We start from the raw sequence: 115343 nt of genomic DNA on the forward strand, positions 1-115343 counted from the left end.
TTTTTGATATAGATAATTTTAAATACAATTTAGTTCAAAATCCACTAGAAAATATAAAACTTCAAGAAGTAAAAAGAAAAGTATTTGAAAAAATATTACAAAATTTCGAAATTCTAAAAAGTAAAGCTTTATACTACAAAAAGAGTGATAGTTTAGTATTAATTACAAAACATAATTCAATTGATAATTCATTATTATATCAATTAGAATCTATTGTAAAAAGGATAAAACAAATCATTAAAGAAAATTTCGACTTTACTTTTACTGTTGGAATGGGCAACATTCGCGAAGATATAATAGATATAGACAAGAGTTATCAAGAAGCTATGGACTGTATTAAGATAGGAAGACTTTTACAAGAAAATGATGGAATTTTCAAATATGATGATATAGAATTTTTCAAAATTTTGAATAATACTATAAATTCTTCAAAAACGCCTAGTTTTATAAATGATGTTCTAAAACTTGTCAATTATGATAAAGAAAAAGATACTTCTTATTTTGAAACTTTAACACACTTAATTGAAAATAATTGGAGTCTAAAACAAACTTCAAAAAAACAATTTTTACATTATAATACTATTAAATATAGATTTGAAAAAATATCTGAAATTATAAATAAAGATTTAGATGATTATAATACAAGATTTTTATTAGAATTAGGTTACAGATATATAAAACTAAATAAAAATAATATAGATTAATACAACTGTTAAAATAACAGTTGTATTTTTTTACTAAAAAAAGTATATTTTTTTGTAAAATATTCCATAGGAATAGAAATTTTTTTAAGTTATTATATAGACATATAAAAAATTAGGAGGAATTCAAATGGAATATTTAAAAATCGCCAATAGTCCAATATTTTGGATTTTATGTTTACCAGTAGGGCTTTTAGTATTAATTCAAGCTTACATATTTTCAAAAAAAGCAATTCAATCTGCTGATTTAGTAGATTTGTCAAAAAGTGATGCAAAAAAAGCATTTAAAATTGGAGCTGTTTCTTCAATAGGACCTGCATTAGGAGTTTTCGTAGTAATGCTTGGTCTTATGTCAGTTATAGGAGGGCCTCTTTCTTGGATGCGTCTTGCTATAATCGGTTCAGCACCTGCAGAACTTGCTGCATCAAGCATGGCTGCAAAAGCTATGGGAGTAGAACTTGGTGGAAATGGATTTGAATTAGTCCACTTCGCAAATGCCGCTTGGGTAATGGCATTAAACGGAAGCGCTTGGTTATTAACTACTGGACTTTTCTCTCATCAATTAGATAAGATTACTAAAAAAGTTTCTGGTGGAGATGCAAAAAAACTTGGAGTTATAAGTATTGCTGCTATGTGTGGATCATTCGCTTACCTTTGTGGAGCAGAAATAATGAAGGGATTAAATCCTGAAACTAGACCTTTCATGGTTTCAGCAATAGGAGCTGCAGTTGTAATGTTTGGTTTAACAAAATTATCAGATAAATATCCAAAATTTAAAGAATACACTTTAGGTGTTGCAATGTTAGCTGGAATGTTATCAGCTGTAATTTATTTAAAATTAGGAGGTATGTAAGATGAATAATTACGATAAATCTTTTACTAAACCTATTATAAGATATGGAAGTTTTACAAATTTAATTGCTATACCTCTATGTTTTATACCAGCAATTTATTTATGGATTGCTAAAGGAGCTTTTCCAGGTTGGAGTAATATTTTAACTGGTTGGATGTATACAGCATCAATGTTTGCTATTTACTCAGTAGTTGAACCAATTTGCTACTTCCCTATTTTAGGCTTACCTGGTACATATATGTCATTCTTATCAGGAAATATAGGAAATATGAGAGTACCTTGTGCCGTAATAGCTCAAGAAAGTTTAGGAGTAGAACCAGGTACTAAAAAAGCTGAACTTATTGCAACTTTAGGTATTGCAGGTTCAATTTTTACAAATATTATCATTATAACAATAGCTGCTATTGGAGGACAAGCATTATTAAGTTTATTCCCACCAGTAGTAATAACAGCGTTTAAATATGTATCATCTGCAATTTTCGGTGCAATGTTTGCAATGTTTGCATCAAAAAATTTAAAATATGGTACATTCGCACTAGTTATAGTAATGGCAATGTTATTATCAAAAGCACTACCAGTTTATTTAATGATTCCTATCGCAGTATTTTCAACTGCAGCTTTTGGAATTTTTGACTATAACAAAAAGAACAACAAATAATTTTAATATAATTAGCAATTTTATAGAGGAGTATTATGGAATTAATTAAAGATATTAAAAATTTAGAAGAAAAAGTTATTAATTGGAGACGTGATTTACACAAAATTCCGGAACTTGGAAATGATCTTCCATTAACTACAGCTTATCTAAAAAAAGTTTTAGATGAAATTGGTGTTGAATATAGAACAGACTTCCCTAATGATTCTTCAATTTTAGTTACAATTAAAGGAGAACTTGAAGGAGATAAATGTATTGCTTTAAGAGCAGATACGGACGGTCTTCCAATGCCAGAATTTGTAGATTTACCTTTTAAATCTACAAATCAAAATATGCACGCTTGTGGTCATGATGCACATGCTGCGATGATGTTAGGAACAATCTACGCATTAAATCAAATGAAAGATAAAATACGTGGAACAGTTAAATTCTTATTACAACCTGGTGAAGAAACAGGATCAGGTGCAATTGATATGATTAAAGGTGGTGCTTTAGAAGGAGTTGACTTCATATTAGCATTACACAATGGAAATACAACAGATGAACTTGATGAAGGTAAAATTGGTGTAAAATATGGTTCAATGATGGCTTGTATGGATAAATTTACTATAAAAGTAAAAGGTAAAGGAAGCCATGGTGCTTATCCTCATATGAGCATAGATCCAATAACTACATCAACTCATATTATTTCAGCAATTCAAGATATAGTTTCAAGAGAAATAAATGCTGTTGATACTGCTGTAATATCAGTTTGTATGATAAATGCAGGAAGTGCTTTTAACATAATTCCAGAAGAAGTTGAAATAGTTGGAACAGTTAGAGCTGTTTCAAAAGAAATTAGAGCGTTTATAGCTACAAGAATTGAAGAAATTGCAACTAATATGGCAATTGCAATGAGAGCAAAAGCAGATTATGAATACCATTATGGTCCACCACCTGTTGTAAATAATAATGATATCGTAGACTTTGCTAAACAAAGTGCAATTAATGCATTAGGCGAAGAAAATGTTCAAGTTTTACAAAAACCAATCTTAGCTGGTGAAGATTTCGCTTATTATCTTGAAGAGAAAAAAGGTGCTTATGTATTTTTAAGAAACCCTCTTTATGTTGATGGTATTGCCTACCCTCACCACAACGGAAAATTTGGACTTAATGAAAAATATTTTATAAATGGAGTAAAATTCTTCGTTCAAGCAGTACATGATTATTTAAAATAAATTTAAAAGCACCTAAATAATATTAGGTGCTTTTTTTATATTCTATTTTATAAAACACTTGTCTTTAAAACAAATGAAAGTATTACAATTCCAGTACTAAATACAATATGTCCAACTATAGCACTTTCTATTCTCTTTGTCTTTAAATAAACATATCCAAAAGTTAAGGAGATAATCACAATTTCTACTACTATAGGAAGTGTATTTTTTAAATTTATAAGTGCAAACAATATTCCTGATAAACAAGCCGGTGTGAATAATCGTACAAATTTGTATCCACCTTCATATAAATCATATAAATAGCCGAATACTACATTTCTATAAACTATTTCAGTTACAAAAGGAATAATAAAAACTAAATTTATTAATGCCATTTTATTATTAGAAACCACATTTTTAATTCTAATAAATTCCCCTGTCATATCATAACTATAACCTAAAAATCCTAAAATTTTAAATAAAATTTGAATTACAACTAATAAAACTATTCCTGAACATGCCCCAATCAAAATAGATTTTAATAAAGATTCCTTTTTACCATCTTTGGATATTGAATTTGTAGGGAATTTTTTACAAAACAAATATACAATAATCGCAAAAATCAAAGTTAAAGCAATATTTATATTTGTTAAGTTTTTAATCACAAATTCTGATTTTATATACTTATTTGCCAATGTAGGAAATCTTGAAATTCCTAAAAAATACACCAATGATATCAAGAATGATACAATAAAATTATTTGTCTTAACACTCATAACTTTCTCCTAAAAATCACATCATTTTAAATATATTACAACTTATAAACTTCTAGTTCAAAAGAAACATATTTATTCCCATGCCCACAATATTTACACAATGATGTGTAAATCCTACGATATAAATATTTTTACAATATTTATATTGATATGATAAAACAATTGACATAAATACATAGTGAATCATTCTATAGTCAAATAATCCCTCATGCAATATACCAAATATTATTCCAGAAATTAAACTTGCAGTAAAAAATCTAACATATTTGTTCGTTCCGTTATAAATATCATATAAAGTGCCAAAAAAGTATCCTCTAAATATAATTTCCTCTGCATATGCTGAAAATAATGTAATAAATACATAATTCAAATAATTATATTGAAAAGCAAAAAAATCTGTCTTACCAAAACTATCACCTGATATTTTAAAATAATATAAAAGTTTAGTTAATGCAATTCCAAATACTATAATTAAAGTTAAAGAAATAATCACTGATAATATATATTTCTTTAAGTTTTTTATTTTAAATTTTTCACTGTTTTTTTCTATTGAATTTACATTTCTCAAAAAAATGCTGAAAAAAATTATAATTACATAAAGGGCTATCTCGTACTTTCTAACTACATTTACAAAATCCATTCCCCATGAATATATTTTTCCCTTATTTAAAAAAGAAACTAAATTTTCCATTTGACCTGACATCAAAACTAAATATAAAACTATAAATCCTATTATAATACTTCTTTTAATCTTTGCCATAAATCTAACTCCAATCATTTAATTTACAAATTAATAAATAAAATTAACCATATTTTACCTAAAAAAACGTAAATGTAGTATAATATTTGCTATGCAAAGTTATGATACCAAAAGAAAACGTATTTGTCAAATGGATTTCACAAAATTCGGAAAAAGAATATAATATTGTAATTATTTTTTCTATTTTATTGTAAATACTATATTTGCTAACAAAAATTTTATAATTACTTATAATTTTTTCTTATAATTAAATCACTATTCTTAAATTTTTAATCTTAGGTAAACATTTTTATAAAAAATATTTTAAACAAAAAAACTCCAAAAGTTTTTACACTTTTGAAGTAATAATTATAAAATAAAAAATATTTACTTAATACTACTCTGTAAATCTAATCCCTAGTATGTAATCTCAATAGAAATTAAACGAATTGAATATAAGTCCTTATTTTGTTTACTCATATTCTAAATTTATGAGATTTCTAGCTATTTTTCACAAATACAAATTTATTCTCTAAAGACATTTTTTCAACAAATACATATCCTTCTTTGTCAAATTTCTTTATATCTTCTATATTTTCAATTTTATTTTTAGTCATAAAATTAAGCATCATTCCTCTTGCTTTTTTTGAAATCGTAGAATGTTTTTTTAATTTTTCATCGACTTTTTCATAAAATTCAAAATCCAAAATTTGCTTCTCTGAAATGTACTTTTTAACTGTTTTTGAAAATTCATCACTTGCAAGATTAACAACGAAATCTGTATCTTTTAAAATGTTCTTAGCAATATCATCTTTCCAAAAATTATATAAATTTCCCATTTTTGTTTTCATAAGAAAATCGAGTCTATATGGATTAATTAAATCAAAAGGTTTAAGCGCACCATAAAGTGCAGAAATAATAATTAAATGCTCTCTTATATACTCTAAATCATACTCATCAAAATCTTCTCTTTTTATATTTTTATAACACATTCCATCATACATATAAAAAGCCTTGCAATAATCTTTTGAAACCAAAACTTCCGGAACATTCTTTAAAATTTCTTTTGTTTTATCAGAAAAATCAAATCCTGAAGAAAACCTCTCACAAGTTTTAGAAATTGTCTTTGCAGGTGATAAAATTATTTTCATATTTCTCTCCTTAAATCTATTTTTCAAGATCTATCAACTTATTACAAATAGATAATGGTAATTTTCTATGAGTTATTATTAGTATTATCTTATCATTACTAATTTTTTCAATATTTTTAACAACTTCTTGTTCTGTTTCAAAATCTAAAGCAGAAGTAAATTCATCTAAAATCAACAAATTAGAATTTTTATACAAAGCTCTCGCAAGAGCAATTCTTTGCTTTTCTCCACCCGAAACATTTTTCCCTTTAATTTCAATTTCAAAATTTCCATCTTTTTTTGTATTAAACTTTTTAACCTGTGATAATTCAGTAGAAATTTCAAAATTATCTTCATCAAAATTATCAAAAGCTATATTTTCTTTTAATGAACCTTTAAATAAAAAGGCATCTTGTTCAAGATATGAAATCAAATTGTAGTAAGAAGTTCTGTTTATATCTTTTAGATCTATCCCATTTATTGTAATTTTACCATTGTAATTTAAAATCCTCTTTAAAAGCAAATCTACTAATGTACTTTTTCCAGAACCTGATGGACCGACAATTCCTATAATATCTCCCTTTTCCATTTCTGTATTAAAATTTTTAAATATATAATTTTTTTCGTCATAAGAAAAAGTAAGATTCTCAACTTTTATAGTATCTATGCTTGAAATAGCCTCTTTCTTATCTTCAACTTCTGCACTATCAACAAATTCTAAAATTCTATCACTCATTCCAAGAGTTACCTGAACACCTGAAAACCAATCTGATAAATTTCTCATAGGCTCATAAAGATAACCTAAATAAAAATAAAATGCAAATAATGAACCTAAAGACATATTTCCTGAATTAACTTCCATTGCTCCAAAAAGTAATATTGCAATTGGTAAAAGTATTACAATAAGACCTGTAAGTCCATATCCTATTGCTGTATATTTCTTTATGTTTTTTAAATAAATTTCATATTTCTTTATATTTTCCCTAAACTTATTTAAAAAGAATTGTTCTTTCCCAAAAATTTTTATTTGAAATATTCCATCAGTATATTCCTTTACACTTTCCGTTACCAATGCAAAATGTTCTCTTTCATCTTTACTGTTCTTTCTTATAGCACTATCAACCTTTTTAAAAAATATTGTATAAATTGGAATTACAAATAAAACAATAATTGCAAGTTTAAAAGACATATAAAACATAAGTCCCAGAACTATTGAGATATTAAGAATATTCAAAAATAACATTGGAAGTCCTATACTAATATCTTCACTTACAGTTTCGCAATCATGTAAAATTCTTGAAGTTAAGTCACTTGGATTTTGTTTATAATACTCCGGAGACTTATCCAAAGCTCCTTTTAACATAATACTTCTAAAATAATTCATGTATTCAACCCTATATGTATGCCACTTATAATTTTGATATGAATCAAAAAATGCCTGTAATATTCCTAAAATTATGAGTAAAATTCCAAAATTTAAAACTTTTGAAAAATCTTCACTATTTTGAACCATATTAACAAGTCTTCCTATCATATATGGAGCAATTGCATACAAAATAACAGAAAATGCACAAAGCAAAGTTATCTTGAACCTTCTAACTCTATATTCTCCTATATAAGACATAAGTTTTAAATAATTTCTTATACTATTCATACTCAATAAACCCTTCATCTTTTAAATAGTTCAAAAATTTTGTCATTTCAATCATATCAATTTTTTTGTTTCTACAATATATTTTTAATGTATTATAGTCTTTAATTTTAAAATTCATAATATTTTTTAAAATATCGTAACAATACTCATTCAATTGTATAGTGCTAAAAGTCTTAGTGCTTATTAATATGTTATTTTCATAACTTCTTGATACTCTAATACTCTCCTTTACTAGTGATATATTTTCAAAACGCTTGATATTAATATTCTCAATAAAATAATCACATTGATGAATTTTATCATTATCACTAATATATAAAGGACAAGGAAAACACTCTTGCATAAAATAATTACAATTCTTACAAGGATATAAATTTTTATATGTACTATTCTCTATAATTTGGAAAGGAATAGAAAAATCTTCTTTATTCCAAATTTTCAAAAAATCCTTTTTTATTGAATTATTGCAATTTTCTAATTCATTAATATGGCAATATCTATCACATGGATATAAATTTCCTTTATTATCCAAAAAGCAAAAACTCGTACCAGCCCCACAACCATGAGTTATTTTTGGAAAATCCAATCCATAAACAGTTTTCATAAAATCTTTTGATAAAGGTCTCACAAATTTTGGTAATATTTTTATTCTGTCTTTAACATTTTCATATTTTTGTGATATAATTTGCATAACTTCTATAATTTCTTCCATAGAAAGCGACAAATTTATATCTTTAGCATTTCCATCCTCAATAAGTTCCAAAATATCAATTCTATTGATTCCTATTTTAATACAAAAATCAATGAAACTTCCTATATAACGATAATTTAATTTACTTAGAACTATATTAGCAACCAAATCAACTTTGGAATCTAACTTTGTTTTGCATTCATTAGTTATATTTATTGCTTTTAATATCCTATCAAAAACCTTTTTCCCTCTTATTTTATCATTTAATTCTGCATTATCTCCTTCAATACTAAAAACTATATTATCTAGATACTTGTTACTTAATAATTTAGAAATTAAATTTTCATTCATCAATAAAGAATTTGTATTAAACCCAAATTTAATACTATATTTTTCTAAAATCTTACATATATCAACAAAATCTTTTCTAGTTGTAGGTTCTCCTCCCAGAATGTGGATATAATCAATTTTATATGTACTTTCTATATTCTTTATTATTTCTTCAAATTCATACGCTGTTAGTTCATTTGCTATATCTCCTAAAAATTTCCCATTTATACAATGTTTACAATTTAAATTACATTTATATGTGCAATCCCATTTTATTGAAATTCCCATCTTATTTCTCCTTCTTAAATTAATCTAGACTACTATTATTGGAGAAGATATAGAATATCTTCTCCAATAATAGTGATGTCTACTTCCCTTTGCAATGATTATTACCATTACAGTTATTTCCAGCAGCACCTTTTTGTCCATGGTTATGTTTTAATGTTGCATATGATAACATATTTTCCACCTCTTAATTATAAATTTTAAAGGCACGTTAAAACATTAACAGTATGTATTATATACCTTTGTAAATTAATATTAGCAAATTATATAACATTTGTCAACTACTATATAATAAATATTATTAAAAAAATCTAATAAAAACTTTTTATGTAGTATTTTTATTGTCTATTTAATATAAATATATCAGAAAGTGATTTTTAAAAAAATATATTATTATAATAATATATACTTATATTATACAAAAAATAGCACCGAAGTGCTATTTTATAAATAATCATATAATATTGTTATTGATATTTTTAAATTATTATCGTAGTTTTTAATCAGTTCTTCTATCTCACATTTAAATATATTTTCATCAAATGTTTTACTTAATTTATTTCCGTATAATGCTACTTGCATACCTACAAAATATTCCTCTCCCTCTTTGTAGATTGCGAAGTCGTGAATTGATTTTATATATTCAAACTGATTTTTCCAATTTTCAGTAATTTCTTTTAATTCAATTTCTCTTTCCGTAAAGTTTCCGCCAACAGGTTCAACATGTATAACAAGTACAATTTCATATTTATCATAAATTTCTTTTTCAATAAGACTCATAAGATTATGTGCTTTTACTAAACTCATTTCACAGTCAACTTCTACGTCAACAGTACCAATAGTTTTTAAATGTCCATATTTATGAAAAGTATAATTATGAATTCCTAATATTTCACTATGATTTTCAATGTCCGTCAATACTGATTTGATAAGCTCTAAATCAGGAGTTTCTCCAATAAGTTGGCTTATTGTTTCTCTTGCTAAAGAAAAACCAGAAAATAGTATAAATGCAGAAACTATTAGACCCACAACTCCGTCAACGGGAAAAGTAGTATAATCGGCAAAAATCATAGCAATTAATACAACCGATGTTGTAAAAACGTCACTTAGACAATCAATTGAGGTAGCCTTTAAAATACTTGAATCTATTACTTTTGAAAGTTTTCTATTGAATAAACTCATCCAAAGTTTAACTACTATTGAAATCACTAAAAATATTATTCCGATTCTTCCCATTAGTATTTTTTCAGGATTTATAATTCTTTCGATAGATGTCTTTGCAAACTGAACTCCTACAATCATAACCATCATTGAGATTATTAAAGTTGTTATATATTCAACTCTACCATGTCCATAAGGATGATCCTTATCCGGTGGAGCAGAAGAAAATTTAAAGCCTAAAACTGTTGCAAAAGAGTAAATAGCATCTGAAAAATTATTTACCGCATCAGCTGTTATTGAAACTGAATTAGCCAAAATACCTATTAAAAATTTTGATAATCCTAAAGTAACATTTAAAAATGTTCCTATCAAACCCGAAAAATATCCAACTTTTTTTCGGTCATATTTATCTGTATTTCCAATTCTTGAAATATTTAATATTTTTTTCTCTAACATACTTACTCCATAAACAGTATAATATTTCCACTTTCAAGTGTATTCTTTATATCAATAATTCTTTGGTTGGAAGATCCTCTGAATTTTAAAGTTAAATCTTTTAATCTATAATCAAATCTCCCGTCAACTAAGACATCACACTCTTTTAAGAGTTCAAATCTATTATCGTCTTCCAGTATTTCTTCAAAAGTATATCCTGAATAAATCCAAATATTTTTATTTACACTCTTTTTAATATCTCTAACAATTTCAAGAAGCTCCTTAGCATTTTGCATTGGCTCACCACCAAGAAGTGTAAGACCTGATACATTTTCATCACGAAGATAGTCGATTACTTGATTAGTTGTATCTTTCGTCCAAATCTCTCCAAAATTAAAATCCATATATTTTCTATTAAAACAATCTTTACAATTATGTGTACAGCCAGTTACGAAAATACTAGTTCTGATACCAACACCATTTGCAACATCATAAGCTCTTATCTGACCATATCTCATTTTAACCCCTCACTATATATGAAGAACTCTTGATTTTATTTCCTTAGTTCTACCTTCATTCCAGAAATTTTCTCCAAGATAACCACAAGTTCTTCTAGTTACATTCATTTTTTGCTTATCTTTATTATGACATTGAGGACATTCCCACTCATTATGTTCATTTACTATAATTTCCCCATCAAATCCACATACATGACAATAATCTGATTTAGTATTAAACTCTGCATATTGAATATTATCGTAAATAAATCTTATCATTTGTTCAACAGCGTCAATATTATTGTTCATATTCGGAATTTCCGCATAAGAAATACAACCCCCTGTTGATAATTTTTGGAACTCTTCTTCAAATCTAAATTTATCAAAAACAGAAATATCTTCTCTAACATCAACATGGTAACTATTTGTATAATATCCCTTATCTGTTATATCTTTAATTTCACCATATTTTTTCTTATCTATAGAACAGAATCTATGAGTTAAACTTTCAGCTGGAGTACCATATAATGAGAATGACATTCCAGTTTCTTCACTCCAACTGTCAGCAGCTTCTTTAATTCTATTCATAACTTTAAGAGCAAATTCTTTTCCCTCTTCAGTTGTATGACTAACACCTTTTACACACATTGTAGCTTCATACAATCCAATATAACCAACAGAAAGAGTTGAATATCCATTTTCAAGATATTTCTTTATGCTTTCTCCCTTTTTAAGTCTTGCAATTGCACCATATTGCCAATGAATAGGAGAATTATCACTCTTAACATTTTGAAGTAGTGAATTTCTAAATAAAAGTGCTTTCTTAACTATTTCAAGTCTTTTATCTAACATTTCAAAGAAGCCTTCTTCATTTCCAGTATTTAAAATTCCAATTTGTGGTAAGTTCAAACTTACAACACCTTGATTAAATCTACCTTCAAATTTATAATTACCATTTTCATCTTTATATGGTACTAAGAATGATCTACATCCCATTGGTCCAAATACATTGCCTTCATAATGTTCTCTTAACTTTTTAGCTGAGATATAATCAGGATACATTCTCTTTGCTGTACATTTTGCAGCAAGCTTTGTTAAATAATAATATTTACTATCTTCTCTTACATTGTTTTCATCTAAAACATAGATTAATTTAGGGAATGCTGGAGTTATATAAACGCCTTTTTCATTTTTAATTCCTTCTAATCTTTGCTTTAATATTTCTTCAACAATTTGGGCAACTTCAGCTTCATACTCAAAACCATCTTCAACATACATAAATAGAGTAACAAATGGACTTTGACCATTTGTAGTCATCAAAGTATTTATTTGATATTGAATTGTTTGAATTCCAGCTTCTAATTCTTTTTTTGTCATAGCTTTAGCAATTCTTTCAACATCTTCTTCATCAGTTAAAATTTCTTTTGCAAGTTTTAAATGTTTTTCATAGCTCTTTCTTAGATATTTTCCTAAATGAGCAACATTCAAACTTTGACCACCAAACTGACCTGAAGCAACTTGAGCAATGATTTGAGTCATTACTGTACAAGCAACTTGGAAAGATTTTGGAGTTTCAACCATCTTGCCATTAATAACTGTTCCATTATCAAGCATATCTCCAATATTAACTAGACAACAGTTAAACATTGGTTGAATTAAATAATCCATATCATGAAGATGTATTGCTCCTTCATCATGCGCTTGAACAATATCAACTGGAATTAACATTCTTCTTGCAATATCCTTTGATACTTCTCCAGCTATTAAATCTCTTTGTGTTGAAGCGAGAATTGCATTTTTATTTGAATTTTCATTTATAACATCTAAGTTAGTCTTATCAAGAAGACCTAGAATGCTTTCATCTGTAGTATTCTTAAGTCTTTTAAAAGTTTGAACAGCTTTATAATTTTCATATGCCCTTGCTGTTGCAGGGTTGCCATATTTAATTAAACTATAATAAACATGATCTTCTATATCATAAATACTCATTTTTTTGCCAATTGTAGTTGCAAAAGTTTCTATTTCTGATGCAATTCTTTCAGCTAATCCCTCTTCGAAAATACCAGTACTACTATGCATTGCTTTTTTTATAGCAATAGCAATTTTATTTGCGTCAAAATCAACTTCTTGACCATTTCTTTTTATAACCTTGATCATAACAACCTCCAAAATATTATTGAAAACACTTAAAAAATGTTCGATAGTAAGATTATAACATCAACAATATATATTGTCAACGATTTTTATATACACTATATATAGTATATTTTATTGTTTTAGCCTTTAAAATCCATTGCAAATAATTTTATAACAATTAGTAGCATAATAAATAAAAAAAATTTTTTAAAAAAATTTTTTAACACAAAAAAAACTGATATGTTTTTCTCATATCAGTTTAAATATTTTCTATTTCTTCTTCATTATCTTTTAAAGTCTTTATTCCAAATATAAAATAAACTACATGGAAAAACCAAACAATTGCTAAAATAATTCTTCCAATTTTAGTATTTTTCATAAAATAAAAACCAGTTCCCATAGTCAATGTAAAAAATACTATAATTTTTAGTTTATGTTTTACTGTAAGACCTTTTCTATTTGTAATCTTTTCTAAATTATTCTTATATAAATTTGTTCCTACGAACCAATCATGTAATTTTTTAGAGCTTCTTCCAAAGCAAAATAATGTAACAACATAAAATGGGAATGTAGGTAATAGTGGTAAAAAAACACCAACTGTACCTATTGCAAAAAAGATTAATCCTATTACAATCCAAGTATATCTAACAATTTTGTTCTTCATATATTACCCCCATATTTTAGATATGATAATGATAACATATTTCAAATTAATCTGCAATACTAAATTTTAAAGCACTTCCCATTTTCTACTTTGTAAATAACATCTGCAAATGATACTGTACTCATTCTATGAGAAATTAAAAATACCATTCCCTTACAATTTTCCTTAATTAAATTTAAAATTATAGATTCATTTAAAGTGTCTAAATTACTTGTTGGCTCATCAAAAATATATACATCCGCTTTTTTCAATAATGCTCTCATAAGTTCAAGCCTTTGCATTTCTCCACTTGAAAAAATTACTCTTTCGGAATTTATCTTAGTATCAAGTCCATTTTCAGTTGATAAAATCTTATCTTTTAATCTACATTTTTCTGCGATGTATAAAATTTCATCATCAGTAATATTTTTATTTCCAAGAGTTAAATTTTCTCTAATTGTTTGAGAAAAAATTTGTGGAAATTGTGGTATATATGCAATTTTTTCTTGTAGTTTTCTGCTATCAATATTCAAAATATCATCATCATTTAAAGATATTTTACCAGATTTCGCAACATACCATTTCATTACTATTTTCATCAATGTGCTCTTTCCAGATCCACTTTCACCAACAAGACCAACAATTTTCTTGTCTTCGAATTTTAAATCTAAATTTTCAAAAATCAATTTATCTCTATTTGGATATGAGAAGTCAACATTTTCAAACTTTATTTCATCAATTTTTTCAACTTCTTTATTACCTTCATTTCCAACCGCTTCCTTTTCGTCTAATAGTCTAAAAGTTTGTCTTGCAGCTTGTAAAGCACGTCCTAAACCTAATGGAAGTCTACTAAGCTCTAAGAAAGGAGCAAAAGATGAACTGAAAACAACTAGGGTAATTACTGCATCTTTAATGCTAATCAATTCTTTTTTAACAAGAACAAAATCAACAAATGAAAAAGCGAAAACTCCGAAACCAATTGTTAAAAAGCTAAATGAAAATTGTAAAAAGTTTAATTTTGCAACATTTCTTTCTTTTCTATTAACAATTTTGCTCTCTTTTTCCAAATTCTTAAATCTTTCTTTTTCAACTCCAAGTTGAAGTAAGTCTTTCATACCTTTTAAACTTTCCAAGAAATATGAAGTATATGATTTTCTATATTGTTGTTGAATTTCAAGATGTGGTTTTAATTTACTTGAAAATACATTAGGAATTATAACTGCAAGTATAAAGTATACAGTTAGTGCAATTAAACTTAATTGTAAACTATAATGTAAATAATACAAAATAAGCACTATTGAAACAATAAGTCCTGTAGTAATTGGAGCTAACGTATGAGCAAAGAAAACTTCTAGAGCTTCAACATCTTCTCCTATAAGTTTTAATAGAGCTCCACTATCTTGTGAATCTAATTTTGAAGGAACAAGTCTTCTAAGTTTCGCAAAAATTTCTCTTCTAAAATCAGCTAAAACTTTAAATGCAACGTAATGTCCAAAATAGTGTTCACCATATCTGAATAGTCCTCTTGAGACTGCAAGAACAACTAAAATTATTAAGGAAAGTATATTTAATTTTCCTCCATTCAAAATGTCAAATCCTAGTGATATTATTTTCGCAGGAATGTATACTGTAATTAGAAATCCAAAAACTGCAAAGAATACTGCTAACAAAATTACAGGAAGTAAATTTTTCATAAAATTAATTAGTCTAGTTACTAGTTTTATACTATCTTTCATTTAAAATTTCCTCCATTTCATTTTGTTTATCTAACAATAATTTATATTCAAAGTTTGAATTGTATAAATCATTAGGTTTTCCAAAGTCCCATTTCTTTTCATGTCCCATAAATAAAACAAAGTCAGCTTCATTAACTTGTTTCATCTTATGAGAAATAAACATAACAATAGATTTTTTAGAAATCATTTTGATTAATTCTAAAATTGCAATTTCATTTTCAGTATCGACACTTGAAGTCATTTCATCAAAAATGTAAATTTTTCTATTTGCAAGTAAACTTCTAACACAGATAATTTGTTGTCTTTGTCCAGGAGAAATTAATCTTCCATTTTCTCCAATAATTGTATTAAAACCATCAGGTAATGTTTGTACAAATTTTAAGATATTCTTTTCTTCAATCCAATTTAAAATTTCTTTTTGAGACATTTTTGTTGCTTTTTTCAAATTATCCATAATGCTTTCATTAAAAATATAAGAATCAGGAGAAACATAAAATCCTAATGAATTTATATCTGCTTTTGAAAAACCTCTTAATGACTTTCCATCAAGTAAAATCTCTCCAGAATAATTTTCAAGATTTTTAAATAATATCTTTGCAAATGTACTTTTTCCAAGTCCACTTTCTCCGGCAATTGCAAATAAACTACCCTTTGAAATAATAAGATCAAGATCTTTTAAAATATATCTATCATCATAAGCAAATGAGACATTTTTAAATTCTATATTGTCAATGCTTTTCAATTCAATATTAGAAACATCTTTTATATTATCAACTTTAATGCTATCTAAGAAAGTAAAAATTCTATCTGCCATTTTTGTATTCATCATAAGTAAATGCATACAATATCCTAACTCTCTAATAGGAGTGAAAAATTCAGTAGCAATTAGTATAAAGAATATAAAATTAAAAATGGACATTCCACCATTTGAAATTGAACTTACAGCTAAAAATCCTGATATTGCAATTCCTAAATACATAACTCCATCCATATAACCAACAGATTGAAGTTGGAATTTTAACAGCTCCATAGTTGAAAGTCTAAATTTTTCAGCACTTTCATTGAAATTTTTCTCATAAATCCCATCAGCACAATAAGAATAAAGAGTATTTAAACCTTTTAAATCATCCATAAATAAATTACTTACATCCATATATGTTGACCAATAATGTTGCATTATTTTTGCAGAACGTTTTTGGATTAAGACTATTGAAACCGGAATAAAAGGTATGCTTACTAAGAAAACCAAACCTCCTAATGGATAGATAAATGCTACAATTAATAAAATTGTTGCACAGTTAAAATATGTTCTTAAAGTAGTTGTTAAATAATTACTATAAAATGTATCTAAACTATCAATTCCTTGAGATGCAATTGTAAGTATATCAGCAGTAGAATAACCTTTAAACGCTTCTTCACTTTTGGAAAAAGCATCAAAAAATTTAACTTTTAAATTATCTCTAGCAAATTGAGATGCTACCCCTTGGTATTTTTTTGCAAAAATCGAAATTGCAAAACCTAAAATATTTAATCCTATTACAATAATTACATATGTAAAAAGGCTAAATTCTGTATTATTATATAAATTTGAAAATCCTTTTGCGATAAATCCAAAAGAAATTATTCTCATCAAAAATTGAATCCAAGACAGAAATGATGCGATATAAACAAATCTCATTCTATCTCCAAGTTCTTTTTTTAATCTATTTTTTAATTCTTTTCGTCTTTCACGACTTATTTTTTGTTTCTGAATTTTTGTACTTAATTCACTATCCATAAAAAACTCCTTATCATAAATTGTACTTATTTTTTTATAATACCCAACAATGATAATAATTAAAAATATAATCAATCTCAATTATAAATAGATAAAAATACCACATAAAAATGTGGTATTTTTTTATTGTGAAACAACAAGGTTCCCGGGAACCCACCCGATGCGAAGCATCGTGGAAGGGTGGGGTTCTTATTTTATCTTTCTAACTTCTTCTATAATTCTATTTATTGCTTCTTCAGATGACATTTCAACATTTTCCATTTCTCTTCTTGTTGAAAATTCAATTACATTTTCGTTAGCTTTTTTCCCAACTGTAATTCTTAGAGGAATTCCAATTAAATCTCTATCATTAAATTTAACTCCTATTCTCTCTTTTCTATCATCAAGCATTACCTCAACACCTTGTGATTCTAATTCATCGTGAATTTTTTCACCAAGAGCCATTTGATCTTCATCATTAATATTTACAACTGAAATAATTACATGATAAGGTGCAACTTGAATAGGCCAAATAATTCCCTTTTCATCATTATTTTGTTCTATAATTGCTGTAATACTCCTTGTAATTCCTATTCCATGGCTTCCCATCCAAAAATATTGACTAACTCCATTTTCATCTAAGAAAGTAGCATTTAATGCTTTTGAGTATTTTGTTCCTAATTGGAAGATATTTCCAACTTCTATTCCTCTTGCAAATTTTAATGGATGACCACTTAATGGACAAACATCTCCTTCTTGTACCATAAGTAAATCTTCAACTATTTCTCCATCAAAATCTCTTCCAAAATTGCAATTTATATAGTGATGATCTTCCTTATTCCCACCTACTACTGTATTTTTCATAAGAGTTACTCTCTTATCTAAAATTTTTCTTACCTTTAAATCAACAGGTCCTGTGTAACCTGCAAATGTTCCAATTTTTTGAATTGTTTCATCATCCATCATTTCAACTTCATGTTCTGGTGCTCCAAGATAAGCACAAAGTTTTGTTAGATTTAATTCTCTATCTCCTGGAATAAAAGCAATTACAGGTTCTCCTGAAACTACTAAATCTATTGCTTTAACACATTTTGAAGTTTCTTGTTTTAAAAATCCTGCTACTTCTTCAATTGTTTTACAATTTGGAGTATGAACTAATTCAATTTCTTTTTCTTCTCCACTTTCATCAACTTTGTAAACAACTTCAGCTTTTTCGTCTGTTGCTGCATATCCACTTTCGTCACAGTAACAAATAACACCTTCACCAACTTCTGATAGTGCTATAAATTCATGTGAACTATTTCCACCCATTGCTCCTGCATCACCAGCAACAATTTTATAGTTAAGACCTAATCTATTAAATACTTTTTCATATGCCTTCCACATTTCTTTATAAGATTCCATCATCATTTCAGGACTTACATCAAAAGTATAAGCATCCTTCATTGAAAACTCTCTTGCTCTATTGATTCCAAAACGAGGTCTTTTTTCATCGCGATATTTTGTTTGAATTTGATAAATATTTAAAGGTAATTGTTTATAACTTTTAATTTCTCCACTAATCAAAGTTGTAAAATATTCTTCTGCAGTTGGTCCAAGACAAAATTCTCTTTCATTTCTATCACAAACTTTAAACATTTCAGGACCAAAAGTTTGCCATCTTCCTGATTCTTCCCATATTTCTTTAGGTTGAAGTGCAGACATTAAAATTTCATATCCACCCATTCTATCCATTTCTTCTCTTACTATATTTTCGACTTTTCTAATCGCTCTATATCCAAGAGGTAGATAAGAGTAAATTCCTGCTGCACTCTTTCTAATCATACCAGCTCTTAAAAGCAATTTATGACTTATTATTTCTGCCTCTTGGGGATCTTCTCTAAGTGTAGGCATATAATATCTTTTCATTTTCATAATATAATTCCTCCGTAATAATAAAATTTAAAATTTGCGATGATATAAAAAAACGGCAATCATCTCCAAGAGACGAAAGCCGTGGTACCACTCTAATTTATACTCGAAAGCTATAAGGCACAACCCTGTAATTTTAATACAAGTTCAAAGATAGGTTCAATTATCTGCATAAAAGTTTTTCACCAAACAACTTCTCTCTACATACACAAAAATAATTTACTATTTCTTATCATCACTAAATATCTAATGAATAAATTATATTAAATTTAGCAAAAAAAGTCAACCTTAATATAGTAAATTTCTAAATTTACACAAAAAAAGGTTGAGTAAAAACTCAACCCAAATTTATTTATTCTTATTTATTGCAGCAAGGTTTAGAAGCTCTTAAGAACCAAATATTCTTTTCTAATTCAGCAACATGATCTTCTAACATTGAAACAATTATGAAATCTCCATCATTATCAGCTTCTTCTCTAATTTTAGTAGCTTCTTCTTTAATGGCAACTAAGTCATTCATAACAATTTCGTTTACTTCGTCAACTACAACTTTTTTAGAATCTAATTCAGCAATTGTAGCATTAGCAACATAATCTTTTAATGATGCAAATGGGAATCCACCTCTCATTTTAATTGCTTCAGCAACTTCATCATACCAATCAAAGAATTTGTCATATAATCCTTCTGTGTAAACATGTGTTTGATAGAAGTTTCTTCCTTCTACGTTCCAGTGTAAGTTATGTAACTTAGTAGTCATAACTGCGATGTTTGATAAATAAACATTTAAACTTTTAAAATCTTTCATTTTTAACCCTCCTAATTTTTATTAATTACATCTATTATATACCCAAAAATTAAAAAAATAAAGTTTTTTAAAAAAATTTTTAAAAAAATTTTTTTGTTCATTTGTGGAGATATTTTATATAAAATAGCATTTAAAAACATTTAATTGGTTATTATTTTAATAAATTGTTATCATTTCAATTGTAAAATGGAATTTGATAAATTTTTCTGTTAGAAAAACACCTACAAACGCCTAAATTGTAACATTTTTGTAATTGCTTTTATTTTTTTTTCTGTTATAATCTCTAATGAACAATTTTATAAGGACAGACAAATGAAAAGCTTTAAATTAAATTTAAATAAAATAAATCTAAGTGAATTAAAACAAATAAAAAAATCTGATTTTTTTAAAAAAAGAGAAGATAAAAATAAAGATAAATTTCATATAAAGAGTTTTGATGGACTTCGTGCAATAGCCGTCATTCTTGTTATGCTATATCATATTATTCCTCATATAGTACCTGGAGGATACTTAGGAGTTGTAATTTTTCTAGTATTAAGCGGTTATTTAGTAACTGATAACTTTTTACGAGAAATGGATAAGCATATGTATCTGGATATTATTAAGTTTTGGAAAAAAAGAGTTGTAAAACTATATACCCCACTTCTACCAATGCTTAGTATAGTAAGTTTATTCGTATTATTATTCTTTAATGATATGTTAAATGACTATGTTGGAAATTTATTTAGCTCAATCTTTGGAATAAATAATATTTACCAAATACTTCATGGACTATCATATTTTGATGCGCATGGAAATCCAAATCCGTTTACACATCTTTGGTCTTTGGGACTTGAGGTACAATTCTATTTAATATGGCCTATTTTAATTTCTCTACTATATAGAACATTTAAGTTAAGAAGAAAGAGCCTTGCAGTTATTACATTGATACTATCATTAGCATCAGCAACTACAATGTTTATGTTATATTCTCAAAATACTGATGTATCAAGAATATACTATGGAATTGACACAAGAGCTTTTAGCTTTTTAATAGGATGCTTCTTTGCTTTTTTATTTCCAAGAAATAAAGTGCAAGAAATTCAACTTTCAAAAACAAAAAGTATATGTGTAAGCATTATCTCCATTATACTATTTTTAGGAATATTATATCTTTCAGTAACAATGGATGCAAAGATGGATATAGTATATAAATTTGGAATGTATTTATACTCAATTTTAATAGGAATTTTACTTATCTTATTACTTTTAAAAGATAATATAATTAATAAATTCTTTTGCTTTACACCATTTATAGAAATCGGAAAAAGAAGTTATAGTTTATACCTATGGCAATATCCAATTACAATATTTATAGGTGATTACTTAAAATGGAGTAAAATTTCAATTATATACCTTGTTTTATTAGAACTTTTATTTTCAATTATTTTTGCAGAAATTAGTTATAGATTATTTGAAGGCAAAGAAAATTATTTAATCTATATAAATAAAAAATGTAGTGAAGATATAAAAAATAGAAATCTATTTTCAGCAATTGGAATTTTAGCAATTTTTATTATTTTTGCAACATCAATTCTATCAATTTCACAAAAAACTGATGATATTGAAGAACTAAAAACAAAGCTTGAAAATATTCAAAAAAATAATGCTCAAAATATTGTAAATAATAATCAAGAAATTCCAAGTAACGAAAAATTGAATAAAAAAATTCCTAAAAATGAACCTAATAAAAAACCTGAAAACAATATTGATTTATCTACAACTGAAATTACTTTTATTGGAGATAGTATAATGCTATCAGCATCAGATGTAATTAAAAGTGAATTTAAAAATGCAATAGTAGATGCAAAAGTTAGTCGTCAGGCTTGGGATTTACCAAAAGTTTTAGATCATTTAAAAGAAACTAACAATATAAAAGATATTGTTGTAATTCATTTAGGAAGTAATTACAAAATAAATAAAGAAAAATTCAAGGCAGATCTTGAATCTTTAGGAAATAGAAAAATATTTTTAATAAACTGTGTTGTACCAGACCCTTGGGAAGAACAAGTTAATACAACTTTAAAAGAACTTTCTGATGAAATGGAAAATGTAGAAGTTATAGATTGGTACTCATTTGCAAAAGATAAAAAAGAACTTTTCTATAAAGATGCTACCCATCCAAATGGACAAGGTTCAAAAGAATATACTAATTTATTAAAAACTGAATTAAGTAAATATTTAAAAAAGGAGCATTAAGCTCCTTTTTATATTATTATTTTATTTTCGCACCGCTAAGTTCAATACTTTTATTTACAAGAACATCCAAAGCATCAATTGTATTTATGCTTTTACAAATATCTAAAAGACTAAGTTCTGTACAAGCAATTATTCCAATAGTATCTTTGTCACAATACTTATTAAGAATTTCAATAAATTCTTTATTTTCTAAGTTATTTGTTTCTTTAATTTTGTAAATATTATCCATAACAGAATTTTTATCTTCATCGGATAATTCTTTAACTTCTATTCCGTATTTTTGTGCATATTTATCATAAACTTTTGAATTAAGAGTTCCAATAGTTCCAAAAACGGCAACTTGTTTTACTCCTCTTCTCTTTATTTCAAGAATTGTTTCTTCAATCATATTTATTATTTTTAAATTAGTATATTTACTAAATTCATCATAAAAATAATGACTTGTATTACAAGGAATAGCAACTACATCTACACCAATTTTATCAAGAATTTCTAAGTCTTTTTTTATTACATTTAAAAACTCTAAGTCCTTTTTCTCAATAATACATCTTGTTCTATCTGGCATAGTTGAGTGATTTAATACAACTAAATCAATATGTTCATTGTCATTATGTGCATCTGTATTTAAAACAACTTTATCGTAAAACTTAACAGTTGCTAAAGGTCCCATACCACCGATAACTCCTAATTTATACACTATTTCCTCCTAAATATCTTTCTAAAAACTTTTCCTAATAAAATTTTATTAAAGAAAAACCAAGGTTTTAAATCATTAATTGCAAAAATTGCAGGAGCCCACTTTCTGGAAAATGAAATCTTTAAAGATTTTAAAATACTAACTTGTTTAGTTCTTGCATAACGCCAAATTGCTACCATATCTTCAAAACCATAAATAAAAGCTAAGTTTGTATCGTAATCAATATATTTACAATCACTTTCTTTTAATTTACCAGTTACATCAAGATACGCAATATATGGCATATTAATTCCAACTTTATAAATTAAGTTGTTGAAATTAGTAGTTCTTGCATTTATTTCTATTAAATAGATTTCTCCTGTTTTTTCATGTTTTTTAAATTCTATTTCTCCAAAACCTCTATATCCGATATTTTCCAGGAATGGTTTTGAAATATCTACTAATTGTTGATTATATTTTTGAATTGTAAAAACTGAAGCTCCAAAATTGATTGGCCATTGTCTTTGCTTTTGAGCTGTCATATAATGAGTAGTTTTACCACTTCTATCAATATAATAGTCATAAGTTAACATGCAATCATCAAAACCCGGAACAATTTCTTGGACAAAAATCTCAATATCATTGTCCTTTGCTTTCTTTATCCCTTCTTCCATTTCTTCTACATTTTTACAAATAAAAACTTTATTTCTAAATACTTTTGTAAATTTTACTGTATCAAAAGGTTTAATTATACATGGAAAACCAACTTCATTATTTACTCTTTCAACTAAATTTTCATCATTTGCACTTATTGTTGTTGGAATTTTCACTCCATTTTCTTTTGCAATATCATGTAAAGTCCATTTATCTAATAATTTTGTATTAAGTCCTTTAGCTTGACTAATTAAATAATATTTTTCTAACTCATCATAATATTCATCTATAAATTCAACATATTTATCATGTGTTGGAAGTAAAACAGGTTTTTCGTCTTGTTTTTTTCCATACTCTATTAAGCCTTGAAAAGCCTCTTCACCAAAGTTATTCAAATTCTCTATTTTTAAAAATTCAGATATATATTTTGACTTTGCTCCATAAGAGTTTTCAAAGTCGTAATCACAAGCTACAACATGAACTCCTTCACGACCTAGACATCTAATTATACTAAGCCCTATATAGTAATTACAACCTAAAACAACTGCTTTGTTCATCTTTTTACCTCTTAATTAAAATATTGTTCATACCATTTTAAGAATGTGTAAATAGTATAAATCTTACGTCCATTATTTCTTTTATTATTATAGTGATCTTCTAAAATTGTGTTAATTTTTTCGACATCAAAAAATTCACTAACAAAATCTTTATTAAAAGTTTCTTTAACAATATTATAATATTTTTCTTCTTTAATCCATAAAACAAAAGGAACAACAAAACCTAATTTTCTTCTCTTTGCCCAATCATCTGGTAATTTATTTAAAGCTGCTTTTCTAAAAGCATATTTTGTTATTTCGTTATGAGCTTTATGTCTTACTGGTATTGTTCTTGCAAGTTCCCACATTTTTTTATCTAAAAGTGGAACTCTAAGCTCAATAGAATTTGCCATAGTCATTTTATCAGCCTTAAGTAAGATATCATCAACTATCCACATTTTCATATCAAGATATAATCTTTTTGAAACATCATCCATATCTTTAACTTCATCATAGTATTTTTTAGTTAAATCTCTTGAAGTTTCAGAATTTCTATATTTTTCTTTTAAAATCAAATTAGCTTGTTCATCAGACATAATTTCAGCAGGACCAATATATCTATCTTCAACTTTTTGACCATATTTCATTACAATTGTCTTACCACTAAAATGTCTTTTATCTTTTAATTTTTTATATAATTTATTTCTTAAACAGAATGGTAATTTTTTGTATATTCTTTGAGGAAGAGCTTCTGCATACTCATTATATCCAGCAAATAATTCGTCAGCACCTTCGCCAGATAAAACTACCTTTACTTGTTCAGATGCTAATTTTGATAAGAAATATAAAGCTACAGAAGAAAGATTCGCATGTGGTTCATCTGAAAAATATTGCACTTTATTTATTCCATCAAAAAATTCATCCGGAGTAATTATCTTAGAAAAGTTTTCAATTCCAAGTCTATCTGAAAGCTCTTTTGCATATACTGTCTCATTGAATCCCTTATTGTCAAAACCTACAGAAAAAGTCTTATTAGGCATTGCTGTTGCAACAACATAACTTGAGTCAACCCCACCTGATAAGAAAGAACCTACTTCAACATCACTAATTTTGTGGTACTTTACTGATTCTTCAACTTCATTTTCTATCTTACTAACAGCTTCATCAAAAGACATTTCTTTATAATCAAGAGTTAAATTATAATAGCTCTTTATTTCTAATTTGCCATTTTCAAAAATATAATAATGACCTGGTCTTAGTTTCTTAACTCCTTTAAAAAATGATTCTTCTAAAGGATTGTATTGGAACACTAAATAATGTTTAAGTGCTTTTTCATTAACTTCTTTTTTAAATTTTGGATATTTTAAAAATGATTTAATTTCTGAGCCAAAAACAAAATCTCCATCAATTAATGAGTAGTAATATGGTTTAATTCCAAAATGGTCTCTTGCTCCAAAAAGTCTTTCTTTTTTACTATCCCAAATAGTAAAAGCAAACATACCTCTTAATTTTTCTAAAATACCTTCTTCACCATATTCTTCATATCCATGCAATATAACTTCTGTATCAGTATTTGTTTTAAATTTATATCCTTTTTCTAGTAGATCATCTTTTATTTCTTGATAATTATATATTTCACCATTAAAAATTATAGCAATATCATTATTCTCATTTAATATTGGTTGAGATCCTTCATGTAAATCAATTATACTAAGTCTTCTAAAACCAAAATTTATTCCATTATCAAAATAATAACCATCACTATCTGGACCACGATGAATAATTTGATTATTCATTTCTTTTATTACATTTTCATCTCTTACATCTTTACTGTAAAATCCAACAAATCCGCACATAACTTCTCCTTAAATATTCTTAAAAGAATTAATCTATAATATACTAAACAATCTAATTTAATTATATCATATACTAAAATTTATTTCTATTTATTTAAAATCTCTTTAACCGTTTCAATTTCACTATATGGTATATATTCATCACCTATAACTTGATAAGGTTCTGCTCCTTTCCCCGCAAGTAAAACAATATCATTTTCTCTTGCAATTTCAAAAGCATATTCTATTGCTTCTTTTCTATCTTCCACGATAGTATAATTTTTCTTATCACAATCAGATACTAATTCACTTACAATCTTTCTAATTGTTTCATGTCTTGGATTATCAGCTGTAAATACAACCTCATCAGAATTTTCTAAAGCAATTCTTCCAAGGTCAGGTCTCATACTAGAATCTCTATTTCCACCACTATGACCTATCAATGTAATTATTCTATTATGTGAAACTTTATTTAAAGTTTCAAGAACATTTATAAGTCCATCTGGAGTATGAGCAAAATCTATTATTATTTTATATTTTCTATCTGAATTAACAATTTCCATTCTTCCACTTACACCAGAAAAACTTTTTAAAGCCTCAATTGAATCCGAAATTGATATTCCTTTTGTAAATGCAGCACATATAGCAGCTAATACATTATAAACATTAAATACTCCAACTAAATTAGTTTCAACTTTATATACTTTTTCTAAAACATGTAAATCAAATCTCATTTTCCAATCATCGAAAGAGATATTATCTGCATAAAAATCAGCTGAACTATCTTTTATTCCATAAGTTATTATTTCAGTTGGAATATGTTCTGAATATATTTTTGCATATTCTTCATCAATGTTTAAAATAGCTGTTTTTAACTTACCATTTTTTAAATTATGACCTAATTGAGTAAATAAAAGCTCCTTTGTATTTGCATAATTTTCCATAGTTTTATGCAACTCTAAATGCTCATGAGATAAATTTGTGAAAATAGCACAATCAAAATCACAGCCTAAAACTCTATTTAATGCCAAAGCATGAGATGAAACTTCCATAACACAACAATCACATTTTTCAGTTACCATTTCATTTAATAATCCTTGTAAATCAACTGAAATCGGTGTTGTATTCTTTGTTGGAATTACTCTGCTTCCAATTTTATGATGAATTGTTCCTATTAAACCAGTCTTCATATTACAAGTTTCAAAAATATGATTTATTAAATAACTAGTAGTAGTTTTACCATTGGTTCCTGTAATTCCAACCATAAATAATTTTTCACTTGGACATTTATACAAAATATTAGCTAGAAGACCCATAACTTTTAATGTATCTTTTACATAAACAACAGGAATATCTCCACATTTATCTGAAATATCCTTTGATGCAATAAATAGTTTTGCCCCATTTGCCCTAGCACTCTCAACAAATGAATGACCATCTACTGTGTTTCCTTCAATGCAAATAAAAGCTGTATTTTCTTTTATATTTCTATTATCTTGTGAAATATAATCAATATTTACATTTTCTATATTTCCACAAATTTTTTTTAACTTTATATATGATAATAATTCACTAGCTAACATATCTAACTCCTATTTTAATTCTATATTTTAAAATACTTCTATATAAACAAAAAAGGTCTCATAAGAGACCTTGGAGGCGACATCCAGATTTGAACTGGAGATGAAGGTGTTGCAGACCTCTGCCTTACCACTTGGCTATGTCGCCAAATTGAAATGGAGCGGAAGACGAGATTCGAACTCGCGACCCTCGCCTTGGCAAGGCGATGCTCTACCACTGAGCCACTCCCGCATATGGTGCCCAGAGGCGGAATCGAACCACCGACACGAGGATTTTCAGTCCTCTGCTCTACCGACTGAGCTATCTGGGCATATAATATTCAATTTTTCAAAATTCTTTTGAATTTCTGTACTTACTTTTGTTTTTCTTTCAGATAGCTCATTCTCTCGTGCTTCGCACTAAACTAAGGCATTGCCTAAAAACAACTTCGTTGTTTTTGCCACTTCCTTATACCGACTCTCACTATCTGGGCATATAATATTCAATTTTTCAAAATTCTTTTGAATTTCTGTAATTACTTTTGTTTCTCTTTCAGATAGCTCATTCTCTCGTGCTTCGCACTAAACTAAGGCATTGCCTAAAAACAACTTCGTTGTTTTTGCCACTTCCTTATACCGACTATCACTATCTGGGCATATAATATTCAATTTTTTCGAATTTTTTATATTATATATACTTACTTTTTTCAATTTTTAGATAGCTCATTCTCTCGTGCTTCGCACTAGACTAAGGCATTGCCTAAAAATAACTTCGTTGTATTTGTCACTTCCTTATACCGACTATCGCTATCTGGGCATATAGTATTAAATTTTATTTATAGCTTATAAAAAAAATATTGGTGCACCTTCAGGGGCTCGAACCCTGGACACCCTGATTAAGAGTCAGGTGCTCTACCAGCTGAGCTAAAGGTGCGTATTCAGTACCTAAATAGTATAAATCATTTAATTTAATTTGTCAAGTACTTTAATAGACTTTTTTGTTATAAAATCATGATATAGTATAGATTTTAGCAATAAAAAATATAATTTTTATAAAAAAATTGAGATGCAATGCATCTCAATTAATTTTAAAATAATTTTTTATTTTATTTGCTATTTTTTCATATTCCTCTGGATTGAATTGATCTACATCCAAATCATGTTTTAAATCTGAAACAATAGCAATTAATTTCTCTTTATCAGAAATTATTTTTGTTGAATAGCCAGTTCTATAAACTTCTATTCTATCAAGATTCTCCCATTTATAGCCCTCAACTAAAACAAAATCATAATCTGTCATTGTTTCTAATACATCATACAATGATTTTTCATAATTTAAATTTTCAATAGTAATAACTCTATTTGGGCTCACCATTTTTACACAACTTGCTCCGGATTTAGAAAAAATAAAACTATCTTTTCCCTCTCTATCAAAATCAAATTCTTTATGGTGATGCTTTACAACTCCAACTTTCAATCCCTCTTTAGAAAATATTTCTAAAAGATGTTTAATCAATGTTGTCTTCCCAACATTAGAACATTCTCCAACTATAGAAATTGCTCTATTTTTCATATAGAAACTCCACTTCTACAATATCACCTTTAGAATATTCAGTTTGACTTGGCATTACTACTATAGAATTTTTAGAAACCATTGTAGAAAGAACTCCTGATGCTTGTCTTTCTTCTATTTCAGTATAAAATTTACCATCTTTATAGTAAGTGTTTGCTCTTAAAATCCTACTAACTTTGCCCTTATTATTAAATCCATTAAATAATTCACTTTGAACTTTAAGCATATGAACATTCTTATTTTGTAGCTTTAAAATCAAAGGTCTTACATAAAGATAAAAATTCATAAAAGATGCGGCAGGATTTCCAGATAATGCGAACACATATTTTCCTTCATATTCTCCAAAGAAAACATGTCCACCTGGTTTTGCCATAACTCTAGAGAAAATAGTTTTTACTCCTACTTTATCTAATGCTGTTAATACAAAATCACTATCTCCAACAGAAATGCCACCAGTTGAAATAACTATATCAGTGTTTCTTAATGCCTTTTTATACATATCAACTAATGTATCTAAGTCATCATCAACTTTGCCATATTGAATAACTTCTGCATCATACATTTTTGCAAGTTGTTCAATTGTGTAGCTATTACTATTTCTAATTTTACCATCTTCCATTTCATCTGTTACATCAAGTAATTCACTTCCTGTTGCAAAAACACTTACAACTGGAGATTTATATACATTAACAAAAGGAATCCCTAAACTAGCTAAAACACCAACTTCTGCAGGTGTAATCAATGTTCCTCTTTTTATGATTACATCGCCTTTTCTAACATCTTCACCAGTTCTTATAATATTTTTATTTTTCCCTATTGGTGCAAAAATTTTAACTTCTTTTTCAGTAAATTCTGTATCTTCATATCTTACTATACAATTAGCCCCAGTAGGAACTTTTGCGCCAGTCATAATTCTAACAGCTTGTCCATTAGATATAGATTTTTCAGAAACATCTCCTGCCATGATTACATCAATTACTTCTAAAACAACAGGATTTTCTTTACATGCATTAACAACATCTTCTTCTCTAAAAGCATAACCATCTAAAGGAGACTTATCAAAGTTTGGTATATTAATTCTTGATATAATATCTTCAGCTATAACTTTTTTTAGAGCATCATTAAAATATACTTTTTCAAATTGTTCATCAACAACAATTTCTTCTGTAAGTTCTCTTGCAACCTTTAAATCAATAGGTGAAAAATTATTAATTATCATAACCATCTCCTAAATTTTCATAATCATATTTTTTTCTAAGTTCTCTTTCTCTAAGTCTTTTTTCTTTTCTTTCTCTCATTTTTCTTTTTTGATCAAAAGAAATGATATCATTGATACTCATTAAAGTATTTAAAATAAATATAATTATAGTCATAATAGCAAGTCCACTATTTCCACCAATTAATTTAGATATAAGAGCTAAAACTATTATTATAGCAATTTTCATATTAACTTTTCTACCTAATAAAACAGGTTCTAAAACTAATCTAACACTAAGTATTGTTAAATATAATACTGCTAAATTAGCAGCAATAACTGTCTCTTTTCTAACTAAATTAATTAGGATTTGATATGATAAATAAAGACCATTTCCTATTACTGGAACAACCTCCAAAACACCCATAATTAAAGCAGCTTTAAATCTACCAGAATAATTCATAAGATAAACAGCAACTATTGATGTAAGCAATGCTAATAAAACAAGTATACCTTGAACTTGTAAATAATCATTAAAAGTCTTTTTACCTTTTTTTAACAAAGCTTTTATATAATTTAGATACATGTTTATTCCTCCTTTACATTTTCTCTAATAATTGATACATATTTTTTTTATAATTATCTACTCCAGGTTGATCAAAAGGATTAACCTCTAACATATATGCAGAAATAGCACAAGACATTTCAAAGAAATAAATTAATTTCCCAATATTGTAAGCATCTAATTTTGGAATTTTAATCCTTACAGTTGGTACATTTCCATCTGTATGTGCCTTTCTAGTCGCAGTAACTGCAACTTTATTTATATCATTTAAAGACTTCTTTGCTAAATAATTTAAATTGTCAAAATCTTCATCAATATAAGGAATAATAATATCATTTTTTAAATTTTCAACTTCGATTATTGTTTCAAAAGTGATTTTATTCCCATCTTGAATCATTTGTCCAAAAGAATGTAAATCTCTTGTAAAAATTGCACTTTCTACATAAAGACCTTTACCATTTTTACCTTCACTTTCTGCAAATAATTGTTTCCACCATTCTTGAAGATATGATAACTTAAATTCATGAGCAACTAAATACTCTATTTCTTTATTCTCATCTTTAAACATTGCATTTCTAATTATTGCATATTTTAGAGAAATATTATCCAAACTTTTCTTTGTATATTCCTCTAAACCATCATTTGCTCCAAGTAAAATTGCATCCGTATCAATTCCAGCGCACATAATAGGAAATAATCCTACTGCTGTTAAAACTGAAAATCTTCCACCAATATCATCAGGAACACAAAAAGTTTCATATCCAGCTTTATCGCTTAAATTTTTTAATAATCCACTTTCTGCATCTGTGGTAACAATAATTCTACTTGTTGCATCTTCTCCATATTTTTCTTCACAAAAACTCTTTAAAACTCTAAATGTAACTGCTGTTTCAAAAGTACTTCCAGATTTTGATATTACATTTATGTAAAAATCTCTATCTTTTATATATTCAACTAATTCGCTTAAATAATCTCCACTTAGATTATTTCCGGCAAATACTATTTCTAAACCTTCTTGTTTAAAATATGGTTTTAATGCTTTTATTACCGCTTTAGATCCTAGAAAACTACCACCGACACCTATAACGACAAGAACTTCTGATTTTTTTACTTTTTCTGAAAGCTGTTTCATTCTATCATATTCTTCTCTGTCATAAACTTCTGGATGAGTTACCCAACCTAAAAATTTATTTCCTAAACCATTTTTATTTAAAATGAAGTCCAATGCTTTAAAAGCATCTTCTTTATATTCACTAAAACATAAATCTTCTGAAAAATCTAACTCAAAATTATTACATTTCACTATAAAACCCTCATACTTAATAATGCAATATCATCTTCTTGAACTCCACATCTAAATTCTGAAACATCCTCAACTAGTTTGTCCAAAAGTTCTTTATCAGAAAGTGAATTTTTATATTTTTCTACTACATTAAAAAATCTTTCTTCTCCATATTCTTCTCTATTTTTATTTTTAGTTTCTGTTATACCATCTGTGTAAAATAAAACACAATCTCCATGACATAATTTTACTTTACCAACAGAATATCTACTATCTTGGAACAACCAAGAAATAGGCAAACCACTTAATTCTAAGCGAACATTCTTTTCCTTGCAAAATAATAATGGAATAGAATTATGTCCTGCATTTGAATATTCAAATTCGCATGTTGCCCTATTATATATACCTAAAAATATTGTAAAATACATTTCTAAATTCAATTTTGAAAACTCTTTAGATAATGCCATTAAAATTTCTCTAGGATGTTCAATTTTTCTTCCATGAATTAACATTCTAACTGAGAATTTTATAAACATTGTTATCATACTAGCAGAAATACCATGTCCCATAACATCCGCCATATATACACAAGTTTTATCATTTGGCAATTCTATAACATCAAAAAAATCTCCTGATAATTGATCTGATGATATATATTTATATTCTATATTTAGCCCATCAATACGATTTAATTTTGACAACAGAGACTTTTGTATGTCTGAAGCAGTCAACATATCATTTTCAATCATTTGTTGATATTTAAGCAAATCTTTTTGAAGTCTATTTTCTTCAGTAATATCTCTAAAAACTTCTATACAACCCCAATATTCTTTATTATCATCAAATATAGGACTACTCTTAACTAAGAAATCTCTTTCGCCAACTGATAACAATTCAGTTTCTACACGCTCCTTGTGTCCAATTGGTGCAACACATTTTAAAGAAGAATACTTTTTATCGTTTTTATGTGTATCATCATCTGAAAAAAAGCAAAATTTTCCTTCTTCATTTTCTAAAAATTTTTTCATACTAGTATTAGTATAGACAATTAGTCCAGTTTTATCAAAAACTCTAACTAAATCTTCCATAAAATCCACTAGTTCAAAATCCAAATTTACAAAGTTATTCTTATACATGCTGTTCTCCCATTATTTTGGTTTTGGTCCATAGAACTGATAGAAATCAACTTTAATTCTCCCATTAAATAACTTTCTCTTTCTATCTGCTTTCCTTCCATATAATCTTTCAAAATTTTCCATACTTGTAATTAAATATACAGACCAAGTATCTAATTCTTTAAACTTTTTACCAAAATCTCTATAAAGTCTTTCAACTTCTTCAACATCTCCCATGCGTTCACCATAAGGAGGATTTGTAACTACAACACCGTATTCGTTATATAAATCAACATCTCTCATATCTTTTATAAAGAATGAAATTTCATCTTCTACACCTAAAATATCAGCATTATCTCTCGCTCTTAAAATAGAGCGTCTATCTATATCAGATCCTAAAATCTTTAATTCTCTATCATAATCAATTAATGCTCTTGCTCTGCTTTTTTCATTTTTTAAAGCATCTTTATCTAATAAATTCCAGTTTTCAAAAGCAAAATTTCTCATAATTCCTGGCGCAATATTTCTACCTATCATATAAGCTTCAATGCAAAGTGTTCCACTTCCACAAAATGGATCATAAAAAACTCTGCTTGGATCCCAAAAAGATAGACTAATCATAGCACTTGCCAAAGTTTCTTTAAGTGGTGCATCTCCCGCTCTTTTTCTGTATCCTCTTTTATGCAAAGCCTCTCCAGATGTGTCAACTGTAACTGTAGCAATATCTTTTAAAACAGATACCTCTATATAGTATAAAGCATCAGAAGTTTCATCAAACCATTCAACTTCATAGATATCCTTAAGTCTATCAACAATTGCTATTTTAGTAATCTTTTGAATATCTGATAAACTAAAAAGTTTTGACTTTACACTATTTGCATTTACTGGAAATTTATCATTTACTGAAATTAATTCTTCCCATTTAATTTTCTTTATGCCTTGATATAAATCTTCAAAACTTAGAACCCTAAATTCATCCAATTTCAATAAAATTCTCTCTGCACATCTAACCCATAAATTAACTTTTGCTATATCATTTACATTTGCTACAAATTCTACTTTACCGTCAGAAACTTTTATATCATCAAAACCTAGTTTGATAATTTCCCTCTTAACAATAGCTTCAAGACCAAAAGCACATGTAGCAATCAAAGTTATTTTTTTCATTATATCACCATTTATATAAAAATCTTATATGACAAACACTTATCCACCATTAAATATAATTATACCAAATTTGCATAAAAAACACAAAACAAATTTAAAACTTATGGTATTTTTCTATTATTTTTGTTATAATAAACAAGAATTTAATAAATAGGATTAAAGGAGGAATTCATGAAAAACATTTCAACAAAATCTATTACAAAAATCGGCATTTTAAGTGCAATTGTAATTATTTTATCACTTTCTCCAATAGGATTTATTCCATTAGGACCTGTTAGAATAACTACAGTTCATATACCAATAATATTAATCGCGTTAATAGAAAAACCAACAGTATCGTTTTTTGTTGGCCTAATCTTTGGATTATTTTCATTTTTTCAACATTTATCAGGAATAAGTCCATTATCATTTATGTTTATAAATCCTTTAGTATCTGTTCTACCAAGAGCATTAATAGGACTTGGAACATATTACACATTTAATTTTGTAAAAAGATATACTAAAAGTATATTTAATGTTATAATTGCAAGTATGGTAGGAACAATGATAAACACATTCGGAGTATTATCCATGGCATATATTTTCTGTGCAAATCAAATATATGAAGCGCTTAAATTAAATCCTGCAAAATTTCTTTTTGGAGTTGCAATTTCAAATGGAATTCCTGAAATAATTGTATGCTCAATATTGGTTCCAATGATCTACAAAAGCTTACAAAAAATATTAAAATTTTAAACAAAAACCTGAGTAATCACTCAGGTTTTTTATAAAAAAAGAACTCTGAAAATCAAAGTCCTAAAAATTTAAATTAGCTTGCTTTTAAACTTACTTGTGATGTCAAAACATCAAAGTATGAATATGAACAAGTTCTTTTTTTATGTTCTTCCGTTTCAATCTCAACAGTAAAAAATGATGTAAAAACTTCATTAATTACTCCCTTAGTTTCAACGTACTCTTCTTTCCCACGTCTAATAGTAATTAATACTTTTTTCCCAATGTTGTTGCTCAAAACTCTCTTAATTTTAACTAATTTTTCTTTTGTATCCATAACAGCACCGCCTTTTATATATTTTAACATAAAAAAGAATTAAAGTCAAATAAAGTAGTTTTTACAAAATTTAAAAAAGCACAGACCTTCTATGTCTGTGCTTTTTTAAATAAGAAAATTATCATTTTATAATTTATATTCTACTTATATAATAAATACATTGTTCCTTTATAAGTAGCTTTATAGGTTTTTGAATTTATACAATTAACATTATCTAAGATTAAAGTGCCACCATACCAGGCTTCCAAATACTCATCATATTCTTTATAATATTTACTATATGGAAAATATGATGAATTTCCATATTCTTTTAATGTCTTATACCTTGTTACTACACTATTTTTATATTCGTTATATATTTCATCAAATTCATTGTTTATCTCAGTTTCTTCTTCACAATCTATATCAATAATCGTAGAAATTTCATCTTTTTCTACAATAGTAAACTTTCCCTTTTGAAATTCAATTTCTAATTTACCATTATCTAATTCTCTAACTCTATATTCTTCTTTTATTCCATATTCTTTACCAGATTTAGTGTTTTTATGAGTTGGCTCAAAGTATTCACTTGCCATTACTATATTACAACCTAACACAATTGACAAAATCAATGTACATGTTATTAATATTTTTTTCATAACTAACCTCCATTTAAATAAATTATACAATTGACTTTAATCCTGCATTTTAACTAGTCTCCGTTTTTATACCTTTGAAGATTTAAATAATTCATAATAACCTCCATTAAAATATGTTATATATAGTTTTTTTTTACATATTTATATTACCATATAAAAGTTTATTTATCAATAGTTGTTACTTATATTTTTATTAATTTTTGGTATAATATCATTTTCAAAAGTACAAGTATCTTTTAAAAAACAAAAAAACACTATATTTTTATAATATAGTGCTCAGACTGATGACAAAGGTGTCGATAAGTAATTATTGGAACTTTTTTAGTGGAGAAAAAGAGTAAGTATTATAATAATTAAACTATAGACAAATAAATTAATAAGAACCCCACCCTTCCACGATGCTTTGCATCGGGTGGGTACCCGGGAACCTTGTTGTTTCACAATAATAACCCCACCCTTCCACGATGCTACGCATCGGGTGGGTACCCGGGAACCTTGTTGTTTCACAATAATAACCCCACCCTTGTCGTGAATTATTTTGTTTTATATGTTTTTATCTATTTTTTTAAATTATTTTCGAAGTTTATTTGCTTTTAACGTCTAGCTCTTAAACAAAGGTACTTCCTTTATACATCATCTCGACCAAAACGGAACGAAGCGTATAAAAGTAGAGTGTAGCGAATCTAGCCCTAACTTTGCTTTAGCAAAAGTAGATGTATCGCAGATACATTGGGTACTTTGGAACCTTGTTGTTTCACAATAAAAACAAAAATAAAAAAAAGCAAAGACAAAAATTATACTTTGTCTTTGCTCTGAGCACTATATTTTTCAAATATAGTGCTTTTTAAAATTTAATTTATTTATTTTTTCTTTTTATAACTAATACAGCTATAATTGCTATTAGACTCAAAAGTCCTACAATTAGAAACAAATTTTTACTACTATCAACATTCATCAATGGAATTAGATTAGTAAAATTTTCCATACAAACCTCCATCTATCTTAAAATTGTTATGAATATTTTTTCAATTGATAATTGAAAATTCACATTATTATATAAGTTTTCTCTTACAACATCAATTGTATCTAAAATTTTTAACAATTTTTCCTTATTAAAAGAAATATTATTCTTAAATATCTTTAAAATTTCTTTATCTGTAATTTCTTTTCCTGTTTCTAAAAATATATAAAATTCTTTAAAGAAATTATATAACAATGGAATGAAATTTTTATCTTCTTTTAAACCAAGTAAATACTCTTTATTTTTCGAATCATAAATAGCAAAAAAATCACCTTTTAATGCTAAAGATAAAATTTCTAATAATTTTCCATAATCCGAATAATCAAAACTTTCAAAAGAATTTGCTTCAGAAACAAATATACATCTACTTTTTATTGTTGATAATAATTTATGTCTTGAATCAACTAAAATACAAATTATAACATAATCAAAAGATTCCTCTAGAGTTTTCAATAGAGCATTTGAAGCCTCAGTCCTTAAAAATTGTCCACCTTTTATGATAACCAATTTATATTTAGACTCCAAAGGTCTTTTTTGAACATATTTAATCATATTTCTAATTGACTCAATTGAAATGTTATTTCTTTCACTTTCAACAATCATTAAATCAGGATGTGTTTGTTCCTCAATTCCTCTTGATATTTTAAAGTCTTGATCTGGATTTAAAACCTTTAAAGTTAACTCTTTAGAAACAGTATCTAAAAAACTTTCATTTCCCTCAATAATATAATTTTGAGAAAATTCAAAAGCATTAATCTTTTCTTTGAAAAGAGTATAATTCATAGATTACATCCTTACTAATTGATTCATATTTAGAACGAATAATACAGTATTGGCAGTAATATCATCAACTGTTTCTTTATTCTTAGAAATATTTAAAATCATTTCCTTAACTCTATCTACTTTTTCATCTTCTATACCAATTAAAATTGTAGTATTTCCTTTTTTGAAGAAACCACCAGTAGAAGATAATTTTGTAGCTCTAATTTTATTTTCAGAAAGTTCATGTAAAACATCTTGAGCAACGTGATCTTGAATAATTGCTAAAATAAGTTTCATATTATCACCTACATTCTTACGAAATCAACAACATCAAGAACAAAAACAGTAGCTCCGCCTACTAAAACTTCCATAGGGAAAGGAATATAAGCGTCTCCTGGCATTGTTACGCTTAGTACAGATGTGGTAATTTCTCTAGATTTACAATTATCTTCAATTGTCTTTAAACATTCTTCTAACTTTTCTTCTTCAACCCCTATTAAAAGTGTTGAGTTTCCTGATCTTAAAAATCCACCAGTAGAAGCTAGATTTGTCATTCTAAATCCTTTTTCAGTTAAATCTTCTTGTAGTGGGTTCAAGTCTTGATCTTGAACTATTGCAATTATCATCTTCATAGCAATTCCTCCAATTTTTTATCTATTATATTTTTTACAGTTTCAAAAACTTCTTCCATACTCTTGGTAGCATCAACTTTCCTTAAAGTATTTTCATCTTTCATTTTATCAAGAAGCTCCATATAAGTATCATAAACTCTACTATGGAACTCATCTCCTGAAAGTTCAAGTCTATCAGCATTTTCGCTCAAAGACTTTCTCTTTAAAGTTGTTAGTGGATCTACATAAAAGAAAATAACTAAATCAGGATTAACTCCATCAATTGCAAAATCATTTATTTTCTTTACATTTTCAACTCCAAGTTCTCTGCCACCACCTTGATAAGCAAGTGAACTTAAAACAAATCTATCGGAAATAACAACATTTCCTTTTTCTAAATTAGGTCTTACAAGTTCATCTATATGTTGAGCCCTACTTGCAGAATAAAGCAATGCTTCCGTTCTCGGTGACATTTTATCATTATCATTAGATAGAATAATTTCTCTAATTTTTTCTGATATTTCTGTTCCACCTGGTTCTCTAGTAAATATTATTTTTTCATTATTCTTATAATATTCTTTAATCAAATTTATTATTGAAGTTTTTCCACATCCATCTGGACCTTCAAAAGTAATAAATAATCCCATTTTATAACTCCTTAAATTGAATAAAATATATATGATAAAATTATTCCTACTATTCCACAGCTACCTACTAGGAAATAACTTAAATAGGTAAATGGAATAATTACAATTTTAAAAACTGCAAGAGTATATAAAATCACATAACCTATTATAGAGTTCAAAATAATCTTTTTTAAAATTTTAAAAGGGAATTTTAATAATTTAAAAAGAACATAAATCACTAAAAATCCAATGATATAAGATACAATACTATTTTCGAAAAAGAATTTACTTAAGCTGGCAAAATCAAATGATTCTAATTTTTCTAAATACATTTTTCCATATTTTTCCAAAGTATCACTCTCCTACTCTTATTAATATTTTATCACAATATAAGGATTTTATCAATTAAAAATAAATATTAAGACATATCATATTTTTTACTTTAATTTTTTATTACATAAATAATTTAAAAACTCTTATTTTTTTAAATATTATTTTATTTCCAATTGTATTTCTATTAATAAGAACCCCACCCTTCCACGATGCTTCACATCGGGTGGGTGCCCGGGAACCTTGTTACTTCGTAATAAAAACCCCTCCCTTCCTCGATGCTTCACATCGGGTGGGTGCCCGGGAACCTTGTTACTTCGTAATAATAACCCCACCCTTCCTCGATGCTTCGCATCGGGTGGGTGCCCCGGAACCTTGTTACTTCGTAATAAAAACCCCACCCTTCCTCGATGCTTCGCATCGGGTGGGTGCCCCGGAACCTTGTTACTTCGTAATAAAAACCCCACCCTTCCTCGATGCTTCGCATCGGGTGGGTGCCCCGGAACCTTGTTACTTCGTAATAAAAACCCCACCCTTCCTCGATGCTTCACATCGGGTGGGTGCCCCGGAACCTTGTTACTTCGTAATAATAACCCCACCCTTCCTCGATGCTTCGCATCGGGTGGGTGCCCCGGAACCTTGTTACTTCGTAATAAAAACCCCTCCCTTCCTCGATGCTTCACATCGGGTGGGTACCCCGGAACCTTGTTTCTTCGTAATAAAAACCCCTCCCTTCCTCGATGCTTCACATCGGGTGGGTACCCCGGAACCTTGTTGTTTCACAATAAAAATCGACCTATAGAAATTTTCTACAGATCGATTTATTTATAAACTTAACAGTTATTTATTAGATTTTTTTCTTTTAAATCCAATTGTAGTAACTGCTCCAGAAATTCCAACTAGAACTGAATATAGAGCTATATCTGTTCCAACACTTGTTCTTGGTAATTTTGGCTTTTCTGGATTTGTTGGATTAACTGGTGTGTTTGTAACAACATATTTTAGAGTAAATGTTATATCCTTGCTTGTAGGATTAATTGCATCTGCTCCTTCTGGTAATTGTTCAGCTTCCCATTTTAATTTAAAGTTAATTACAGCACCAGTTCTTGTGTCTTTTGCTTTTGCCTTAAGTTCTCCAGTCATTGTACCTTTAACTGTATAATTTGTGTTTTCTAAAGCTTTATTATTAAATTTAGCACCATTAACTACAACATTAAGTTTATCTTCCATTCCATTTACAGCATCTTTCAATTCTGCAAATGTATTAACATCTTTATTTACAGTCATTACTACTTCAATAGTTTTTCCATTTACATTTGAACTAACTATCTTATACTTTCCATTATCATTTAAAAGAGATACTTGAGGATTGCCGTCAAAATCCATTTCTTCTGGTAATGTCAATTTAGCTGTAAAAGTTGAACTATAATCTGAAATTGTAATAGTTGTAGGATCTACATTTGTTCTATTGAATCGTTCTTCAATTTCTTTCATTTGTTTCTTAACAGGTGAAACATCTAAAGAACCAGTAAATGCAACTTTCGCATCCTTTTCAACTTCAAATACTTTATCATGCTCTGTTTCATTTCCAACTAAAATATCTCCTAATAGTTTTTGAGTTGCTTCAAATACATTTTCATTATCTTCAACATATTTAACAGTTAGTTTGATATCTCTAGTAGTAGGATCTGTTGAATCTTCTCCTCCAGCAAGTTGAACTCCATTCCAAGTGTAGTCAAAATTAATTACTTTTCCTGAAAGAATATTTGTAGCTTTTGCTTTAAACTTACCAGAAACAGTTCCATTAATTGTATAATTTGTATTAGCTATAGCTTTATCTGTATCGAATTTAATTCCTTTTACATTAACTTTTAGCTCATTATCTACTCCCTCAACAGCTTCTTTTACTTCTTTAAAAGTTTGAATTTCATCTGCTATTGTAAGAGTAACAGTTATTGTCTTTCCTTCTACTTTTTGTTCTGAAATTTTGAATTTTCCATTTGCTCCTGCTAATTCAACAGTATAATCATCAGCAAACTTTAATTCTTCAGGTAATGTCATCTTAGCTGTAAAAGAAGTAGTGGCATTTTCTACTTTGATATTTGTTGCTACACCAGAGGCAGCATAAGTATTTTCTAAATCTTTTACTTGATTTTTAATTGGAGTTACATTTAATAAACCTGTCATAGTCAATGAATCATTTTTGTTAGCTTCAAAAACTTTATCATGTTGTGTATCTCCATTAACTAGTAAATCACCTTCTAGATTTCCAACTGCTGATATATTATCTTCAGTTGGAGCTAAGTATTTAACAGAAATTGCAATCGCATTTGGATTAGAATTGCTCTTTCCAGCATCTGTTTGAGTTCCATTCCAAGATAAATTAAAATTAACAACATTTCCAGTTACGGTATGAGTTGCTTTTGCTTTTAAATTTCCAAGAACACTACCAATTACTTCATAGTCAGTACCACTTTGAGCGCTATCACTAAATTTTGCAGTTTTAAATGTAACTTTAAGTTCATCATCTACTTTATTTATCGCTTCTTTTAATTTAGCGAAATTATTAATACTTTCTGCTCCAACTAGTTTGAACTTAACTTTTGCAGTCTTTCCTTCAACTTTTGCTTCTTCAATTTCAAAAGATCCATTTGAACCAGTAAGAGTAGCTTCTGATTTTGTAAAATCTAAACCTTCTGGCAATGTAAGATTTGCATAGAAATGAGTATCTAAGTTCTCTAATTTAATATCATTAGCATTAGCTCCTTGATGTGAAGCTTCAATAGCAGCCATTTGATCTTTTATAGTCTTAGCCTTAATAACACCTTCAAAATCTATTTCATCTGTTTTTTGTTTAACTATTGTATTATTACCAGTATCCCCAGCAACTAAAATATCAGCATCTATATTAACAGATTGTGTAAAATCAATATTTGTTGGTTTTACAAATACATCAGATTTTGAAAAATCAGTAGCTAAAGGTTTTGTGCTAATATCTGTATTATAAACGACTTTAGTAAAAGCATATAAAAACCCACTAGCATGTGTTTCAAAATCACCTTTTGCAGTAATATTTTTAGTTTCTAAAGCTTTTGCTTCATCAAGACTTGTTGCCTTTACAGTATATGGAATACTTAAGCTAATTTTCTTATCTGAATTAGCTCCACCATCGTTAGTATATCCACTGTATATACCTGCCCAATTTACATCGTTCAGTGGTAATTTAAATGTTACAACTTGTCCGTTTACAGTATAAGTAAATGCGGATTTGTTGAACATACTAGTTGTGTTATCTGTAGTTATATTTGCATTATCAATAGTCACCCCTTCAGGGAATGTAACTTTATATTCTACATATGCAATTTTATTTTTACCGTCTTTACCATGTGGATAGTATCCACTGTCTGCTGCTTGTTTCATCTCATTTTCAATTCCAGCCATTACTTTTCCCATTGGAATTTCAGCAGACCATTTTCCTTCATAAGTTCCATTATTACTAGCAGTTACCCCTGTTACAACTCCACTAGTTTTTGTATATTGTGCTACTTCTAAAGTAGTGGCAGCGTGAACAAATGAAGCACTAGGTATTATTACACCTAATGTTATTACGATTGCTGTAACAAACGAAAGAAGCTTCTTAATTTTGTTCTTCATTTTATAATCTCCTCCTTTTTAATATAAAATAAATATTATTATTCATAGACATTTGTAAATGCTTATTATGTGAATTAAATAAATTATACCACAATGCTATTTTAATTTCAATAATTTAATTAATTAAAATTTAAAAAATGAAAAACACCCAAAAGATAGCATTTTTCTTTACGGGTGTTTATATTTTATTATAAAATCCAAAAAAATTATTTATTTTTTCTATTTCTTCTAAAAGCAAATCCTGCTAAGATAGCTCCCAATGTTGGTACTACAACAGAAGTTGTTTCAACACCTGTCTTTGGTAATCCATGTTTTGGTGCTGGATTTTCTCTCTTAGGTTCAGGTTTCTTAGGCTCTTCTTTTGGAGTTTCTGGTTTGTTAGGCTCTTCAGCTGGCTTTTCTGGTTCATTCTTAACAATGTAAAAAATTACATTATTTCCTTGAGAATAACTAAAAGATGCACCATCAACTAAAGGTTGAACTTGATCATTTGTTGGATCAAAGAATAAATCATCGCCTACCTTAGTAAGAGTAATTTCAGATTTAATAATCTCTTTGCCTCCACCTTGTCCTTTATGTACTTTAGTTACTTTTTCAATAGCAGAATTTTGTAGAGTTAAATTTTCTGATACAAATTTATATCCTTCAGGTACTTTTGGTAATTTAGTACGAGCTGCTTTTGTAGCATCGCTAGGATCATTTGCATAAACTTGTTGAGCTATTACATTTCCTGTAGCTTTGTCAACTAATTGAACTTTACCTAATGGAATATAATTAACATTTTCTTCAATATCAATATTCCCATTATCTGGGTCAAATTCTACTTCTTCAGCTTCTTTTTTATCAGCATAAAAACCTGGAGTTATAGGAGTAGGTATTTTTGGAAGTACTGCTATATCATCTCCATCTCCCTCAGCTGCTCTAGTTCTAACTTCCGGAAGATTTCTTTCATTTTCATTAACATTTTCAGTAGTAACTTCTACATTTTCTTCAGCCATGTATACCTTACTACTATTTAAACTTAAACTTAAAAGTACAGCAGCAAGAACAGAAGTAGTAGCTACTTTAAATCTCTTTTTTGAAGATTTTTTTCTCATTTTCATAATATGCTCCTTTACACTATATTTTATTAATTGCCACGATAAAATTGTATCTTCACAATTAATTTTATCACGATAATTATACTCTTTTAATTGAAAATTGTCAAAAATTACAAAAATTACTAATAGTTTTATAAAATTCTAAATTTAAATGTTTACAGACTTTTTAACATAAAAAACATAATCAGTTTTTCAATCTAATTATATTTTTTTGATTTTTAATTTGACTATTTTTTTTAATATTTCTCCATTTAAGTTCAGTTCCAATAATTACTAATGGTGTTAATAATAATAAATAACGATAAAATCCTCTATATTTAACTGTTGCAGCATATACTACTTCACCAGAAATCGCTTGAAGTTTACCTTCTTTAATAATTGTTCTAATTCTATCAACATTTAAATTGCCATTATCATATAATAATTCATCTAAAACTTTATTATCTATAATTTCAAATACCGTATTATTTACAAGCTGACTATTTCCTAAGTTGTCGAAATAATAATATTTTCCATTTTTTGCCCAAATTGAACCATCTGAAATTTGACCTAAATCTTTTATTTTTTTCCAACCTTCTTTTTTATCAAATTTTGTGATTTCAGATATTTCTTTATATAAATACTTTGCTCTATGTCCATATAAATAGTTGATAAAAGTTTGATGTGAACTTAAAAAATACATATCTTCATCATCACAAAACACATTATCAGTTAAAAATTTTATTTTACCTTTAAATTTATTATCCCCAATTCTTACTTGCTTATTTTTTCTTTGATTAAAGAAATACAAACCATCATTTGAAGCGAAAAACATATTGTAAATATGTGAGCTATTGTTTCCAATAGCTACATATGGAGCTGATTTTTTATCAAATCTTATATTATCTTTAAATACCTCTCCTGTTTGTCTATCAAAAAGAAATTCACTTCCTTGACTACTAAAAACAACTTCTAATTCTTCACTGTTTTTAATCGGTAAAAGCTCATCTTTGTAATAGACATTTTCTTTATCAGAAAAATATTCTCCAAGTTTAGAAATTTGTTTTATGGTATTTATATCTGCATTTTCAAGAGCCTTTCCTTCGTAATATAGAACATCTCCGTCAGTTGCAAAATATATCAAATTATTAATTTTTGTAATTTTCTTTTCGGTATTCAATTTATGATATGGATAAATATATGACTTAGGTTTATAATTTTTATTAAAAATATGAACTATATTTCCAAATGCATCTGAAAGATATGAAATTTCTCTATTTCTCTCAGAAAGTAGAGAACAAAAATAAGTAGTTTTTCCATCAGTATAATATCCATTGCCAATATTAGTTATTTCTTTCGGATTAAGGTCTTTAATTTTAACATTTCCAAAATAAACGTGATTTTTGTCCTTTCCTACAACAGAAGAGTCATAAGTATTCTCTGACTTAATTACACTAAAAGAATTTATATCTGCACCCTCTACAATATAATATCCTCCACTTGGAATAAGTGCATAAATCTTTCCATCATATTTATAAAAAATACTATTTTCAATTCGCTCTCCACTTCTTTCGATATTGATGTAAGTATTATCCTTATCAAGAAGTTGACTAAATGCAAATATAGCAATTACAAAACCAGCTAAAATCAAGCAAATACCCAAAATTTTTGAACGAATACTTTCATTTGTTTTTCTATTCAAAATATCATCCCCCGTAGTTGAACTTATCAAGTATATTATATTCTAAACCATAAATAATAGCAATAAGAAAGAGTTGCTATAATTGATAATCTAATCAACTATAACAACTCTTTTTAATTAATCTATTTCTATCAATCTTTTTAGAGCAATTATTCAATTATTAATAAAATATTACTTAATATTCAATGTTAATATTATTTAGAATTTTTATTTTTAAAAAAAACAAAAAGTCCTAAGGATAATAAAGTTCCAAAAATCTTAGTAATTTTCTTAGATAATAATACCCTTTTATCTAGCTTTTCGTGATCCATTCTATTAAAACTCTTCCTCTGAAATTTTTCCATTATCTATTACCTCCCCTAACAAATTTTCTCCATTTAACTTTATTTGTATATAATCATAATCTTTTGATAGATCTATATATGTATTTTTTTCAAATTGCATATATTCAATTGGGATACAAAAAAACCAATCACTAAAATTCGTATCTTTATGTGCTAATTGTATACTTTTTAAACTTTCAAAACTTATACTTTGTAAAAATTCTATACTTTTATTAAAAGTTTGCTCTATCGCAAAAGTTTCTCTTAAATAAGCAAATACAGCTGCTAATAATTTTGTAGATTCGATATATAAATAATAACATTCTTGAATTTCAAGAATATCATTATCCTTTTTATTATTATAATTTGTGTCTTTAAATAAATTATAATAATATTTTAGTCTAGAATTTGGGATTGGTTCAAAAGCTTCTACTCTTCTTATAAGAGCTTTACCAATTTGCTCTTTTCCTACTAGCAAATCCCTCGAAGCCAATCTCAATCTTTCTCTTTTTTCATTTTCATCTTTTAAAGACATAGCTAATAATATTTGTTCCTTGCCAGCCTCAACAAGTGCAATTCTATCATCTTGTTGTCCAACTTCAATCTTTTTAACTATATTATATACGTCATTAATTGACTTTGAAATTTCAGAAAGTTGCTGTTGTAAAAGTATATTTTGAAAATTCATATTAATATCCTGTACCAAATTTCTATTTACAAAAGTTTTCTGCTTAATAGAAAGATTTTCTACAAATTTATACTGTCCATTATCCATTTTTTTCATTAGACTAGGCCACTCAATCCCTGTCAATTTATTTTTGTTAAAAAACACTTCTCCTGTTTCAAGTGCATCTGCATATTTAGCAGGTATTTGAACAATGTACTCACTAGATTTTTCTATTTTACTAGTTAAATTAGCAATATTTACATACTGAACTATTTTATTAATCATACCTATATAATCAATATTATTCTTATATTTTGATAATTCTAGAACTTTTTTGTTTTTTGGGGTCATATTTAAATAATTATCTACTTCTTTAGTCGTGTTATTCTGATTAAATTTATTTTTCTCGTCATTATTTACAATAAGATAATTCTTCATATTTTTCAATCCTTCAAACAATTTTTTGATATTAGTAAGCTTATTCCTACACTTTTATTTCTCATTTTTAAAAATATATTTAAAATATAGTTTTGTTTCCATCTTTCTTATAATTCTCTTCCCAGTAAATTTTTTCTCTTTCTCCAAAACCTTCTGGCAATTGGTCAAGACATTGCTCTTTATTTTGATATTTAACTATTTGATTTAACTCGGCTAAAGCAAGTCTATGTGCTGCTCTTGAGAATGATGTATCTTCATAATTTACTTCTTCCAAAATTCTTATATCTATTTCATATCCTATGTTAATTAGTTCAGAAATAACTCTAGGAACAAGCTTATTTTTACGATTATATAAATATAAATGTATATGCCCATTACTCGAATCCAATAATCTAGAACACATATCAGTTGTTTTTCCTATATAAAAACAAAATTCTTCCGAACTATTTTTAGCAAATATTCCATAAACACCAACTACTTTTCTGTTAAGTATATCATTTGGCAAATTGATTTTATTATCTTTTGCTTTATTTACTTTTTGTTGTAATGTCATTATTCTCATTTTATGTTCCCCTTTTTGTATTATATTATACTCCAAAATATTATTAATATCAATTCATGAATAAAGTTTATATTAGCATTAATCTGAACTTTATTCAATTATTTTATCATAATTTTTATGGTTTATTAATAAATTAAATTTCTATTTTATAGTTAAGATATATAAATATTTACTATTTGTAGAATAATATTTCTAAATAATTATTTAGTCTAAATTTTAACCATCAATAAATATAAATATAATATCGTTTAAATTTTTTATTTTAACATAAAAAATTTAACATGAAAATAAAATAATTAATTCCAATCCCAACATATTTTACTTTTATCTACATTAAAATATAACAACAAATAGTTTTCAAGCTTTTTTGCAAAGTTGTATAATTTATCATAATATGTTTCGTAATCCATTCCTGAATTGTAACTTTCTACAAGCCCATATAAAGGAAGATATTTATCAAAAACTTGTTGATTAATTGATACATTACCCTTTTTATCATAAAGATTATAATGCATCATACAATTACGAAACTCAGATGAAAGTAAATTTAATTCATCTCCAATTTCTAAATGTCTAATCTTACAAGTTTTATTCTGTGAAAAATGATTATTCATCTGTTTAATTCCCATAAATACATTATGAACAGTAACATACAAAATTCTTAATGACCACGTATTTTTATCTTTAAAAACTGGCAAAATTAAATTATTTACACTTCCTATCATTGAAATCATATGTAATAGTCTAAGATTAGTTTCTTTGTCAAATTCATGATTAAATACAATGTTATTTTTATTGCTATTAATATCTATATATCCATATCTGGGAACTGAATTAAATTTAAAAGATTCATTTATATAATCTTTTTTCCCATATTGCTTTGTCAATATATGTCTCACTTCACAACCCAATGCTACTCCAATATCATAAGGTCTTTTTTTGCAATCTGTTTTTAAATAAAAATTACCAAGTTCAGTATTAAAAATAATATTTCCTTGTTCTGTAAAATAAATACCTAAATTATTATGTATATTCATTTTTTTTAAAAAACTAAACCTTAACTTATTTCTATATTTTTCATCTTCTTCTTTATCTGATTCAATTATCATTTTTAATCCCTTAGAATATTTACCAGTAAAAATCTTTAACCCATTACGTAAATCTTTTATATATTTTTCAAATTCAAAATCTAATGACGAAATATTTAAATATTCTTTAGATGACTTGCAATATAATCCAATAAACGGAATTAATGATAACACTATCGCACTATCTCTAACGTTATTTATTAAACTTGAAATTATCTGTCCTTCTCTTAATATTAAATCTTCTGTGCATTCATCCATTAATAATCTATAGTAATCTGTTGACATAAATTTTATCTCCTCATTTTTGCTTAATTATAATATTTTTTATTATTATAAACCTTTTTGAAATAATTGTATTATCATATGATAATTATATCAAAAAGTTTAATTTAAATACAACAAAAGAGTTGATATAATTGATAATCCAATCAACTATAACAACTCTTTTAGAGTATTATATTTAGTTTATTTTTCTAATGCTTGGTCAATATCAGCTATTAAATCACAAACATCTTCTATACCTACAGAAAGTCTGATTAGGTCTGGAGATACTCCAGCTGCTACTAACTCATCATCATTCATTTGTCTATGTGTAGTTGATGCAGGGTGTAATACACAAGTTCTTGTATCAGCTACGTGAGTAACAATTGCTGCTAATCTTAGTGAGTCCATGAATTTAGCTGCTTCTTCTCTACCGCCTTTGATTCCAAATGATATAACACCACAAGATCCGTTTGGTAAATATTTTTTAGCTAATTCATGTTGGCTATCTTTTTCTAATCCTGAGAATGAAACCCAAGCTATTTTTGGATGTTTTTCTAAATGTTGAGCAATAGCTAAAGCATTTTGAAAATGTCTTTCCATTCTTAAATGTAAAGTTTCTAAACCAACTCCTAAATAGAATGAGTTTTGTGGTGAAGGAATAGAACCTAAATCTCTCATCAAGTTAGTTGTCATTTTTGTAATATATGCGCCCTTACCAAAGCTTTCAGTATAAATTGTTCCATGGTAAGTTTCATCAGGAGTTGTTAGTCCTGGATATTTTTCGCTATATTGAGTCCAATCAAAGTTTCCTGAGTCAACTACTACACCACCAACTGCGTTAGCAGATCCATTCATATATTTTGTAGTTGAGTGAATAACAATATCAGCTCCCCATTCAAAAGGTCTACAGAAGATTGGTGTTGGGAATGTATTGTCAATTATTAGAGGTACTCCATTTTTATGTGCTGCTTTAGCGAATTTTTCTATATCTAATACTTTTAATGATGGATTTGATAAAGTTTCACCAAAGACTAATTTTGTATTTGATTTAAACTTTGTTTGTAATTCTTCATCTGAGATATCTGGATCAACGAAAGTTGATTCAATTCCTAAATTCTTAAGTGTATTAGCTATAAGGTTATAAGTTCCTCCATAGATTGCTGAAGTTGAAATTACATGGTCTCCAGCACTAGCTATATTTATTATTGCATAAAAGTTAGCTGCTTGTCCTGATGAAGTTAATATTGCGGCAACTCCACCTTCTAATTGGCATATCTTATTTGCTACTGCATCATTTGTAGGGTTTGCAAGTCTTGTATAGAAATATCCTACATCTTTTAGGTCGAATAAATCTCCCAATTGTTGTGATGACTCATATTTAAAAGTTGTTGATTGTACTATTGGTACTACTCTTGATTCTCCATTTTTTGGTTCATACCCACCTTGTACACATATTGTGCTTGTATTGTATTTGTTTGTCATAATTTTCTCTCCTTTATATTTTATATTTTTATTTAAAATGACTTTTAATCAAATTGTATTATTGGTTCCTTACCGATTATAGCTCCTAGGATAAATCCAACTGTTGCTGGTAAGAACCAAGCAAATCCTAGATTACTTAATGGAAGTATATTTACAAATGATTTAATTATTCCTATATCTGCAACTGATAAAATTGCTTCTAAAATACTTACTGCTAAAGTAAATATTAATGCATATCTAAAACTTTGTTTATTAGGTATAAACTTACGGAAAATACCTAAAATCATTAGTACTATTAAACTTGGATAAACTCCCTTGTAAATTGGTGTTGCAAAGTAAACTATATTTTCAACTCCAAGTACCGCAATTATTGCTCCAACTACTGCTGATGCTATAGCAGCAATTTTATGTGGAATCTTTCCATTTGAAAAATCGTGGAAGAAGTTTGCTATTGAGGTAATTTGTCCGATTGCTGTTGTTACACAAGCTAGAACTACTGCTGCTGAAAGGAATGACATTCCCTTCTTTCCTAAAACTCTTTCTGCTATTGCTAATAACAATTTACTTCTATCAATATCTTTTGGATAGTAACTACTTACTGAAGCTCCAAGATAGATTAAACCTACATAAATAACTGCCAATAGAATTAATGCAATAACTCCGCAATATGCAGTAAGCTTATTTCTCTCTTTACTTGTACGATAACCTCTATAAACAATATCTCCAATAAATACCGTTCCTATTAAGTAACTTACTATTAAGTCTCCAGTTTGATATCCTTCTAATAAAGAATGTGTGAAAATTCCACCTTGTTGTGGAACTACTGGAACTCCAATTGGAGTTATAATTCCTTTAATGATGATTCCAATTAATAGTATTACTAATAAAGGTGTTAAGTATTTACCAACACTATTTATCATTCGGTCAATATCCAATGAAAAATATAATGCGATTGCAAAATATCCAATGATAAATGCTACAATTGAAACATTTGGAAATAATGCTTTAAAGCCTAATTCATAAGAAACGGCTCCTGTACGAGGTACAGAAATACATGCTGCAAAAATCATTATAAATAATAATAAAAACTTAGCAAAATTTTTATGTATATCTGAAGTCATGGCTTCAAGCGATCCACCATTTTTAGAAATTACATAAAGTCCAACAACTGGCATCAATACCGCTGATATACAAAATCCTAAAGAAGCTATTGACCATTGGCTACCCGACAAAAACCCTATCAGGGGAGGAAATATCAGGTTTCCTGCTCCAAAGTAGGAACCAAACAGGGCAAGTCCTACTATAAAAATATCCTTTGTTCTTTTGCTCATTAATTCTTTTTCTCCTTTGTTTTATCCTATAAATGCTGAAAGAGAATGATAGATTTTAAAAATTAAGAACCAGTTGCGCACCTAGTTGTGAAGTAAAAAAAAAGCTCCCGTCCATTAAAGGACGAGAGCGAAAACTCACGTGTTACCACCTTAATTCATCTTTTTATCACTAAAAAGACCTTATTGAGTACTATCATACTCGCAATGCTATAACGGGCACTCCCGTCACAACCTAAATCTGTAAACAAATCTCGATGTGATGACTCCAAGGCCATGTTCGAAAGTTTCTCTCTCATTTCTCTCACCAAACGAAATGTCTCTGTACTGATTGAATAACTTTCTACTCTTCTCTTCAACGTCTTGCTATACATTATAAATGATTTTTTTCCTTTTGTCAACACTTTTTTAAAAAAATTTTAAATTTTTTTGACACTTATCTAACAAACTTGTATTTTTAGCCATTTATTAGATTTAAAATTTTTACCATTTTTACAAAAAAAGCTTATTTTTGATTATAATTTTATCCAAATTTTAAAAAATAAGAATAATTTTTTTATATATTTTTATTCTAACAACATAGATAGTGTTTTTATTATTAACGCATAATAAAGAAGATCCTTGCGTATGCAAAGATCTTCTCTTAATACTATTTGATTTTATATAGATTGCAATAACCTAAATCTTATTCTTCTTCATCTTCTTTTTTCTTTTTAAGAGCTAGAAGTCCTACAGATAATCCTGATATTGCAGTAAATGCTGTATATCCAATATTTGTATAATAACCTGTTTTAGGTAATTTTCCTCTTGAATCGTTAGCATTACTATTTACTGTTGGAGCAACTGCAGGTTTTGAATTAGGATCCTTAGGATTTGAACCCTTATTGTTTTCTTCAACATCTGTTACTCCATCATTGTCATCATCTGGATCTGTTACATCTGGATCTCCATCTTTATCAGTATCTCTTTGAACAGTGATTTCAACTATCTTAGTTACTTTTGAACCATCTGGGTTTGTAACAACTACAGGAATTTCAAACTTTCTTGTTTCCTCAGTTGAACCCCAATCATTTACATTAGGTGTTCCACTAATTGTCTTTGTTGTTGGATCATAAGTAACTCCATTTGGAAGTTTACTTTCATCTACTGTTACAGTAGCATCATTATTTCCTGGTGTTACTACTACATTTGTAATTGGATTTCCTTCAACTACTGTTTGTGTTGGATTTGATACTGTTGTTGGAGAAATTGGTGTAATTACAGCTGCAGGTCTTGAATTTGCATCCTTAGGATTTGAATCCTTTGCTCTTTCATCAATATCTGTGTATCCATCATTATCATCATCTGGATCTGTTACGTCTGGGTCTCCATCTTTATCAGTATCTCTTTGAACAGTGATTTCAACTATCTTAGTTACTTTTGAACCATCTGGGTTTGTAACAACTACAGGAATTTCAAACTTTCTTGTTTCCTCAGTTGGACCCCAATCATTTACATTAGGTGTTCCACTAATTGTCTTTGTTGTTGGATCATAAGTAACTCCGTTTGGAAGTTTACTATCATCTACTGTTACAGTAGCATCATTATTTCCTGGTGTTACTACTACATTTGTAATTGGATTTCCTTCAACTACTGTTTGTGTTGGATTTGATACTGTTGTTGGAGAAATTGGTGTAATTACAGCTGCAGGTCTTGAATTTGCATCCTTAGGATTTGATCCCTTATTGTTTTCTTCTACATCTGTTACTCCATCATTGTCATCATCTGGATCTGTTACGTCTGGATCTCCATCTCTGTCTGTATCTCTTTGAACCGTTATCTTAAATGTCTTTGTTGTTGTTTTTCCAGTAGCATCCTTAGCTTCAACAGTTACTGTGAACTCTCTTGTTTCCTCAGTTGGACCCCAATCAGTTACGCTTGGTGTTCCACTAATCTTTCCATTGTTATATGTTACACCGTTAGGAAGATCCTTAACTGTTACTGTTGCATTAGGTGTATCTGTTGTTACTTCAATTTCATCAATAGGATTACCTTCTACTACAGTCTGATCTGCAATTGGATTGATTACTATAGAAGGAACTGAATTAGCATCCTTAGGATTTGATCCCTTATTGTTTTCTTCTACATCTGTATATCCGTCATTATCATCATCTAGATCTGTTACATCTGGATTTCCATCTCTGTCTGTATCTCTTTGAACAGTGATTTCAACAATCTTAGTTACTTTTGAACCATCTGGATTTGTAACAACTACAGGAATGTCAAACTTTCTTGTTTCCTCAGTTGGACCCCAGTCATTTACATTAGGTGTTCCACTAATTGTCTTTGTTGTTGGATCATAAGTAACTCCATTTGGAAGCTTGCTTTCATCTACTGTTACAGTAGCATCATTATTTCCTGGTGTTACTACTACATTTGTAATTGGATTTCCTTCAACTACTGTTTGTGTTGGATTTGACACTGTTGTTGGAGCTATTGGTGTAATTACAGCTGCAGGTCTTGAATTTGCATCCTTAGGATTTGAATCCTTTGCTCTTTCATCAATATCTGTGTATCCATCATTATCATCATCTGGATCTGTTACATCTGGATCTCCATCTCTGTCTGTATCTCTCTCTACTCTGATTTCAACAATCTTAGTTACTTTTGAACCATCTGGGTTTGTAACAACTACAGGAATCTCGAAGTTTTTAAATTCTTCTCTAAGTCCCCAATCATTTACAACTGGTGTTCCACTAATTGTCTTTGTTGTTGGATCATAAGTAACTCCGTTTGGAAGCTTGCTTTCATCTACTGTTATAGTAGCATCATTGTTTCCTGGTGTTACTACTACATTTGTAATTGGATTTCCTTCAATTACTGTTTGTGTTTGATTTGACACTGTTGTTGGAGCTATTGGTATAATTACAGCTGCAGGTCTTGAATTTGCATCCTTAGGATTTGATCCCTTTGCGTTTTCTTCTACATCTGTATATCCATCATTGTCATCATCTGGATCTGTTACATCTGGGTCTCCATCTCTGTCTGTATCTCTTTTAACCGTTATCTTAAATGTCTTTGTTGTTGTTTTTCCAGTAGCATCCTTAGCTTCAACAGTTACTGTGAACTCTCTTGTTTCCTCTGTTGGACCCCAATCAGTTACGTTTGGTGTTCCACTAATCTTTCCATTGTTATATGTTACACCGTTAGGAAGATCCTTAACTTTTACTGTTGCATTAGGTGTATCTGTTGTTACTTCAATTTCATCAATAGGATTACCTTCTACTACAGTCTGATCTGCAATTGGATTGATTACTATAGAAGGTATTGAGTTGGCATCCTTAGGATTTGATCCCTTATTGTTTTCTTCTACATCTGTATATCCGTCATTATCATCATCTGGATCTGTTACATCTGGATCTCCATCACCATCAGTATCTCTCAGTACTGTTATTATTACCTTCTTAGTTACCTTAGAACCATCAGAGTTTGTTACTGTTACTGGTATTTCAAACTTTCTTGTTTCTTCATTTGGACCCCAATTTGTAATATTTGGGCTACCAGAGATTATTGCAGTTCCTGGATCAGAATCGTCTATAGTAAGTCCAAATGGCACCTTTGTTCTATCAATTTTTGCATTTGAGTCAATATTATCTGGATATATATTTACTCTCTTTATTGTTTTTTTGTCAACAACAGTCTGCTCCTGATTTTCTATTGACATAGACTCTATTAGACCAATAAAAGTAGCTGGAATTGAGCCAGCATTTTTAGGGTCTGACCCCCTTGCATTTTCATCATCATCTGAATATCCATCACCATCATCATCTGAATCTGTTACGTCTGGATTCCCATCTTTATCTGTATCTCTTTTAACTGTTATCTTAAATGTCTTTGTAGTTGTATTATCTAAAGGATCCTTAGCTTCAACAGTTACTGTGAACTCTCTTGTTTCCTCAGTTGGGCCCCAATCAGTTACATTTGGTGTTCCACTAATCTTTCCATTGTTATAAGTAACTCCATTTGGTAGACCAGAAACTGTTACTGTAGCTGTTGGATCGTCAGTAGTTACAGTAATTTCAGAAATTGCATTACCCTCAACTACTGTTTGATCAGCAATTTCATTGATTTCAGGAGCCTTAACATCTTTCCAAACTGCATAAACTTCTTTAGCAGAAGTAATATTTGTTAGGATATTTGCATCAGCTTCTGTTGCATCTGCAGTTGCAGCCCAACCCATGAATTGATATCCATCTCTTGTAGGTTCTTCTGGCTGTGTTGCAGTACCAGCTACTGCATTAACAACTTTATCTGTATTTGTTCCGTCAGTCCATTTACCACCATTTGTGTCAAATGTAACCTTAATACCACCAACGTTAACTTTTTCGCTTGAAACCATTGGATTATTTCCGTCTGGTGAATAAGCAACTAAAATAACCTTATCGCCATCCTGGAAAGTACCAGCAGGTACATTAACCTTAAACTTCCCTTCTTTTAAGTCAGAGAAAGGAATTGTTGTCTGAGCCTTAACTGGCTGTGCTGTATAATCTGTATCATCCGCAACATATTTATATGCCTTTACTATAACATTACCTGCATTTTGATTTGTAGCTTCTAGCTTCTTTGTAGTATCTGCAGGATTATCATATATAGTCTTAGGTACTGTTCCCTCAATTATCTCAGCCTTATTTGCTTCTATATCTGTTGTTGTCACATTTGGCTTTACAACTAGATAAGACTTTGGATCTAGGATGTTTGTCTTATCTATCAGAAATTCTTGACCATCAGGAACTCCATCACCATCGGTATCAACATTAAACTTATCTGATTCAATTTCATCCTCTAGGAAGTCATATAGACCGTCCTTATCAGTATCTAGTACCTCTAGGAATGCATTAGAATATGTGTTCTGAACAATCTTATTTGGCTTTCCACCATCAGGCTTTCTGATTCCCAGAAAAGTATTTGTAGAATCTACAAAGTCAGCTGTTAACCATGACTCAAAGTTTAGCTGCTTGTTATTCGCTTCGATGTAGTCATTAAGAACCTTTGCAAATTCTTGATTTGAAACATTGCTCTTAAGCTTATATTCAATAGTGTAAGATCTTCTTTGACCAAGTGCTCCATAAAACACCTGTGAATCTAAAGTATTTCTTACCTTAGTAACCTTATTCCAATCTCCACCTTCTATACTTAGCTCTGGAGTATCTTTAGTTGAAATAACACCATTTCCGTTAGGGTCAACTGTAAGTTTGATAGGATTTGATGCTGTTATTTTTCCTGTAGGCGTAGATACACCAAGTCTAACATTATCAGTATCAATATACTTTAGAAGTTCTTTAGGAATAACTTCGTTTATATATAGAACCCATCCGCTATTTGCTTGAAGGAAGTTTTGATCAGGCTTAAATGAAACAGTTGATTTGATAAGCTTATTCTTTGCATCATAGCTTACTGCCTTACCTGTATTCCCACCAGAGAAATTACCATCTTTAGACTTTGTTCCATCACCTGTTAATCCATTTAGACCTGTTCCTAAGTAGTATTCGTTTCCATTTTTTGGATTACTTGGAAGTTCTGGCACATTAGCATTGTTCTTTAGTATAAATCCATTGTCATATCCTGCTTTATCAGCTTTACCGTCTGATCTAACCCAAACAGTTGTAAAGTCAATTCTCTTTGATGCCATTCCTAGACTATCTAGAGTAGCACCATTCTTAAGCTTAATAACAACATCTGTATTTGTAATAACACCAATTAGACCTGACTGAACAGTCTGGTTGTTAATTGGAACCTTCCAAAGTGCTCCGTTAGCTTCTTTCTCAAACTGAACTCCGTTAACAGTTATAGAATCTATATGTGAGTAGAATTCATCATCAAAGAAGTTAAGTATATATCTTCCGTTATATGGTCCCTTATCCGTACCACCCCATGTGCCTGGAAGCTTAGCCCACTTTGTTATAGTAAGGTGTATTCCATTACTGTCTTCCTTTGTGTAATCTGTTCTAGCGTAATCCAAGACACCATCAGTTTCTCCACTAATAGTGTAGTTTGTTTCATTAACGACTGATCTTGGTTGACCACCCTCAGCAACTGCTGTTATAGGTGTCAAAAACATCATAAATCCTAGCATACATGATACTAGTCCTACTGATAGTTTTCTCGTTCCATATATTGGCTTTTTCTCTTCGCCTTTTCGTTTCTTGTGTTCAATTAACTCTCTTAAAATCTTAAAACGATCCATTAAAACCTCCTAATAAAATATATTTAACCCACATATCTCACTTTATACATGTAAGTAATCTGATAAAGCTTTCTTTTTCTTTAATTCAATTATATAATTATACAATATTATTTTAAAATTTTCAAGTGCTAGACATGTTTACTAGAATAATTCTATATGCATAATAAGCCTTTAAATTCAACAAATATATAGTCATAGCAAAGTCCATATTTTTAAGACATTTATAAAATATATTTCAGTTATAAAAAAGTTTTTATTAACATAAAGACTAAAATTTATGTATAACACAGTCAACCATAAAACACGAATACTCCGGATATAACTTTAGTTTTATCTCAGGTATTGAAGCTCCACTCTTTATACTAAAAATCATTTCTTCAAAATTTCTTTTATCCTCTTCCCAACTAGCGATAGTTTCTTGTTTCTCTTTTTCACTCTCATATTCTTCATCAGCAATAGCTTCTTCTATAGCCTCTTCAAAATATTTTCTATTCTTTTCTTCAAGACTAAAGAATATTTCCTTTTGATTTTTTAACCATAGAACATAAAAATATTCTTCCCATTCTGCAGTATAATAGTAATCAACACAATCTCCACAAAGATTTAAAAACATGTCATACTCTTCAAGTGCATAATAAACATCAATAATTTGGTCTTCTGAAATATCATCTGTATTTAGATTATATTTTAAATCTTGTCCAGGATTTACTTTCTCTACATAAGACATTGCTTCATCTTTATTACCAAGATACACTTCACAATAAGCTAAACACAATAGCAGACGCATTCTATTTGGATAAACTTCAAGTAAACTTAAGAATATTACTTTTGCTTTTTCATATTCCTTAAGTTCAAATAAAGATACTGCATAGTTAAAAGAAGTAATATAATTTTCATTCATTTCTCTTGCTGTCTTAAAATAATTATGACTTATTAATAAGTTCTTTTCATCTTTAGAAAATTCAAACTCACTAAAATAATAAAGACCAAGACCTGTATAAGTTTCCACAAATGAAGAATTTAAGTCTTTAGCTAAATTAAGATACTTCAAACCATCCTTAGAAAAATCCTCCCAAAAAGCAAGATTAGTATAAATTCTGGCTTTATCATTATCACTTAAAGAACTTTCAAACTCATTTAAAAATTTCTTTAGAAACTCAACATAATCAAATTCCTCATCTCTAAGTTCCACACAAACAGAAGCAAGAGTACAAACAATATCAACATCTGATGGATATTCACTTTGCTTTTCTAAAAGATAGCTTTTCATTCTTTCAAGATATTCTTTTGAACTTTCAAAATCTGTTAAAAATGGTTTATTATATCCATTTTCATATTCAGTTTTTAATTCATACCAGTGTGATTTTATTTTGTTTAACATTTTTTAATACCTTTATTTATAATTATGTTCGCTTTTTAGTTTTACACTTATTAATTATATATCTATTTTAGTATTTATCATTGAAGTTCAACAATAAGAAAATTCTTAATTGTTATTATTACCTTTAGCAACTTCTAACCAATTTTTAAACTCCCAAAGAAGTGGTGGTACATCTATATTTCTATCTTTTTCTATTTTTTCTCTAATATCTTTTTGATATTTAAGATACTCATCATAATTATCCCATCTGCTCCAACTAATATCCATTGGTTTTTTAATATTTAGTTTATCATCAACTGCTTTAAAAATATAATTGTCAACAGGTATGTGCAACCACTTAATAATATTATCAACTGAATACTCTTTATACTCAAGCACATATAAATACTTAATAGTCATATTAACCCATTTCTGCGCTTGACCATAAGTAAGTTGTATTTTTGATTTTTTATATTCATCAACTATTTTTTTACATAATTGTTCATGCCATTCATCAAATTCTTTTTCGCTTGTAATACTTCCATTAACAAGTTTTTTAATTTCAGTATCTAAAAAACCATTAACTTCTTTTTTTAATTCCACTCTATCATCTTTATCAAAATTACCGAATCTTATCGTACGACACATATCACGATAGGCTCTATTACTTGCTACCTCAACTGGATTAATTAAATCACCAAAGTAAACATATTTTAAGAACTTAATAATATCCTCGTCAACCTTGATTTCTACGATGTTGTCTTTTGTTTTACTCATATTAGCATCTCCTTTTATATAAATATTTTTTAAATGATTAACCTGTACTTAATAGTTTTATACGGTCAACCTTATTTTATACCTTTATCTAATCTCCCACACAATAGTAACAGTATCCTGTACATCAATATCATCAGCTTCAATATCTATATTGTATGGTTCACTTATTGTACTTTCAGCAAGATAATAGTTTTGAATAGGTTCTGAATAAATTTCTATTTCTCCCCAAGAATAATCTATATTTATTATATCTCCAAGTGTTACTCCTGATGACTTAGCTAAAATTTCTGCCCTTAATTTAGAGTCTTCAACTGCTTTAGCAAGTAACTCATTTTTAACCACTGTAATATCTTTAACAGTATGTTTTATAGAAAACTCAACGTTAATATCACAATGTGAAAGTTCATACAGAATTTTCCCAAGTTGTGAATTATCATTAGGAAACTGAATATAGAACTTTTGAGTGTATTGAAATCCAACAAGTCTACTTTTATAGTTGCCATTTTTATCACGATAACTCTCATACTTTGAATCTACATCAAATTTTACTGTCTTTAGTTCTTTATCATAAAGACCAGCTTTTTTAACTGTTTCTTTGATTTTTTTACTACACAATGCAGACTTTTCAATTACTTCATCATATTCTTTACATACTTCATTTACAATAATATCAAGTCTAATCATATCCGGTTTAACAGATATATTTCCTTTACCTTTTACTCTTATCGTTCTTTTCAATTAAAATTAACTCTTTTAGCAATAAATATTACCAAGATATAAATTATTTTTTTAGTATATTTTTAATTATATTTTTTCGGTAATAAAATAATATATTTTTCCATCTATTAAAATTATTTGAACATATCATCGTTCCATACAAGTTTTACCAGTTCTGTAAGTACATCTATTCTTTCCAAAATCTCCTGTTTACCAAACTTAGTATAAGGTTTAAATTTTAATCCTTTATCTGCTATAAATTTCTTGAACTTAGGATTATTTTGATATGCTAAATCTCCAAGTGACTCTGTATAAATATTACCTTCGTTTGAACAATATTTTTTCAGCTTGTATTCATACTTTGCATCATTTAAACTTGCATTAATACTCTTGTGTAAAAGCAACAATGCACCGATATTATTTCTCCAACGTTTGAAATCTTCATTGTCAGAATACTCACTAGTGAACCAATCATAGTGGTCTGAAATTATATGTTCAATTTCATAAGGATTCTTTGTTTTTGTGTTCATGTAATTACAATAATTTGATGCAACACCAGTCTGTTCCTCAATATAGCTAGTTACACGAGCAAGTATATTTTTAATGTACTTCTTTGTGAAACTATTAAGTCTTAAATCTTTAAAATTAGCACTAGGATTAAATTCAAGATTTATATAATGCTTTTCAAGCTTTTGCTTGAGTGTAGGAATATCCGTTCTACGAATATCTTTAGTGATATTGAATACAAAATTCTTAATTGTACTGTAATCTACAGAACGATAATTGGCAACTCTAGATACAATCAATACATCTATAAATCTTGCGACCAAATTCATTTTTTCAATAATAGTCGACCTATCATCTTCATAGCATACAGGCGCTAATAGTAACTGTGACTGAAGGGTGAAGTTTACCTGTGCATTATAATAAATATACTTGTTTTCTTCAACAAAATTCATTTCTGCATTACGGATATACTTATATACTTCAGCAAATTTAGCGAATTTTTTTATAAATAGTTCATAATCTGAAGGCTCTATTAATCCAAGCTTTTCTTTCTCATCCTGTACCCATTTGTGAAAGGAACCCCCTATAAGGTCGAAGTCCTTATTTATAGCACCTGCCTTAGTTTCACGAATTGTATCTGCAAACTGAGCTCTAAGCCAAGCCTTAATGAATATTTCATCACCTTTATCATCATCATTCTTTAGAGAACGAATTTTTTCCTTCCAAATAAAATTCATTTTTTCTCGTTCTGAATCAGATTTAATCTCAGAAAGGACATATCCCTTGAGCATTTCTGTTGAAGTAAGGCTTAATCCACGGTCATTCATTGTTACAAAGACTTTATGAGCATCTTGTTCTGTAGACGCTACAATCTCAATAAAAAAAACTTTTTCTGCTATCCAATCACAGAAATGCAATAGCATATCATCTTCAATTGTTTCAGGAAAGATATCCTGAATTTCTTGATATCTACCATACAAATTGCGTACTGACTCGCTAGCTTCTTTTGCATCAAAATCTATATCATTAAAAATTGCATCCATACAATCTTGACGATCCTCAACATTTATATTGAAAGATTTAGATCCAAACGACTCTGAAAAAATCATTGTTTCAATCATATTATAACTCTGACCTATTAACTTCAAACGATTATTCAAGTAGATTAAAAGTAATGTTAGAGAAGATAATCTCTGTTGTCCATCAATAATTGCATTTTCTCTACCAGCTAATACAATAGAACCCATAAAATAAGCCCCATAGTCAGCTACAGCTTGTCTTGTATCACCGTGTGTATACGAATCCAAAAACTCCTGTGTTAAGTCGTCTATCAGTTCTTCTATATGTTTCCTCTGCCACATATATTCACGCTGATAGTAATGAATAGAATACTTTGTATTTTGTAATAACTGTTTTAAATTCTTAGGTGAACCTTCTATCTTTTTCATATGTACTCCTTTAAAAATCCTCTATTATTTCCTTAACATATCCCTCTAAATCATCTATATCTAGAAATCCTGGGTCTAAGTGGCATAGAAAGTGCCAGTCTGTAGTTTCTTTTTTTCTGTATAAAATTGCTTCGCCATCTTCACTTCCGAAAAAGCTTCTATCTATTTCATAGCCATTTGTTTCTAATAATTCTTTTATCATATTGTATTTAGTTTCTCTTTCTTCAATATAAGCTTTAACTTCTTCGTTGTTAATTACATAGGCATCAATTTTTGCAGACCCTTCTATAACTTTATTTTTTGTTACTGATAAATTAGAAACTTCTTTCCAAATTATTTCAACGTTATCTTCAGAGTCAAACATAAATCTGGATAGTGGTACAATATTTTCATTATAAACAATTTCCATATAATCTGGTATGTTTTTAGGATTAAAATATTCATATTCTATATTATCTTCTTTTTCTCTGGTATATCCAGGTATTTTAGATACAAATTCTTTTCCTTCTTCTAAAGAATCAAATGCTACCAAATCTTTTGAATAATTATTTTGATATAATTCCAATATATACATCGATAGCCCTCCTAAACTTTCCTTAGTTTGTTTTTAATCATACTCTCTAAACAATTATTTTCCACAATAATGTATTCAACTTCTTTTGTTCCTTCATTGTAATGATAGCATCTAAAAATCAATTGATTGCTTGTCTGAAACAGTGTGTCTACCCAAAAGTATTCCCCTTGGCATTTATCTAGTACCATTTCATCAATGAAATCCAATGTCTTTAAATGAAACACAAACCATCTTTCTTCCGTTGTAGAGAATACACCATAAGAATTGTTAATCTTCCATATGTTTGAAACCCCGTCATTTTCAAATATAGGAAATCGTTGGCTAGACTCTATTTGAAAATTATGATTCGATATTTTATAAAATTCAGTCGTGTAAAAATTTACGAACAACGAACTTTCCTCGTCAATCGTAAAAACATACGCTAAATTTCGTGGAAATTTATGCCTCACACTTAGCTCATGTTTCAAAAATTCAAGGCAAAAGTCCTGTGAACCATCCTGTCCCGCTGTCAATAAAATGATAATTCTATTATTATCAGAGAAACTCCTAAAAGTTACCTCAGATATAATTTCATTGACAGTATCGGTGTAACGATTGTATCATAATTACATAGTAAATATAGCACAATCATTTCACAAATTCAAGCATCTAAGAAAAATGATACAAACAGGAGGAAATGTAACATCATGAGAATGGGAAATCTTGAACGAAACACCTATGTCAGAGAACAGATTATTCAAGCAACTATTGTACTATTGAATGAAAAAGAGATGAATCAAATCTCTATCAGTGATATTACAGATAAAGCACAGGTTAATCGTGTGTCTTTCTATCGTAATTTTGAAACCAAAGAGGAAATCATAAAAACTTATATTGGAAAAATGATTATTGATTGGAATATGAATACACCAGAATAATCATCAGTAATACCGCCAAAGCCTTGACAAGACCAGTCCCACAAAAAACTGGAATTAAAGGTATAAAACTTCCAGAAATAGTACCGAAAACTTCATCTTACCTCTTTTTCTTCTCAGTAGATACATCCTCACTTGATGGATTATCAGAACCGATAGCTGGAAATTTTTTCATAATATCTTCATAAACAGAACCAACATGAGAGCCAATGACAACTTGATACTGGACGATGGCTTGAATAACTTGTAAGATATCTAAAGCTAACAAAGCTTTCTTATCAGCCTTACCTTCATCCTTCAATTCACAACGAAGACGAGTTGCACAATGCCTTAGAGATTTCACATTTTCTGGGCCTCCAAAATTTTAAACAATTTCTTTTGCTAACGAACTATATTTTGACATAAAAGACTCCTTTTACTAGTCTTTTTAATGTAAGAATTTTACTTTGCACTAAGTTGTCCAATCTTAAAAGGAGTACTTTTAAAAACCTTTACATAAATGACTTGTTAGTATATAATTATCATTGGCAATAGTAAAAAAAGAAGGAGTTGCCCCCTTCCCAATCATACAGTTTTATTTTATTATTGAAAGCTAAGGAAATTTGCCAACGAGTACTTGACACAAACCTAATTGATTTCTTCAGAGAAAAACTGTAAAATATTTAATTTAATGCCAAGGATGGACTGATGGATATTGAAATGAAAATTTTAAAAGAATGACAGGTGAGCATTAAAAATGTGAGAGTTTGGACAACAGTTTCTCTACCATCATCCAGGCAGAAATAAAATTATATGAAAGAATAGGAGTAAACAATGAACGAAAATTATTCAACACGTGAATACCGTGAAAAATTATATGATGACCTTCATGTTCGATCAACAGATACAGTGATTTTGATGTGCTCGATTTTTATTGCCTCTATTGGTCTAAATATGAATTCAACAGCTGTCGTTATTGGAGCCATGCTGATTTCCCCTCTTATGACCCCGATTATTGGACTGGGATTCGGTTTAGCTATTTTTGATAAGCGTTTAATCAAGCAATCTCTAGAGGTTTTATTAACTCAAGTATTGGTCAGTTTGGTTGTATCGACTCTGTATTTTTGGATTTCTCCCTTATCTTATAAAAGTAGCGAATTGATTGCACGAACTTCTCCAACCATTTGGGATGTTCTCATTGCTATTGCTGGTGGGATAGCAGGTGTAATTGGGTCAAGGAAAAAAGAAGCAAACAATATCGTACCCGGAGTAGCCATTGCAACAGCTCTGATGCCACCTATCTGTACTGCAGGCTATGGTTTAGCTAATGGAAATGTACAATTTTTATTTGGAGCTCTCTATCTTTTCTTGATCAACTGTGTCTTTATTATGCTAACCAACATTGTTGGAACAAGAATTTTGATGAAAAAATCTCCCTTAAGTTCATTTAAAGAGCTAAACATTAAAATGAGAATTGGGTTGATATCCTTGATTGTATTATTGATTCTTCCTGCCAGCTATTCAGTAGTCACTCTGACGATAGATCAAGCGCGAAAAGAAGGAATCAAACAGTTTGTAAAAAAAGAGTTCGCCAATTATACGGTCATTAGTCAAGTCTACAAGTCAAGGAACAATGAATTGGTCTTGATGGTTGCTGGAGATCCGATTTCAGAAGAAGAATTAGAAACGATTCATCAAAAACAAGCCTCTTACGGAATTCAATCTGTTCAATTGAAAGTCAATCAAGTCCATAATTTGACAAATTTAGACAGTGAGACGTCCAAGGATTTTTATAAAAACATTAAAAAGTATATCGATCAAATACTCTCTGAAAAAGATTCACAAAATGATGTTGTAAAAGAAAACAAAGAAGACAATGATTGAGGATATTGAACAGACCTTTGCCTATACCCATAATACACTTAATTTACAAGCATAAAGTATAGATATATTAGCAGACGTGGTCAAATTATAAAAACTTGTCCACGGATAAAATAACCGTGGACAAATGGTGGACAAAGTGTATAAACTAAACCCTTATAATCATTGAAAACGGCTTTATTTCTTGAATATAAGCGCCACCGTCTCAACATGGAACGAGTGAACACCAAGTATGTCAAGTAGTTGCGTTCGTATGTGGGAACATATCCACATACTTTTTAACGATAGCATAATGTTATCGTTAAAAGGTATTAGCTCGACAAACTGGGATTTGGCAATCTAATAAACTGCTCATTAAAATGGTTAGTAACATTTATTCTCTTCAACATCAATAATAATACTAGTATGATCTGTAAAAGCCAATGTTCTATAATCAATTATTATTTCCTTGATTTCCAAATTAGACTTTCCCAATACATAATCAATATGTGTATTGCCCGAAAAGGTTCTAAAAAATCCATCTTTGTCAGCTTGCAATTTTTTACCTTTGTAATTACAATAATAAGCTTTTTTATTACACAAAGCTGTTTCCCATAAATTGCAGTAACCCTTATCAATTAATTTTTGATAAAGTTTATAATTTGAGGATTCCGTATTTTTAGAACTCGTATTAAAATCACCACATATTATATCAGCACTATAAAATTGCTCGAAATATTTCAATTCATTTTTTTCTATTTTAGGAGTATGTACACCTAATATTAAGCATGTATTCTTCTTTAATCTTATATGCGAATAGTTGTACCCTACAAAATCAAAACTATCATCTCTTTTCCAGTCTTCTTTGCAAAATGCTACAGTTAGGCGAATTGTAGATTTAATCTTATCTTTATCATATCCATTAGGAAATACCGTTGAATACGCTGTTTCCTTTAATCTATTGAATCTAGCCTCTTGTATAATTGCTATATCTGGATTTATTTCATGTAAATAATCATAAAAACTATTGTCGATTAGATAGTTAAACATATTAATATTCAATGTTAATAAGCGCAAAATATTCCTCACTCTCTAAGTTTATATTTAATTTTTATTATTGTATTGATTTGAACTTTTTTATTTCTTGTCTTCCTCATTAATTCAACAACAAATTCAAATTTGTCTTCGTATAAAAATAATTCCCATTATATAACTCCACAAGCTCTTAGCAAACTTTGCTACAAATTCATGTTCAAGTGCAGTTGCTAAGATTTCTTTATTACTTCTTTTAGAGTCTTAATAAAAGCTCTTCTATTCATTAATATCACTTTTCTTTATATATTTACCACTCTTAATTCTTTTATCGTTTGGTTTCTCAGCGTCTGCAGAAATAGCCCAATATGATCCAATCTTTGTGGCACCAGGTATACATCCGTTTACATTTTGTAACTCAAGCATACTACAATTTTTTGCTGGATGACTTCTCATAAATCATTAACAAGAAGATTCCTGAAATCAAAATCATATGCTTCAATTCCTAGATTTCTTTGATTTTAAGTTTTTTTCTAACCTTTCACTTCTGTGCTTTTGATATCATAACTACCATCTCAACATGTGATGCTAGCAAACTTCTATATTATAACACGATACAGAATAGTCAGAGTTTGAAATTATATTATGGAACGATTCCACTCACATACAACCACCCATAGTAAGAAGAATCTGAGTGTGTTTGAAACCTGTATTTTTACTACTGCATTCCATAACAATGTAGTAATCATCATCTTCCTCTGCTTTTACAACTATCCCCATTGAATATGGCGTTTTCCAAAGGGGTTCAACTCCATAGAATTTTGCTACAAACTCATTTGTTGGATTTGGTGTTTCCATACTAAAACCATTCTCAAATAGCCAAGCATGCCAATTTTTAAATGCTGGGGGAAACCCAAATATTTTAATTGCTTGCATTGTCGATATTGCAAATTCCATTTCATCTTCCAAATTAATTACATACTTCTCAGTAGGATTTAGTCTATATCCATCTATAGTTTTTTCTGATTTCATACCACTATTAAGTTTAAGCTTTTTCATAGTTATGCTCCTTTATTCATCTTTTGATTCTGGTCTTGCTTTGGCATATGGTCTAGTTTCAGATATAAATTGCTCTACCTCTAAGAACGATTTTCCCAATTCATTCAAACTGAGAACAAACATATATTCTGCAACTTCACCAGCACGGTCAACGTAGCGCATCGAGTCTAATTTGGAGCGGAATTGCTCAAATGTGTCTCCTACAACAATCCAATCATCCATTTCTCTATCATAACAACAATGAAGTTGTTGCCATAATTCATAATCACTTTCTTCAAGAAATTCTTCATCAACAGAAAAATCTGCCCATGGAAATAATCTAGGAAAAACATCGGTATACGGTGTAAACGGAAACCAATAAGGATAGGCATACTCTTTAGTTTCTTGACCATCATTAACAATTAACTTAGTATCACCTTTACCACTAGACTTATTAACCCACTCTGTTGAATGTAGTTTAACTTCACCTCCAGTTTGTATAATTTCCATAAATTTTTTCTGAGATAGTAGAAAGTTATAATTTTGAATATGTTGCGGTAAATTCGTATAGGAAAGAAGGTGGTTATTTGATTGTTTATCCAAAAAAACTTGATTTATAGGAACTTTCACATAATATCCTTTGCCTCCTCCCTCTTTAGTTTTTTCAATTGTTTTAGGAGTTAACTCTTGCCAGATACACATATCATCATCAGGATTAAACAGAACAATTATACACGGAAGAGAATTCATCGTCCAATATTTATACTGTCTCTCATTTATGTTCCTAAAAATAATGCAGTTATCTTTTTTCTCCCTAAACCAACTTGGGCCTGACTTGATTTGTAATGCAAGGTGTTGTCTTGGTTTACCATCTACAACAAATTCCATATGAGCATCTATACCTATATCATTAACTGGCTGCTCTCTAAACATCCAACTATTTTTTTCTGCAATTAATCCACAATTATGTATGCCAATCCTCTCAGTGCTACTAGCCATATCAGTATCTACCTCCTATATAACTAAACATATTAACAAATGACGTAATTCAAGGGGGCCTCAGTACAATTTTCAACAGCTAGTTGCCAGGCATGATTAAAATCTCCACTACTTGAAATCACTTTATAGAAATGTTCCGAAAACTCATATGCTATGCTCGATTCAACTTTCCCTCTATGAAAAATAGAAAAGTTTGAATTTTGTAAACGTGAATACAATTCGAATTCTAAAGTTGAACAACAGTTAAGAAATGAACAATAAAATCTATGGTTAGAAATTCAATTACTAAATTTTATAAAAGTAATGTTTGAATCTACAAAAGAAAGTAATATCTCCCCGTCATGTTTCGTATATGTATGGTCCGCTAAATGGATAATATTCAGTACAGGAAATCTATCCAAAATTGTTCTAAATACATCATTAGAGCATCCATGAATAGGAACAACTATTACATTCGGATCATTCGCAAACAAATCACAAATGCTTTGAATTTCATCATTTGCTTTGATATTATATTCTTGTAAGTCTATCAAACTCATCGCCAAAACTACTTATTGCCCCGCTCCAGGAAAACCTCCTGAAAAAGTTGTAATTTTTCGTTTTCTAAAAAAATTCTCGAAACATTAAAATACTGTATTAATCTATCCTTCTCATATTAAAAACATCAAAGGTTCAGCTTGCGAAAACATCACATCTCTTATATCAGGACTAAAATACTCACTTTTTAGCACATTTAAAAAAGTATCTGTCAAAATATAATCCCAATCTATATAACACTACAAAAGAGTATTCCACTATTTGCAATACTCTTTTGTAGTATCTTGCTAGCTCTGCATAAATGCTACCGAAGCTCCTCACCGCTGCGACGAGACACATTAGAAATTTTGAACCCTGCGAAATTATTGTTACCATAATCTTGCCCTCCATTACATTCAATACATTGAATAAGCAATCACTTACTAAGTCTATAATTATTTCTACAGCCACTTGTGTGACTAACAGAAATAAGGTAGAGGAGTCTGATACATCGGTTAGCAGCAAATGATGAGGAGGGGAGTCGAACCCCTATCCCCGAAAACAGAAGATTCAATATATCAATCTTATTATATCATGAAATTTTCAAATAAACAATCATAATTTTATTCTTAATGTCCTAAAAATTAAAACTCAAGCTATATTAAGAAATTCATCAACAACTTTTACAAATTTCCCAAGACCAATTATTGGCTAAGTTTCATAAATAAGAGGTGACGCATTCATTCCTATCAACTTCTTATCTTTGATAACAAAAACATCCCCACAGTGTTTATGGAAATAGAATCCATCTCAAAAAAGTTATCAAATCTAGTAAAATATATGAGAGGTCACTTTAATACTTCCCCATCATACGACAAAAAGCCTTGATATCAATGCTTTTTGTAATCTCTTTCGTTACAAGATTTTTACACTTTTACCAGCAAACCTACACACTCAGCGGTTCGGACTTACCGTATCATCTCGTCGGTGCCCCTCCTCATTCTACGAGTCCTATCGCATGGGTGGAACATCTGCTTCTACTTCGCTGATAGTTCAGCTCGTACAAGCAGTGATACCGTCTCAACATGTACCGTTTTTGGAAATTGGTTGAAGAAATTTAATGTTTTCAGTTAGTAGCCGTTTTTGATTAGAACTTGTACGTCTCTTTTTTGTGTTTTTGGATTGTAAGAGATGTAGACGATTGTTTTTGCCCCACAGGAGATTATTTTTTCTAATGCTTTTTGGACTATCTTTATACATATCAGCAAATGTATATTCCATTTTGTTTCTATATGCAGTTTTTAATGGACTTTCAAATATTTCAGGTTCTTCTGAATATAAGCCTGGAAAGGACAACGATAGCCCTCTCCAGGAGTTAGCTTTTATTCAACCCACTACAGTTGACAAAGAGCCAAAAAAAGCCTTGGTTCCCAAAGCTTTTTTTATGTTATAATCTCATTAAAATAACCCCCAGTTAGATTTGGAATATTTTTTATTCTGTGTCACATAAAAATAAATAAAATGAGTGGCTATAGCTAGAGCTAAAATGGTTGTTATACTCGCTACTATTATAGGATTAGAAGCAAAGATTAAAGAGAGAATCAAGGCAGCCAGATAGAGTGTCGCTTGGACACAGTAGTAACTTTTCGAATAGCTAAGATAGTGTTTGTTATAGGGCCCATTTGCTAGGACAGCAGCTTGAAAGAGGCCAAATCCGATATAATAGAAACTGGTTGCAAAGAGACGATTAACTTCAGGATTCAGAAGAAAACTCATCGAAACAGTCATCATAATAAGTCCAATGAAAATAGGATAGTGACTGTAAACTAGAAATAGTCCCTTTTGACTAGATTTTTCATCAATAGCATGGTCGAATTGACCAAAATAAAACAAGAACAGAGAAAGCGTAATAATGAAATAAAGAACCGAATAAATCGAGAAATTCTCGATTGTAAAGAAGTCAGTTAGCTCCATAATCATCTCTCCAAACGTAATAATGACAAGAAGGGAGAGGCGCTCGATTAAATGGGGGAAATTTACCTGGTAATGCTCATCTTTACTAAGCAAGATAATTGGCATAATAAATGTTAGCAGAATACTAGCAAATAAGGTATAGACTCCAACGTAAATAGGAAGAAGAGCTGCTAGATAGACTCCTAAACTTCCTAGACCTGTTATCCATAGAAAATCTTTGATACTTTCCCGATTAACATCATCGGTTGATTTTCTAAAAAACTCAACCAAATATTGAAAAAATAAGGTAAGGGTTAATGTACCAATAGCCCAACAGAGATAATTAAAATATTGTTGCCAATCAGGTCCCATCATATTGGCTATAAAGAGTAAAAGTCCCATTTTGATAAACATGATTACTATGTTAAATAAAGAGTTCTTTCCATAGCGATTGGTATAAACGGTTTGAATCATCCAGGAATCGGTGAGAACCAAGACAGCCATGAAAAAATCAAGGAAAGAATTCCAAGTCAAAATACCGTTATGAAGATGGTCAATTAAAGTAGTTACTTTCGAAATTGCAAAAACAAAAACTAGGTCATAAAAAAGTTCTGAAAATTCTACACGTTTATGTTTAATAAGAGTTGTCATCTTAAGTCCTTTCTATTTTAGATAGTATAATTTATTATAACAAAAATGGCAATGAAATACAATGAGATTCTTAAATAACTTAATGTGGCGCGAATTGTCAACACCTTGACTTCTTTTGTCATTTACTTGTCGGTTTCTGTTTTGTAAAATAGTCTCATAAATCAAATGAAATAAAGATGAAATCATTATGTCAAATAAAAAAGTTATTTTAGTTACAGGCGTTTCATCTCCTAGATTTCTTTGATTTTAAGCTTTTTTCTAAACTTTCACTTCTGTGTTTTTGACATCAGAACTACCGTCTCCACATGTGTGGTTGCTAGGATAGGAACACATTGTTTCTATCTCGTTGCCTGATTGAGGATACAATTTATTGTCCGGTTCATCAACTGCTTTTGCATTTTTTCTTTTTACCTTAAATAACTGCCCATTTTGCGAATCTTTTTTTCCTGTCTTATAGATGATTGTAATCAATGCAGGGTCAATTTCTCCATCTTGATTGATTCCTCCTACTATGATTTTATCCACAATACTTTCAAATACAGTCCTATCAAACTCTTCGAGATATTTATTAGCTTCCAATAACTTCTTAAATCCCTCAAGTCTTGTCTTCAAAGCTTTTTCATCAGTCAAAGTTACTTCCAATGCTCTTTTTTCTTCAAGCAGTTTTTCTTTGCTCGTAGCAAGTTCATTATATTTATCCTGATAAACATCTAAGCTGATAGCATCAGTAAGCCTAAGCTCAACTAAATCCTTTTCTTTTTTTAGTACCTTTTCAAGTTGATTGCTAACTTTTTTTAATTCTTTAGCCAAGCTATTATCTTTCAACTCTTCTTCTACCGTTTTCAAGAATTCATTCGTAATCTCCACATTATTATAGCAAACTTGTCGGTAGCTCTCCATAAACGCCTTTTCAATAGCCTCTTCTTCTATACCTTTGCTATGCGGACAATATTTTTTTCCATTTTTTGTGCCGTTAACACATTGCCATATCACTCCATAAGGTTAATGACTCCCCAGGCTCCAAGTCCGGCTCCTACTGCCATAACCAAAATCTGTAATACATTGACTGCCTGAACAAAAAAATCCATATTTATTCCTCCTCGTTTTCTTCCTTCTTTTCAATCTTGTTATATGACTTCACTACAAAGTTTTTGTAAGTCTTTCCCTCTTTTTCACGCTTCTTAAAGTAGCCGAAGATATGAATCAAATCGCCTTTCTCAAAGGCTTTTGCTATTTCTGTCTTTTCTCCATAAGCTGCACAGTTGATATACTCCTTACCCTTACCGTACTTTTTTACAAGCGTAAAATTTGCAACTTCTACCGTTTCTCCGTCTTTTTCAAAGTTTGAGAAAGTAGGTTCCGCCAATAAGTTGGCGTTGATGTTAATCATTTCTTGTTTCATCTTTTTAAATTTCTCCTTTTCATTTCAATAAAAAAAGCGACCAGAAGTATTACTTTTCCAATCGCTGATACTCTTACTATTTAGTTTTTTCTTAGTGGGACTTCTGATCCTTATCATCTTATCTCCTTTATTGTCTTTAACATATTTAAGGGAATTAGCATTTTGTCGTGTATATATTAGTGAAAGGTACTTGAAATACTAGTTCGCTAATTAGTGAGTTTCCCCTATTTATTGATCGCAATATAAATTGAAAATAGGCATGAAAAAAGACGATAGATTTTTTTCTTTTCTATCGTCTTACGCATTTAGTATTCAATTTTTCAGTTCAACAAACTTGAATTTATCAAAACACATTCAAAAAAATGTATTTCATTCGCCTATAGGATCATAATCTGCCGGAACCGGTGCAACGATACTCACAAAAACTATATCCTCTGTTCCTGTGTTCATTGCGCCGTGACATGCACCTTTAGGAGAAACGATAACCTGTCCTTTTTTTAAGGGAATCTCTTTATCCGGTTCGGGATAGAATATTCCTTCTCCCTGTAAAATGATCCAGATATCATCAGAATTGTGGTGACGGTGCTTCTGCAAGGTTTGTCCCGGTTTAATCACCCACACTGACCCTCCTGTAGATTCTGTTTGGTAAAAAGGTGTTCTCTTTGCAGCTTTTTTGTCTTCTTGTTTTACCATGTCCATTTCATAGATTCTTTTTTCTTCCATTGCTATATGCCTCCTTGTATTGATTTTTGATTATTCTTACTCAAAGAGCTTCCGATACTCCCCATACCCTTGTTCTTCCAGTTCATCGTAGGGAATGAATCTAAGAGCTGCCGAGTTGATGCAATAACGCAGCCCGCCGGACTCGCGGGGACCATCGTTGAACACGTGACCCAGATGGGAATCCGCGCCGCTGCTGCGCACTTCCGTCCGGACCATACCATGTGAAGTGTCCACGGCCTCAGTGACAGCATCTTCCGCGATCGGCCTGGTGAACGCCGGCCAGCCACACCCGGAATTATACTATACTTGTCCATGGATGTAAAGAGCGGTTCGCCGCTGACAATGTCGACATAAAGGCCCTTTTCAAAGAAGTCGTCATACTCGCCGGTGAAGGCGTACTCCGTGGCGGCGTGCTGTGTGACCTCAAAGGCCAAATCGCCAATCCGCACCCGAAGTTCATCTGCAGATTCTTCTGCGCTGTTTTGCTGAAGATCAAAGTAACTGCGCGGGATATGGCAGTAGCCGCCGGGATTCTTGTCCAGATACTTCTGGTGATACTCTTCTGCGGGGAAGAAGTTTTCCAACGGAAGCAGTTCAACAGCAAGCCTTGCTCCGGCTTTCTTTTCCTCCGCCCGATAAACCGCTTCGATCTCCGGAAGCTGGTCTTCTTCCGTATAATAGATCCCCGTCCGGTACTGGATGCCTCGGTCATTGCCCTGTTTGTTTACAGAGAGCGGATCGATCACCATGAAATAGTAATTCAGCAAATCAGTCAGGGAAATTACAGCAGGGTCATAGTCGACCCGCACTGTCTCGGCATGCCCGCTGCTGTTACAGACGTCCTGATAGGTCGGAGCTTCGTCAGGTCCGTTTGCATAACCTGCTTCTGTTCGGATTACGCCGACAAACTGATCAAAGAACTTCTGCGTTCCCCAGAAGCAGCCGCCTGCAAGATAGATTGTTTTCATATTCTCCGGTATCTCCATAGTAGTTTCTCCTGTCACGATCTCTCCGGACCAGGTGTTGATTCCGCCGAATTCGTAGATGTTGGTATATCCCATGTCCGCAAACTTTTGCGCTGCTTGCTTGGATCTGTTCCCGCTTCGGCAGTAAATCAGGATGATCTGATCCAGATCCGGGAGTTCTTCCGGCCGCTCCGCTTCAATGCTCTCATTTGGAATTAGAATTGCGCCAGGAATATGGCCTGCATCGTATTCATCTTGCCTGCGGGCATCTACAATCACATGCCCGTCATCCCGGGTCATCATCTGCTTTGCCATATCTTGATCGATCTGATGATAGCTCTCGACCTCTTGCACTGAACCGGCAGTATTTACCAAACAACCAGTCAGAAGAAAAATGGTCATCAAAATCAAAAACAACGGTCTTGGAACACCTGAGCGCCCTTTTTCCACTATTGCTCTCATCTTTTTCATTCTATGTTACCTCGGTAAATTCAAATTTGTCATAGTTTTTACATAGATAAAATTACAATTTTTCCTTCAATTATTATCTCAATAAAATGGAGTATCTTTTTTATATATTGCATATTAAATTCAAAGCAAGGTGTAATGCTCTAGAGTGTGACGAAATTCCCCAATTCCTTTCATCATGTTCAGTAACACTTGCAAGCGAATCCGCAGTAAAAAAGAATTGACCAAATGATGCTCCTCTTTTTTGTGAACACGCAGCAAGTGCAGCACATTCCATTTCGACAGCAGAGCAGCCTTCACTTAATCTATACTGAACCATTTCCCGTGTTTCCCTAAAAAAACCATCTGTTGTCCAAGTTATGCACTCTTCAAATGGTATGTCTAATTTTTCAAAAACATCCTTAATTTCACCAATCATTTTCCGGTCGATTTCAATATATCGTGATGGTGGTAAATAATGGAATGATGTTCCCTCATCTCTCAATGCTTTTGTAGGAATAAGGAATGCATTTTCTTTTATATCCCTCAGAACCCCACAAGAACCTGTTGCAATTATTTTCTTACAACCACAAGCAATCAGCCTGTCCAAAAGCTGTACGGACGCAGGTGCACCAATATTAGGACGGACAAGACATATTCTTTGCCCTTTATACTCAATCACATATATATTTGTAGTTCTACAGCAATTTTCAAATTCTTCGGCAATTATTGCATTACTATTCATTGCGAATTCATCTACGCAGTCTCCTAAGAAAGCAAACACACACTTTTCCGGAAGTTTCAACTCCTCGCAACCATGATTTGGTTTAATTACCTCTATAGAAAAATTGTCATATTCAAGTATAGGAATTTCATTTTTTATTATCATCTTCAGCATTCTCCTCTAAATATTAACTATTCATCTATTCATTATTTATTAGTCCAAACGAGTGGGAAATAAAATTTATCAAACCGGCAAATTTATTTTTTAAATCTACAAACCCGGAGTTACCATAAACTAAAGTTTACAAAACATAACATAGTCCTCTTCATTTTCACGAACAACTTCAAAACCTACTTTTTTATACATACTCACTGCATAGTTTATCTTTTGAACCGATAATGAAACTTGCTTATATTCTCTCTCTTTCAATGTCAAAAGAATTTGTTTCATAAGTTCAGTTCCAATTCCCAAATTCCTATATTCCTTGAGGAGAGAAATGGAAAGAGAGGGTGTTGTGTCATCAATAATCATTGATGATACGAGTCCATACAGCTCCTACTACCTTTCCATCAAAATCCGCCACATAACATAAATCATCTTTCTTGCCAAAATCAGCAACATATATTTGTAAATCGGGATGTTCTATAATATCTTTGGATGGAGCTTGTACTCCTTCAGGAATAAAAATAGCTTCATATAGAAAAGTATCCAATAAATTAATTTCATTCTGCTTTAATTCTCTAATTACATAATCCATTATTGCCTCCAATCTATGTTTTGTAAATTTATTATTTTATAAATCGGTATAAATTCCACACATACTATACCTCCATACTTTTTGAATTGTTTCTGCTACTTCTAATTTTCCATTATACTAATCATCTCGCAAATTCAAATTTATCTAGCTCTATTATATCAAATATACCCTCGACCATATAGTTATAACAGTAAATCTTACAATCTTGTAATTACCGTATTTCTATTAAGCTTAACCTTACCTTTTCTCTTTATATATTCTTCAATATCAAACACATTCTTCTTGTCATAATCTTCTAAGAACTTATAGTTCTTATGCTTTGTGATGTCGAATTTATCCGAGAAAAAAGGTCTGACACCTCTAAGCTGAAAGATACATTTTCCACCATCCATCACTGTTATCTCGTCTTGGCTCATTAGATCTTTTCCGGTCTTTTGATAGTTCATGGCAAAGCTGTTCTGATTGGACTTGGTTTCCGAGATATTGTATAAGTCAATGGTTTCCTTTCCCAAAGTTTCTGAAAGTTCTTTTAATGTAGTCTTTTCCTTCCCTCCCAGGAATAAAGTACTATCGCAGTTTCCAATAATCGTATCCGCATTATCCTTGTAAATAGCTTTCAGCTGAGATTGTGCCTGTAGAATAATACTTGCAGAAATTTCTCTGGAACGAATTGTGGCTATAAGCTTCTCAAACTTTGGGATTAAGCCGATATTTGCAAACTCATCTAGGAGAAACCTGACATGAACAGGTAATCGTCCTCCATAGACATCATCTGCCTTGTCACATAGAAGATTAAAAAGCTGAGAGTACATAATGGAGACCACAAAGTTAAAGGTATCATCTGTATCAGAGATAATGACAAATAGTGCTGTTTTTCTATCTCCAATGCAATCCAGCTCCAATTCATCTTCGCTCATTAAGTCCCTTAGTTCTTGAATATCGAAGGGGGCAAGTCTTGCTCCACAAGAGATAAGAATGGACTTTGCTGTTTTCCCGGCTGCAAGCTTGTATTTCTTGTATTGCTTTACAGCAAAATGTCTTGGTTCTTTCTTTTCCAATGCCTCAAAAAGCCTGTCTATCGGATTTTTATAATTTTCATCGTCTTCTCTGACTTCTGAAGCATCTATCATGTCCAGCAGTGTTGCAAAATTCTTTTCTTCTTTCGGCGCTTCATAGTAGATATAGGCAATCAGAGCCGTATAATAAAGCTTCTCGGCTTTCACCCAGAAATCTTCCCCTGCCTTTTCTCCTTCCCCTTTGGTATTGGCAATAATGGTCTGCACCAATTTCAGAATATCTTTTTCTGAATGGATATAGCTAAAAGGATTGTATTTCATACTTTTTTTGAAGTTAATGGTATTTAATATTCGAATTTCATACCCATTATCTTCCAGCATTTTGCCACACTCAAGAACTATCGTCCCTTTAGGGTCTGTTACGCAATAGGAAGAATGCATTTGCATAAGATTAGGCTTAACATAAAACCTTGTCTTCCCGGATCCTGATCCACCAATCACAAGAACATTTTTATTTCTTGCATACTTTGGATTGCTTGGTCTTCCATTCATGCTTAATCTCTCTGTTTTGGTAAGCAATATATTGTTTTGAAATTTTTCGTCCATGTATGGCTCAATGTCTTTCCTATTTCCCCAGCGAGCTGATCCGTACTCTTTCCCCTGTCTAAACTTTTTTGCATTTTTGCCTTTGGTATAGACAATAAATTTGATTAAAACTGCTGTCCCTATTCCCATGAAAATGTCAATAAGATAAAGACTTGGGAAAAAGCTCATTCTGTTAAGCTCCAATAATCCTTGAAAGATTTTATCTATCACATCACCGCCGGTATAACTTCTGATATGATGAGAAAAAATATTCCCTAAATAGAAAAATGCAAGATAGGGAATATTTTGCTTTGCAAACATTGCCTTATCCTGCACCTTAAATAAGCCTCTGATATCCTTTAGTATCTTCTCAATCATAGGCTTTGCTCCTTCTGCTTATTCTTGATTTTATCTTTGAAAATAATGTTCTTCACCATTTCTTTGAACTTCTCAAGGTTCTTATGGATGGACTCCTTTCTTTCCGTTTTTTTCTCCAAGTCTGCCAGGACCTTTTTAAATGCCTTGTCCATAATTTTTACATCTTTTGCTTGAAAAAATAGGGAATACTGCTTTGTCTTCTTATCTTTCATAACAGAAAACTTAACACCATATTTGTTCAATTCTTTTTTCAGACTTTTAAGCTCTGTTTCTCCAATGGCAATTTCTTCTAGCTGTCCTTTCTGAACCAAGTCCTTAAGCTTCACTTCATTACCCTTTTCGCCGACAAATTTCTCCATTCCCCCAAATTTTTTAGCTTCTTTTAGTAATTTCTTTATCTGCTGAATAATCAGTTTTGCAGTGATTTTAGCTGCCTTTATTTCTAAGTTAAGGGTTTTATCGGATACTTCTTCATTGATCATGTTCTTTCACCTCCGCTCAATAATCGCTCTTTGTTTCGAGAAAGCTTCTCTTTTTGAATTTGTTTCCTGTAGTCCTGCCCCACAACCATAATCGGAATACACATCTCTATAATTCTTGAGTAAATTCTTTGATACTCCACACTTTCAATACAGTTTTGAATAGTGTCATAAGATAGATTCGTGGTAAATATGGTCGGCTTCCTTCTTAAGTACCGGCTGTTCACAATGTTGTACACCTGTTCCTTAGCATAGCTTGTGTCCCTTTCAATTCCCAGGTCATCTAAAATCAGTACGGAAGTATTAACCAAAGATTCAATATAGGCATTCTTATCAAAGTCAAAACCACATTTTTGCATTTCATTCATAATCTGCGAAAAATTCCGAATCTTCACCGTAATTTGATACTGCTCTATTAAAGCGTTGGCAATAGAACAGGCAAGATAAGTCTTTCCGCTTCCAACAGAACCATAAAAAAGAAGTCCTACATTTTCTTTCTTCATTTGCTCATAATCCTTCACGAAGTTCTTGGCAATAAGAAGACTTTGATTTTCTTCTCCTTGATAATTCTCAAAGCTGTACTCCCATTCAGCTCTGGAACTAAAACAACTACTCTTGAGACGTTCTATTTCCAATTGCTTCTGTCTCTCTACTTCTTTTTCCTCTCTCTGTTTGTCGCAATGACAGGCTATACGGCAGATCATCTTTCCACCAAAGAACTCCAAAATCTTCCCGTCTTTTCTTTCATGGCAAGTCTTACAGTAAATATGTCCGTCCTTTTCATATTCTTCATTTTCATCGTAGGAATACTCCACGCCCTCAATCCAGATTTTTTTTATTTCGCTCATTATAAATGCTCTCCTTTATCGTATTCTTCCAAACTGGGAATATTGGAAGCTTTTATTCCCCTCCTATTTCCCTGATCTTTATAAAACCAGGAAAGGATAGTTGCTTTATGGTCTTTATAAGTCTTCCCACTACTCTTAAGATATGCCGACAACCGTTCAATATAGTTGTTTAGCTGGCCATTAAGCAGAAGCTCCAATTCAGCTCTGTCATTCTCTTGTAAAAAGACATTTTGAAAGCTTCCAAGTCCATTTGCCGGAAAACTATATTCTCTCTTTCTATTATTACTATTACTCCTATCTATATAGTTAGAGTTAAGACTTTTTACATCTTGAAGTTCATTTTCTTTACTTCTTAAGTCAATATTTTTTACCTCAGAAGTTAAAGGTTTGAACTTCTGTACTACTGATTTTTCTTGTACCATGCTTAAAAAGTCTTTTACATAGATAATGTTAGGCTTTCCAAGACCAACTCTGACTCTTTCTATCAATCCTATTCCATTCTTTTTATCTAATTCATCTAAAAGCTTAATCGCAGTAGGTTTCGATAAATGCCTTTTCTTCATGATTTCTTCCACGGTAAAGTAAATAAAAACTCTATTCTGCTTATCCAGCCAATTGTTCTTATAAGACATACCTGCCCTTTTTAGGAGCATGGCATAGAGCAAAATAGCTTCTGCGGACAGCCCTTGAAACTCCTCTCCTTCCACTAATATTTCCGGCACTTTCAAAAAATTAAAACCCTCTGCTTCCCTGTTATAGAAATAGTCAAAGTCCATTTTCTCCCTCCCTTCTTCCTAAAATTCACAAAGAAAAAAGACGACAGTTGTTACCATCGTCTTTTGCCACCATTGATGAAATATTTTAGATTGATTTTATCCCTTTGTTGACCACATGAAGAAATGCAATAATACTTGCACCAAGCATCGGAATCCCATAGGGACTAAACAAAAATCCTAAAAACAATGCTTCTATGCCCAATATAGTTTTATTTTGGATAAATGAAGCTATCGCTCCAACCACGCATAATATCATGAGAAAGTATAGTAAGACTGTTCCTATACTAAGTAAAAAAGTCAGAAAAGCTATTAGGATACTTAATAGCAGGCTGATTGGAAACAAAAGTATCTTGATGATCCATCTTAACATTACTTAGTCCTCTCTTTCAAAATCAGTCTTTGTGTCTCCACACACCATATCAATACAAACATTCACATCGGCATAATTTTTTAGGATCTTTTTTCTTCCTCCATCAGCATCTTCTACGAAGACGAAATGCTTGTAAAACTGCCTAAAATGGAGGATTTTCACGATTCCTCTTTTTGTAGCAACGCTATAGTCTCCACATGTACTGTTCTTGGAAATTGGTTAAAGATTTTTAATGTTTTTAGTTCGTAGCCATTTTCAATTAGAACTTGTACGTCTCTTTTTTGTGTTTTTGGATTGCAAGAAATATAAACCATTGTTTTTGCACCACAGGAGATTATTTTTTCCAACGCTTTTTGGTTTATTCCGTCTCTTGGTGGATCTACGATTATTACATCTACCATTTCTTTTCTATTTTCAATTTCTTCTAAGACGTCTCCTGCAATGAAGGTACAATTTGTTAGTCCGTTTTCTTTTGCAGATTTGTTTGCACTTTCGACTGCCTCTTCTACGATTTCAATTCCATAGACTGCTTTTGCTTTTCTTGCTACAATTTGTCCTATTGTTCCCGTTCCTGAATATAGGTCAAAGACTACTTTGTTTTCTATATCTCCACAGAGTTCAATTGCTTTTGAGTACAGATTTATTGCTCCAAATACATTTGGTTGGAAGAATGAAAATGGTGTTACTTTAAATTCCAAGTCAAATAGTTTTTCTGTTATGTATTCTTCTCCAAAAATTATATTTATTTTTTCCGGAACAACTGCATCTGCTAGTGAGTCGTTTTCTGTATGCACGATTGATTTTATGTTTCCTTCTAATTTTAAGTCCAAAAGCATATCTACAAAACTTTTTTTATCAAATTCACTTTGTGTTGTAGTTACGATATTAACCATTATTTCACCAGTTGTTAGTGAATAACGAATGATTAAATGTCTTAATAGCCCTTCATGAGTTCTCTTTTTTACAAATAGAAGATTTTTTTCTCTTACAAAGTCGATAATTCCGTTTCTAATTATTTCAAAATCTCTATGTACTAGGTTACATTCCTTTGTATCTACAACTTCGTAAAATCTATTCTTCTTATGCATTCCAAGCATTACTGGGCTATCTTTATACATATCAGCAAATGTATATTCCATTTTATTTCTATATGCAGTTTTTAATGGACTTTCAAAAATTTCAGGTTCTTCTGAATATACATCTTCAAAAAGTTCTTTTATCTGTCTTTGTTTTAGTTTAAGCTCATAATCGTAAGAAACGCTTTGATAGCTACAACCACCACATTCCAAATAGTTTGGGCAAGTTGGATTTGTTTCAAGTGGACTTTTTTCTAAAATTTCTAAAAGTTTTGCTTCCATATGTTTTTCTCTTTTTCTCCCGACAATTACAGAAACTTTTTGTCCTTCAATTCCACCTTTAAAATTTACTTTTCTATCTTCAAAAGTAAATTCAGACATATTTGGAAAATTAACTTTTTCAATTATTCCCTCTATATATTTTTTCTTTCTTCTTGACATATATTTCCTTTCTATTAGCAGAAAAGAGCATAATAACTTTACTCTTAATTCTACATACAATATTTTATCTATATAAAAATGTTTTATTCTTTAAGAAATTGATTTATATTTAATCCCTTAATACACTAAATATTATATCATATTTTCAAAATAATATCTAAATTTATGTATTAAATTACACATATAGTTTTTATATTAATACAAAAAAAATTATTAATAAAAAAGAGCAAATATTTAATATTTGCTCTATCTTATCTATTTATTTTTTCCACAACATTTTTTATATTTTTTACCACTTCCGCAAGGACATGGATCGTTTCTTCCAATTTCTTTTCCTTTAACATAAGTAGTTTGTTCATCTTGAACATTTGTAGAAACTTCTACTGCAGCTCTTTCTCTTTCGAAGCCATTTATTTAAAGGACTAATATATCATGATTTGACTTCGCCTTAAAGGTTAATTGTAATAAAATATAAAACTTTTAATAAGCCATGGTATTGTAGACATTTTCGTAAAATTTAGATTTTAAACTTCACGGATTCAGGTCATATTTAACGATTAAATTTATTTTCCATAGAATTGGCAAACTTTACCAAAGATAACATAACAGGAACCTCAACTAGAACACCTACTACAGTTGTTAACGTGGCTCCTGATGATAGACCAAATAGAGATATAGCAACTGCAACGGACAGTTCAAAAAAGTTAGACGCACCAATCATACCGCATGGAGCTGCAATTGAATATGGTAGCTTTGCTAATTGCGTGATAGCAGGGTTAGGGCTTCAACATGTTTCGAGTTGCCTTGATAGCTATCAAAACTGCGTTCTCAACCCCTATGGTTAAGGGGAAAATATCCACACTTGTAGTTGGAAACATATCCAACATTGGCTCTCGTTTGTGGAAAGATATCAACGGTTTTGTCTGTTCGTGAGAACATATCAACTCAAATCATTTCATGGTTAATCCCTTATCAATGGCTTCCTGAATAATCTTATGACAACATACCCCCAAAGGATTGTTTTCCTTACAAAGCGAATTTTTCATTGCTCCAGTTATGGCATTTACTTCTTTAACAGTTTTCGCACCATGCTTTACAACTGCTTCAATTACCTGATCTTCTGTGACTTTGCTGCAATAACAAGCATACTTAGGATCTGCATCTTTCTTAAACCAGATAGGAACCCTAACTTGGTCTTTTAAGAATTTTATTTCTTTATCTAAGTTATAATAAATAACGTCGCAGTCCTCATTCATGCATATCTTATATTTATCTCCATCAACGGCATTACGATAATCATCTGTCACCAAGTGTTCAACGGTTATCCTACTAACTGTTACTCCTTCATTATTACAGACAGGGCAACTCTCCTTTGTTCTATTTAAATTTTGTGTGATACATTCACAGCAACATTCATCAATAACTTTCAATTACATAACCTCCATATCTTTAAAACCATTTAATTCATGGTAAATCCCAACCAATTTTCATTTATAGTTTTTAAATTAAAAAATACACCTTGATTATATCGTCAATTATCGGTATCATTCAAGGGGTGAATAGGAAAAATAGTTTATAGATTCTTTACATTCAAAGCTCTAAAAGCATTTAATACTGCGATGATAGTTACACCTACATCTGCAAATATAGCTGCCCACATAGTAGTTATTCCAAAAGCACTCAAAATAAGAACAATTATTTTTATTCCAATTGCAAATACTATGTTTTGATGTGCAATTTTTAGTGTCTTTTTAGAAATCTTCATTGTAGTAGCAATTTTCGATGGCTCATCAGTCATAATTACAACATCAGCAGCTTCAATGGCCGCATCAGAACCTAAACCACCCATTGCTATTCCAATGTCTGCACGAGCTAATACAGGTGCATCATTGATTCCGTCACCAACAAAGGCAAGTTTACCTTTTTTAGATTTTTGCGAAAATAATTCTTCTAGTTTTTCAACTTTGTCTGCTGGCAACAGTTCTGCATAAACCTTATCAAGACCAAGCTCTTTAGCAACTTTTGAACCAATACTTTTATTATCACCTGTCAACATAACTGTTTGTTTAATATTAGCTGCCTTAAGTTCCTTGATTGCTTGTGCTGAATCTTCCTTTACCTCATCGGCAATTACAATGTAACCTATATATTTGTTATTAACAGCAACATGTACAATAGTACCGATCGGCTCTCCCTTGAAATAAGGGATATCCATCATTTTCATAAGTTTGATATTTCCTGCCATAACCTTTTTGCCATCTACTGTTGCAATAACACCATGACCTGATATCTCTTCTACATCTGAAATACGTCCATTGTCTATTTCTTTGCTATATGCACGTTTCAGTGAAAGTGAAATCGGATGATTGGAATAGCTTTCCGCATGTGCAGTTAATTCTAGTAGCTCTTCTTTGGAAACTCCTTCTGGATGAATTTCCTGTACATTAAATACACCTTTCGTTAGTGTTCCAGTTTTATCAAAAACAACAATTTCAGTTTCTGCTAATGCCTCTAAATAATTACTACCCTTGACTAAAACACCTTTTTTTGAGGCTCCACCTATTCCACCGAAGAAACTCAAAGGAATTGAAATAACTAAAGCACACGGACAGGATACTACAAGGAATGCTAGTGCTCTATATATCCAATCACTAAAAGTCGCCCCGTCTATAACAAGAGGTGGTATAATAGCTAGAAGAACTGCAATTATAACCACAACCGGTGTATAATATCTCGCAAACTTCGTAATAAATTGTTCTGAATTGGATTTTTTACTACTTGCATTTTCAACTAAATCAAGAATTTTACTTACAGTAGATTCTCCAAATTCCTTGGTAACCTCTGCTGTAATAACCCCATTAATGTTGATGCACCCACTTAGGATATCACTTCCAACTTCTACTTCGCGAGGAACAGATTCGCCTGTTAGTGCCGATGTATCAATCATTGAACTTCCCTCAATTACCTTGCCATCAAGAGGAATTTTTTCTCCTGCTTTAATTACAATAATATCTCCAATTTGTACTTCATCTGGGTCAACTTTGACAAGTTCATCACCTTTTTTAACATTTGCATAATCTGGTCGAATATCCATAAGGCTTGCAATTGACTTTCTCGACTTGCCAACTGCATAGCTTTGAAACAGTTCTCCAACTTGATAAAACAGCATAACTGCAACACCTTCAGGATACTCACCAATAAAAAATGCACCAATTGTTGCAATACTCATTAAAAAATTTTCATCGAAAACTTGACCTTTAAGAATATCTTTTACAGCTCTTTTTACAACATCTCCACCTACAATAATGTAACTTATTATAAAGAGAGCAATCTGTAACCATTCGTTATTTAAACTAAGCAATATTGCTGTAGCTAACACGGCTGCACCAATAATTATTCGCCATAGTCGTTTTGTCATACTAAATAGCCTCCTTTAAGCCTTTTTCATAGTTGTATCGGGTTCGATTTTTTTAACTATTTTTTCGGCCTCTGCTATTATTGTTGGCATTTTTTCATCCTCACCATCAATAACGAGTTTTTGGGTCATAAAGTTAACAGTAGCTTCTTTCACTCCATCAAGCTCATTAATAGCCTTTTCCATTTTTGCCGCGCAATTTGCACACTCTAAACCTTTAAGTATAAATTTCTTTTTCATTATTAAATCCTCCTAAATATTATTTGTAATTTTATTTTGAATACTACAAGTCTTTTTCAAATTTTCTTGAAGCATTGCTCATTTGAAATGAAGACTTAAATATATGCCCAAATATCTTCAAAAAATATTCTATTCTACCGCATTACTACTTCTCGTTGATATGAATTAGACCTTGGTCAAATATTTCTCTTACATGATCATCAACTAATGAATAATATACTACTTTGCCTTCTTTTCTGCTTTTCACTAAATTAGCTTGTTTTAAGACTCTCAGCTGATGGGAAATTGCTGATTGTGTCATGTTAAGTAATACAGCGATATCACAAACACACATTTTAGCTTCATGTAAAGCCCATAATATCCTGATTCGTGTTGAATCTCCAAATACTTTAAATAATTCTGCTAGATCATAAAGGCTTTCTTCTTGAGGCATTTTATCTCTAACTTGATTTACAATATCCTCATGAATTACATTGCAGTCACATCTTTCAATTGAATTAAATTTTTTAGTCATATTATCACCTCTTTTTAAATCATTTCATCTGATTACTTGGACAAGTATTCATACGTTGTATATTTATTATATTATTATTTTTCTCTTGTGTCAATAGTTATATGAGCATTTATTCAAGTTTTTTTTATATTATTTAAAATATCTCAAAAACATCTACTAAGACATTAGTACAATCCTTTCTCGGTATCCTGTTCCATACATATCCTTTAAACAATTCCTTAAAAAATAAAGACTTCTCCTTCGTACAAGTTTTCGGTTTCTTTAATAGCTTCATCTAACAGCTTATTACATCACTCATGTGGTCAACTCCTTATCAATAACCTTATAAACAACATTTTTGATAATATCACATGTATAAATCATGTAAAAGTCAATGCAAAAAACCGCCAATCAAGAGAACCTAACTCTTAATTGACGGTTTATATTAGTATTAAATCATACTTCCATTTCAATTCCAGATTTAAAATTTACCTTTCTATTAACAGAAAAGAGCGAAATAACTTCACTCTTTCCCTTAACTTATCTATTTATTTCTTACAATATTATTTTTTAGTTTACTATTTAGATTTAATCTCTTAATTCATAAAATATTATATCATATTAGAAAACATTTTTCTATAATACATTTTAGTAAATTCTTAAAAAGTAATAAATGTTTCAATTTCAAATATTGGCTACTTTAAGTGAGTAGTATTATAATTTATATTTTAATCTTTATCCCATCTATTTGCATCTGTCCATCTGAAATTAGAATCTTTACTTTTTCGATGTTCTTTTTCATATTTTATATCTGATCTTCTACACATTTCTCTATTTAAACTTGTCATTTTTTTAGAATGTTTTCTACTGCCATTTTTCAACCATTTTTGTCTTTCTTTTTCATATTCATTTTCTAAATCGCTATCAGATTTAAAAATATATTTTAAGAATCCCATATCTAATCTCCTTATTTTCTATCTCTTAATTTATCAATTACATTTGGTCAATCTTTAAATCCAACACTAACTCTATATGCAACTAAGCATCCTACTCCTAAGAATTTTAATGCTTTCCTTGTAAATTCTTTATTTTTTCAACATCTTTTGTCACTTTTTCTTTTATATTCGGATTTTCTTCGATGCTTTTGTTGGATGTTATATTTACGCCTTAATGTAACTTTTTTTATTTCTTCTTTTTATATGAAGAAGTTAGTTTCATCATTTTTTTAAAATAAGTTTCTCCATCAATTTTTTCGTCACTATAAGATTTCATTAATTTATCAATTTTATCTTTTAATTCTTTTCTTTCTTCCTTTTCTTTTTTTGTTTTTCTAAATAGTCCCATTTTTCTTAGCTCCATTTTACTTTATTACACTAATTATATCACATTTTATATATAATATCCATAAAATTATGATAGATTACATTATACTATATTTTTAAAAAAGACCATCTGAATACACAGATAGTCTAATTAATTTTTATAAAATCTAAAAATCTTATTTATTTTTTCCACAACATTTTTTATATTTTTTACCACTTCCGCAAGGACATGGATCGTTTCTTCCAATTTCTTTTCCTTTAACATAAGTAGTTTGTTCATCTTGAACATTTGTAGAAACTTCTACTGCAGCTCTTTCTCTTTCAATTTCAGCTCCTGCAGGTTGAATATTGAATAATCCTTTTAGAACATCTGCTCTGATTGATTCGTTCATTTCGTTGAACATTTCAAATCCTTCTGCTCCGTATGCTCTAACTGGGTCTTGTTGTCCATAAGATCTAATACCGATACCTTGTCTTAATTGATCCATAGCATCTATATGATCCATCCATTTTCTATCAACAACCATAAGCATGATTACTCTTTCAATTTCTCTCATTTGTTCTGAACCGATTTGTTCTTCTTTTTCAGCATAATATTTTTGAGAAACTTCTTTGATATAATCTTTTAATTGTTCTTTATTTAAACCTTTCATTTCATCAAAGTTCAATAAGCCATGTGGTAAATAAGCATTTTCAATAGCTAACTTCAAGTCGCTTAATTCAATAGATTTTCCATTTGAGTATTGTTCAACTGTTACATCTACAAATTCTTTTAACATTTCTTGAATATTATCTTTCATGTCTTCTCCGTCAAGAACTGCACGTCTTTCTTTGTAAATTACATTTCTTTGTACATTCATAACGTCATCGTATTTTAATACGTTCTTTCTGATACCAAAGTTGTTAGCTTCAACTCTTTCTTGAGATCTTTCTATTCCTCTTGTAACTGCACTAAATTCTAGCACTTCATCTGGATCGTAATTTCTTCTCATAGCAAATCTTTGAATTGCTTCCCCACCGAATAAACGCATTAGGTTATCTGAAAGAGAAACGAAAAATCTTGATTCACCAGGGTCTCCTTGACGTCCAGCACGTCCTCTTAACTGATTGTCGATACGTCTTGATTCATGTCTTTCAGTACCAACTATGAAAAGACCACCAGCTTCAATAACTTTTTTAGCATTTTCATCAGTTTGAACTTTATATTTATCATATAATTCTTTAAATACTTTTCTAGCAGCTAAAACTTCTTCATCATCTGTTTCCCAGAATGAATCTAAGTTGTCTAAGATATATTGAGGCGTACCATTTTTTTTCATTTCATGTTTAGCCATAAAGTCTGGGTTACCACCTAAAAGAATATCAGTACCACGGCCTGCCATGTTTGTTGCAATAGTAACTTTACCAAACACCCCTGCTTGAGCAACTATTTCAGCTTCTCTTGCATGGAATTTAGCATTCAACACATCATGTTCTATTCTCATTTTCTTAAGAATAGCACTTAATAATTCTGAAATTTCAATTGAAATTGTACCAACAAGCACTGGTTGTCCTTTTGCATGTATTCTTTCAATTTCTTGAACAATACCTTTAAATTTAGCTTCTTCTGTTACATAAACTCTATCGTGATGATCTTTTCTGATAACAGGTTTATTTGTTGGAATTTCAATAACATCCATGTGATAAATTTCATTGAATTCATCTTCTTCTGTCTTTGCAGTTCCTGTCATACCAGAAAGTTTTTCATACATTCTGAAGTAATTTTGGTAAGTAATTGTTGCAAGAGTTCTAGATTCAGATTTGATTTCAACACCTTCTTTAGCTTCTATCGCTTGGTGTAATCCTTCACTATATCTTCTACCTTCCATGATACGTCCAGTAAATTCATCAACGATTAAGATTTCTCCATCTTCACTTACAACGTAGTCAACATCTCTTTGCATTGTATTATTTGCTTTTAATGCTTGATTGATATGATGAGCTACTTCCATATTAACTGGATCTGAAAGGTTAACAAGACCGAAGAATTCTTCAGCTTTTTCAGTACCAATTTCAGTTAAGTTTGCAGTTTTATGTTTTTCATTAACTACAAAGTCAACAGTTTCTTCTCTAAGTTCTCTATTATAGAAATCTTCATTTTCTTCATTTGGATCTGCAATTCTTCCTTTTAAACTCTTTACGAATCTATCAGCAAGTGCATATAAATCAGTTGATTGATCTCCTTCACCTGAAATGATAAGTGGAGTTCTAGCTTCGTCAATTAAAATTGAGTCAACCTCATCAACTATTGCATAATTAAGTCCTCTTTGAACTAATTCTTCCTTGTAAACAACCATGTTATCTCTTAGATAGTCAAAACCAAATTCTGAGTTTGTTCCATAAGTGATATCACAACCATAGTTATAACGTCTTTCATCATTTGAAAGACCATGTAAAATACAACCTACTTTTAAGCCTAAGAATTCGTGAACTTTACCCATCCACTCCTTATCTCTCTTTGCAAGGTAATCATTTACTGTTACGATATGAACACCTTTACCAGTAAGCGCATTCAAATAAGAAGGTAATGTCGCTACTAAAGTTTTACCTTCACCTGTTTTCATTTCGGCAATTCTACCTTCATGTAGAACAACCCCACCAATTAACTGTACTCTATAATGTTTCATACCTAAAACTCTATAAGCAGCTTCTCTTACAGTTGCAAAAGCTTCAGGTAAAATATCGTCTAAAGTTTCACCATTTGCTAATCTTGTCTTAAATATTTCTGTATTATTTCTAAGTTCATCATCTGTTAATTTTGAATATTGTTCTTCGTATGACATAATTTTGTCTACGATTGGATTTATTTTTTTAAGTCTTTTTGCTGAAGAATTAAAAAGTTCACTAAAAAATCCCATAATTCACCTCTATTTAAAATATATATTTTCGCACATATATTATTTTACCATAAATAGTCAAAATATACAAATTTTAATAAAAAATTTACGAAAAAAATTTATTATGTTTTAATATAAGATATTGACATTTTTCTAAAAATCTTATAGAATTATCTAGTATTCGTGTGATACCAATAGTAGCCTATTTTTTAGGCAGAGTAGGAAACTTGCATTAAGTGTTACAAGATGGGATGTTGCTTGTAAACGAAGAGACACACTCGTGGTTAGTTTTCGCATCCACTGTTGGCATTGATTTTGAAAGGAGAAAAATGAAGAAAAATAGGTTTACAACCACACAACTAGCTATCGCTGGACTTATGATAGCTTTAACAATTATTTTGTCTTATCAAAATATTTATTTATTCCCACCTAGAAGTGGAAGAATAACTCTAAGATTTATACCTATGATATTCTCAGGTATAATATTAGGACCTACACTTGGAACAATCATTGGAGGAGCATCTGACCCATTGATTTATTTCATGACATTAGGTTCACCTGGAATGTATTTCCCAGGATATATGTTAACAAATATGATAATGGGATTTTTCCCAGGACTTATACTTGGAAAAAATATTGAAAAAGAAAGTAAACTTTCAATCACTTTAAAAGTTGCTTTAATTTCAATCTTTTCCTTTGTAGTTACTATTTTATTAGACAGCTTCTGGCTTTCTCTAACAAGAGGTAAAGGATTCTGGTACTATGTTGTTTCAAGAACAGTACCAAACTTAATTCAAATGGCAATTACATTTGTTGCAATTTTAGTTTTATCAACTAGAATCAAAAAAACTTACAGATAATATAATTAAAGAAAAATCATAAACACGAATCTAAACTGACTACAAAAATAGTCGGTTTTTTTATTGATAAAAATATTGATGTATCTTCGATACATTTACTTTTGCTAAAGCAAAAGTATGAGATCTCCTCAGTCGATTGTACTCAAATCGAAGATTTGAACAATCTTTGCGTCAGACCTACTATTACTTGTAAACAAGCAAAGTTAGGGCTAGATTCACTACACTCAGTTTCGCTTCGTTACAGTCGAGATGACGTGTTTGGAGTATTACTTTGCATAGTCTATGACTTGAACTATTTTGTTCTTTATGCTAAATAAAATGTAAAATCTTGGCCAGTTTCAAGCTTGATTTGAAAATGTAATACTTTGTACTAAAATTATCAATATATCTAAAAATATGTATTGTCTTTACATATTTTATTTGATATAATATACATATTAAGATTAAGGAGGATTCTATGAAAATTAATGTAAATTCTGAAATAGGAAAATTAAAATCAGTTTTACTTCACAGACCTCATAAAGAACTTATAAATTTAACACCTTATCTACTAGATGAGCTTCTTTTTGATGAAATTCCATTTTTGGATAATGCTCAAAAAGAACATGATATGTTTGCTAATATTTTTAGACAAAATGGATGCGAAGTATTCTATCTTGAAGATTTGTGTGCTGAAAGTCTTTATGATGATGGACTAAGAACTGCTTTTATTGAAGAATTTTTAGATAATGCAGATGTGTATGTAGAAAATGAAAAAAGATTATTAAGAGAATATCTATTTTCTATAAAAGATAATAAAGAATTAGTTTTAAAAATGATGGAAGGTGTTAGAAAGAACGAAGTAGATTTAAAAGAACCTTCAACTTTGAGCGAAATTGTTTCAAAGCATGATTTCTTCATTTCAAAACCACTTCCAAATTTATACTTCACTAGAGACCCATTTTCATTCATTAAAGATGGTGTAAGTTTAAATACAATGTGGTCTGTTACAAGAAGAAGAGAAACTCTTTTTGGAAAACAAATATTTGAACACCATAAAGAATTCAAAGGAATCAAAAAATGGTATGATAGAACTGATGTTCCATCAATCGAAGGTGGAGACATTTTAGTTTTATCTGAGGATGTTGTAGCTATCGGTATTTCACAACGTACAACTCCACTTGCAATTGAAACAATTGCAAAAAGACTTCTTGAAGGAGAAAACGGAGTAAAAACTGTACTTGCAATGGTAATTCCAGATAATAGAGCTTTCATGCACCTTGATACTGTTTTAACTTCAGTTGATAGAGATTTATATACTCTTCACCCTGAAATTGAAAAGACATTAGAAATTTATTCTCTAAAATTAGTTGATGGAAAAGTAAAAGTTGAAACTGAATCAACTGATATTGAAGTTGCATTGAAAAAATATCTTCATGTAGATAAAATTGAATTTATCCGTATGGGAAAAGGTGGACTTTTAGATACTCATAGAGAACAATGGTCTGATGGATACAACACTTTAGCTATTGCACCTAGAGAAGCTATTGTTTATGATAGAAACACTATTACAAATCAATTACTTGAAGAAAAAGGGGTAAAACTTCATAAGATTGATTCAGGTGAATTATCTAGAGGTCGTGGGGGCCCAAGATGTATGAGTATGCCTCTATTTAGAGAAAACTTATAATAATCTAAATATAAAAAACAAAAGCACAGATTAACTGTGCTTTTTTTTTGAACAAAAAAATCAACGAATTTCTTCGTTGATTTTTAATATTTATTAAACTCTTTCTACAAATAATTTTCCAAGCTCTCCATTGAAATCAACTTCTTCTGTATACAATGAATCAACAAAAGTCAATTCAACACCTAAAGTTTCTTTCATAATAAACTCTTTGTAGTTTTCAACCGCTTTTTTCAATCTATCTGTACAAGTATATTTAATTTTAATTTCATCAAGCACATCAAAATCAGCTGATTTTCTCATTTGTTGTATCTTAGAGATTATTTCTCTTGCAAAACCTTCATCAAGTAATTCATCAGTTAAAGTAGTATCTAAAATTACAAATAGATTATTTTCCATTGTAACGTCAAATCCTTCTTTAGCGCTTACTTTTACGTCAACATATTCTTTAAGAATTTCAGTATCTTCCCCATTCAAGTTTACAAGAACTGCCCCATTTTCAAGTTTTTCTAAGAATTCTTTAGGATTTGTTTCATTTAAGAAGTTTCCAAATGCTTTAATTTTAGCTCCTAAGATTTTTCCACAAACTTTGAAATCTGGTTTTAACATATAGTTCATAAATCCTGATAAGTCTTTTTCGAATACAACTTTCTTAACATTAAGTTCTTCCATTATTAACTCTTCTAAATCACCAATTTTTTCTTTTAAAGCAAAATCAACAACTATTTCAGAAAGTGGTTGTCTAACCTTAATCTTAACTTTTTCACGACTTGCACGACCAATTGTTACAAGATTTCTTACAATTTCCATCTTTTCTTCTAATGCTTCGTCAATTAAACTAGCATCACATTCAGGAATGAAATCTAAATGAACACTCTTCTTGTCTGTTAAATTACGATACATTTCTTCAGCAACAAAAGGAGTAATTGGAGCTACAATCTTTGAAATTCCAAGTAAGATTTCATAAGTTGTATTATAAACAGCCTTCTTATCATCGTCAACTTCTGTTTTCCAGAATCTTCTTCTATTTCTTCTGATATACCAGTTTGAAAGATCTTCAATTACAAAATCGGAAATTGCACGAACAACTTTTGTAACTTCAAACTTATCCATATTTTCACTATACATCTTTAAAAGATTATTAAAACGTGATAATATCCATCTGTCTATTTCAGGTCTCTTATCATAATCAACAAAGAACTCTCTTGGATCTATATCGTCAGTTCCTGAATAAAGTTGGAAGAAATTATATGTGTTCTTGAAAGATCTAAAGAATTTACTTTCAATTTCTCTAAGTCCTTCAACGTCAAATCTAGTAGGAACCCAAGGTGGAGAAACATAAAGAGCATATAGTCTTACAGCATCAGCACCATATTTATCAAACAATTCTATAGGATCTATCGTATTTCCACGAGATTTACTCATTTTCTTTCCGTCTTTATCTAAAATTAAGTCATTAACTAAAACATTTTTATATGGAGATTTTCCAGTTATTAATGTTGAAATTGCAAGTAATGAATAGAACCATCCACGAGTTTGGTCAATTCCTTCACAAATAAAATCTGCAGGGAATAATTCTCCAAAGTTTTCTTTGTTCTCAAAAGGATAATGATGTTGTGCAAATGGCATTGCCCCAGAGTCAAACCAAACGTCAATAACATCTTTTTCTCTAGTCATTGTGCCACCACATTTTTCACATTTTAAATGAACATTATCTACAAATGGTCTGTGTAATTCTATATTTTCATCAATATCTTCAATACTTCTTTCAACCAATTCTTTTCTTGACCCAACACTTGTACAATGTCCACAATCACATTTCCAAACATTGAAAGGAGTTCCCCAATATCTTGAACGGCTGATTGCCCAGTCATTTAAGTTTTCAAGCCAGTTTCCAAATCTTTTTTCTCCAACAAAATCAGGATAGAAATTTACACCCTTTGCATTTTCAATTAACTTATCTTTATATTTAGTTACTTCAATGTACCAAGATGGTTTTGAATAGTAAATCAAAGGTGTATGACATCTCCAACAATGTGGATAATTGTGCTCAACCTTTTGTTTTTTCAGAGCCTTATTATTTTCAAAAAGATATGTGATAATATCAGCATCACATTCCATAACTGGTCTACCTTTATATCTTGTAGTGCTGAATTTCCCTTCTTCATTAACAGGATTGATTAACGGAAGATTATATCTTCTTCCTGTTTGATAGTCATCTTCCCCAAATGCTGGAGCAGTATGAACTATACCAGTACCGTCTTCAACAGTAACATAATCTGCAAGAGTTACAAAAAATGCTTTTTGTTTTACTTCAATTTCAGGAATAAGTTGTTCATATTCCCAATATTCCATATCTTTTCCTAAATATTTTTCTACAACTTCATAATCTTCTCCTAAAACTTTAGTTGCTAGATTTTCAGCTAAATAGAAAAATTCATCTTTATATTTTACCTTAACATAAGTTACATTAGGATTAACAGTCAAAGCAACATTAGAAGGAAGAGTCCAAGGAGTTGTTGTCCAAGCGATAAAGTAAGCATCTTCATCTTTCTTCTTAAATTTCGCATAAACTGTTGTAGTCTTAATCATTTCATAACCTTGAGCTACTTCGTGAGAAGCAAGACCAGTTCCACAACGTGGACAGTATGGTAAAATCTTAGCTCCTTCATACATTAAACCTTTTTTGAAAATCTCATCTAAAAGATTCCAAACAGATTCAATATAATTGTTGTCAAGAGTTATATAAGGGTTGTTCATATCTGCTAAGAAAGCCATTCTCTCAGACATTTCTCTCCATTTACTTTCATAAACGAAAACAGATTCTCTACATTCCTTACAGAATTTTTCTACTCCATAATCTTCAATATCTTTTTTACTTGTAAGTCCTAATTTCTTTTCAACTTCAATTTCAACAGGTAGTCCATGAGTATCCCAACCTGCTTTTCTCTTAACTTTATAACCTTTCATAGTTTTATATCTACAAGTCATATCCTTTAAAGTACGACTTATAACATGGTGAATACCGGGTTTACCATTTGCTGTTGGAGGACCATCATAAAAAATATAATTATCATGTCCCTCTCTTGAATTTACAGATTCATGCAACAAATCTATCTCATTCCAATATTCAGATATTTTCATTTCTCTATCCTTAACGGACTCTTTTGAAAGTTCTCTAAACTTTGCCATATATACCTCCATTTTTTCTATAAAAAAATCCCTAAGATAAAATCTTAGGGACGAAATTTTTCCGTGTTACCACCCAAATTATTTAAGATAAAAAATCTTAAATCACTCAAAAATCTTTAACGGGATTAACCAAAAAACTCCAAGGTGATACGAGTTTGTTTCATAAAATAGTTTGCACCATACACTATCTCTCTTTATTAATTCACAAGCTCCGTCCTCTTCATAGTTTATTATAAAATACGTGCACTATTATACTATAAAAGCATAAGAATGTCAAATATTTAATTTGCTCATTTTATACACATAAATTCATTTAACAATTTATATTTTTATATCACAAAAATATTAATAAATTTAATATTATTATTTGTAACAAATAATAAAATACGTAAAATTAAAGGGTTAAATGTTTAATAAAAATAAAATTAGGGTATATAAATAAAAATCTCTTATATAATATTTTGGAGGTAGAAATGAATATTTATGATTTTACAGTAAATGACATTGACGGAAATGAAGTTTCCATGCAACAATTTAAAAATAAAGTATTACTAATAGTAAATACAGCAAGTGCTTGTGGTTTTACTCCACAATTAGAAGGATTACAAAAACTATATGATGAATATAAAAATAAGGATTTTGTTGTTTTAGGATTTCCTTGCAATCAATTTAAAAATCAAGATCCTGGAACAAACAAAGAAATTAAAACATTTTGTAGTTTAAATTATGGAGTAACTTTCCCAATGTTTGAAAAAATTGAAGTTAATGGACAAAATACTCATCCATTATACAAGTTTTTAAAGGCAAAAAAATCAGGCCTTTTGGGAAATAAAATTAAATGGAATTTTACAAAATTTCTTGTAGACAAAAATGGAAATGTTGTTTCAAGATTTGCTCCAACTACATCTCCACAAGATATCGAAAAACATATAGTTGAACTTTTAAAATAAGTAAAAAAATGCATTGTCTAATTGACAATGCATTTTTTTTATTTCTATTTATTTTTTAAAATTTTTCAATTTTTCATAAAGCTCTTCTGTTTCTTCATTTGTTCTCATATTAATATAAATTGACTTTTGATTTTTTCTGCTTATCTTTATGACCTTATCTGTTTTGTTGAAAACATAAAGCCTAACATTTCCTTCTCCCTCTAAAGAGAAATTTCCATAAGCTTTTTCTTTAGTAGCTCCACCATTCATCCTAATAGCTCTTTTATTTGGAAATTTATCAAGCAATTCTATATTTTCAATATCACTTTGTTTTATATTATCTTTATAAAGCATTGTTGAAATCTTAATAGTATCTGAAATCTCAACTTTCCAGTCTTTTTCAAAAATTAGTGCTAGCCCGAATATAATTACAAATGCGAGAAGCATATTTGTAATTGCAAATAATATTTTACCTTTTTTATTTCCTCGATTAATAACTGTACTACTACTATTCATTGGATCAGAAACTAAAATCCTTGGATCATTAGGATTTTTATATCCAAAAATATCATAGTATTCATCTTCATCCTCAATGAATTTATCATCTTCAATATTACTGCTTATTTCCATATCAATTTTATTAACAGTAGATATAATATAAAATATAAAAAATGTAATCAGTATTATACTTGCTCCAAGAGGAAGAAAAGAGTATTTATCCAGTTTTTGTAAAAATACTAAACCTAAAAACAAAACAGAATATACATTTACTAAAGTAAAAATTATATTTTGAAGTTTAATAATTTTATTTTTATTTATATATAAATTCTTTTCTTTGTTATCGCTTATAACTGATATTTTAGACCTTCTCCAGAATAGTCCCATAAATATCATTGCTATTAAAGTTGTTGACAAGCAAATAAACAAAATTAACTCAATATCAGAAAAAGTTCCAAAAATAGAAAATCCGCCAACAAAAACAATCAATGGAATTACCCATACAAAAATTGGAAGTTTTTGTTTATCTATTTCCTTTGCAACGGATAAATCCACATACTTTCTAGTAAAACTCGCAAAGTTCTTTTCCTTTTTTAGCTTTCTCATTTGTTTTATATATTTATTTGACAAAAATCCTAGAGAAATTAAATAAGCAAATATAATTCCGATAAAAAATAGAATTTCAATATCGCTATTAACAAATAATGGTAAAAATGAAATTATAAAAAATACTAAATGAAGTAATTTAAAACTCTTTAAACCTTTTTTACTAATTTCTTGCACTTCCTTACTATCTACCTCATTTATAGGAATTGTAGTAAGTAAAATTTTTCCATTATTATAAGAAAATCCCTTCTTTTGTGAAAAATAACTTATAGCAAAAACCATCCATAGAGATCCATTCAAAATCAAATCGTAAATCATACTAAAAACTCCTTTCAATAAGTTCAATTAAAAATTCCTTGCTAAGTTTCCTCATCTTAACTTCATTAATTAAATTTTGTAAATTTTCTTTTATATTTTCAATATCTTTTTCTGTACATCTAACATATACAATCGAGCCTACACGTCTGTCAATCTCTATAATATTTTCACTTTTTAAAATTCCATAAGCCTTATTTACAGTCATAGGATTTATTCCAAAATCTTTTGCAAGTTGTCTAACAGAAGGTAATTCATCTCCATTTTTTAAATTTCCCTCTGCAATTTCTTTAATAATACCATTACAAATCTGAGTGTAAATAGGCACTTCTGACAAAGTATCAATAAAAAACATTTCTCTCATCTCCTTGTATTATATATTATAATACAGATAATACAAAAAGTCAACAAAAAAGTTTAGCTTTTAAGAAATTTTTTTATCTTAATTGCTAAACTTTATTAATTGTTAATTTAAAACTGTTTCTTCTTTATTTTTCTTTGACTTCCAAAGATACAATGCCACACAACAAGCAGTCATTAAAGCACAAGATAAAATAGTTCCTTCAAGTCCAAATGTTGGATTATAAGCGAAACTTCCTTTTACTGAACCCCCTATTTTGAAAATAGAATATGGAACATTTATTCCACTATTTGGTAATCCGAACAATATACTTTGAGTAAAATTCCACATTGCATGTAATCCCATTGCCATCCACAAACTGTCGAAATAATATACAATCATTGATGTTAAAACACCAAAAATTAATATACAGTAAAATGGCAAAATCGACATTCCATTATTGAACAAATGTAAAGCCGCAAAGAATAGTGAATTAAATATAATTGCAAAAGCTGGACTATTAGTAGATTTTAATAAACGCTGATACATAAATCCTCTGCATAATAACTCTTCTGCAGAAGATTGAACAAAAACAGCAAATAGCAATCCAATTGCAGGAAATATTTCAAATTGACTAAATCGTAAAGTAAAATCTCCATTTATCATAGCAATTAAAGCGCAAAATCCATTTAACACCAATCCTATCAATAATCCTAAAAATAAGTATGCTATGTTATTTCCCTTAGACTTATTTGTTATTTTATCAATTATATAATGATTATTTTTAAAAATGAATATTACAAAAAACACTACAATCCATATATAAATAAATAAAATATACATAAGAAATGTATAAGTATATTCATTAGCTTTCAACAATCCAGATGTAAATAAAAATCTTACTAATTTAGGTGTAATCCATCCTCCTACATTTTGAGTTATGTATATAATTGCATAACTTATTATGCAAATCCACAAGACATTATCATACCATTTTTTATCCCGTATATTTTCCATAATTAAATCTCCTTTTTAGAACTTTATATTTATACTATATATAATACAATTAAAGTAAAAAGTCAACAGTTGAAAAATTAATAATTTTAACTACAAAAATACCTTTCACTCCGGTCGAAATGACGTGTCGAGATATTTACTTTGCAATATATTATGATTTGAATTTTTTTATTTTATATCCATTTTTAAACAAAAAAAGCTTAGTAATTAAGTCAAATAGGCTTAATCACTAAACTAAATTTTAATTACTCTTATAAACTATAACTGGAGTATTTATTTCAACATTATCATAAATTTGTTTTACTTTTTCAAGTGGCGTATTTATACATCCATAGCTTCCTGATGTTTTATATATACTTCCACCAAATTTTCCATTTCTCCAATTTGCATCATGAATTCCTACGCCCTTCCAGTTTATAGGCATCCAATAATCAACATGCGCAACATAGTCATATCCTAACGGAGATAATCCTTTTAGATTTCTGTCTTTTTCTCTACTCCAAACTTTCATAACTCCTACTGGAGTTTCAACTTTTTTACTAACATCACCAGTAACAATATCAGTATCTAAAAGGAGCTTTCCTTCTTTATAGAACCACATATGTTGTCTAGTTAAGTCAATCTCTATATAAGTTTTTCCAATATCATCTTCCTTATCATAATACAGTCCCTTATGAATAAAAACAGGTTCAATAGAATCAGATTGGAAAGTTAAAAGTTTTTCAACTAAAAGATCTTTTGTTTTATTAACATCAATTTGCCATCCATAAATTCCTTCTTTACCAGAAACGACAATTTCACCTTTTCCAGTTGTTTGAAATTTTCTATCCATTCCAAAAGTATCATATTTAATGGCAAGTCTTCTTATATAATCTCTAGCTTTTTGTTCATCTGGCTTTAATTCCCCATCAACAAATGTAAATATATTTGCTAAAATTTCGCCATCTAGAACTTCTTTGTTTGAACCAATATTAATCTCATATTTTAATTGAGAAATTTTTTCGTATTTTGAAAGAGCGTCTTGTAAAGATTTATCATCTTTTTTCAATTTCGGTTGTTCTGAAATTGTACTCATATCAATACTTTCTTTTCTTTCAGACAATGCAATTAGAATTGCTTCTTTCAACTTTTCTTTTGTTGTATAAGTTCCTAAAATTTCGCTTTGAATTTCATACTTTCCATCTTTGAATATAATCTTCGCATCTTCCGGATGTTTTAAACCTTTTAGAATTAAAGTATTCTTTAAAAATTCTTCAAATTTTTCATCATCATAACTTATATTAACTTCCAATTTAAAATCTCGACTTGTAAAAAACGCTAAAGGCCAAGTAAATTGATTTTGTAGAATTTTTTTGTCTGCAACATATTCTTCCTTATAATTTATTTTTTCAGGTTTAAAGAAATCACTTTTTCCGTCAACACGATTTAACTTAATTGAAACATCAGTCCAATCTTTATTAAAAACATCATCTATCATTACATAACTAACATCATTACCATTTATCTTCGTATTAGGCAATGCGATGAAAGAAAATATAATAACCCCTAATAAATAAATTGATATGAATAGTGCACCCAAAAAAATACTTATTTTTTTATATATTTTTTTTCTTGAATTATTTTTTTTGCTAACTTTTATCAAAAAATACACCTCCATGCTTGTGAAAATATATAATTATTACCTTATTACATACCATAAATTCAAGTATTATAATCATTTTATTTAATTATACTGCCATATCAACAGAATAAACTATTGATATTATCTTCTAATTTTATCATATTTAATTTTAAAAGTAAAATAATTAAAAAACTTGTATTTCCTAGTATAAAAGTTTATAATATATTTAGTAAGGAGGAAGATAAATGCTTAACATTTTTTTAATTTCTGACTCTACTGGAGAAACAGCGGAACAACTTGCACGTGCCGCATTAGCTCAGTTTAATAACATTGAGTACACTTTCGAAAGATTTTCTCATATAAGAGAATTTTCTGATCTTTCAGAGATACTAAACAAATGTAAAGATACTGAGAATTCGATTTTATTTTATTCCTTAGTTGACGCTCCACTATTGGACTATGTTAAAAAGTTTTCAGAACTTCACAGCATGAACAATGTTGATTTACTTTCTGCATCTATTTTAGCAATTCAAAGAGTGAGCAATATAGTTCCAGGAAACACACCAGGAGCTTTAAGAAAATTAAACGAAGAATATTTTAAAAGAATTGACTCTATCGAATTTGCAGTTCGTTATGATGATGGAAAAGATCCAAGAGGAGTTTTAATTGCAGATCTTGTAATAATTGGAATTTCTCGTACATCTAAAACACCACTATCAATGTATCTTGCAAATAAAAATATTAGAGTTGCGAATATTCCACTAGTGCCGGAAACACCGGTTCCAGATGAACTATTCAAAGTTTCGCCTAAAAAAATAATAGGCTTAACAAACACTCCAGAAAAGTTAGAAAGCATAAGAAAGGAAAGACTAAAATCTTTAGGTCTCCCTGATAATAGTATTTATTCAAATTCAAATAGAATACTTGAAGAACTTGAATATTCTAGCCGAATAATGAAAAAAATAGGCTGTCCTATAATAGATGTATCAGCAAAAGCTATTGAAGAAACAGCTGATATAATTTTAAAACATCTATTAAAAATTAATAAGTAATTGGAGGAAAAAAATGAGCAAATTTGTTTACAATTTTGATGAAGGCAATAAAGACATGCGATCTTTATTGGGAGGTAAAGGTGCCAATCTTGCTGAAATGACTAACATTGGACTAAATGTTCCTTTTGGTTTTACTATTACTACAGAAGCTTGTAATAATTTTTACACAAATGGAGAAAAAATTTCTGAAAGTCTAATTGAGGAAATTAAAACTCACATTATAGACTGTGAAAACAAGCTAAATAAAAGTTTTTCAAGTACAGAAAATCCTCTATTATTTTCTGTAAGAAGTGGTGCTGTCGTATCAATGCCTGGTATGATGGATACTATTCTTAACTTAGGTCTTAACGATAAATCAGTAATCGGTCTTGCAAACTCAACAAATAACGAAAGATTTGCATTTGACAGTTACAGAAGATTTATTCAAATGTTCAGTGACGTTGCTATGGAAATTCCAAAAGTTTATTTTGAAAATGAACTTGACAGAATTAAAGAAGAAAAAAATCTAAAATTAGATACTGAACTAACAGCTGAAGATTTAAAAGTTTTAGTTGAAAAATTCAAACAAATTTTTAAACAAGAAACTGGAAAAGAATTCCCACAAGACCCAATAGAACAATTAATCATAGCTATTAAAGCAGTTTTTAAATCTTGGATGAACCCAAGAGCTATCGTTTATAGAAAATTAAATGGTATTGATGATTCACTAGGAACTGCTGTAAACGTTCAAGCAATGGTATTTGGTAATATGGGTAATACAAGTGGTACTGGTGTAGCTTTCTCTCGTAATCCAAGTACAGGAGAAAACAAATTATTCGGAGAATTTTTAATGAATGCTCAAGGTGAAGACGTTGTTGCAGGTATTAGAACTCCAGAATCAATTGAAAAACTAAGAGAAATTATGCCAGAAGTTTATGATGAATTTTTAAGAATCGCAAAAGTTTTAGAAAATCATTATAAAGATATGCAAGACCTTGAATTTACTATTGAAAAAGGTAAATTATTCTTATTACAAACAAGAAATGGAAAAAGAACTACAGATGCTGCAATCAATGTGGCAGTAGATTTAGTTAATGAAGGATTAATTTCAAAAGAAGAAGCTATTTTAAGAGTTGAACCAAAGAGTTTAGATCAACTTCTTCACCCTATCTTCAACGCTGAAATGATGAAAAAGACTCCTATCCTTTCAAAAGGTTTAGCTGCTTCTCCGGGAGCTGCAAGTGGTAAAGTTTATTTCCACTCAAAAGATATAGTTGATGCAGTAAAAGCAGGAGAAAAAGTAATCTTAGTTCGTCAAGAAACTTCTCCAGAAGACATCGAAGGAATGATTGAAGCTGAAGGTATTTTAACAGCTAGAGGTGGTATGACTTCTCACGCAGCCGTAGTTGCAAGAGGTATGGGTAAATGTTGTATCGCAGGAGCTAGTGAAATAAAAGTTGACGAAGCTGAAAAAGTTATAAAAACTCAAAATGAAGTAATCAAAGAAGGTGAAATAATTTCACTTGACGGAACAACTGGAATTATCTATAAAGGTGAAATCGAAAAATTAAATCCACAATTAACTGGAAACTTTAAAATTTTCATGGATTGGGTAAATGAAATTAAAGATTTAGGAGTTAGAGCAAATGCTGACAACCCTAGAGATGCAAAACAAGCTGTAGAATTCGGAGCTGAAGGAATTGGACTTTGTAGAACTGAACACATGTTCTTTGACAAAGACAGAATCCCTGTTGTAAGACAAATGATTCTTTCAGAAAATATTGAACAAAGAGTTGAAGCTTTAGAAAAAATCAGACCAATGCAAGAAAAAGATTTTTATGATATCTACTCTGTATTAAAAGAAAAATCAGTAACAATTAGATTACTTGATCCACCTCTACATGAATTCTTACCTTATGAAGACGAAGATATTAAAAACTTGGCAAAAGAAATGAAAATCGAAGAAAGTCATCTAAGAGAAGTTATCGTAGATTTGGAAGAAGTAAACCCAATGCTTGGACACAGAGGTTGCCGTCTTGCAGTTACTTATCCTGAAATATATAGAATGCAAGCAAAAGCTATAATAAATGCTGCAATAAAAGCACAAAAAGACTTAAACATCTCAATTACTCCTGAAATAATGATTCCATTAGTTGGAGAAATTGAAGAATTAAAATATGTTAAAAGAGAAATCGTTGAAGAAATCGAAATGACTTTAAAAGAATTAAACGAAAACATTAAGTACAAAATTGGAACAATGATTGAAATTCCTAGAGCTGCCCTACTTGCTGATGAAATCGCAACAGAAGCTGAATTCTTTAGTTATGGTACAAATGACTTAACACAAATGACATTCGGTTTTTCAAGAGATGATGCTGGAAAATTCTTAAACGAATATGAAAATAAAAAAATATTCGACTTTAATCCATTTGCAAAATTGGATCAAAAAGGTGTTGGTAAATTAATTAAAATGTCTTTCAAACTAGGAAGAGAAACTAACCCTCATCTTCATGTAGGAATTTGTGGTGAACACGGTGGCGATCCTGATACAATTGAATTCTTAAATTCTGTAGGAATCGACTATGTATCATGTTCTCCTTTCAGAGTGCCAATCGCAAGACTTGCAGCAGCACAAGCAAAAATTAAACAAAGTAAATAAATTTTAACTAGAAGAAATATAAAACAAAATGGATAGCAAAATGCTATCCATTTTAATTTATAAAATTTTTATTTTTTATTTTTTCTTCTTAACTTTAGGGAAAGGTAATTCATCATACATTGTATCAAATAAGCCTTTTAGGTACATTTTATCTTCTACATCATCAACTAATAGCATTTCTTTTGCTCCTTCGTAAGGCAATTGAAATTGTACGTCAGAAACATAGTCAATAGCTTTCTTTGTAGCTTTTACTAAAAATCTGTCATCATATATTCCACCTATTACTTTTTCTTTATAATAGATAATATATTCTCCCATCATCGCCCTATAATGAATTTAAATATTATCTAATTCAAAAAAATTTTTTATTTGATTATTATAATTAATATTTTTATTAAATCTATTAACTAATATAGCACTCATTCCAACTGATTTTGCACCAAAAATATCTTCTTTAATATTATCTCCAAACATAACAGATTCCTTAGGTAAAGCACCTAAATCATGCATTGCAAAATTAAATATAACTTTTGAAGGTTTTGCAGCTCCAACTTCTTCACTAATATAAATATGATCTATATAATCTAATAGCCCTGTGACTTTTAATTTACTCATTTGACCATCAGTAGGACCATTTGTAATAATAGCTATTTTTTTCTTAGCTTTTTTAATTTTTTTCATAAAAGGAATAACATCATCAAATATTTTAATTTTAATATTCCCTTCTTCCATAAATATTAAATTAAGTTCTTTGGCTTTTTCATCTACATTATTTACTCCAAAAAAATTTAAAATATCAGAATATCTTCTTGTTCGATATTCTATTTTATTAAGTTTTCCTTCAAGAAAAGAGTTCATTAATTTAACTTCATTTGAAATGTATTTCTCCTTAAAAAGATGAATATCAATTCCATAATTCATTAATTGTCTATTGATTCTAATATTAGCTTTTTCCTTTGCTGATTTATAATTACATAACGTATCATCTAAATCAAAAAAATAGTATTGATAATCATTCATTTAACACTCCTTTATCAATTAATAATATAAAATACTTGTTTTATTTTAATATTTACCTATTTTATACTTAATATTTTTTATTTCTTTTATTAATTCATCTAATTGTTCTTCTTCAAAAGTACTAGGTACTATTTTTGTGATTGACTTGGCTCTTTGTAAATTTTTTTCTTATCAATTTCCCACTTACTAACTTCATCTAATATTTTTATCATTTTACACAACTTTTTACTATAATAAACCTATATATATCTTTATTTTTACCTAGATAAACAATATCAATATCTTTTGATATATTATTAATTCTATTAGATATCCACGCACTATAATTAACATTGTCCTTTATTAAAATAATATCATCAACAACATTTAAAATATGCTTTTGTACTTTTATTATATCATACTAAAAAACTTTTTCAAAATAGTAAATTTTAAGGCATTAATTCATAAAAAAAGTCGGATTTCCCGACTTTTTTTATGCTAATTTTGAATATTCTATTGCTATTTTACTTGCAAGTTTTGCGTTATTGAATACTAATCTGATATTAGCTTCAAGGCTCTTTCCTTGTGTAAGTTTTTGAACTTTATCAAGTAAGAAAGGTGTTGTGTCTTTTCCTTTTATTCCATTTTCATCTGCTTCTTTTAAAGCATCTAAAATTGTCTTATCAATTAATTGTCTATCCATTGAATATTCTTCCGGAATAGGATTTGCAATTACAACTCCACCATTAAGTTCTAAATCCCATTTAGCTTTTAAAACTCTTGCAATTTCTTCTTCTGAATTTATTTTACTAACTTTAAAATCGCTTTCTCTTGTGTAGAATGCTGGTAATATATTTGTTTGGTATCCATAAACAGGAACTCCCTTTGTTTCTAAATATTCTAAAGTAAGTCCCATATCTAAAATTGATTTACAACCTGCACAAATAACAGCTACATTTGTATTTCCTAATTCTTCAAGGTCTGCTGAAATATCCATAGTAGTTTCTGCTCCTCTATGAACTCCACCGATTCCACCTGTTGCGAAAACTTTAACTCCTGCCATTTCTGCACAAATCATTGTTGCAGCAACAGTTGTTGCTCCATTTAATTTATTAGCAACAACATAAGCTAAATCTCTTCTTGAAGTTTTTGTTACACTAAGTCCAGCTTTTCCGATTACTTCAATTTCTTCTTTTGTTAAGCCAACTTTAATTTCTCCGTTTATAATAGCTATTGTAGCAGGAATTGCTCCATTTTCTCTAACAACTTTTTCAACTTCAAGAGCTGTTTCAACATTTTTAGGATATGGCATACCATGTGATATAATTGTTGATTCTAAAGCTACAACAGGTTTATTTTCCTTAATAGCATTTTTTACTTCTTCACTAACTGTTAAATACTTTTCTAATTTCATAACTTCCTCCAAAATTTAATAGATTTTTTTCGCTTATGTCTTTGCTTACTGTATCCATAGATTGCGCAGTTATATATCCAGCAACATTTCCAAGTTTTGCACATTCTAAAATTTCATAACCATTAACTTCGCCGTAGATTATTCCACTCATAGCTGCATCTCCACAACCTGAAGAGTTTTCAATTTTTAGTTCTTCTTCTATTTTTACTATGCCATTTTCATTTTTATCGGCATATACAATACCTTCATCACCCATTGAAATAAAAACTTTCTTAACTCCCTCATCTAAAAATATTTTAACAATTTTTTCTAAATCTTTTTGATTATTATAAGGTACTTCTGTTAATTCTTCAGCTTCGTAGATATTTGGTTTGATAAGATAAATATATCTTAGTAGTTTCTTAATTTTTAAAGCTTTTTTTCTTGAAACACAATCTACAATTATCTTTGAATTTGGACAATTCTTACAAATAAATTCAAGAACGTCCTCTCTTAAATTTGTATCCATTACAATATATTTATAACTTTTAATCAAGTCAATAATTTTTGAAATAAATTCAATATTTATTTCTTCTAAAACTTCCATTGATGAAATAGCTGTAAATAAATCATTATTTTCATCTAATATAGAAATATAGTTTGACATTCCTTTATTAGTTAAAAATTTACTATTTGAATAATCTACTCCAATGTTCTTTAAATAATCTTTAACTTCTTTTGAGTAAATGTCATCTCCAAATACAGAAATAAATTTATTATCTATTCCCATTTTAACTAAATTTTCAGCAATATTTTTTGCAACCCCGCCAAAAGAATACTCTAATGTTCCAGGATTAGAATCTTTCATATTTAATTTATCGAAACTTTTTGCAATAAAATCAATATTACAGCCACCTATGATGCAAACATCTTTTGATAAGTTTGAATTTATCACATAGGCTCTGCCTACTAAATATCCCTTTTTAATCAAATTTGATATATGAACTGCAACTGATGATCTCTTAATGTTAAGCAAGTCAGCAAGTTCATTTTGAGATATATATGGATTTTCTTTTATTATATCTAAAAGTTCTTGTTCTCTTTTTGTCATAATACCTCCTTAAACAACAGTTTATATAATTATATCAAATGTTTATATAAAAATCAATACTTTCTAATTAAAAATTTTAAATTAATCGTAAGCTAATTTTCTATTAACGGTATGCTATCTAACAAAGCTACTTCCTTAACCGTCATCTTGAGCGTAGTCGAAAGATCTCAACTATTTCTTGTTTACAAGAAATAGTATTTCTGAAAGAAATAATAAATGTTTTTTTTATGTATCTTCGATACATTTACTTTTTCTAAAGCAAAAGTATGAGGTCTCCGCAGTCGATTGTATCCAAATCAAGATTTGGACAATCTTTGCGTCAGACCTACTATAGATTATTTACAAGTAAATAATCTAAGTTAGGGCTAGATTCATTTCGCTCTGCTCCAGTCGAGATGACGTGTTAGGAGATTTTCTTTGCTAGGTATTATGACATGAACTTTTTTATTATCTATAAAGTTTTAAAAACATAAAAAAAGCCCTTAAAATAAAGGACTTTAGTTTAATTCAAAAAATTAAATTTTAAACAGCTTAGAATTTTTTCTTTTTTCTTCTTGCTGCCTCTGATTTTTTCTTTCTCTTTACACTTGGCTTTTCGTAATGTTCTCTTTTTCTATATTCTGAAAGCACTCCAGCACGTGCACATTGTCTTTTAAATCTTTTCAACGCATTATCCAAAGATTCGTTTTCGCCAACTCTGATCTCTGCCATGATATCCCCCCTCTCTTATATAGACATACTGTCTTGAGAAATAATCATTCATATTATACAACAAAATCAATATAAATTCAAGTAAATTCACAATATTTTTTTGTATAATTAATAATTTTTAAAAATTTTTTATAATATTTTAAATTTTAGCCTGGTGGCCAATTTAAACTACGTCCTGCAAGAACGTGAAAATGTAAATGTTTAACAGTTTGTCCACCGTGATCATTACAATTATTTATAATTCTGTAACCTGATTCATCAAATCCCATTTCTTTTGCAAGTTCAGCAATCTTTACAAAAATCTTTGCAACTACTTCTGAATTTTCTCTATCTAAAAAATTACAAGATTCAATATGTTTTTTAGGAATTACTAAAAAATGAATCGGAGATTGAGGGGATAAATCGTTAAATGCAACTATATCATCATCTTCATAAACTTTATTTGATGGAATTTCTCCATTAACAATTTTGCAAAAAATACAGTCCATTATCTCACCTCCATACAGTAAATATCACAATTAAAATAATTTTTAATCTATTTTAATTCTCGTTTATTATACCATATTTTAGGCATATTTACAATAAAAAAACACGACTACTACTTGTAATCGTGTATCCTTATTTTTTTATAAAATCTCAATTTGACACATTTTCATTGTTTCTAATGCTGAATTATGACTTTGTGGAGTAACTCCCGCACAACATTTACTATCAACGATTAGTTCAACTTCAGGTAAAAATCCTTTAATCATTAATGCATTAACAACTACACAAATATCAGTACAAATTCCAACAAATTCAATACTTTCTATTTGCTCTTTTTCGTTTAGATTTTTTAAATATTCAACTAAGTTGCTAGATCCAAATCCTGCTTTTTCAAAAATTTTACAATTTTCTTTATAAATACCTTCTCGGATTTCCCAACCATTACTACCCTTGATACAATGCTTTACAGGAAGTTTTCTGCCCTCTTGCGTATTTAGGTAGTTATCATCATGAGTATCCATTGTATAAATAATTTCTCCGTCAAAGTTTTTAATTTTTTCCTTTAAACTCGGAATCATATCAATAGCTTCTTTAGTTCCCAATCTACCGTCAACAAAATCATTTTGCGCATCAATAACAACTAATATTTTCATAACCAGCCTCCAAAAGTTTTTGATAAAAAAATCTAAATATTTTATCCAAATAAATTATATACAATAATTACTCTTTTGTCAAATTATAATTTATTTCTTTTTCTTTAAATCAATCTCAAAATCACAATTTTCATCGGAACATTTTAATGCATGTTTAAATCTGTTTTTAACTTCAACTAAGAATTTTCCACATTTTTCACAATTTTTATCAGCTATCGGTTTGTCCCAAATTGCATAGTCACATTCTGGATAATTTTCACAACCATAAAAAACTTTTCTCTTTTTTGAAATTTTTTCGATTATTCTTCCACCACATTTAGGGCATTTTACACCAGTATCTTTAACTTCCTTTTTTATATAATTACAATCAGGAAATCCGCTACAACCAATAAATTTACCAAACTTTGCCTTTTTAACAACTAAATTTTTACCACATTGTGGACATTTTTCATCAAGAACTTCATCTTTTATCTTGTAATCATCTGAATCACCCTCAGACTTTTTCAAAAAAGTTTCAAAAACGGCATAGAAATCTGAAATAACTTTTTTCCAATCCTTTTTATTTTCAGCTATTTCATCAAGTTTTTCTTCCATTTCCATTGTAAATTTTTCATTTATAATTGTTTCAAAGTTGGAAACTAAAAACTTATTTACATTTTTTCCAAGCTCTGTTGGAATTATTTTTTTATTCTCAATTAAAATATAAAATCTGCTTGTCAAACTATTTATAATACTTGCATAGGTACTTGGTCTTCCGATTCCATTCTCTTCAAGTTTTTTAACTAAACTAGCCTCTGTAAAATTAGCAACTGGTTTTGTAAAATGTTGACTTTTTTCTATTTTTTCAGCATTAATTACATCTTTAACTTCTAATTTTGGTAATGGTTCATCTTTAATATCACTTGAAGTATATATTTTTGAAAATCCATCAAATAAAGTATATCTTCCATTTAATTTATAGATACAATTATTTGAATTTAAAACTATTTGTGTGCTTTCATAACTTTCAGCTTTCATTTGTGAAGCGACTGTTCTTTCCCAAATCAATTTATATAATTTATATTGATTTGCAGTTAAATAGCTCTTTATTTTTTCAGGACTTCTAAAAATACTACTTGGTCTAACGCCTTCATGAGCATCTTGTGAATTCTTCTTTTTTAAATTGTATTCATTACCTCTTGTAGCATAATTTTTTCCATAGTTTTCTGTAATATATTCTATTGCTTCAGCAACTATTTCAGATGAAATTCTAGTTGAATCCGTTCTCATATATGAAATCAAACCGACAGAACCTTCTTTACCAACATTTATTCCTTCATAAAGTTGTTGAGCAATACTCATAGTCATTGAGCTTGAAAAACCTAATTTTCTTCCCGCTTCTTGTTGCAATGTACTTGTAGTAAAAGGCGGTTGAGGCTTTCTCTCTTTTTTCACCTTTTTTACATCTTCAACGATAAAATTATCTTTGTCTGTTTTTTCAACAACTTCTAAAGCTTCTTTTTCCGTTTTTATATCTCTTTTTACTACTTTTTTATTTTTATATTCTCCATAATAAAGTGATTTAAACTCTATATTTTGAACATTATGTATTCCTTCAATCTTCCAAAATTCTTCAGGAACAAAATTATCTATTTCTTCTTGACGTTCACAAATAATCTTTAAAGTTGCAGATTGAACACGACCTGCAGAAAGACCACTCTTTATTTTTTTCCATAGAATAGGAGAAAGTTTATAACCCACAAGTCTATCTAAAACTCTTCTAGCTTGTTGGGAATTTACTAAATTCATATCTATTTTTCTTGAATTTTTAATAGACTCTTTTATACTCTTCTTAGTAATTTCATGGAATTCTATTCTATTTTTTTCATTAACGTCTAGTCCTAAAAGATAAGCAATATGCCAAGAAATAGCCTCTCCCTCTCTATCAGGGTCGGTTGCAAGATATACATTTTTTGAATTTTTGTAAAGCTCTTTTAACTCTTTAATCTTCGATGCTTTACCTCTTACATTAATATATTCAGGCTCAAAATTATTGTCTATATCTATTCCCATTTTACTTTTTGGTAAATCTCTTATATGACCAATACTAGCTACAACCTTATAATCACTTCCAAGCATTTTACTAACTGTTTTAGCCTTTGTTGGAGACTCTACTATAACTAAATTTTTATACAAAACAAACTCCTTATACAATCTTACTCATTGATATATGTTCTATTCCAACCTCAACAAAAATATTATCATTATCCTTAGAATAACCTAACATTTCATAAAAAGTCATTGCATGATATTGTGCTGAAAATCTTATTATCTTTTTTTCATTTTCTTTTTTATATTTTTTTACTGTTTCTTCCATATTTATAAATAGAAATCTGCCTACACCCTTACCTCTGCACGATTTTTTAACACAAGCTCTACCAAAATAGACAATTTCTTTATGAATATCCATAATTCTTGCAGTTGCAAGAAGTTCATCTCCTTCAAAAACTCCAACATGAATAGTATCATCTAAACTATCTTTATGATCTATCTCATATTCAAGTGGAACTTTTTGCTCGTCTACAAAAACTTCTTCTCTCAAAGCGAATGCCATTTTCATTTCATCACTTTTCAAAACTCTATATTCCATACAAACAACTCCGTATATTATTTAAACTCTCTATATGTTATATAATTTAATTAATTTTGTCAATATTTTTTCAGTTTTTAAATGCAAAAAATGTGCCAAATCAAAATTTGGCACACAATTTTAATCTTCTTCAATTATATATGCACTTACTATTTCTCCATAATAAGCTGTATGATAATCTCTATTTGCTCCATGAAAATCCCCTGGAACATCTTTAGGATAATTTTTTTCTCTTATTTCCTCCGGAATAGCATTTTCATCCTGTTTTTGTTTGTAAATAACTTTACATTCTAAAGTTAAAGGCAATTCTTTAATAGCAGGAACATTAACCATTTCAGAATCAACTAAAGTTAAATTTAGGTCCTTGATTTTATCTGTATTTCTTCCAGATCTAGTTCCAGAAATTCCAATAATCTTTCTATTTAAAACATTTAAAAAGATATTTATAGTAAATTCTCCACTTTCATCAAGTAACTCTTTTGTAAAACGTCCCTCTCTAATAAAAGCAGTAAAAATAGGTTTATTCCACTCTATTCCTAATGTTCCCCATGAAATTGTCATAGTATTTACTCTCCCTTTTGACTTTGTAGTAAGTAAAACACCTTTTTCAACCGCTTTAATAATTTCTTTTGCATAAT

The 115343-nt window shown here is 29.4% G+C and carries 99 protein-coding genes, 4 tRNA genes, 7 pseudogenes, 1 riboswitch and 1 other annotated feature (2 of these 112 running past the window's edge); of the genes and pseudogenes, 14 read left to right on the top strand and 96 right to left on the bottom strand.

The window, feature by feature from the left end:
• From LW893_RS05790 to LW893_RS05805, 4 genes are all read left to right on the top strand, one after another.
• On the top strand, positions 1 to 704 hold the 3' portion of the coding sequence (locus LW893_RS05790; RefSeq protein ID WP_233056358.1) for a PucR family transcriptional regulator. The gene continues 841 nt to the left of window position 1, outside the view; only the last 704 of its 1545 coding nucleotides appear in the window; the start codon falls outside the window, past its left edge; it ends in the stop codon at positions 702 to 704.
• Positions 705 to 831: 127 nt separating this feature from the next.
• On the top strand, positions 832 to 1554 hold the full coding sequence (locus LW893_RS05795; RefSeq protein ID WP_233056359.1) for a DUF5058 family protein: 723 nt from the start codon (positions 832 to 834) through the stop codon (positions 1552 to 1554).
• Between the two features lies 1 nt (position 1555).
• Complete coding sequence (locus tag LW893_RS05800; RefSeq protein ID WP_233056360.1) at positions 1556 to 2212, top strand: hypothetical protein; 657 nt, start codon at positions 1556 to 1558, stop codon at positions 2210 to 2212.
• Between the two features lie 35 nt (positions 2213 to 2247).
• Positions 2248 to 3426 (top strand): M20 metallopeptidase family protein, encoded by a 1179-nt coding sequence (locus tag LW893_RS05805; RefSeq protein ID WP_233056361.1) that lies wholly within the window; start codon positions 2248 to 2250, stop codon positions 3424 to 3426.
• Between the two features lie 47 nt (positions 3427 to 3473).
• Here the strand turns inward: LW893_RS05805 and LW893_RS05810 are convergent, their stop codons facing one another.
• The 13 genes from LW893_RS05810 to LW893_RS05870 all read right to left on the bottom strand — a co-directional run bounded on the left by LW893_RS05810 (position 3474) and on the right by LW893_RS05870 (position 20090).
• Positions 3474 to 4181 (bottom strand): CPBP family intramembrane glutamic endopeptidase, encoded by a 708-nt coding sequence (locus tag LW893_RS05810; protein WP_233056362.1) that lies wholly within the window; start codon positions 4179 to 4181, stop codon positions 3474 to 3476.
• A gap of 52 nt (positions 4182 to 4233) precedes the next feature.
• Positions 4234 to 4941, bottom strand: coding sequence for a CPBP family intramembrane glutamic endopeptidase (locus LW893_RS05815; protein ID WP_233056363.1), 708 nt, complete (start codon positions 4939 to 4941; stop codon positions 4234 to 4236).
• A gap of 479 nt (positions 4942 to 5420) precedes the next feature.
• Positions 5421 to 6071, bottom strand: a complete 651-nt coding sequence (locus LW893_RS05820; protein WP_233056364.1) for a YaaA family protein — start codon at positions 6069 to 6071, stop codon at positions 5421 to 5423.
• 16 nt (positions 6072 to 6087) lie between these two features.
• Positions 6088 to 7704: an ABC transporter ATP-binding protein gene (locus tag LW893_RS05825; protein ID WP_233056365.1), complete on the bottom strand. Its 1617-nt coding sequence runs from the start codon at positions 7702 to 7704 to the stop codon at positions 6088 to 6090.
• Positions 7697 to 9013, bottom strand: a complete 1317-nt coding sequence (locus LW893_RS05830; RefSeq protein ID WP_233056366.1) for a radical SAM protein — start codon at positions 9011 to 9013, stop codon at positions 7697 to 7699. The genes LW893_RS05825 and LW893_RS05830 overlap by 8 nt, the downstream gene beginning before the upstream one ends.
• Before the next feature lie 441 nt (positions 9014 to 9454).
• Positions 9455 to 10627 (bottom strand): cation diffusion facilitator family transporter, encoded by a 1173-nt coding sequence (locus tag LW893_RS05835; protein WP_233056367.1) that lies wholly within the window; start codon positions 10625 to 10627, stop codon positions 9455 to 9457.
• A 2-nt stretch (positions 10628 to 10629) separates the two neighbouring features.
• Positions 10630 to 11124 (bottom strand): anaerobic ribonucleoside-triphosphate reductase activating protein, encoded by a 495-nt coding sequence (gene nrdG, locus LW893_RS05840; protein ID WP_233056368.1) that lies wholly within the window; start codon positions 11122 to 11124, stop codon positions 10630 to 10632.
• Between the two features lie 12 nt (positions 11125 to 11136).
• The gene (nrdD, locus tag LW893_RS05845; protein ID WP_233056369.1) at positions 11137 to 13260 is read right to left on the bottom strand and encodes an anaerobic ribonucleoside-triphosphate reductase; all 2124 of its coding nucleotides are present in this window, start codon (positions 13258 to 13260) and stop codon (positions 11137 to 11139) included.
• Between the two features lie 238 nt (positions 13261 to 13498).
• Positions 13499 to 13903 carry a YbaN family protein gene (locus tag LW893_RS05850; RefSeq protein WP_233056370.1) on the bottom strand — a complete coding sequence of 135 codons (405 nt, stop codon included), beginning with the start codon at positions 13901 to 13903 and terminating at the stop codon, positions 13499 to 13501.
• Between the two features lie 59 nt (positions 13904 to 13962).
• Complete coding sequence (locus tag LW893_RS05855; protein ID WP_233056371.1) at positions 13963 to 15618, bottom strand: ABC transporter ATP-binding protein; 1656 nt, start codon at positions 15616 to 15618, stop codon at positions 13963 to 13965.
• On the bottom strand, positions 15608 to 17395 hold the full coding sequence (locus LW893_RS05860) for an ABC transporter ATP-binding protein/permease (protein WP_233056372.1): 1788 nt from the start codon (positions 17393 to 17395) through the stop codon (positions 15608 to 15610). The genes LW893_RS05855 and LW893_RS05860 overlap by 11 nt, the downstream gene beginning before the upstream one ends.
• Before the next feature lie 189 nt (positions 17396 to 17584).
• Complete coding sequence (locus tag LW893_RS05865) at positions 17585 to 19288, bottom strand: proline--tRNA ligase (RefSeq protein WP_233056373.1); 1704 nt, start codon at positions 19286 to 19288, stop codon at positions 17585 to 17587.
• A 355-nt stretch (positions 19289 to 19643) separates the two neighbouring features.
• Positions 19644 to 20090: a Dps family protein gene (locus LW893_RS05870; RefSeq protein WP_233056374.1), complete on the bottom strand. Its 447-nt coding sequence runs from the start codon at positions 20088 to 20090 to the stop codon at positions 19644 to 19646.
• Between the two features lie 312 nt (positions 20091 to 20402).
• Here LW893_RS05870 and LW893_RS05875 point away from each other — a divergent pair, with 312 nt between their 5' ends.
• Positions 20403 to 22328 (top strand): acyltransferase family protein, encoded by a 1926-nt coding sequence (locus tag LW893_RS05875; protein ID WP_233056375.1) that lies wholly within the window; start codon positions 20403 to 20405, stop codon positions 22326 to 22328.
• A 16-nt stretch (positions 22329 to 22344) separates the two neighbouring features.
• Here the strand turns inward: LW893_RS05875 and LW893_RS05880 are convergent, their stop codons facing one another.
• The 14 genes from LW893_RS05880 to LW893_RS05945 all read right to left on the bottom strand — a co-directional run bounded on the left by LW893_RS05880 (position 22345) and on the right by LW893_RS05945 (position 34485).
• Positions 22345 to 23025 carry an aspartate/glutamate racemase family protein gene (locus LW893_RS05880; RefSeq protein WP_233056376.1) on the bottom strand — a complete coding sequence of 227 codons (681 nt, stop codon included), beginning with the start codon at positions 23023 to 23025 and terminating at the stop codon, positions 22345 to 22347.
• A complete protein-coding gene (locus tag LW893_RS05885; protein ID WP_233056377.1) occupies positions 23025 to 24215 on the bottom strand; it encodes a D-alanine--D-alanine ligase in 1191 nt (396 codons plus the stop codon). Before LW893_RS05885 ends, LW893_RS05880 begins: the two co-directional genes overlap by 1 nt.
• Positions 24216 to 24226: 11 nt before the next feature.
• On the bottom strand, positions 24227 to 26050 hold the full coding sequence (gene asnB / locus LW893_RS05890; RefSeq protein ID WP_233056378.1) for an asparagine synthase (glutamine-hydrolyzing): 1824 nt from the start codon (positions 26048 to 26050) through the stop codon (positions 24227 to 24229).
• Positions 26051 to 26136: 86 nt separating this feature from the next.
• Positions 26137 to 27612, bottom strand: coding sequence for a UDP-N-acetylmuramoyl-L-alanyl-D-glutamate--2,6-diaminopimelate ligase (locus LW893_RS05895; protein WP_233056379.1), 1476 nt, complete (start codon positions 27610 to 27612; stop codon positions 26137 to 26139).
• A 71-nt stretch (positions 27613 to 27683) separates the two neighbouring features.
• Positions 27684 to 27757: transfer RNA gene (locus LW893_RS05900), tRNA-Cys, on the bottom strand.
• Between the two features lie 9 nt (positions 27758 to 27766).
• A tRNA-Gly gene (locus tag LW893_RS05905) sits at positions 27767 to 27841 on the bottom strand.
• Between the two features lie 3 nt (positions 27842 to 27844).
• A tRNA-Phe gene (locus LW893_RS05910) sits at positions 27845 to 27920 on the bottom strand.
• A gap of 526 nt (positions 27921 to 28446) precedes the next feature.
• Positions 28447 to 28522 (bottom strand) — tRNA-Lys (locus LW893_RS05915).
• 144 nt (positions 28523 to 28666) lie between these two features.
• The gene (mobB, locus tag LW893_RS05920; RefSeq protein WP_233056380.1) at positions 28667 to 29161 is read right to left on the bottom strand and encodes a molybdopterin-guanine dinucleotide biosynthesis protein B; all 495 of its coding nucleotides are present in this window, start codon (positions 29159 to 29161) and stop codon (positions 28667 to 28669) included.
• The gene (gene glp / locus LW893_RS05925; protein ID WP_233056381.1) at positions 29151 to 30380 is read right to left on the bottom strand and encodes a gephyrin-like molybdotransferase Glp; all 1230 of its coding nucleotides are present in this window, start codon (positions 30378 to 30380) and stop codon (positions 29151 to 29153) included. Before glp ends, mobB begins: the two co-directional genes overlap by 11 nt.
• Entirely contained in the window at positions 30370 to 30942 is a 573-nt protein-coding gene (locus LW893_RS05930) for an AI-2E family transporter (protein WP_233056382.1), read from the bottom strand. The genes glp and LW893_RS05930 overlap by 11 nt, the downstream gene beginning before the upstream one ends.
• A 13-nt stretch (positions 30943 to 30955) precedes the next feature.
• Positions 30956 to 32224 carry a glucose-6-phosphate isomerase gene (locus LW893_RS05935; protein WP_233056383.1) on the bottom strand — a complete coding sequence of 423 codons (1269 nt, stop codon included), beginning with the start codon at positions 32222 to 32224 and terminating at the stop codon, positions 30956 to 30958.
• The gene (locus tag LW893_RS05940) at positions 32224 to 33339 is read right to left on the bottom strand and encodes a SpoIIE family protein phosphatase (RefSeq protein WP_233056384.1); all 1116 of its coding nucleotides are present in this window, start codon (positions 33337 to 33339) and stop codon (positions 32224 to 32226) included. Before LW893_RS05940 ends, LW893_RS05935 begins: the two co-directional genes overlap by 1 nt.
• Positions 33340 to 33351: 12 nt before the next feature.
• A complete protein-coding gene (locus tag LW893_RS05945) occupies positions 33352 to 34485 on the bottom strand; it encodes a THUMP domain-containing class I SAM-dependent RNA methyltransferase (RefSeq protein WP_233056385.1) in 1134 nt (377 codons plus the stop codon).
• Positions 34486 to 34656: 171 nt separating this feature from the next.
• On the opposite strand from LW893_RS05945, the gene LW893_RS05950 reads away from it, so the two are divergent.
• The gene (locus LW893_RS05950) at positions 34657 to 35220 is read left to right on the top strand and encodes an ECF transporter S component (protein ID WP_233056386.1); all 564 of its coding nucleotides are present in this window, start codon (positions 34657 to 34659) and stop codon (positions 35218 to 35220) included.
• A gap of 73 nt (positions 35221 to 35293) precedes the next feature.
• Here the strand turns inward: LW893_RS05950 and LW893_RS05955 are convergent, their stop codons facing one another.
• The 23 genes from LW893_RS05955 to LW893_RS06065 form a co-directional block, all read right to left on the bottom strand.
• Positions 35294 to 35533 carry a Veg family protein gene (locus tag LW893_RS05955; protein ID WP_233056387.1) on the bottom strand — a complete coding sequence of 80 codons (240 nt, stop codon included), beginning with the start codon at positions 35531 to 35533 and terminating at the stop codon, positions 35294 to 35296.
• 140 nt (positions 35534 to 35673) lie between these two features.
• On the bottom strand, positions 35674 to 36171 hold the full coding sequence (locus tag LW893_RS05960) for a hypothetical protein (protein ID WP_233056388.1): 498 nt from the start codon (positions 36169 to 36171) through the stop codon (positions 35674 to 35676).
• Between the two features lie 856 nt (positions 36172 to 37027).
• The gene (locus LW893_RS05965; protein WP_233056389.1) at positions 37028 to 37156 is read right to left on the bottom strand and encodes an LPXTG cell wall anchor domain-containing protein; all 129 of its coding nucleotides are present in this window, start codon (positions 37154 to 37156) and stop codon (positions 37028 to 37030) included.
• Between the two features lie 12 nt (positions 37157 to 37168).
• Positions 37169 to 37975: a hypothetical protein gene (locus tag LW893_RS05970; protein ID WP_233056390.1), complete on the bottom strand. Its 807-nt coding sequence runs from the start codon at positions 37973 to 37975 to the stop codon at positions 37169 to 37171.
• Between the two features lie 3 nt (positions 37976 to 37978).
• Positions 37979 to 38251, bottom strand: coding sequence for a cyclic-di-AMP receptor (locus LW893_RS05975; protein WP_233056391.1), 273 nt, complete (start codon positions 38249 to 38251; stop codon positions 37979 to 37981).
• An 8-nt stretch (positions 38252 to 38259) separates the two neighbouring features.
• Positions 38260 to 38586, bottom strand: coding sequence for a cyclic-di-AMP receptor (locus LW893_RS05980; protein ID WP_233056392.1), 327 nt, complete (start codon positions 38584 to 38586; stop codon positions 38260 to 38262).
• Complete coding sequence (gene tmk, locus LW893_RS05985; RefSeq protein ID WP_233056393.1) at positions 38583 to 39212, bottom strand: dTMP kinase; 630 nt, start codon at positions 39210 to 39212, stop codon at positions 38583 to 38585. Before tmk ends, LW893_RS05980 begins: the two co-directional genes overlap by 4 nt.
• A gap of 11 nt (positions 39213 to 39223) precedes the next feature.
• Entirely contained in the window at positions 39224 to 39541 is a 318-nt protein-coding gene (locus tag LW893_RS05990; protein ID WP_233056394.1) for a pro-sigmaK processing inhibitor BofA family protein, read from the bottom strand.
• Positions 39542 to 40361: 820 nt separating this feature from the next.
• Positions 40362 to 43175 carry a hypothetical protein gene (locus tag LW893_RS05995; RefSeq protein ID WP_233056395.1) on the bottom strand — a complete coding sequence of 938 codons (2814 nt, stop codon included), beginning with the start codon at positions 43173 to 43175 and terminating at the stop codon, positions 40362 to 40364.
• A 206-nt stretch (positions 43176 to 43381) separates the two neighbouring features.
• Complete coding sequence (locus LW893_RS06000) at positions 43382 to 44278, bottom strand: LPXTG cell wall anchor domain-containing protein (protein WP_233056396.1); 897 nt, start codon at positions 44276 to 44278, stop codon at positions 43382 to 43384.
• Between the two features lie 181 nt (positions 44279 to 44459).
• Positions 44460 to 45956, bottom strand: coding sequence for a DKNYY domain-containing protein (locus LW893_RS06005; protein WP_233056397.1), 1497 nt, complete (start codon positions 45954 to 45956; stop codon positions 44460 to 44462).
• A gap of 194 nt (positions 45957 to 46150) precedes the next feature.
• Positions 46151 to 46300, bottom strand: coding sequence for a hypothetical protein (locus LW893_RS06010; protein WP_233056398.1), 150 nt, complete (start codon positions 46298 to 46300; stop codon positions 46151 to 46153).
• Positions 46272 to 47384, bottom strand: coding sequence for a hypothetical protein (locus LW893_RS06015; RefSeq protein ID WP_233056399.1), 1113 nt, complete (start codon positions 47382 to 47384; stop codon positions 46272 to 46274). Before LW893_RS06015 ends, LW893_RS06010 begins: the two co-directional genes overlap by 29 nt.
• Before the next feature lie 79 nt (positions 47385 to 47463).
• Positions 47464 to 47946 carry a hypothetical protein gene (locus LW893_RS06020; protein ID WP_233056400.1) on the bottom strand — a complete coding sequence of 161 codons (483 nt, stop codon included), beginning with the start codon at positions 47944 to 47946 and terminating at the stop codon, positions 47464 to 47466.
• A gap of 296 nt (positions 47947 to 48242) precedes the next feature.
• On the bottom strand, positions 48243 to 49319 hold the full coding sequence (locus LW893_RS06025) for a hypothetical protein (protein WP_233056401.1): 1077 nt from the start codon (positions 49317 to 49319) through the stop codon (positions 48243 to 48245).
• A 180-nt stretch (positions 49320 to 49499) separates the two neighbouring features.
• The gene (locus tag LW893_RS06030; protein WP_233056402.1) at positions 49500 to 50780 is read right to left on the bottom strand and encodes an O-acetylhomoserine aminocarboxypropyltransferase/cysteine synthase family protein; all 1281 of its coding nucleotides are present in this window, start codon (positions 50778 to 50780) and stop codon (positions 49500 to 49502) included.
• 44 nt (positions 50781 to 50824) lie between these two features.
• Positions 50825 to 52111, bottom strand: coding sequence for a branched-chain amino acid transport system II carrier protein (gene brnQ / locus LW893_RS06035; protein ID WP_233056403.1), 1287 nt, complete (start codon positions 52109 to 52111; stop codon positions 50825 to 50827).
• A 114-nt stretch (positions 52112 to 52225) separates the two neighbouring features.
• Positions 52226 to 52476: a binding site (T-box leader), on the bottom strand.
• A 317-nt stretch (positions 52477 to 52793) separates the two neighbouring features.
• On the bottom strand, positions 52794 to 58331 hold the full coding sequence (locus tag LW893_RS06040) for a putative Ig domain-containing protein (RefSeq protein WP_233056404.1): 5538 nt from the start codon (positions 58329 to 58331) through the stop codon (positions 52794 to 52796).
• Positions 58332 to 58599: 268 nt separating this feature from the next.
• Positions 58600 to 59712: a tetratricopeptide repeat protein gene (locus LW893_RS06045; protein WP_233056405.1), complete on the bottom strand. Its 1113-nt coding sequence runs from the start codon at positions 59710 to 59712 to the stop codon at positions 58600 to 58602.
• A 105-nt stretch (positions 59713 to 59817) separates the two neighbouring features.
• Positions 59818 to 60468, bottom strand: coding sequence for a hypothetical protein (locus LW893_RS06050; RefSeq protein ID WP_233056406.1), 651 nt, complete (start codon positions 60466 to 60468; stop codon positions 59818 to 59820).
• A gap of 84 nt (positions 60469 to 60552) precedes the next feature.
• Positions 60553 to 61206 carry an SIMPL domain-containing protein gene (locus LW893_RS06055; protein ID WP_233056407.1) on the bottom strand — a complete coding sequence of 218 codons (654 nt, stop codon included), beginning with the start codon at positions 61204 to 61206 and terminating at the stop codon, positions 60553 to 60555.
• Positions 61207 to 61319: 113 nt separating this feature from the next.
• Positions 61320 to 63140 (bottom strand): DUF262 domain-containing protein, encoded by a 1821-nt coding sequence (locus LW893_RS06060; protein WP_269836907.1) that lies wholly within the window; start codon positions 63138 to 63140, stop codon positions 61320 to 61322.
• A gap of 10 nt (positions 63141 to 63150) precedes the next feature.
• Positions 63151 to 63714, bottom strand: a complete 564-nt coding sequence (locus tag LW893_RS06065; protein WP_233056409.1) for a hypothetical protein — start codon at positions 63712 to 63714, stop codon at positions 63151 to 63153.
• 686 nt (positions 63715 to 64400) lie between these two features.
• On the opposite strand from LW893_RS06065, the gene LW893_RS06070 reads away from it, so the two are divergent.
• The gene (locus tag LW893_RS06070; RefSeq protein ID WP_233056410.1) at positions 64401 to 64631 is read left to right on the top strand and encodes a TetR/AcrR family transcriptional regulator; all 231 of its coding nucleotides are present in this window, start codon (positions 64401 to 64403) and stop codon (positions 64629 to 64631) included.
• 97 nt (positions 64632 to 64728) lie between these two features.
• On the opposite strand, the pseudogene LW893_RS06075 reads toward LW893_RS06070, so the two are convergent.
• Positions 64729 to 64977, bottom strand: a pseudogene (locus tag LW893_RS06075) (PTS transporter subunit EIIB); the annotation flags it as partial.
• A gap of 464 nt (positions 64978 to 65441) precedes the next feature.
• On the opposite strand from LW893_RS06075, the gene LW893_RS06080 reads away from it, so the two are divergent.
• Positions 65442 to 66491, top strand: a complete 1050-nt coding sequence (locus tag LW893_RS06080) for a TIGR00341 family protein (protein WP_233056412.1) — start codon at positions 65442 to 65444, stop codon at positions 66489 to 66491.
• A gap of 360 nt (positions 66492 to 66851) precedes the next feature.
• Here LW893_RS06080 and LW893_RS06085 read toward each other — a convergent pair whose 3' ends face one another.
• The 5 genes from LW893_RS06085 to LW893_RS06105 all read right to left on the bottom strand — a co-directional run bounded on the left by LW893_RS06085 (position 66852) and on the right by LW893_RS06105 (position 70075).
• On the bottom strand, positions 66852 to 67544 hold the full coding sequence (locus LW893_RS06085) for an endonuclease/exonuclease/phosphatase family protein (RefSeq protein ID WP_233056413.1): 693 nt from the start codon (positions 67542 to 67544) through the stop codon (positions 66852 to 66854).
• Positions 67545 to 67778: 234 nt separating this feature from the next.
• Entirely contained in the window at positions 67779 to 67955 is a 177-nt protein-coding gene (locus tag LW893_RS06090) for a hypothetical protein (protein ID WP_233056414.1), read from the bottom strand.
• A 204-nt stretch (positions 67956 to 68159) separates the two neighbouring features.
• Entirely contained in the window at positions 68160 to 68558 is a 399-nt protein-coding gene (locus tag LW893_RS06095) for a hypothetical protein (RefSeq protein WP_233056415.1), read from the bottom strand.
• Positions 68559 to 68570: 12 nt separating this feature from the next.
• Complete coding sequence (locus tag LW893_RS06100) at positions 68571 to 69536, bottom strand: DUF4365 domain-containing protein (RefSeq protein WP_233056416.1); 966 nt, start codon at positions 69534 to 69536, stop codon at positions 68571 to 68573.
• Positions 69537 to 69814: 278 nt separating this feature from the next.
• A complete protein-coding gene (locus tag LW893_RS06105; protein ID WP_233056417.1) occupies positions 69815 to 70075 on the bottom strand; it encodes a hypothetical protein in 261 nt (86 codons plus the stop codon).
• A 1211-nt stretch (positions 70076 to 71286) separates the two neighbouring features.
• Between LW893_RS06105 and LW893_RS06110 the strand changes: the two genes are divergently transcribed.
• Positions 71287 to 71505 carry a hypothetical protein gene (locus tag LW893_RS06110; protein WP_233056418.1) on the top strand — a complete coding sequence of 73 codons (219 nt, stop codon included), beginning with the start codon at positions 71287 to 71289 and terminating at the stop codon, positions 71503 to 71505.
• Positions 71506 to 71510: 5 nt separating this feature from the next.
• On the opposite strand, the gene LW893_RS06115 is transcribed toward LW893_RS06110, so the two are convergent.
• From LW893_RS06115 to secA, 25 genes and pseudogenes are all read right to left on the bottom strand, one after another.
• Positions 71511 to 72656, bottom strand: a complete 1146-nt coding sequence (locus LW893_RS06115; RefSeq protein WP_233056419.1) for a low temperature requirement protein A — start codon at positions 72654 to 72656, stop codon at positions 71511 to 71513.
• 258 nt (positions 72657 to 72914) lie between these two features.
• Positions 72915 to 73556, bottom strand: a complete 642-nt coding sequence (locus tag LW893_RS06120) for a hypothetical protein (RefSeq protein ID WP_233056420.1) — start codon at positions 73554 to 73556, stop codon at positions 72915 to 72917.
• 92 nt (positions 73557 to 73648) lie between these two features.
• Positions 73649 to 73744: pseudogene (locus LW893_RS06125) on the bottom strand (Maff2 family mobile element protein); the annotation flags it as partial.
• Positions 73745 to 73746: 2 nt separating this feature from the next.
• On the bottom strand, positions 73747 to 74058 hold the full coding sequence (locus LW893_RS06130; RefSeq protein WP_007593624.1) for a single-stranded DNA-binding protein: 312 nt from the start codon (positions 74056 to 74058) through the stop codon (positions 73747 to 73749).
• A gap of 369 nt (positions 74059 to 74427) precedes the next feature.
• A complete protein-coding gene (locus tag LW893_RS06135) occupies positions 74428 to 74781 on the bottom strand; it encodes a cupin domain-containing protein (RefSeq protein ID WP_233056421.1) in 354 nt (117 codons plus the stop codon).
• Positions 74782 to 74817: 36 nt separating this feature from the next.
• Positions 74818 to 75042, bottom strand: coding sequence for a peptide-methionine (R)-S-oxide reductase (locus LW893_RS06140; RefSeq protein ID WP_233056582.1), 225 nt, complete (start codon positions 75040 to 75042; stop codon positions 74818 to 74820).
• A 95-nt stretch (positions 75043 to 75137) separates the two neighbouring features.
• Positions 75138 to 76217 (bottom strand): annotated as a pseudogene (msrA, locus tag LW893_RS06145) (peptide-methionine (S)-S-oxide reductase MsrA); the annotation flags it as partial.
• 100 nt (positions 76218 to 76317) lie between these two features.
• A complete protein-coding gene (locus LW893_RS06150) occupies positions 76318 to 77082 on the bottom strand; it encodes a nucleoside phosphorylase (protein ID WP_009221188.1) in 765 nt (254 codons plus the stop codon).
• A 129-nt stretch (positions 77083 to 77211) separates the two neighbouring features.
• Positions 77212 to 77674 (bottom strand): annotated as a pseudogene (locus tag LW893_RS07195) (GNAT family N-acetyltransferase).
• Positions 77675 to 77871: 197 nt separating this feature from the next.
• Complete coding sequence (locus tag LW893_RS06160) at positions 77872 to 79653, bottom strand: VirD4-like conjugal transfer protein, CD1115 family (protein WP_233056422.1); 1782 nt, start codon at positions 79651 to 79653, stop codon at positions 77872 to 77874.
• Positions 79650 to 80135, bottom strand: a complete 486-nt coding sequence (locus LW893_RS06165) for a PcfB family protein (protein ID WP_009427731.1) — start codon at positions 80133 to 80135, stop codon at positions 79650 to 79652. Before LW893_RS06165 ends, LW893_RS06160 begins: the two co-directional genes overlap by 4 nt.
• Complete coding sequence (locus tag LW893_RS06170; protein WP_269836909.1) at positions 80132 to 80980, bottom strand: ATP-binding protein; 849 nt, start codon at positions 80978 to 80980, stop codon at positions 80132 to 80134. Before LW893_RS06170 ends, LW893_RS06165 begins: the two co-directional genes overlap by 4 nt.
• Positions 80980 to 81756 carry a replication initiator protein A gene (locus tag LW893_RS06175; protein WP_233056423.1) on the bottom strand — a complete coding sequence of 259 codons (777 nt, stop codon included), beginning with the start codon at positions 81754 to 81756 and terminating at the stop codon, positions 80980 to 80982. The genes LW893_RS06170 and LW893_RS06175 overlap by 1 nt, the downstream gene beginning before the upstream one ends.
• Positions 81757 to 81841: 85 nt before the next feature.
• Positions 81842 to 82126, bottom strand: a complete 285-nt coding sequence (locus LW893_RS06180) for a CD1845 family protein (RefSeq protein ID WP_036597513.1) — start codon at positions 82124 to 82126, stop codon at positions 81842 to 81844.
• Between the two features lie 158 nt (positions 82127 to 82284).
• Positions 82285 to 83643 (bottom strand): 23S rRNA (uracil(1939)-C(5))-methyltransferase RlmD, encoded by a 1359-nt coding sequence (gene rlmD, locus LW893_RS06185; RefSeq protein ID WP_233056424.1) that lies wholly within the window; start codon positions 83641 to 83643, stop codon positions 82285 to 82287.
• A 255-nt stretch (positions 83644 to 83898) separates the two neighbouring features.
• Positions 83899 to 83988, bottom strand: a pseudogene (locus LW893_RS07200) (SEC-C metal-binding domain-containing protein); the annotation flags it as partial.
• A gap of 205 nt (positions 83989 to 84193) precedes the next feature.
• A pseudogene (locus tag LW893_RS06190) lies at positions 84194 to 84397 on the bottom strand (arsenical-resistance protein); the annotation flags it as partial.
• Between the two features lie 196 nt (positions 84398 to 84593).
• Complete coding sequence (locus LW893_RS06195; RefSeq protein WP_233056425.1) at positions 84594 to 85073, bottom strand: Csac_0668 family 2Fe-2S cluster-binding (seleno)protein; 480 nt, start codon at positions 85071 to 85073, stop codon at positions 84594 to 84596.
• A 143-nt stretch (positions 85074 to 85216) separates the two neighbouring features.
• A complete protein-coding gene (locus tag LW893_RS06200; protein ID WP_233056426.1) occupies positions 85217 to 87061 on the bottom strand; it encodes a heavy metal translocating P-type ATPase in 1845 nt (614 codons plus the stop codon).
• Positions 87062 to 87076: 15 nt separating this feature from the next.
• Entirely contained in the window at positions 87077 to 87298 is a 222-nt protein-coding gene (locus LW893_RS06205; protein WP_233056427.1) for a cation transporter, read from the bottom strand.
• A 145-nt stretch (positions 87299 to 87443) separates the two neighbouring features.
• Positions 87444 to 87812, bottom strand: coding sequence for an ArsR/SmtB family transcription factor (locus tag LW893_RS06210; protein ID WP_233056428.1), 369 nt, complete (start codon positions 87810 to 87812; stop codon positions 87444 to 87446).
• 172 nt (positions 87813 to 87984) lie between these two features.
• Positions 87985 to 88093, bottom strand: a pseudogene (locus tag LW893_RS06215) (DUF1413 domain-containing protein); the annotation flags it as partial.
• A 426-nt stretch (positions 88094 to 88519) separates the two neighbouring features.
• Positions 88520 to 88747: a hypothetical protein gene (locus LW893_RS06220; RefSeq protein ID WP_233056429.1), complete on the bottom strand. Its 228-nt coding sequence runs from the start codon at positions 88745 to 88747 to the stop codon at positions 88520 to 88522.
• A 226-nt stretch (positions 88748 to 88973) separates the two neighbouring features.
• Complete coding sequence (locus tag LW893_RS06225) at positions 88974 to 89135, bottom strand: hypothetical protein (protein ID WP_233056430.1); 162 nt, start codon at positions 89133 to 89135, stop codon at positions 88974 to 88976.
• A 154-nt stretch (positions 89136 to 89289) separates the two neighbouring features.
• Entirely contained in the window at positions 89290 to 92010 is a 2721-nt protein-coding gene (gene secA, locus LW893_RS06230) for a preprotein translocase subunit SecA (protein ID WP_233056431.1), read from the bottom strand.
• 191 nt (positions 92011 to 92201) lie between these two features.
• Positions 92202 to 92294, top strand: a riboswitch (THF riboswitch).
• Positions 92295 to 92318: 24 nt separating this feature from the next.
• On the opposite strand from secA, the gene LW893_RS06235 reads away from it, so the two are divergent.
• Both LW893_RS06235 and LW893_RS06240 read left to right on the top strand, forming a co-directional pair.
• Positions 92319 to 92849, top strand: a complete 531-nt coding sequence (locus tag LW893_RS06235) for a folate family ECF transporter S component (RefSeq protein WP_233056432.1) — start codon at positions 92319 to 92321, stop codon at positions 92847 to 92849.
• A 457-nt stretch (positions 92850 to 93306) separates the two neighbouring features.
• Positions 93307 to 94518, top strand: coding sequence for an arginine deiminase (locus LW893_RS06240; protein ID WP_233056433.1), 1212 nt, complete (start codon positions 93307 to 93309; stop codon positions 94516 to 94518).
• 93 nt (positions 94519 to 94611) lie between these two features.
• On the opposite strand, the gene ileS is transcribed toward LW893_RS06240, so the two are convergent.
• Complete coding sequence (gene ileS, locus LW893_RS06245; protein WP_233056434.1) at positions 94612 to 97707, bottom strand: isoleucine--tRNA ligase; 3096 nt, start codon at positions 97705 to 97707, stop codon at positions 94612 to 94614.
• A 473-nt stretch (positions 97708 to 98180) separates the two neighbouring features.
• Between ileS and LW893_RS06250 the strand changes: the two genes are divergently transcribed.
• Positions 98181 to 98657: a glutathione peroxidase gene (locus LW893_RS06250; protein WP_233056435.1), complete on the top strand. Its 477-nt coding sequence runs from the start codon at positions 98181 to 98183 to the stop codon at positions 98655 to 98657.
• Positions 98658 to 98705: 48 nt separating this feature from the next.
• On the opposite strand, the gene LW893_RS06255 is transcribed toward LW893_RS06250, so the two are convergent.
• The 4 genes from LW893_RS06255 to LW893_RS06270 all read right to left on the bottom strand — a co-directional run bounded on the left by LW893_RS06255 (position 98706) and on the right by LW893_RS06270 (position 103063).
• The gene (locus LW893_RS06255) at positions 98706 to 100058 is read right to left on the bottom strand and encodes a PH domain-containing protein (RefSeq protein WP_233056436.1); all 1353 of its coding nucleotides are present in this window, start codon (positions 100056 to 100058) and stop codon (positions 98706 to 98708) included.
• A 1-nt stretch (position 100059) separates the two neighbouring features.
• The gene (locus LW893_RS06260; protein ID WP_233056437.1) at positions 100060 to 100410 is read right to left on the bottom strand and encodes a GntR family transcriptional regulator; all 351 of its coding nucleotides are present in this window, start codon (positions 100408 to 100410) and stop codon (positions 100060 to 100062) included.
• Between the two features lie 111 nt (positions 100411 to 100521).
• Positions 100522 to 101412: a CPBP family intramembrane glutamic endopeptidase gene (locus LW893_RS06265; RefSeq protein WP_233056438.1), complete on the bottom strand. Its 891-nt coding sequence runs from the start codon at positions 101410 to 101412 to the stop codon at positions 100522 to 100524.
• 241 nt (positions 101413 to 101653) lie between these two features.
• Positions 101654 to 103063, bottom strand: a complete 1410-nt coding sequence (locus LW893_RS06270; RefSeq protein WP_233056439.1) for a L,D-transpeptidase family protein — start codon at positions 103061 to 103063, stop codon at positions 101654 to 101656.
• 215 nt (positions 103064 to 103278) lie between these two features.
• Between LW893_RS06270 and LW893_RS06275 the strand changes: the two genes are divergently transcribed.
• Together LW893_RS06275 and ppdK are read left to right on the top strand one after the other, a co-directional pair.
• Positions 103279 to 104085, top strand: coding sequence for a pyruvate, water dikinase regulatory protein (locus LW893_RS06275; RefSeq protein ID WP_233056440.1), 807 nt, complete (start codon positions 103279 to 103281; stop codon positions 104083 to 104085).
• Positions 104086 to 104098: 13 nt separating this feature from the next.
• Positions 104099 to 106723, top strand: a complete 2625-nt coding sequence (gene ppdK / locus LW893_RS06280) for a pyruvate, phosphate dikinase (protein ID WP_233056441.1) — start codon at positions 104099 to 104101, stop codon at positions 106721 to 106723.
• A 75-nt stretch (positions 106724 to 106798) separates the two neighbouring features.
• On the opposite strand, the gene LW893_RS06285 is transcribed toward ppdK, so the two are convergent.
• The 10 genes from LW893_RS06285 to LW893_RS06330 form a co-directional block, all read right to left on the bottom strand.
• A complete protein-coding gene (locus LW893_RS06285) occupies positions 106799 to 107059 on the bottom strand; it encodes a competence protein TfoX (protein WP_233056584.1) in 261 nt (86 codons plus the stop codon).
• Complete coding sequence (locus LW893_RS06290; RefSeq protein ID WP_029949239.1) at positions 107060 to 107743, bottom strand: HAD family hydrolase; 684 nt, start codon at positions 107741 to 107743, stop codon at positions 107060 to 107062. It abuts the gene before it with no gap.
• Between the two features lie 472 nt (positions 107744 to 108215).
• Positions 108216 to 109136 (bottom strand): pseudouridine-5'-phosphate glycosidase, encoded by a 921-nt coding sequence (locus tag LW893_RS06295; RefSeq protein WP_233056442.1) that lies wholly within the window; start codon positions 109134 to 109136, stop codon positions 108216 to 108218.
• The gene (locus LW893_RS06300; protein WP_233056443.1) at positions 109108 to 110226 is read right to left on the bottom strand and encodes a carbohydrate kinase; all 1119 of its coding nucleotides are present in this window, start codon (positions 110224 to 110226) and stop codon (positions 109108 to 109110) included. The genes LW893_RS06295 and LW893_RS06300 overlap by 29 nt, the downstream gene beginning before the upstream one ends.
• A 531-nt stretch (positions 110227 to 110757) precedes the next feature.
• Entirely contained in the window at positions 110758 to 110937 is a 180-nt protein-coding gene (gene rpsU / locus LW893_RS06305) for a 30S ribosomal protein S21 (protein WP_004832359.1), read from the bottom strand.
• Positions 110938 to 111083: 146 nt separating this feature from the next.
• Complete coding sequence (locus LW893_RS06310; RefSeq protein ID WP_233056444.1) at positions 111084 to 111425, bottom strand: histidine triad nucleotide-binding protein; 342 nt, start codon at positions 111423 to 111425, stop codon at positions 111084 to 111086.
• Between the two features lie 138 nt (positions 111426 to 111563).
• Positions 111564 to 112076: a cysteine hydrolase family protein gene (locus LW893_RS06315; protein ID WP_233056445.1), complete on the bottom strand. Its 513-nt coding sequence runs from the start codon at positions 112074 to 112076 to the stop codon at positions 111564 to 111566.
• Positions 112077 to 112166: 90 nt separating this feature from the next.
• Positions 112167 to 114251 carry a type I DNA topoisomerase gene (gene topA, locus LW893_RS06320; protein WP_233056446.1) on the bottom strand — a complete coding sequence of 695 codons (2085 nt, stop codon included), beginning with the start codon at positions 114249 to 114251 and terminating at the stop codon, positions 112167 to 112169.
• 10 nt (positions 114252 to 114261) lie between these two features.
• A complete protein-coding gene (locus tag LW893_RS06325; RefSeq protein ID WP_233056447.1) occupies positions 114262 to 114705 on the bottom strand; it encodes a GNAT family N-acetyltransferase in 444 nt (147 codons plus the stop codon).
• A gap of 120 nt (positions 114706 to 114825) precedes the next feature.
• Positions 114826 to 115343, bottom strand: the 3' portion of a protein-coding gene (locus LW893_RS06330) for a flavin reductase family protein (protein WP_233056448.1). It continues 25 nt past the right edge of the window; only the last 518 of its 543 coding nucleotides appear in the window; its start codon lies off the right edge, out of view; its stop codon occupies positions 114826 to 114828.

Origin of the sequence: Parvimonas micra (genome assembly GCF_021300775.1) — a bacterium.
Taxonomy (GTDB): domain Bacteria; phylum Bacillota; class Clostridia; order Tissierellales; family Peptoniphilaceae; genus Parvimonas.

Bases quoted from the DNA above. Each gene is read 5' to 3' on its own strand.
- LW893_RS05945 (WP_233056385.1), bottom strand. From the start codon at position 34,485: ATGAAAAAAATAACTTTGATTGCTACATGTGCTTTTGGTCTTGAAGCT.
- LW893_RS06255 (WP_233056436.1), bottom strand. From the start codon at position 100,058: ATGATTTACGATTTGATTTTGAATGGATCTCTATGGATGGTTTTTGCT.
- LW893_RS06315 (WP_233056445.1), bottom strand. From the start codon at position 112,076: ATGAAAATATTAGTTGTTATTGATGCGCAAAATGATTTTGTTGACGGT.
- LW893_RS06030 (WP_233056402.1), bottom strand. From the start codon at position 50,780: ATGACAAACAAATACAATACAAGCACAATATGTGTACAAGGTGGGTAT.
- LW893_RS06160 (WP_233056422.1), bottom strand. From the start codon at position 79,653: ATGATTGAGAAGATACTAAAGGATATCAGAGGCTTATTTAAGGTGCAG.
- LW893_RS06265 (WP_233056438.1), bottom strand. From the start codon at position 101,412: ATGGAAAATATACGGGATAAAAAATGGTATGATAATGTCTTGTGGATT.
- LW893_RS06295 (WP_233056442.1), bottom strand. From the start codon at position 109,136: ATGAAATTAGAAAAGTATTTAACAGTTAGTGAAGAAGTAAAAAATGCT.
- LW893_RS06240 (WP_233056433.1), top strand. From the start codon at position 93,307: ATGAAAATTAATGTAAATTCTGAAATAGGAAAATTAAAATCAGTTTTA.
- glp (WP_233056381.1), bottom strand. From the start codon at position 30,380: ATGATAATTAATAATTTTTCACCTATTGATTTAAAGGTTGCAAGAGAA.
- ileS (WP_233056434.1), bottom strand. From the start codon at position 97,707: ATGGCAAAGTTTAGAGAACTTTCAAAAGAGTCCGTTAAGGATAGAGAA.
- LW893_RS05995 (WP_233056395.1), bottom strand. From the start codon at position 43,175: ATGAAGAACAAAATTAAGAAGCTTCTTTCGTTTGTTACAGCAATCGTA.
- LW893_RS06170 (WP_269836909.1), bottom strand. From the start codon at position 80,980: ATGAGCGAAATAAAAAAAATCTGGATTGAGGGCGTGGAGTATTCCTAC.
- LW893_RS06175 (WP_233056423.1), bottom strand. From the start codon at position 81,756: ATGGACTTTGACTATTTCTATAACAGGGAAGCAGAGGGTTTTAATTTT.
- LW893_RS05855 (WP_233056371.1), bottom strand. From the start codon at position 15,618: ATGAAAGATAGTATAAAACTAGTAACTAGACTAATTAATTTTATGAAA.
- LW893_RS06065 (WP_233056409.1), bottom strand. From the start codon at position 63,714: ATGTATATATTGGAATTATATCAAAATAATTATTCAAAAGATTTGGTA.
- nrdG (WP_233056368.1), bottom strand. From the start codon at position 11,124: ATGAGATATGGTCAGATAAGAGCTTATGATGTTGCAAATGGTGTTGGT.
- LW893_RS06205 (WP_233056427.1), bottom strand. From the start codon at position 87,298: ATGAAAAAGAAATTTATACTTAAAGGTTTAGAGTGTGCAAATTGCGCG.
- LW893_RS05860 (WP_233056372.1), bottom strand. From the start codon at position 17,395: ATGGATAGTGAATTAAGTACAAAAATTCAGAAACAAAAAATAAGTCGT.
- LW893_RS06310 (WP_233056444.1), bottom strand. From the start codon at position 111,425: ATGGACTGTATTTTTTGCAAAATTGTTAATGGAGAAATTCCATCAAAT.
- mobB (WP_233056380.1), bottom strand. From the start codon at position 29,161: ATGAAAAATAGAGCAATTTCTATAGTTGGAGAATGTTCTAATGTTGGG.
- LW893_RS05885 (WP_233056377.1), bottom strand. From the start codon at position 24,215: ATGAACAAAGCAGTTGTTTTAGGTTGTAATTACTATATAGGGCTTAGT.
- LW893_RS06100 (WP_233056416.1), bottom strand. From the start codon at position 69,536: ATGGCTAGTAGCACTGAGAGGATTGGCATACATAATTGTGGATTAATT.
- LW893_RS05805 (WP_233056361.1), top strand. From the start codon at position 2,248: ATGGAATTAATTAAAGATATTAAAAATTTAGAAGAAAAAGTTATTAAT.
- tmk (WP_233056393.1), bottom strand. From the start codon at position 39,212: ATGGGATTATTTATTACTTTTGAAGGTCCAGATGGATGTGGAAAAACT.
- LW893_RS06105 (WP_233056417.1), bottom strand. From the start codon at position 70,075: ATGAGTTTGATAGACTTACAAGAATATAATATCAAAGCAAATGATGAA.
- LW893_RS05795 (WP_233056359.1), top strand. From the start codon at position 832: ATGGAATATTTAAAAATCGCCAATAGTCCAATATTTTGGATTTTATGT.
- LW893_RS05870 (WP_233056374.1), bottom strand. From the start codon at position 20,090: ATGAAAGATTTTAAAAGTTTAAATGTTTATTTATCAAACATCGCAGTT.
- LW893_RS06165 (WP_009427731.1), bottom strand. From the start codon at position 80,135: ATGATCAATGAAGAAGTATCCGATAAAACCCTTAACTTAGAAATAAAG.
- LW893_RS06180 (WP_036597513.1), bottom strand. From the start codon at position 82,126: ATGTTAAGATGGATCATCAAGATACTTTTGTTTCCAATCAGCCTGCTA.
- LW893_RS06225 (WP_233056430.1), bottom strand. From the start codon at position 89,135: ATGGGACTATTTAGAAAAACAAAAAAAGAAAAGGAAGAAAGAAAAGAA.
- brnQ (WP_233056403.1), bottom strand. From the start codon at position 52,111: ATGAGCAAAAGAACAAAGGATATTTTTATAGTAGGACTTGCCCTGTTT.
- LW893_RS05835 (WP_233056367.1), bottom strand. From the start codon at position 10,627: ATGTTAGAGAAAAAAATATTAAATATTTCAAGAATTGGAAATACAGAT.
- LW893_RS06275 (WP_233056440.1), top strand. From the start codon at position 103,279: ATGCTTAACATTTTTTTAATTTCTGACTCTACTGGAGAAACAGCGGAA.
- LW893_RS06150 (WP_009221188.1), bottom strand. From the start codon at position 77,082: ATGATAATAAAAAATGAAATTCCTATACTTGAATATGACAATTTTTCT.
- LW893_RS06015 (WP_233056399.1), bottom strand. From the start codon at position 47,384: ATGAAGAATTATCTTATTGTAAATAATGACGAGAAAAATAAATTTAAT.
- ppdK (WP_233056441.1), top strand. From the start codon at position 104,099: ATGAGCAAATTTGTTTACAATTTTGATGAAGGCAATAAAGACATGCGA.
- LW893_RS06000 (WP_233056396.1), bottom strand. From the start codon at position 44,278: ATGAAAATGAGAAAAAAATCTTCAAAAAAGAGATTTAAAGTAGCTACT.
- LW893_RS05800 (WP_233056360.1), top strand. From the start codon at position 1,556: ATGAATAATTACGATAAATCTTTTACTAAACCTATTATAAGATATGGA.
- LW893_RS06060 (WP_269836907.1), bottom strand. From the start codon at position 63,140: ATGAAAAAGATAGAAGGTTCACCTAAGAATTTAAAACAGTTATTACAA.
- LW893_RS05815 (WP_233056363.1), bottom strand. From the start codon at position 4,941: ATGGCAAAGATTAAAAGAAGTATTATAATAGGATTTATAGTTTTATAT.
- LW893_RS06120 (WP_233056420.1), bottom strand. From the start codon at position 73,556: ATGGAGAGCTACCGACAAGTTTGCTATAATAATGTGGAGATTACGAAT.
- LW893_RS06210 (WP_233056428.1), bottom strand. From the start codon at position 87,812: ATGACTAAAAAATTTAATTCAATTGAAAGATGTGACTGCAATGTAATT.
- asnB (WP_233056378.1), bottom strand. From the start codon at position 26,050: ATGTGCGGATTTGTTGGATTTTACAGTAAAGATGTAAGAGATGAAAAT.
- LW893_RS06260 (WP_233056437.1), bottom strand. From the start codon at position 100,410: ATGTTTTTTATTGATACTTTGTCAGAAGTGCCTATTTACACTCAGATT.
- LW893_RS05830 (WP_233056366.1), bottom strand. From the start codon at position 9,013: ATGGGAATTTCAATAAAATGGGATTGCACATATAAATGTAATTTAAAT.
- LW893_RS05865 (WP_233056373.1), bottom strand. From the start codon at position 19,288: ATGAAAATGAAAAGATATTATATGCCTACACTTAGAGAAGATCCCCAA.
- LW893_RS06020 (WP_233056400.1), bottom strand. From the start codon at position 47,946: ATGAGAATAATGACATTACAACAAAAAGTAAATAAAGCAAAAGATAAT.
- LW893_RS06110 (WP_233056418.1), top strand. From the start codon at position 71,287: ATGCTTTTTGGACTATCTTTATACATATCAGCAAATGTATATTCCATT.
- LW893_RS06045 (WP_233056405.1), bottom strand. From the start codon at position 59,712: ATGTTAAACAAAATAAAATCACACTGGTATGAATTAAAAACTGAATAT.
- LW893_RS06080 (WP_233056412.1), top strand. From the start codon at position 65,442: ATGAACGAAAATTATTCAACACGTGAATACCGTGAAAAATTATATGAT.
- LW893_RS06250 (WP_233056435.1), top strand. From the start codon at position 98,181: ATGAATATTTATGATTTTACAGTAAATGACATTGACGGAAATGAAGTT.
- LW893_RS06010 (WP_233056398.1), bottom strand. From the start codon at position 46,300: ATGGAAAAATTTCAGAGGAAGAGTTTTAATAGAATGGATCACGAAAAG.
- secA (WP_233056431.1), bottom strand. From the start codon at position 92,010: ATGGGATTTTTTAGTGAACTTTTTAATTCTTCAGCAAAAAGACTTAAA.
- LW893_RS06050 (WP_233056406.1), bottom strand. From the start codon at position 60,468: ATGAGTAAAACAAAAGACAACATCGTAGAAATCAAGGTTGACGAGGAT.
- LW893_RS05965 (WP_233056389.1), bottom strand. From the start codon at position 37,156: ATGGAAAATTTTACTAATCTAATTCCATTGATGAATGTTGATAGTAGT.
- LW893_RS05810 (WP_233056362.1), bottom strand. From the start codon at position 4,181: ATGAGTGTTAAGACAAATAATTTTATTGTATCATTCTTGATATCATTG.
- LW893_RS06300 (WP_233056443.1), bottom strand. From the start codon at position 110,226: ATGACAAAAAGAGAACAAGAACTTTTAGATATAATAAAAGAAAATCCA.
- LW893_RS05895 (WP_233056379.1), bottom strand. From the start codon at position 27,612: ATGTTAGCTAGTGAATTATTATCATATATAAAGTTAAAAAAAATTTGT.
- LW893_RS06290 (WP_029949239.1), bottom strand. From the start codon at position 107,743: ATGAATGATTATCAATACTATTTTTTTGATTTAGATGATACGTTATGT.
- LW893_RS06235 (WP_233056432.1), top strand. From the start codon at position 92,319: ATGAAGAAAAATAGGTTTACAACCACACAACTAGCTATCGCTGGACTT.
- LW893_RS05960 (WP_233056388.1), bottom strand. From the start codon at position 36,171: ATGAAAAAAATATTAATAACATGTACATTGATTTTGTCAATTGTGTTA.
- LW893_RS06090 (WP_233056414.1), bottom strand. From the start codon at position 67,955: ATGAGAAGTCATCCAGCAAAAAATTGTAGTATGCTTGAGTTACAAAAT.
- LW893_RS05940 (WP_233056384.1), bottom strand. From the start codon at position 33,339: ATGTATAAGAATAACTTTGTAAATTTGGATTTTGAACTAGTGGATTTT.
- LW893_RS06130 (WP_007593624.1), bottom strand. From the start codon at position 74,058: ATGAAACAAGAAATGATTAACATCAACGCCAACTTATTGGCGGAACCT.
- LW893_RS05825 (WP_233056365.1), bottom strand. From the start codon at position 7,704: ATGAATAGTATAAGAAATTATTTAAAACTTATGTCTTATATAGGAGAA.
- LW893_RS05950 (WP_233056386.1), top strand. From the start codon at position 34,657: ATGAAAAACATTTCAACAAAATCTATTACAAAAATCGGCATTTTAAGT.
- LW893_RS06025 (WP_233056401.1), bottom strand. From the start codon at position 49,319: ATGTCAACAGATTACTATAGATTATTAATGGATGAATGCACAGAAGAT.
- LW893_RS05955 (WP_233056387.1), bottom strand. From the start codon at position 35,533: ATGGATACAAAAGAAAAATTAGTTAAAATTAAGAGAGTTTTGAGCAAC.
- LW893_RS06220 (WP_233056429.1), bottom strand. From the start codon at position 88,747: ATGGGATTCTTAAAATATATTTTTAAATCTGATAGCGATTTAGAAAAT.
- LW893_RS05930 (WP_233056382.1), bottom strand. From the start codon at position 30,942: ATGTATCTAAATTATATAAAAGCTTTGTTAAAAAAAGGTAAAAAGACT.
- LW893_RS05980 (WP_233056392.1), bottom strand. From the start codon at position 38,586: ATGAAGATGATAATTGCAATAGTTCAAGATCAAGACTTGAACCCACTA.
- LW893_RS06135 (WP_233056421.1), bottom strand. From the start codon at position 74,781: ATGGAAGAAAAAAGAATCTATGAAATGGACATGGTAAAACAAGAAGAC.
- LW893_RS06115 (WP_233056419.1), bottom strand. From the start codon at position 72,656: ATGACAACTCTTATTAAACATAAACGTGTAGAATTTTCAGAACTTTTT.
- LW893_RS06095 (WP_233056415.1), bottom strand. From the start codon at position 68,558: ATGAAAAAGCTTAAACTTAATAGTGGTATGAAATCAGAAAAAACTATA.
- LW893_RS05875 (WP_233056375.1), top strand. From the start codon at position 20,403: ATGAAAAGCTTTAAATTAAATTTAAATAAAATAAATCTAAGTGAATTA.
- LW893_RS05975 (WP_233056391.1), bottom strand. From the start codon at position 38,251: ATGAAACTTATTTTAGCAATTATTCAAGATCACGTTGCTCAAGATGTT.
- rpsU (WP_004832359.1), bottom strand. From the start codon at position 110,937: ATGGCAGAGATCAGAGTTGGCGAAAACGAATCTTTGGATAATGCGTTG.
- rlmD (WP_233056424.1), bottom strand. From the start codon at position 83,643: ATGTCAAGAAGAAAGAAAAAATATATAGAGGGAATAATTGAAAAAGTT.
- LW893_RS06200 (WP_233056426.1), bottom strand. From the start codon at position 87,061: ATGACAAAACGACTATGGCGAATAATTATTGGTGCAGCCGTGTTAGCT.
- LW893_RS06040 (WP_233056404.1), bottom strand. From the start codon at position 58,331: ATGGATCGTTTTAAGATTTTAAGAGAGTTAATTGAACACAAGAAACGA.
- LW893_RS05820 (WP_233056364.1), bottom strand. From the start codon at position 6,071: ATGAAAATAATTTTATCACCTGCAAAGACAATTTCTAAAACTTGTGAG.
- LW893_RS06325 (WP_233056447.1), bottom strand. From the start codon at position 114,705: ATGGAATATAGAGTTTTGAAAAGTGATGAAATGAAAATGGCATTCGCT.
- LW893_RS05970 (WP_233056390.1), bottom strand. From the start codon at position 37,975: ATGAATTATACTCTTTTCAAAGAAAAGATTAATGCTTTTGAATTTTCT.
- LW893_RS05850 (WP_233056370.1), bottom strand. From the start codon at position 13,903: ATGAAGAACAAAATTGTTAGATATACTTGGATTGTAATAGGATTAATC.
- nrdD (WP_233056369.1), bottom strand. From the start codon at position 13,260: ATGATCAAGGTTATAAAAAGAAATGGTCAAGAAGTTGATTTTGACGCA.
- LW893_RS06070 (WP_233056410.1), top strand. From the start codon at position 64,401: ATGAGAATGGGAAATCTTGAACGAAACACCTATGTCAGAGAACAGATT.